The organism is Phycisphaerae bacterium (genome assembly GCA_019636475.1).
Taxonomy (GTDB): domain Bacteria; phylum Planctomycetota; class Phycisphaerae; order UBA1845; family UTPLA1; genus JADJRI01.
In genome coordinates this window covers 1-115,343 of record JAHBXN010000001.1, presented here as the reverse complement: position 1 = coordinate 115,343, position 115,343 = coordinate 1, and the positions used below count along the sequence as shown (strand labels likewise).

Annotated in this window: 109 protein-coding genes, 2 tRNA genes and 1 riboswitch (1 of these 112 running past the window's edge); of the genes, 84 read left to right on the top strand and 27 right to left on the bottom strand. The window is 60.1% G+C overall.

The features are described from left to right. From KF841_00555 to KF841_00545, 3 genes are all read left to right on the top strand, one after another. Positions 1 to 27, top strand: partial view of a hypothetical protein gene (locus tag KF841_00555; protein MBX3393833.1) — the 3' end only. 675 nt of this gene lie to the left of the window's left edge; only the last 27 of its 702 coding nucleotides appear in the window; its start codon lies off the left edge, out of view; its stop codon occupies positions 25 to 27. A 470-nt stretch (positions 28 to 497) separates the two neighbouring features. Next, the gene (locus KF841_00550; GenBank protein ID MBX3393832.1) at positions 498 to 1,376 is read left to right on the top strand and encodes a murein L,D-transpeptidase; all 879 of its coding nucleotides are present in this window, start codon (positions 498 to 500) and stop codon (positions 1,374 to 1,376) included. Positions 1,377 to 1,490: 114 nt separating this feature from the next. After that, entirely contained in the window at positions 1,491 to 3,239 is a 1,749-nt protein-coding gene (locus KF841_00545; GenBank protein ID MBX3393831.1) for a hypothetical protein, read from the top strand. A gap of 21 nt (positions 3,240 to 3,260) precedes the next feature. Here KF841_00545 and KF841_00540 read toward each other — a convergent pair whose 3' ends face one another. Together KF841_00540 and KF841_00535 are read right to left on the bottom strand one after the other, a co-directional pair. Continuing rightward, positions 3,261 to 4,175, bottom strand: coding sequence for a hypothetical protein (locus KF841_00540; protein MBX3393830.1), 915 nt, complete (start codon positions 4,173 to 4,175; stop codon positions 3,261 to 3,263). Between the two features lie 35 nt (positions 4,176 to 4,210). Further along, complete coding sequence (locus KF841_00535) at positions 4,211 to 5,419, bottom strand: hypothetical protein (GenBank protein MBX3393829.1); 1,209 nt, start codon at positions 5,417 to 5,419, stop codon at positions 4,211 to 4,213. 663 nt (positions 5,420 to 6,082) lie between these two features. On the opposite strand from KF841_00535, the gene KF841_00530 reads away from it, so the two are divergent. From KF841_00530 to KF841_00495, 8 genes are all read left to right on the top strand, one after another. Next, positions 6,083 to 6,961, top strand: a complete 879-nt coding sequence (locus KF841_00530) for a hypothetical protein (GenBank protein ID MBX3393828.1) — start codon at positions 6,083 to 6,085, stop codon at positions 6,959 to 6,961. Between the two features lie 102 nt (positions 6,962 to 7,063). Then, positions 7,064 to 7,963, top strand: coding sequence for a MotA/TolQ/ExbB proton channel family protein (locus tag KF841_00525; protein MBX3393827.1), 900 nt, complete (start codon positions 7,064 to 7,066; stop codon positions 7,961 to 7,963). Between the two features lie 13 nt (positions 7,964 to 7,976). Next, positions 7,977 to 8,423 (top strand): biopolymer transporter ExbD, encoded by a 447-nt coding sequence (locus KF841_00520; GenBank protein MBX3393826.1) that lies wholly within the window; start codon positions 7,977 to 7,979, stop codon positions 8,421 to 8,423. Beyond that, complete coding sequence (locus KF841_00515; GenBank protein ID MBX3393825.1) at positions 8,420 to 8,887, top strand: biopolymer transporter ExbD; 468 nt, start codon at positions 8,420 to 8,422, stop codon at positions 8,885 to 8,887. The genes KF841_00520 and KF841_00515 overlap by 4 nt, the downstream gene beginning before the upstream one ends. After that, positions 8,887 to 11,628 (top strand): tetratricopeptide repeat protein, encoded by a 2,742-nt coding sequence (locus KF841_00510; protein ID MBX3393824.1) that lies wholly within the window; start codon positions 8,887 to 8,889, stop codon positions 11,626 to 11,628. The genes KF841_00515 and KF841_00510 overlap by 1 nt, the downstream gene beginning before the upstream one ends. Continuing rightward, the gene (locus KF841_00505; protein ID MBX3393823.1) at positions 11,625 to 12,521 is read left to right on the top strand and encodes a hypothetical protein; all 897 of its coding nucleotides are present in this window, start codon (positions 11,625 to 11,627) and stop codon (positions 12,519 to 12,521) included. Before KF841_00510 ends, KF841_00505 begins: the two co-directional genes overlap by 4 nt. Positions 12,522 to 12,696: 175 nt before the next feature. Next, positions 12,697 to 15,339 carry a hypothetical protein gene (locus KF841_00500; protein ID MBX3393822.1) on the top strand — a complete coding sequence of 881 codons (2,643 nt, stop codon included), beginning with the start codon at positions 12,697 to 12,699 and terminating at the stop codon, positions 15,337 to 15,339. Positions 15,340 to 15,560: 221 nt separating this feature from the next. Then, on the top strand, positions 15,561 to 16,739 hold the full coding sequence (locus tag KF841_00495; GenBank protein MBX3393821.1) for a glycosyltransferase family 4 protein: 1,179 nt from the start codon (positions 15,561 to 15,563) through the stop codon (positions 16,737 to 16,739). Between the two features lie 61 nt (positions 16,740 to 16,800). Here KF841_00495 and KF841_00490 read toward each other — a convergent pair whose 3' ends face one another. The 5 genes from KF841_00490 to KF841_00470 form a co-directional block, all read right to left on the bottom strand. Continuing rightward, a complete protein-coding gene (locus tag KF841_00490; GenBank protein ID MBX3393820.1) occupies positions 16,801 to 17,502 on the bottom strand; it encodes a PEP-CTERM sorting domain-containing protein in 702 nt (233 codons plus the stop codon). 317 nt (positions 17,503 to 17,819) lie between these two features. Then, positions 17,820 to 19,772, bottom strand: coding sequence for a DNA strand exchange inhibitor protein (locus tag KF841_00485; protein ID MBX3393819.1), 1,953 nt, complete (start codon positions 19,770 to 19,772; stop codon positions 17,820 to 17,822). 165 nt (positions 19,773 to 19,937) lie between these two features. Then, the gene (locus KF841_00480; GenBank protein ID MBX3393818.1) at positions 19,938 to 20,822 is read right to left on the bottom strand and encodes a type II secretion system protein; all 885 of its coding nucleotides are present in this window, start codon (positions 20,820 to 20,822) and stop codon (positions 19,938 to 19,940) included. Further along, positions 20,822 to 22,363 (bottom strand): PQQ-binding-like beta-propeller repeat protein, encoded by a 1,542-nt coding sequence (locus KF841_00475; GenBank protein MBX3393817.1) that lies wholly within the window; start codon positions 22,361 to 22,363, stop codon positions 20,822 to 20,824. Before KF841_00475 ends, KF841_00480 begins: the two co-directional genes overlap by 1 nt. Continuing rightward, entirely contained in the window at positions 22,360 to 23,370 is a 1,011-nt protein-coding gene (locus KF841_00470) for a PEP-CTERM sorting domain-containing protein (GenBank protein ID MBX3393816.1), read from the bottom strand. The genes KF841_00475 and KF841_00470 overlap by 4 nt, the downstream gene beginning before the upstream one ends. A gap of 185 nt (positions 23,371 to 23,555) precedes the next feature. Continuing rightward, a riboswitch (cobalamin riboswitch) is annotated at positions 23,556 to 23,765 on the bottom strand. Positions 23,766 to 24,512: 747 nt separating this feature from the next. On the opposite strand from KF841_00470, the gene KF841_00465 reads away from it, so the two are divergent. After that, complete coding sequence (locus KF841_00465; protein MBX3393815.1) at positions 24,513 to 24,983, top strand: Hsp20/alpha crystallin family protein; 471 nt, start codon at positions 24,513 to 24,515, stop codon at positions 24,981 to 24,983. A gap of 26 nt (positions 24,984 to 25,009) precedes the next feature. Here the strand turns inward: KF841_00465 and KF841_00460 are convergent, their stop codons facing one another. After that, positions 25,010 to 25,447: an Rrf2 family transcriptional regulator gene (locus KF841_00460; GenBank protein MBX3393814.1), complete on the bottom strand. Its 438-nt coding sequence runs from the start codon at positions 25,445 to 25,447 to the stop codon at positions 25,010 to 25,012. 209 nt (positions 25,448 to 25,656) lie between these two features. Here KF841_00460 and KF841_00455 point away from each other — a divergent pair, with 209 nt between their 5' ends. The 19 genes from KF841_00455 to KF841_00365 all read left to right on the top strand — a co-directional run bounded on the left by KF841_00455 (position 25,657) and on the right by KF841_00365 (position 48,588). Beyond that, on the top strand, positions 25,657 to 26,451 hold the full coding sequence (locus tag KF841_00455; GenBank protein ID MBX3393813.1) for a hypothetical protein: 795 nt from the start codon (positions 25,657 to 25,659) through the stop codon (positions 26,449 to 26,451). A 619-nt stretch (positions 26,452 to 27,070) separates the two neighbouring features. After that, positions 27,071 to 27,244 (top strand): Flp family type IVb pilin, encoded by a 174-nt coding sequence (locus tag KF841_00450; GenBank protein ID MBX3393812.1) that lies wholly within the window; start codon positions 27,071 to 27,073, stop codon positions 27,242 to 27,244. A 537-nt stretch (positions 27,245 to 27,781) separates the two neighbouring features. Then, complete coding sequence (locus KF841_00445; GenBank protein MBX3393811.1) at positions 27,782 to 28,321, top strand: prepilin peptidase; 540 nt, start codon at positions 27,782 to 27,784, stop codon at positions 28,319 to 28,321. 30 nt (positions 28,322 to 28,351) lie between these two features. Then, the gene (locus tag KF841_00440; GenBank protein ID MBX3393810.1) at positions 28,352 to 28,786 is read left to right on the top strand and encodes a pilus assembly protein; all 435 of its coding nucleotides are present in this window, start codon (positions 28,352 to 28,354) and stop codon (positions 28,784 to 28,786) included. A gap of 74 nt (positions 28,787 to 28,860) precedes the next feature. Continuing rightward, positions 28,861 to 29,847, top strand: a complete 987-nt coding sequence (gene cpaB, locus KF841_00435) for a Flp pilus assembly protein CpaB (protein MBX3393809.1) — start codon at positions 28,861 to 28,863, stop codon at positions 29,845 to 29,847. Further along, entirely contained in the window at positions 29,844 to 31,577 is a 1,734-nt protein-coding gene (locus KF841_00430) for a type II and III secretion system protein family protein (GenBank protein MBX3393808.1), read from the top strand. The genes cpaB and KF841_00430 overlap by 4 nt, the downstream gene beginning before the upstream one ends. A 186-nt stretch (positions 31,578 to 31,763) precedes the next feature. After that, entirely contained in the window at positions 31,764 to 33,641 is a 1,878-nt protein-coding gene (locus KF841_00425) for a VWA domain-containing protein (GenBank protein MBX3393807.1), read from the top strand. A 237-nt stretch (positions 33,642 to 33,878) separates the two neighbouring features. Beyond that, complete coding sequence (locus KF841_00420; GenBank protein ID MBX3393806.1) at positions 33,879 to 35,114, top strand: response regulator; 1,236 nt, start codon at positions 33,879 to 33,881, stop codon at positions 35,112 to 35,114. A gap of 335 nt (positions 35,115 to 35,449) precedes the next feature. Continuing rightward, positions 35,450 to 36,892, top strand: coding sequence for a CpaF family protein (locus KF841_00415; protein ID MBX3393805.1), 1,443 nt, complete (start codon positions 35,450 to 35,452; stop codon positions 36,890 to 36,892). Positions 36,893 to 37,036: 144 nt separating this feature from the next. Next, positions 37,037 to 38,056 carry a type II secretion system F family protein gene (locus KF841_00410; GenBank protein MBX3393804.1) on the top strand — a complete coding sequence of 340 codons (1,020 nt, stop codon included), beginning with the start codon at positions 37,037 to 37,039 and terminating at the stop codon, positions 38,054 to 38,056. Positions 38,057 to 38,117: 61 nt separating this feature from the next. Then, on the top strand, positions 38,118 to 39,065 hold the full coding sequence (locus tag KF841_00405; protein MBX3393803.1) for a type II secretion system F family protein: 948 nt from the start codon (positions 38,118 to 38,120) through the stop codon (positions 39,063 to 39,065). Between the two features lie 116 nt (positions 39,066 to 39,181). Beyond that, entirely contained in the window at positions 39,182 to 40,423 is a 1,242-nt protein-coding gene (locus tag KF841_00400) for an SGNH/GDSL hydrolase family protein (GenBank protein MBX3393802.1), read from the top strand. Positions 40,424 to 40,455: 32 nt separating this feature from the next. After that, the gene (locus KF841_00395; protein ID MBX3393801.1) at positions 40,456 to 42,087 is read left to right on the top strand and encodes a type I 3-dehydroquinate dehydratase; all 1,632 of its coding nucleotides are present in this window, start codon (positions 40,456 to 40,458) and stop codon (positions 42,085 to 42,087) included. A gap of 193 nt (positions 42,088 to 42,280) precedes the next feature. Continuing rightward, entirely contained in the window at positions 42,281 to 43,135 is an 855-nt protein-coding gene (locus KF841_00390) for a metallophosphoesterase (protein ID MBX3393800.1), read from the top strand. Next, positions 43,132 to 43,665 carry a shikimate kinase gene (locus tag KF841_00385; protein ID MBX3393799.1) on the top strand — a complete coding sequence of 178 codons (534 nt, stop codon included), beginning with the start codon at positions 43,132 to 43,134 and terminating at the stop codon, positions 43,663 to 43,665. The genes KF841_00390 and KF841_00385 overlap by 4 nt, the downstream gene beginning before the upstream one ends. 29 nt (positions 43,666 to 43,694) lie before the next feature. After that, positions 43,695 to 45,230, top strand: a complete 1,536-nt coding sequence (locus tag KF841_00380) for a prepilin peptidase (protein ID MBX3393798.1) — start codon at positions 43,695 to 43,697, stop codon at positions 45,228 to 45,230. Positions 45,231 to 45,450: 220 nt separating this feature from the next. After that, positions 45,451 to 46,155: an OmpA family protein gene (locus KF841_00375; protein ID MBX3393797.1), complete on the top strand. Its 705-nt coding sequence runs from the start codon at positions 45,451 to 45,453 to the stop codon at positions 46,153 to 46,155. 103 nt (positions 46,156 to 46,258) lie between these two features. Next, on the top strand, positions 46,259 to 46,888 hold the full coding sequence (locus tag KF841_00370; protein ID MBX3393796.1) for a hypothetical protein: 630 nt from the start codon (positions 46,259 to 46,261) through the stop codon (positions 46,886 to 46,888). Positions 46,889 to 47,490: 602 nt separating this feature from the next. Further along, complete coding sequence (locus KF841_00365; protein ID MBX3393795.1) at positions 47,491 to 48,588, top strand: response regulator; 1,098 nt, start codon at positions 47,491 to 47,493, stop codon at positions 48,586 to 48,588. Between the two features lie 177 nt (positions 48,589 to 48,765). On the opposite strand, the gene KF841_00360 is transcribed toward KF841_00365, so the two are convergent. The 5 genes from KF841_00360 to carB all read right to left on the bottom strand — a co-directional run bounded on the left by KF841_00360 (position 48,766) and on the right by carB (position 57,632). Continuing rightward, positions 48,766 to 49,539, bottom strand: coding sequence for a FliA/WhiG family RNA polymerase sigma factor (locus KF841_00360; GenBank protein ID MBX3393794.1), 774 nt, complete (start codon positions 49,537 to 49,539; stop codon positions 48,766 to 48,768). A 361-nt stretch (positions 49,540 to 49,900) separates the two neighbouring features. Continuing rightward, positions 49,901 to 51,178 carry a serine/threonine protein kinase gene (locus tag KF841_00355; GenBank protein ID MBX3393793.1) on the bottom strand — a complete coding sequence of 426 codons (1,278 nt, stop codon included), beginning with the start codon at positions 51,176 to 51,178 and terminating at the stop codon, positions 49,901 to 49,903. A 320-nt stretch (positions 51,179 to 51,498) separates the two neighbouring features. Then, complete coding sequence (locus KF841_00350; GenBank protein ID MBX3393792.1) at positions 51,499 to 52,653, bottom strand: hypothetical protein; 1,155 nt, start codon at positions 52,651 to 52,653, stop codon at positions 51,499 to 51,501. Between the two features lie 240 nt (positions 52,654 to 52,893). After that, the gene (carA, locus tag KF841_00345; protein ID MBX3393791.1) at positions 52,894 to 53,973 is read right to left on the bottom strand and encodes a glutamine-hydrolyzing carbamoyl-phosphate synthase small subunit; all 1,080 of its coding nucleotides are present in this window, start codon (positions 53,971 to 53,973) and stop codon (positions 52,894 to 52,896) included. A 35-nt stretch (positions 53,974 to 54,008) separates the two neighbouring features. Further along, positions 54,009 to 57,632, bottom strand: coding sequence for a carbamoyl-phosphate synthase large subunit (gene carB / locus KF841_00340; GenBank protein MBX3393790.1), 3,624 nt, complete (start codon positions 57,630 to 57,632; stop codon positions 54,009 to 54,011). Positions 57,633 to 58,217: 585 nt separating this feature from the next. On the opposite strand from carB, the gene KF841_00335 reads away from it, so the two are divergent. The 7 genes from KF841_00335 (at position 58,218) to vsr (ending at position 61,174) form a co-directional block, all read left to right on the top strand. Then, entirely contained in the window at positions 58,218 to 58,685 is a 468-nt protein-coding gene (locus KF841_00335) for a hypothetical protein (GenBank protein ID MBX3393789.1), read from the top strand. Between the two features lie 8 nt (positions 58,686 to 58,693). Then, positions 58,694 to 59,467 (top strand): HNH endonuclease, encoded by a 774-nt coding sequence (locus tag KF841_00330; protein MBX3393788.1) that lies wholly within the window; start codon positions 58,694 to 58,696, stop codon positions 59,465 to 59,467. A gap of 28 nt (positions 59,468 to 59,495) precedes the next feature. Continuing rightward, a complete protein-coding gene (locus tag KF841_00325; GenBank protein ID MBX3393787.1) occupies positions 59,496 to 59,732 on the top strand; it encodes a hypothetical protein in 237 nt (78 codons plus the stop codon). Between the two features lie 159 nt (positions 59,733 to 59,891). Then, positions 59,892 to 60,104 carry a transposase gene (locus tag KF841_00320; GenBank protein MBX3393786.1) on the top strand — a complete coding sequence of 71 codons (213 nt, stop codon included), beginning with the start codon at positions 59,892 to 59,894 and terminating at the stop codon, positions 60,102 to 60,104. Then, positions 60,104 to 60,343, top strand: a complete 240-nt coding sequence (locus KF841_00315; GenBank protein ID MBX3393785.1) for a transposase — start codon at positions 60,104 to 60,106, stop codon at positions 60,341 to 60,343. The genes KF841_00320 and KF841_00315 overlap by 1 nt, the downstream gene beginning before the upstream one ends. A gap of 47 nt (positions 60,344 to 60,390) precedes the next feature. Next, complete coding sequence (locus KF841_00310; GenBank protein ID MBX3393784.1) at positions 60,391 to 60,741, top strand: HNH endonuclease; 351 nt, start codon at positions 60,391 to 60,393, stop codon at positions 60,739 to 60,741. 10 nt (positions 60,742 to 60,751) lie between these two features. After that, complete coding sequence (vsr, locus tag KF841_00305) at positions 60,752 to 61,174, top strand: DNA mismatch endonuclease Vsr (protein ID MBX3393783.1); 423 nt, start codon at positions 60,752 to 60,754, stop codon at positions 61,172 to 61,174. Positions 61,175 to 61,241: 67 nt separating this feature from the next. Here vsr and KF841_00300 read toward each other — a convergent pair whose 3' ends face one another. The 3 genes from KF841_00300 to KF841_00290 all read right to left on the bottom strand — a co-directional run bounded on the left by KF841_00300 (position 61,242) and on the right by KF841_00290 (position 64,666). Continuing rightward, positions 61,242 to 61,388: a hypothetical protein gene (locus KF841_00300; GenBank protein ID MBX3393782.1), complete on the bottom strand. Its 147-nt coding sequence runs from the start codon at positions 61,386 to 61,388 to the stop codon at positions 61,242 to 61,244. A 37-nt stretch (positions 61,389 to 61,425) separates the two neighbouring features. Next, positions 61,426 to 61,497: transfer RNA gene (locus KF841_00295), tRNA-Asn, on the bottom strand. 235 nt (positions 61,498 to 61,732) lie between these two features. Continuing rightward, positions 61,733 to 64,666, bottom strand: a complete 2,934-nt coding sequence (locus KF841_00290; protein MBX3393781.1) for a hypothetical protein — start codon at positions 64,664 to 64,666, stop codon at positions 61,733 to 61,735. Positions 64,667 to 64,917: 251 nt separating this feature from the next. Here KF841_00290 and sulP point away from each other — a divergent pair, with 251 nt between their 5' ends. Both sulP and KF841_00280 read left to right on the top strand, forming a co-directional pair. Then, entirely contained in the window at positions 64,918 to 66,678 is a 1,761-nt protein-coding gene (sulP, locus tag KF841_00285; protein ID MBX3393780.1) for a sulfate permease, read from the top strand. Between the two features lie 115 nt (positions 66,679 to 66,793). Next, a complete protein-coding gene (locus KF841_00280) occupies positions 66,794 to 67,588 on the top strand; it encodes a carbonic anhydrase (GenBank protein MBX3393779.1) in 795 nt (264 codons plus the stop codon). Here the strand turns inward: KF841_00280 and KF841_00275 are convergent. Then, the gene (locus tag KF841_00275; GenBank protein MBX3393778.1) at positions 67,532 to 68,104 is read right to left on the bottom strand and encodes a methyltransferase domain-containing protein; all 573 of its coding nucleotides are present in this window, start codon (positions 68,102 to 68,104) and stop codon (positions 67,532 to 67,534) included. The two genes, KF841_00280 and KF841_00275, sit on opposite strands and share 57 nt — an antisense overlap. Between KF841_00275 and KF841_00270 the strand changes: the two genes are divergently transcribed. After that, on the top strand, positions 68,103 to 68,243 hold the full coding sequence (locus KF841_00270) for a hypothetical protein (GenBank protein ID MBX3393777.1): 141 nt from the start codon (positions 68,103 to 68,105) through the stop codon (positions 68,241 to 68,243). The two genes, KF841_00275 and KF841_00270, sit on opposite strands and share 2 nt — an antisense overlap. 159 nt (positions 68,244 to 68,402) lie before the next feature. On the opposite strand, the gene KF841_00265 is transcribed toward KF841_00270, so the two are convergent. Then, positions 68,403 to 69,704 (bottom strand): matrixin family metalloprotease, encoded by a 1,302-nt coding sequence (locus tag KF841_00265; GenBank protein ID MBX3393776.1) that lies wholly within the window; start codon positions 69,702 to 69,704, stop codon positions 68,403 to 68,405. 204 nt (positions 69,705 to 69,908) lie between these two features. On the opposite strand from KF841_00265, the gene KF841_00260 reads away from it, so the two are divergent. From KF841_00260 to KF841_00245, 4 genes are all read left to right on the top strand, one after another. Then, the gene (locus KF841_00260) at positions 69,909 to 70,844 is read left to right on the top strand and encodes a homocysteine S-methyltransferase family protein (protein ID MBX3393775.1); all 936 of its coding nucleotides are present in this window, start codon (positions 69,909 to 69,911) and stop codon (positions 70,842 to 70,844) included. Positions 70,845 to 71,236: 392 nt separating this feature from the next. After that, the gene (locus tag KF841_00255) at positions 71,237 to 73,696 is read left to right on the top strand and encodes a HEAT repeat domain-containing protein (GenBank protein ID MBX3393774.1); all 2,460 of its coding nucleotides are present in this window, start codon (positions 71,237 to 71,239) and stop codon (positions 73,694 to 73,696) included. A gap of 224 nt (positions 73,697 to 73,920) precedes the next feature. Beyond that, on the top strand, positions 73,921 to 74,955 hold the full coding sequence (locus tag KF841_00250) for a bifunctional transcriptional activator/DNA repair protein Ada (protein MBX3393773.1): 1,035 nt from the start codon (positions 73,921 to 73,923) through the stop codon (positions 74,953 to 74,955). A 96-nt stretch (positions 74,956 to 75,051) separates the two neighbouring features. Next, the gene (locus KF841_00245; GenBank protein ID MBX3393772.1) at positions 75,052 to 76,137 is read left to right on the top strand and encodes an EamA family transporter; all 1,086 of its coding nucleotides are present in this window, start codon (positions 75,052 to 75,054) and stop codon (positions 76,135 to 76,137) included. A gap of 39 nt (positions 76,138 to 76,176) precedes the next feature. Here KF841_00245 and KF841_00240 read toward each other — a convergent pair whose 3' ends face one another. Then, positions 76,177 to 76,992 carry a hypothetical protein gene (locus KF841_00240; GenBank protein ID MBX3393771.1) on the bottom strand — a complete coding sequence of 272 codons (816 nt, stop codon included), beginning with the start codon at positions 76,990 to 76,992 and terminating at the stop codon, positions 76,177 to 76,179. Between the two features lie 109 nt (positions 76,993 to 77,101). Next, positions 77,102 to 77,857 (bottom strand): hypothetical protein, encoded by a 756-nt coding sequence (locus tag KF841_00235; GenBank protein MBX3393770.1) that lies wholly within the window; start codon positions 77,855 to 77,857, stop codon positions 77,102 to 77,104. 244 nt (positions 77,858 to 78,101) lie between these two features. Between KF841_00235 and fusA the strand changes: the two genes are divergently transcribed. The 31 genes from fusA to KF841_00080 all read left to right on the top strand — a co-directional run bounded on the left by fusA (position 78,102) and on the right by KF841_00080 (position 100,802). After that, a complete protein-coding gene (fusA, locus tag KF841_00230) occupies positions 78,102 to 80,267 on the top strand; it encodes an elongation factor G (GenBank protein MBX3393769.1) in 2,166 nt (721 codons plus the stop codon). A gap of 352 nt (positions 80,268 to 80,619) precedes the next feature. Further along, positions 80,620 to 80,928 carry a 30S ribosomal protein S10 gene (gene rpsJ / locus KF841_00225; protein ID MBX3393768.1) on the top strand — a complete coding sequence of 103 codons (309 nt, stop codon included), beginning with the start codon at positions 80,620 to 80,622 and terminating at the stop codon, positions 80,926 to 80,928. Between the two features lie 150 nt (positions 80,929 to 81,078). Continuing rightward, positions 81,079 to 81,729, top strand: coding sequence for a 50S ribosomal protein L3 (gene rplC, locus KF841_00220; protein MBX3393767.1), 651 nt, complete (start codon positions 81,079 to 81,081; stop codon positions 81,727 to 81,729). A gap of 67 nt (positions 81,730 to 81,796) precedes the next feature. Next, positions 81,797 to 82,444 (top strand): 50S ribosomal protein L4, encoded by a 648-nt coding sequence (gene rplD, locus KF841_00215; protein ID MBX3393766.1) that lies wholly within the window; start codon positions 81,797 to 81,799, stop codon positions 82,442 to 82,444. Positions 82,445 to 82,450: 6 nt separating this feature from the next. Next, positions 82,451 to 82,762: a 50S ribosomal protein L23 gene (gene rplW / locus KF841_00210; protein ID MBX3393765.1), complete on the top strand. Its 312-nt coding sequence runs from the start codon at positions 82,451 to 82,453 to the stop codon at positions 82,760 to 82,762. A gap of 88 nt (positions 82,763 to 82,850) precedes the next feature. After that, a complete protein-coding gene (rplB, locus tag KF841_00205) occupies positions 82,851 to 83,720 on the top strand; it encodes a 50S ribosomal protein L2 (protein MBX3393764.1) in 870 nt (289 codons plus the stop codon). Between the two features lie 93 nt (positions 83,721 to 83,813). Beyond that, positions 83,814 to 84,089 carry a 30S ribosomal protein S19 gene (rpsS, locus tag KF841_00200; GenBank protein ID MBX3393763.1) on the top strand — a complete coding sequence of 92 codons (276 nt, stop codon included), beginning with the start codon at positions 83,814 to 83,816 and terminating at the stop codon, positions 84,087 to 84,089. A gap of 25 nt (positions 84,090 to 84,114) precedes the next feature. Continuing rightward, positions 84,115 to 84,462, top strand: a complete 348-nt coding sequence (rplV, locus tag KF841_00195) for a 50S ribosomal protein L22 (protein MBX3393762.1) — start codon at positions 84,115 to 84,117, stop codon at positions 84,460 to 84,462. A 6-nt stretch (positions 84,463 to 84,468) separates the two neighbouring features. Further along, positions 84,469 to 85,161, top strand: coding sequence for a 30S ribosomal protein S3 (rpsC, locus tag KF841_00190; protein MBX3393761.1), 693 nt, complete (start codon positions 84,469 to 84,471; stop codon positions 85,159 to 85,161). 68 nt (positions 85,162 to 85,229) lie between these two features. Beyond that, the gene (gene rplP, locus KF841_00185) at positions 85,230 to 85,649 is read left to right on the top strand and encodes a 50S ribosomal protein L16 (protein ID MBX3393760.1); all 420 of its coding nucleotides are present in this window, start codon (positions 85,230 to 85,232) and stop codon (positions 85,647 to 85,649) included. Positions 85,650 to 85,686: 37 nt separating this feature from the next. Further along, complete coding sequence (gene rpmC / locus KF841_00180) at positions 85,687 to 85,923, top strand: 50S ribosomal protein L29 (GenBank protein MBX3393759.1); 237 nt, start codon at positions 85,687 to 85,689, stop codon at positions 85,921 to 85,923. A 55-nt stretch (positions 85,924 to 85,978) separates the two neighbouring features. Further along, complete coding sequence (gene rpsQ / locus KF841_00175) at positions 85,979 to 86,269, top strand: 30S ribosomal protein S17 (GenBank protein ID MBX3393758.1); 291 nt, start codon at positions 85,979 to 85,981, stop codon at positions 86,267 to 86,269. Positions 86,270 to 86,284: 15 nt separating this feature from the next. Beyond that, positions 86,285 to 86,698: a 50S ribosomal protein L14 gene (rplN, locus tag KF841_00170; GenBank protein ID MBX3393757.1), complete on the top strand. Its 414-nt coding sequence runs from the start codon at positions 86,285 to 86,287 to the stop codon at positions 86,696 to 86,698. Between the two features lie 73 nt (positions 86,699 to 86,771). Continuing rightward, positions 86,772 to 87,122, top strand: a complete 351-nt coding sequence (gene rplX, locus KF841_00165) for a 50S ribosomal protein L24 (GenBank protein MBX3393756.1) — start codon at positions 86,772 to 86,774, stop codon at positions 87,120 to 87,122. A 51-nt stretch (positions 87,123 to 87,173) separates the two neighbouring features. Next, positions 87,174 to 87,740, top strand: coding sequence for a 50S ribosomal protein L5 (rplE, locus tag KF841_00160; protein ID MBX3393755.1), 567 nt, complete (start codon positions 87,174 to 87,176; stop codon positions 87,738 to 87,740). A gap of 39 nt (positions 87,741 to 87,779) precedes the next feature. Further along, positions 87,780 to 87,965, top strand: a complete 186-nt coding sequence (locus KF841_00155; protein MBX3393754.1) for a type Z 30S ribosomal protein S14 — start codon at positions 87,780 to 87,782, stop codon at positions 87,963 to 87,965. 88 nt (positions 87,966 to 88,053) lie between these two features. Further along, a complete protein-coding gene (rpsH, locus tag KF841_00150; GenBank protein MBX3393753.1) occupies positions 88,054 to 88,449 on the top strand; it encodes a 30S ribosomal protein S8 in 396 nt (131 codons plus the stop codon). Between the two features lie 92 nt (positions 88,450 to 88,541). Continuing rightward, on the top strand, positions 88,542 to 89,120 hold the full coding sequence (gene rplF, locus KF841_00145) for a 50S ribosomal protein L6 (GenBank protein MBX3393752.1): 579 nt from the start codon (positions 88,542 to 88,544) through the stop codon (positions 89,118 to 89,120). A gap of 50 nt (positions 89,121 to 89,170) precedes the next feature. Next, a complete protein-coding gene (rplR, locus tag KF841_00140; protein ID MBX3393751.1) occupies positions 89,171 to 89,539 on the top strand; it encodes a 50S ribosomal protein L18 in 369 nt (122 codons plus the stop codon). 84 nt (positions 89,540 to 89,623) lie between these two features. Beyond that, positions 89,624 to 90,136: a 30S ribosomal protein S5 gene (gene rpsE / locus KF841_00135; protein MBX3393750.1), complete on the top strand. Its 513-nt coding sequence runs from the start codon at positions 89,624 to 89,626 to the stop codon at positions 90,134 to 90,136. A gap of 32 nt (positions 90,137 to 90,168) precedes the next feature. Then, the gene (gene rplO / locus KF841_00130; protein ID MBX3393749.1) at positions 90,169 to 90,744 is read left to right on the top strand and encodes a 50S ribosomal protein L15; all 576 of its coding nucleotides are present in this window, start codon (positions 90,169 to 90,171) and stop codon (positions 90,742 to 90,744) included. 204 nt (positions 90,745 to 90,948) lie between these two features. Continuing rightward, positions 90,949 to 92,355, top strand: a complete 1,407-nt coding sequence (gene secY / locus KF841_00125) for a preprotein translocase subunit SecY (GenBank protein MBX3393748.1) — start codon at positions 90,949 to 90,951, stop codon at positions 92,353 to 92,355. Next, entirely contained in the window at positions 92,352 to 92,999 is a 648-nt protein-coding gene (locus tag KF841_00120; GenBank protein MBX3393747.1) for an adenylate kinase, read from the top strand. The genes secY and KF841_00120 overlap by 4 nt, the downstream gene beginning before the upstream one ends. Positions 93,000 to 93,049: 50 nt before the next feature. After that, the gene (map, locus tag KF841_00115) at positions 93,050 to 93,829 is read left to right on the top strand and encodes a type I methionyl aminopeptidase (GenBank protein MBX3393746.1); all 780 of its coding nucleotides are present in this window, start codon (positions 93,050 to 93,052) and stop codon (positions 93,827 to 93,829) included. Positions 93,830 to 93,913: 84 nt separating this feature from the next. Then, positions 93,914 to 94,030 carry a 50S ribosomal protein L36 gene (gene rpmJ / locus KF841_00110; protein ID MBX3393745.1) on the top strand — a complete coding sequence of 39 codons (117 nt, stop codon included), beginning with the start codon at positions 93,914 to 93,916 and terminating at the stop codon, positions 94,028 to 94,030. 33 nt (positions 94,031 to 94,063) lie between these two features. Then, complete coding sequence (rpsM, locus tag KF841_00105) at positions 94,064 to 94,450, top strand: 30S ribosomal protein S13 (GenBank protein ID MBX3393744.1); 387 nt, start codon at positions 94,064 to 94,066, stop codon at positions 94,448 to 94,450. Positions 94,451 to 94,533: 83 nt separating this feature from the next. Beyond that, the gene (rpsK, locus tag KF841_00100; protein ID MBX3393743.1) at positions 94,534 to 94,914 is read left to right on the top strand and encodes a 30S ribosomal protein S11; all 381 of its coding nucleotides are present in this window, start codon (positions 94,534 to 94,536) and stop codon (positions 94,912 to 94,914) included. 267 nt (positions 94,915 to 95,181) lie between these two features. Then, positions 95,182 to 96,354, top strand: a complete 1,173-nt coding sequence (locus KF841_00095) for a DNA-directed RNA polymerase subunit alpha (protein MBX3393742.1) — start codon at positions 95,182 to 95,184, stop codon at positions 96,352 to 96,354. Positions 96,355 to 96,440: 86 nt separating this feature from the next. Next, a complete protein-coding gene (gene rplQ, locus KF841_00090) occupies positions 96,441 to 97,130 on the top strand; it encodes a 50S ribosomal protein L17 (protein ID MBX3393741.1) in 690 nt (229 codons plus the stop codon). Positions 97,131 to 97,288: 158 nt separating this feature from the next. Continuing rightward, positions 97,289 to 97,714, top strand: coding sequence for an HIT family protein (locus KF841_00085; GenBank protein ID MBX3393740.1), 426 nt, complete (start codon positions 97,289 to 97,291; stop codon positions 97,712 to 97,714). A 79-nt stretch (positions 97,715 to 97,793) separates the two neighbouring features. Next, a complete protein-coding gene (locus KF841_00080; GenBank protein MBX3393739.1) occupies positions 97,794 to 100,802 on the top strand; it encodes a hypothetical protein in 3,009 nt (1,002 codons plus the stop codon). A gap of 10 nt (positions 100,803 to 100,812) precedes the next feature. Here the strand turns inward: KF841_00080 and KF841_00075 are convergent, their stop codons facing one another. Beyond that, positions 100,813 to 101,106 carry a (2Fe-2S)-binding protein gene (locus tag KF841_00075; GenBank protein ID MBX3393738.1) on the bottom strand — a complete coding sequence of 98 codons (294 nt, stop codon included), beginning with the start codon at positions 101,104 to 101,106 and terminating at the stop codon, positions 100,813 to 100,815. Positions 101,107 to 101,276: 170 nt separating this feature from the next. Between KF841_00075 and KF841_00070 the strand changes: the two genes are divergently transcribed. From KF841_00070 to groL, 5 genes are all read left to right on the top strand, one after another. Then, a complete protein-coding gene (locus KF841_00070; protein MBX3393737.1) occupies positions 101,277 to 102,665 on the top strand; it encodes a M20/M25/M40 family metallo-hydrolase in 1,389 nt (462 codons plus the stop codon). A gap of 797 nt (positions 102,666 to 103,462) precedes the next feature. Further along, positions 103,463 to 103,885 (top strand): hypothetical protein, encoded by a 423-nt coding sequence (locus KF841_00065; protein MBX3393736.1) that lies wholly within the window; start codon positions 103,463 to 103,465, stop codon positions 103,883 to 103,885. Positions 103,886 to 104,005: 120 nt separating this feature from the next. Then, the gene (gene groES, locus KF841_00060) at positions 104,006 to 104,308 is read left to right on the top strand and encodes a co-chaperone GroES (protein MBX3393735.1); all 303 of its coding nucleotides are present in this window, start codon (positions 104,006 to 104,008) and stop codon (positions 104,306 to 104,308) included. Positions 104,309 to 104,382: 74 nt separating this feature from the next. Further along, positions 104,383 to 104,694, top strand: coding sequence for a hypothetical protein (locus KF841_00055; GenBank protein ID MBX3393734.1), 312 nt, complete (start codon positions 104,383 to 104,385; stop codon positions 104,692 to 104,694). A gap of 84 nt (positions 104,695 to 104,778) precedes the next feature. Then, entirely contained in the window at positions 104,779 to 106,410 is a 1,632-nt protein-coding gene (groL, locus tag KF841_00050) for a chaperonin GroEL (protein ID MBX3393733.1), read from the top strand. Positions 106,411 to 106,644: 234 nt separating this feature from the next. Here groL and KF841_00045 read toward each other — a convergent pair whose 3' ends face one another. The 3 genes from KF841_00045 to KF841_00035 all read right to left on the bottom strand — a co-directional run bounded on the left by KF841_00045 (position 106,645) and on the right by KF841_00035 (position 107,688). Beyond that, positions 106,645 to 106,872: a hypothetical protein gene (locus KF841_00045; protein ID MBX3393732.1), complete on the bottom strand. Its 228-nt coding sequence runs from the start codon at positions 106,870 to 106,872 to the stop codon at positions 106,645 to 106,647. 18 nt (positions 106,873 to 106,890) lie between these two features. Next, entirely contained in the window at positions 106,891 to 107,307 is a 417-nt protein-coding gene (locus KF841_00040) for a hypothetical protein (protein ID MBX3393731.1), read from the bottom strand. Positions 107,308 to 107,454: 147 nt separating this feature from the next. After that, the gene (locus tag KF841_00035; protein MBX3393730.1) at positions 107,455 to 107,688 is read right to left on the bottom strand and encodes a zinc ribbon domain-containing protein; all 234 of its coding nucleotides are present in this window, start codon (positions 107,686 to 107,688) and stop codon (positions 107,455 to 107,457) included. Positions 107,689 to 107,885: 197 nt separating this feature from the next. Here KF841_00035 and KF841_00030 point away from each other — a divergent pair. Further along, positions 107,886 to 107,961: transfer RNA gene (locus KF841_00030), tRNA-Glu, on the top strand. A gap of 146 nt (positions 107,962 to 108,107) precedes the next feature. Here KF841_00030 and KF841_00025 read toward each other — a convergent pair. After that, the gene (locus tag KF841_00025; GenBank protein MBX3393729.1) at positions 108,108 to 109,457 is read right to left on the bottom strand and encodes a hypothetical protein; all 1,350 of its coding nucleotides are present in this window, start codon (positions 109,455 to 109,457) and stop codon (positions 108,108 to 108,110) included. 147 nt (positions 109,458 to 109,604) lie between these two features. Here KF841_00025 and KF841_00020 point away from each other — a divergent pair, with 147 nt between their 5' ends. Beyond that, positions 109,605 to 110,462, top strand: a complete 858-nt coding sequence (locus KF841_00020) for a DUF554 domain-containing protein (protein MBX3393728.1) — start codon at positions 109,605 to 109,607, stop codon at positions 110,460 to 110,462. Between the two features lie 41 nt (positions 110,463 to 110,503). Here KF841_00020 and dnaA read toward each other — a convergent pair whose 3' ends face one another. Continuing rightward, positions 110,504 to 111,988, bottom strand: a complete 1,485-nt coding sequence (gene dnaA, locus KF841_00015) for a chromosomal replication initiator protein DnaA (protein MBX3393727.1) — start codon at positions 111,986 to 111,988, stop codon at positions 110,504 to 110,506. Positions 111,989 to 112,364: 376 nt separating this feature from the next. Further along, positions 112,365 to 113,318: a GNAT family N-acetyltransferase gene (locus KF841_00010; GenBank protein ID MBX3393726.1), complete on the bottom strand. Its 954-nt coding sequence runs from the start codon at positions 113,316 to 113,318 to the stop codon at positions 112,365 to 112,367. Between the two features lie 423 nt (positions 113,319 to 113,741). Here KF841_00010 and KF841_00005 point away from each other — a divergent pair, with 423 nt between their 5' ends. Continuing rightward, positions 113,742 to 115,160: a DUF1573 domain-containing protein gene (locus KF841_00005; protein ID MBX3393725.1), complete on the top strand. Its 1,419-nt coding sequence runs from the start codon at positions 113,742 to 113,744 to the stop codon at positions 115,158 to 115,160. Positions 115,161 to 115,343: the final 183 nt, after the last annotated feature.

The following is a 115,343-nucleotide window of genomic DNA, read 5'->3' as shown; positions in this document are numbered from 1 at the left end:
GCGTCGAACCGCCGCCGCCGCCGGTAACTCGACGCCGGCAGGCTCGATGTTCGCCCCGATTGAATCAGTGAATTGCAGGGGAGTGCATCCTTTACTGACGAAAACAAGGCGTCCGGGCGACCCAGAATCGGCCGGACGCCTTCGTCGTTTTGATGGGTCAGGGCAAGAAGGGCAATCTGCCGATACAATGGATCGGAGACCTTGTATTCCCAATCCATGGAAGGAATTCGCATATGCTGCAATGGTGTGCCGCTCGTTCAATTTTTGTCGCCACGCTCATAATGATGCTCTTCCCGTTTGCCGGCGTCGCATCCGCACAGGCGTTGTTGAGAGGCACGAAGCCGCAGGATTTTGGCAAAAAGGGGGCGTCCGCAGCGACATCCGGCGTTCGTACGTCGGCGGCTGATTCCCGGCGGACAACGACGTCAAAAGGGAAGACATCGTCACGATCCGGATCGTCGACGACACCGAAGCCGGTCACCAAATCGAAAAGCGTGATGAGTTTAGCCGAAGCCGTGGCGTTGCAGGCGGCCCTCGATCGAGCAGGATTTTCACCGGGGATCATCGACGGCTTGATCGGAAGCAAGACGATGATGGGCCTGAAGGCGTTTCAATCGGTGAATGGACTGCCTGCAACCGGTGAATTGGACAAAGAGACCCGAACTGCACTTCGGTTTGATGTCGAACCGGCCACCACACCCTACCGACTGACGGCTGACGATGTGGCCCAGGTGGGTGAGTGCCCGGCTGACTGGATCGCCAAGTCAAGGGCGACTCGATTGGGGTTCGATTCGCTTCTATGTGTTGCGGCCTATCATGGGCATTGCAGCCGGAAACTGGTTGAGCGGCTCAATGTCGGCAAAGACGTGAAATCTCTCAAGGCCGGTGATATCGTAATCATTCCGAATGTGAAGCGGACCAAGCCCGCCTCGATGGCCGCCCGTGTCGAAGTTCACTTTGAGGACAAGATTGTTCGCGCGTTCGATAGCGCGAATCGGCTGGTGGGATTGTTCCACTGCTCTATTGCGCGAGAGACCAAGGACCGGCCTGCGGGAATCTGCAAGGTGGCAACCATCACAAAGAATCCGATATACACATTCAAGCCGGAAAGCTGGCCGGAAGTGAAAGGGATCGACCGGAATCTTGAGATTCCGCCGGGGCCGCGCAATCCGGTGGGACTATGCTGGATCGGCCTCGATAAAAAGGGATACGGAATTCATGGCACGCCGGAGCCGGAGTTGATCGGTAAGACCGGCTCGCACGGCTGCATCCGCCTGACGAACTGGGATGTGCTTCGCCTGGCCGAATTCGTGTCGGTTGGCACGGAGGTTCGTTTCGTGGACCGCGGCGAGCGAACTGTCGCTCAGGCGAACTAATCATTGCGGTCGGTTCGGCGTGAGCGTTAACCAGCAGACGGCGACCGTTTGACCGAATCACGCCCATCTGAACTTGTGCCAATCTCATGGCAGTACCGTCACCGGATTGTGCCGTTGGGGATCGTGATCGTCTGCCTGATTGTCGGCGCGTTCATGGTCCACGCGGCCGTCACGTTCACGGTTTTCGATGACGAGGCGCTGAGTTGTCGCCTTTATGCGGTGCCGCTGCCCGAGTTGCTGCGGGCCCTCTGGCGCGGCGACGACCCCGATCCCCCGTTCTACTACCTCATTCAACACGTCTGGGTGTGGTTCCTCGGCGTCAGTCCACTGGCACTACGCGGGATGTCCATTCTTTTCTTCCTCGCCGGAATTCTCGTCCTTCGCCGAGCGGCGGCGGCATGGTTCGATGCGCGGGTGGCAGACACGGCATTCCTGCTGGCCGCGCTGCATCCCGCCCATTTGTTCTTCGGTTTTGCGGGCCGCTGGTATAGTCTGGTCTTTCTGCTTCTGGCTTTATTGCTGCGGTATTCGGCAAGCATGCCGCCTGTCCCTTCATCGAATCAGGACGAGTTCGTGCATGGGGGCCAGGCTGACAACCGGAAGTGGCATCGACCTGAGGCGCTGCGCCGTGGACTGCTCTGGGGAGGCCTGGCCGCCGCGGTCTGCTATACAAACTACTTCGGTCCGGTCATGGTCGGACTGATCTGGCTGTGCGTCATGGTTCGTGACAGGTCGAATCACGGCGCGCTGGCGATGCATTCCATCGGTGGCGTGGTGGCTGCCGTCCTCTATGCACCGTGGGTGCCTGTATTCTGGCACCATGTCGTCCACTTCCCGCCGACGGGCGGGGGAGTGTCGGCGTGCCTTTCATCGAGTATCCGGATCGGCATGACGCTTCTGGCTGGCAACCTTGCGGGACCAACCGCATATTGGGTTTGGGTGCCGTTCGGCGTAGCAGCGGCCTCTGGGGGCGTCGCATTGTGGCGCGCGCTCGTCGGTGCCGGACGAACCATCGCTTCCCATCGATCCATCGCGATCCTTTTTCTGTTTACGACCGGGGCGGTGCTGGCAGGCATCCTGTCGCGAACGCTGATTGATAAGTATGTCATGATCATCAGCGGGCCGTTCTGCATTCTTGTCGCCGCGCTGTTGAATGTTGAAACTGCACGAACCGCCGGCGCCGCGACCGTCGCAGGATCAAAGCGGGATTGGCCAGCAAGGGTCGCGGGAATTGCGATGGGTCTCGGCTGGATCGGCTGCGCAGTGAACTACGCCACTGAGCGGAACTGGTCGAGCCTGCGATGGCTCGATCCGTTTGAATCGGTGACGCGCCGGCTCTACGAGCAGAACTGGCATCGAACATATCCCGACGCAGTCTGCTCCCACCCCTCGGCTCGATACTATTTTGCGCTGCATCGCGCGACGGACTCCAACCGAAGCGCGATCGAGCGTCAGATTCAACCCGTGGATCTGCTTTCTCCGATTGCGACGCCGCGTACATGGTTCGACAGTCTTCGCGCCGATCCGTCAGAATGGCTGGCCTGTTACGAGGAGCAGGACGACTCGAGCACCCCCGATGCCGACTTCGCGGTGACGCCGCGGGCGATGGCGCATCGTCTGGCGACGGGAGAACGCCCGACCTTGCTCATGACGCTTGAAACGGCCGGCTTCGCGGAACTGACGGATTGGATAGCTTTTCGTCAATTGTTAGCGGCATTTTACGAAGAAGCGGGGGAACCGCTCACTTTCCATGAGGATGAACTTGCTTCCTGGAAAGATCGGATAGATCCCGCCTTCCGACACCCGCAGTGGCGAATCATCGTGAGAACCTGGCGATTGCAGGGAATGGGTGACGTGGATTAACACAGATAGCGGTTCGGTGGGTCAGTCTCCGGACGACTTGCGGCCTTCCAGACGCTTGAGCAATGCATCGGCAAGGCAGTCGGCCGTCGCGGGACCGTGTCGCAGGAAGAGCGACGGCTCAACCAATTCCAGCTCTGTCAGCACGAAATTCCCCTCGTCGTCGCGGAGCAGGTCAACCCGGGCGTAGAGCAGCGGCCTGTCGACGGGCCGGCTGACCCAGTCTCCCGCCGTCTGGACGATTCGACGTGCAAGTGTCAGGACTGCGGCATCAAGGTCCGCAGGCTCGTCCTTGCCTCCATGATCATCCTGGACGCGGTAATCGCCGGGTACCGGGAACTTTCGGACCGCGTGAGAAACCTGCCCGTCAATCAGGATTACGGAGTATTCGCCTTCGGACTCAACCCGGGACAGGTAGGGTTGAAGCATCATGGGGCGGCCGGAGGCAAGACGCTGGAGGTGCTGCGAAGCCGAAGCCGTGCCTTCGGGCGTAAGGTCAAACCGAAGGGTGTCATGGGCCGCGGATCCGATCACCGGCTTGAGAAACCCTCGCTTCCAGCCCCGCTCGGCCATTGATTCCCGCCAATGCGAGTCCTCGCCGCCCGCCTTGAGCCAGATCGTTGGAATCGTCGGGATGCCACGGAGTTCCAGATCGCGGAGATACCCCTTGTGGGTGTTCCATCGCACGATCTCCGGCGGGTTAAAGATGGGTGTCACTTTGTCAACCCGCTGGGCCCATTCGACGAATTCATCTCGTCGCGGGACATAATCCCATGTCGTTCGGATCAGGCAGGCGTCGCAGGACGTCCAGTCGAAAGATGCGTCGTCCCAGGTGGGATGAAGGGTCATCGCGCCGCGGGCTGCGAACGCCGTTTTCAACGGGCGATCATCGATTTCCCAATCCGGCAGCTTTCGGCAGGTGACAAGGGCGATATTCATAGAAGTTCAATCGTCTGCCGCACGCTGACATCCGGTCAGGGGGGGGAGCTTTCGGGTGCGGTGAGGAAGCTGGTCCTTGCGAGGCGCTGATTGATCTCCGCGCGCTCGGCGCGAGAAGGTCGTTTCTCGAGTGCGTCCGTCAGATAGCGGTGGGCGTCCTCGGCACGCTGTGCCAGAAGCAGGGCATCAGCCAGTCGAATCAGGCGCTGAGGAGTCGTGTCCAATTCCGCTGCAAATGTGAGGTAGCCGATCTGCTTTTTCAATTGCCCGCGGGCCGATGCTTCGTCGGCGGCGACATCGTAAGCGGCTGCCAGCCGTCCGGTATCAATGCCGCCCGAGAGGCGCATGTGTTCCTTCGTATGCTCGATATACCGATCGAGGCGACCCAGAGCGAGCGAACTGGTCGCCAGGATTTCATGACCTCGGGCGCGATCGGTCGGCTTCAGCGCTCGAAGCGCCGATTCGATCAACTCTACGGACATTCGATGCTGATTCAACTTTGCCCAGAGCGCGCCGGCGAAACACTTCGCATCAGCACGATTCGGATCGGCGGCGATCGCCCTATGGATCTGGTAGATCGCGCTGCGTTGCGGGGCGACGATCACAACATCAGGTCGCCCGCGAACATGCTGAGCGACGATGCCGTCAAATGCGAATTGCCCGATCGACGGCGTGACGGTAAATTCAGTGTTCCAGCGCTCTTGGCGCACCTCTCCAAGCACGACATCAGACGCATCGAGCGAGCGAGCCCAATTCAGGTGCAGATCGCAGCTGTCCAGTCCCAGCGAGTAGGCCCGCTGAAAGCTCGATACCGCAAGTGCATGGGCGCCGTCAGACTGATATACCCGGCCAAGCCAGTAGTGATTATCTGCCCGGCGTGCATCCAGCTTGATGGCCGATTGAAGTGACCGTCGCGCGGGTGAAAGGCGACCTTTCAGAAATGATATACGACCTTCGATCGTATGCCGGTCGACGGCGGAAACGCTCAGCCCGCGCTCGGAAATGATTGCCGCGGCCGCATCCGCTTCACCGCGGTCGAGCGCTTCATAGGCCCGACTGACGGAGCCGGTCCGCGAGTCATTCCTGCCGGGCTGACGTGCGGAACCGGTGTCTTGCGACTGGGCCGTTTTCTCCACTGAGGAGGTTCCGTCGGGAAGATCGAGATCGTCGGCGCGAAGCGTCTCCGTGGACACGATTCCCGTGCAGAACAGCGCGGAAATGAGAATCCGAATCGCGCGATCCAAGGTCCGACTCCGATTTCCCGGCAATGCCCACCGCGTCATCTCGGACGCAGTGCCGCCCCGATGGTGCGGGATCTCATTCAAACACGCGAGGGATGGCGACTGGGTTGCAGTCACCCGTCCGGTATGAGGCATGCTGCTATTCCGGTCGATCACCAACCGAAATTGCGACTGCCCAAGCGACGACCAAATTCCCCTGAATCCCCTCATTCAGATCCTACCATCCGCGCGGAGTGGGGTCAAAGTCTTACGGGACGTGGTGATATGAGTCTCTGGAGTGCATCCGAGCCTCTGACCAGGACACGTCTGCGACGTCGGTCGAATGGAATTGGACGCGCAGCGGGGGATTCGTTGAACGACGTCTGTTGGCCGATATAATTCGGTATCGTCCGTTTTTTGCATACCACGCGACACGCCGGCGGGTCGCACGGTCGCCGCACCGTGGAAGGAGCCCCGCAATTGCCCCCCCGAACAGCCCAACCTGCCCCGGCTGGACGACGCATCGCTCGCTCAGCGCCGCGCCGTGCAGGAACGGGACTGGAAAGATCGTTCGGAGCCGAAATTGTTCATCACCTCGGCCCATTCGGGTTAAGCCTGCTTTGCCATCTGCTATTCGTCTTCCTGTTGAGCTTGAGCGGTTGGGCGGCCGGTGTCGGCGCAAGCCGAATGAACAGTGAATTTACAGCGCGTGTCGTAGCCCAGACCACCGCAACAGAGCAGACAGGCAGTTTTCTCTTTCCAGGCAAGGCCAACCTCGATCGTCCGGACTCTCGGCAAGCGGGGCAGTCTGACCCGGACGACGTGATCCAGGACCTGTCGAGCCTGCTCAAGAATGAGAAGTCACTTCAGGTTCAGGCCGTTGACGTCGGGAGTTCAGGCCTGAATTCGATCGCGGTGGAGGAGTTGAGGCAGGGCGATATTGTTGGAACGGGAGCCGCGGTCGGTGTCGCGAGCTCGAGCGATGGCCAGGGCAGCGGGCTCGGCGATCGCGACGTGGCCGGTGGCGGCCCGATCAGCGGAATGTGGGGCGTCGGAAAAGGCCAGCAGGCGCGTTCCATCATTTACGTCATGGACCGTAGCGGCTCAATGAGCGACACATTCACGTCACTGCAACGCGAGCTGATGCGGGCAATCGGCGCGCTCGACGCGGATCAGATGTTCAACGTAATCTGGTTCAATCAAGGCCAGGCAACCGAATGGTCCACCCGGCTGCGTCAGGCAACAGCCGAAAACAAGCGTGCGGCGTTTGATGCGATCAAACGCGTCGTGCCCGAGGGACAGACCGAACCGCTGGACGCGATTCGCAAGGCGCTCGGATACCGCCCGGACATCATGTTCCTCTTGTCTGACGGTGACTTCGGGGAGGACAACGAAAAAATTATCGCACAGATCAAACAGCGGAACCGCGGCAACCGGACGATCGTCAACACGATCCTGTTCATTTACGATACGATGGGGAAGGGCGAGCGGGTGCTGCGGTCCATCGCCGAGTCCAACGGCGGTAGCTTCAAACATGTAACGCAGGCCGATGTGAATCGGTCATAGTCAGGTCCGCCGCGAGGCGCGGTCGCTCGATGCAGCCAGGCTGATGATGCCGGCAATGCGAATCGATGCCGAATAGTTAATGCAAAACTGAGGAAGTAACTTATGAAGTGTGTGTCAGACTCAGGTCGCCGACACGTATTGCCACTTGCCGGAATGATGCTGGTGGCATCGTTTGCCACGCCGGTTCTGGCTGCCGATCAGGCGCCTGCAAATTCGCAGGCATCCTTCCTGCAGATCGTGATGACCGGCGCTGGTTGGCTTGGGCCGGTGATGGGCCTGATCTCCCTCTGGTCGGCGATCATTATCTTTGAACATTTCTTCACGATTCGGCGATCGACGATGATCTCGGAAGCGGAGGTCAGGGAAACCCGCGAACTTGTGGAGCGGCGACAGTTCAAGGAATGCATCGAGAAGCTCAGCAAGAGCAGGACGATGTTCGGCGACGTGCTGACCGTCGGCCTTCGACACGGAAGGCACGGCTTTCAGGCGATGCAGGAGGCGGTCGAGGAGCGCGCGATGGCGTGGCGCAGCCGCTTGTTCAGACGCGTGGAGTACCTGAACATCATTGGCAACATCTGCCCGCTGCTCGGTCTGCTCGGCACAGTCATCGGCATGATCGAGTCCTTTCAGCGGATGCGATCCGGTGCCTACGGGGCGGACAATCTTGCCGGCGGAATCAGCCTTGCGCTCGTAAGCACCTTTCTCGGATTGATCGTGGCGATCGTGTCGATGCTCTTCTTCGGAATCTGTCGCAATCGTGTCGATTCGCTGACGGTCGCCGCCCATGCCTCGTCGGTCGATATTCTTGAGTATTTCCGACCGGCTCCGGTGGTGCCGGGCACAGCAGCCGGGGGCGCATCGACGATCGCTGGAAACGTAACGCCGGCTGGCGCTGCTCCCGTGTCCGCCGGGCCTTTCACAGGGTCGCTTCCCGGATCGACCGTACCGCGCCCCACAGCGGCTCCGCTGAATCCGCCGGGACCCGTGCAGCTCGCGGATTGACGAGTGCAGTGAGATGATGAAAGCACCACCGCCACCAACTCCTGTCAAGATCAACCTGGCTTCAATGGTCGACGTGACCATGTGCCTGATGGTTTTCTTCATGCTGACAACCGAGATGGTGAAAAACGAGAACAGTGCGATCGATCTGCCGCTTGCAGTCTCCGCGAAAACCGTTGAACGAAAGGAACTCGGCGATCGGCTGGTCATCAATATTCGCGATGCCCGAACGACCGGCGGCGATGGCGCGATCTACCTTGTGCAGGAAAAGGAGACAACGCTCTCCGGTTTGCTTGAGCGTCTTCAGCGCGAGCGCGCCCGTCGCGGAGAGGTGAACTGCGTCATCCGCGCCGAGCGAAGTTTGCCCTATAAATATGTGCAGGCGGTCATGCTGGGCTGCGCGAAATCGGGAATTCAGAAAGTCACATTCAGCGCCGTGCCGCGCGAGGAGACCTCGCAATGACGCCTCGTCGCGGTTTCCCTGTCACCGCAAGCTACGCACCGAATCTCGCGTCGATGGTTGACGTCGTCATGGTGATTCTCATTTTCTTCATGCTGGGAACGAGCGTCACCGTGTCTGAGGGCGTCCTGCCGACGGAGTTGCCTTCGCAGGTCGGCCCCGGCGGCGGCGCGCAGGTGTCAGTCGTGCCGATTGTCCAGATCGTCCTGATGGAGCAGGAATCGCCACCGGGATGCCGCATCGTCCTGATGGATCGCGAGCTTTCTGAAAATTCGTTTGCCGCATTGGCGGCCCTTCTGCATGAACGCCTTCAGGCTGGCGCGGATCCGCAGGGGCGCATCCTCATCGGATCCGAACCGGGAGTCCCGTATCAGTGCGTGATCTCTGCGATGGACGCCTGCGTCCGCTCCGGCTTCGGAAACATCCAATTCGCCGTGAATCCGAATGTGAAGATCGACGTGAACTGATGCAAAGGCTGCGAAACCCTGACTCATGCGGTTCGACGCGATTCCACGCAACGCCCGACTTCGGTCCGTTTCTTCGCGCCATCACGGCCGCTGCATTGTTACTCATTGGTGCTTCGGCTGCGCGCGCGGCTGACGAGCCGGACGACAGCCTGCCTTCCGATCAGCGTCGCCTGGTCGTGGGACTGATCCAGCGCGATATGCCGGAACTGGTTGAGGAATTGCTGGCCGACGCGCCCGTGATGCACCGGGTCTACATTGCCAGGGCATTTGCCCATGCCGCCGCCACCGAGAAGTCCGCGGAAGTGCGAGAGCGGCTGTTGAACCGTGCGATCGAAGAGTATCGTCGGGTAATCCAATTATCGACCGACCCGAGCTGGATGCGCGGTGAGCGTCGCTCCTTTGATATTGCTCAATGGAGAGTCGAGTTGGGCGATCTTATTCTGCGTTACTCAGTCGCGGCCGATCTTGATCAGTTTGAAATTACCGCTGGCATTAAGTTTGATGCCGATAGACTGGCATCTCGTTTGAAGGAGGCTCGCGACTACTATCTGGCGGCCGGTCGGATTCTGGAAGATCTCGACATCGGCCTTCGTACGAACGAGGAACAGTATCTGCTGCTGGGAATCGCAGACCAGATTCCCCTGCTCTTGAAGCAGCAGCGGCTGAACCGGGCGTGGACGGAGGTGTATCTTGCCGCCATTTCGGCGATGAGTGACCCGGCCCGGTCGAGGATGCTCGAAGATTCGCTCGCCGCGTTCGATCAGGCTTCCCGAACCGCGAACGATCCCGACAAGAAGTATGCCGCATTGCTTGGGGCGGGAGTGGCGCTTCGCGAGCTCGGGCGCCTGCAAGAGTCGCTCGCGGCGCTCGAGCGTGTGATCGACTCGACTGCGTCACTAGCCGTGACGTCGCGGGCGGAGTTTGAGCTTGCGAAGGCACTGGTTAGCGCAAAACGGTTCGAGGATGCTCGCCGCCGGTTGGATCGGCTCGCCGGCCGATCAGTTGAAAAGCTCCGGCCGCAGGATGCCGGCGCGTCGTTCTATGTGCGAATCGCCCCGCTCATTCGTGCACGCACCTATGTGCTCGAATCGCGAACATTGCCGAAGGAGGATCCGCGCCGTGAGGCGTTAGAGAAAAATGCCCTAAGCGGTTTTGAATCCCTTGCGGCAAAGGGCGGCGCCTGGCCTCGAATGGTGCAGGTGTATCTTGATGATCTGGCGGGGCGGCAGCGGTCGCTCGAGCAGCTCTCGAATGTCGAAATCCTGATCATCGCATCCGAGGCTATGTCTGAGGAACGATTTGCCAATGCCGAGAAGGCGTGGCGATTGCTCCTCGAACGGCCCGATGCCTCGTCGCATCATCACGAAGCAAGATTCAATCTGGGCGTCTGCCTTTTTCAGCAAAAGGAACTTCGCGCGGCGGCCGAGACCTTCCTGGACGAGGCCCGTCAGTCGCCGCCTAGGGCGATTGAGGAACGCGCCTGCGACTACGCCTATCGCTGCTGGCGCCAGTTGGTGACGACGAGTCATGCCCGGGACGATTACTTGAAGCTTGCCGAAGCAGCGGATCTGCTTGCCAGTGCGATGCCGTCTCATCCCGAAGCTGCCGAGGCGCGATGGGTTGCGGCCTTGTCGCTGGAGGAGGGCGGCGAGTTTCGCCGCGCCGCCGCCGCCTACGGGCGTATTCCGGAATCATCGGCGGAGTATTGGCAAGCGCGACGAAACGCCGCACGATGCAGGCAGCGGCTGTACGAGGCGTTACCACGCGATTCCGCACCCGATCGGCAGATTGATGTGGCGCGCGAAGCGGTCGACGGCTGGATCCGGTTGATGGACGACCTTGTGAAACTCGCTGAACCGGTGACTTCCACTATTGGCGGATCCGGCCGACCGTCCGGAATTACCGCGCCACCCCAACAGACCATTGCTTCGTGGATTGAGGAGTCCCGCCTGGCCGCGTGTTCGCTGCTCATCAGCGAAGACGTCCGGGGCTACCGCCGCGCGCTCGAATTGCTTGAGAAAGCCCGGCCCAGTCCCCGTGTCTTGGGATTGCGGATTCGCTGCCTTCAGGCTTTGGGTGATATCAAGGAAGCCAATCGCGTCCTTGAGGAATATCTCAAGAACAACTCGACCGATGAACTCGGCACCGTCCTGGTGAGTCTGGCCGCCGAAATGGAGGCCGAGGTGAATCGTCTGGCGAAAGTCGGGCGAACGTCGGACGCTCGAAAGATGGCGGCTGAAACAGTGCCGACAATTCGGCACTTACTGGATTGGATCTCGTCACGGCCGGAATATGCCCGGCATGTCTCGGTCGTGCGTTTCAGTCTGGCCAACATGCTTGCCCAGGCCGATCGATACGCCGATGCCATGCAGGAACTGGAATCGCTCATTTCAAAGCACCCGTCGAATGGCAACTATCTGATCGCGGCGGCGCGGCTGCGGGAGCGCATGGCTGCCGCGACACTGCCGTCCGATCGAGATGCGGCGCTTCTCGCGGCTGAGGCGATGTGGGAACGCCTGCTGAAGGATGGACAGTTGCGAAACAACGCCCCGTCCGAGTATTGGGAAGCCCGCTATCATTGGCTGCGTCATCGGTTGCGGCGTGGCGAAGCCCGGGAGGTGATGAAGGGAATCCAGACCGAGCAGGCATGGCATCCTGATTTGGGAGGTCCGCCCTGGCAGGGCTTGCTCCTGGAACTACTCAACGAGGCACGCCAGACCGCTGAGACATCTGGCACATGACTCAATGTTTGCGTCCGTTGTGTTTCCTTCCTCGGTGGAGTCGTTCCAAACGGCTTCGCGCGGCGATTCTGTGCCATGTATTCGGCGCGATACTGCCGTTCGTAGAGGTGGCGGTCGCCCAGCCGACCGTTCCGGAGCTCGATTCGCCGGCCGTCAGCAACGATAACGAACGAAGCGACTCAAACGAACCTCTCGATTTGGAACATGGGCGACGGCTGCTGTCGGCGGTTCGCGACCATGTCTTTTCGTTCGACGATCCCGCATTTTACTGGTATTGCCGATTCGTTCGGGCCGATGCCGATCTCGATCGATACCGGCCCAGGACAGACGAGACACCTGCGTTGTGGCGAAACCTGCTTGAGAGACCGAGCGACTACCGCGGCGACCTGCTCTTCCTGCGCGGCGAGGTTCTGCGTACCCACGGGTTCGATGTGCCGAATCGGCCGGGCGTCGGTCGGCTTTTCCAGGTTGAATTGGCGGAAAAGGGGTCGCGTTCGGTGACGACCGTGATTCTGACGGACGACCCGGGTGAAGTGCCCGTTGGATCGCGCGTGTCGGTGAGAGGCTTCTTCATCAAGGTGCGGTCGTTTCAAACCGTGGGCGGGTCGAACGGGACAGGCGCGCTCGTCATCTCGAAGTACCTGAACGTGGAAGACGATCGGTCCGGTGGGGAAGTATCCGGGCCGCCGATTTCTTCGGACGACTTGCTCAGATGGCTCGCCGGAACAACTGGCGCACTCTTCATCATCTGGATCGTGCTGCGTCGGTTCACGAGGTCGGCGGATTCAGGTGAGACCGGGCTTGCCCGAAACCGAACTTCGGAAGCGGCAGAGGACGATTTCGCATGGTTGGAGGATCCGACAGCGCACACCGGAAAAAGGAAAGACGAGTAACGTCCTTCAGCCTTGGTCGTCCAGTTGAATCCGAAGGGGGCTCTGGCCGGTGTTCGAGAAATCAAAGGTGAGCATGCGTCACGAACGCGTGCATTTGGCACAACCCCGCAGTGCTTCTATCATCATTTCAATGAAGTTGAACTCACGCGAAACCGATTGGGAAGGGCGCATAGGCATGAATGGACTCAGACTCGCGATCATCGTCTCGATGCTCATCATTGCCGCGGGAACGCAATCTGCCCGGGGTGCGGGAAATTCAGAAACCAGTGCTCTGCCCTTGGGCAGCTTCGCAATTGAGCGGGGTTGGCACGATGTGGTCTTTCCGCTCGCGCAGACAACCACCGGCCCCGCGCCAATGTCGCTGGTGCTGATTGCGGCACAGCCATTTGTCGAAGCGGTTCGTCCCGCCCCGTTGGTCGGCGATGATGATTACGACCCGTACGCGCCGCCGAAGCCGGGACGCCAGGTCGAGGCGTCGATGAAATTCGACATCGGCGGACGCGAATTGCCGGAGTGGGGCCTCTCGTCGCGACGCACCGCCTACGTTATTAGTTACGATACCCTGAAGCGGAATCCCTCGTTTGCGGTGGATCATTTCTCACTTCGAGTCGAATTGCGAAGCGAAGCGGAGGCCGTCGCGGTCACCGTGCTCGCAATGCCGGATTTCATGACAGTCGTCAAAGGGGCGGTGGCTGGCTACGAAGGGCCGCTCGATGGGCTGGTAAGCTCCGTCGAGTCGACCGAACTGAAGGATTATTTCGGCGCACTTCGCCATGAGATCTCCGGAGAAATCGCACCGGCATACGCCGCCTATGGAAGGCTTGCGGCCTCATCCGATGCGCCGCTTGGTCGGCTCGCTCGGCGCGGGCTGCGGATGATCGAATATCTCAATCGACCGCATAAACTGTCCGGCAATATTATGGAGCACTACCGCTGGGGCCTCTATCTCCAGTGCGCGGGACTGGCTTCTGCCGCATTCAGCGAATTTGATGAAACGCGAGTCATCGACCCCAGTCACGTCGAGAGTCAGTATCGCGGGGGCGAGACCCGGGAGCGAACCGGCGGCGACCTTCTCGAAGTCGTCCAGTACCTTAATCGCACCGCCGAAATGTCCTACGTGGAAAGTCCGTCGGTCTGGAACGCCGTCGTTGTGATCGTCAAGTCGCGCGGCGCAAAGACGCTGGATGAGGCGGAGCTGATTCGTGTCAAAGATCAATTCACGGTGCTGGACCGTGTGTTATGTGCGGCGTCACGCGGCTGCTTTCGCCTGAACTTCACATTCTTCGAGGTCGATCAGGAAGATGCCGGAACCATGACACGGCATCTCGGACGCGTCACCGGGCCCTCGGATGATTTCGTTCAGGCGCGCGGGTGGTTTGATGTGGTCTTCTGTGTGCGGCCGCGAATCGAGGGCGAGAATCGCGAGCAGGTGGATATCGGATTCACCGATGTGGGGCCGAATGGCGCGGGTATCGCTTCCTTCTATCACGATTCGTCGTTTACTGCCCACATGCGGTCGATGTACACGCTGCTTTATTCCGCTGCCGCCGAGGCGGGGCAGACGGCCGGTTGGCCTGATCCGGCGGGCGCGCTGGCTTGCGGATTCCAGCCGATGCGCTTCGCCTCGTCCGCATTTCGATCTGCGATGCGTTACGAACTGTTTCCGGGTGATTTCCGGCGGTTATGTGCGGCTGACGAGGCCACGCCCGCGACCTACCTCAAACTATGGAGCATTCAGGGCCCAATCCCGACAACTCCACGCGGCCCTGGCGCGACGGCCGACACCGACTGGATAGAGTCGTCCGAAGCAAAGTCCACGCCGATCGTGAGCGTTTCAGATTTCATCGATTTGGCTGCGCGATTCCCTGATGCCGGCGCGGCGACCGTCAAGGCCACTAACTGGGTCTTTTCGCCGCAGCGCCAAAGCGTTTGGATTCGGCTCGGCCGAAACGACCGTGCAACGCTCTCCATCAATGGTCGACGCGTCATCGCCGCACCCTCAATCGTCGGTGGAAAGTTTGAGGGCCGCGACTTGGTCAATACCGCCTTCACACGCGAAACGCTCGAGGAAGGATGGAACGAGTTTGAGCTCGTGGTGTCGTCGCGACCATCGGAGAAAAATCGGGGGTGGGGCTTCTCCGTGAGCGTGGTTTCGGATCAGAAAACGCCGATTCCGGGCCTCGCATGCGTCTTCGAACGGCCGGTGAAAGACGTTGTTCCGCGCCAAGTTCCGCCCAGTTCCGGCATACATTACAAGTGGTCCGATGTGAAGGACGATCCGCGGCGTCTGCTCCCGAAATTGACTGCAAGGGAACTGCGAGATCTCGCCGGCGCCGAGGTGGCGATTCGAACCACCGGTGCGGATGCTTCGTACGTCGCCATCGAACTGACCGGCAGAAAGGCCGATGCCAACTACCGGCCGGTAGCCGACTATCTCAACGACGGCGTACGGGACTTTGTGCTCAATAATATTCTCGATTGGTCGCGTGAGAATTTCGCCATGATTCGGTGCGGCTCGCCCGATGCTCCGCGCGATCTGCTCCTGGTTCGGCCGGAGGCGATGGAGGCCGCCACGGTCATCCTGAGAGAATCCAGCTCGGCGAAACAACGATTTGCAGACGCCGGCGCGGCTGATCGAGTGCTTGGCTGGATAGAGGTCCCATCTCTCGGCTGTGTTTTCGTCATGGACGTTTGTCTCGGCGACGCCGGGAGGCCGCTTCCGGTCGACGAAGAGGACATCCTTTCGCCCTTTGGGAAGTTCATTCCCAATTCATGGGACGAGTTTATGGTCGGCCCGCCGGCTGCTCCGGTCGGTTGATTGATGAAGGGCGCCTCTCTTTCGGCGAGGTTCTCGGACCTGCACTCCTGATTCGTGTTCGGTCGATATGTCTGAAGCGATGCCGCGCGCCGATCGGCCGCCTTCGCTTCGAAATGCCCGCAACGATCCAACAGCCAATTCCGATCCACTCGAAACCCGACGCGTGCGAGCAGGCGCTTTCCCCGATCGTTCCGCCAATGCCCGAAGCCCGAGGACGGCGAGTGGCAGTCTTGGCGGTGCATCATGTTCGAGTGGGTGAGCGGACATATACAGGCGGGGCGGAGAAATACCTTCTGTGCGCCGTGCGCGCGCTACTTGACGCGGGGGCCGACGTCCACGTGGGTTACTCCGGAAGTTCCATCTACCACGAACTGCTCGATTCGTATCATCCCCGGCGATTCACCGTCGAGAATACCGGATGGATCGACGAACGAATCGCCGGTGATAACAGGCTGCGTGCCTCGTTAATACTCGATCGTAGACGGTGGCTCCGGGCTGCTCGGGCAGACACGGTATTCGCCGTGCAGCAGGCGGGCGGTGCGGCGTTTGTCGCCTCGTTGCTGGCTGCGCGAAGCCTCGGTATGCGTGTAGTGACGTCGATACGACAGTCGCCCGAGCCACTCCCGGCGCACCGGCGGCGAAGGCTGTTCCGCTTGATTCCACTGCCCAGCGCGTGGCGAAGCCGACTGATCTGGCGAAAGCGACTACCCGCGCTCTGCGCGCACGCTGTTATCTATAACAGCAGTCGAGTGGCGGATGCGTTCGAATCGAGCTACGGCTTTCCGCCAAATCGCCGGATCGTCATTCCGAATGGGGAAACTGACGGCGGTTTCAGCGCCAATCAGGACTGCATCATCGATACGCCCACTCGCATCGCCAGCATCGGCCGTGTGACTGAGGCCAAGGGCGCTGATGTCATGCTCGATGCGTTCTCAATTGTCGCCGCGAGACATCCGCGCGCGAGTCTGACCTATTTCGGCGATGGTGAGTTGATTCCGCAGTTGCGGTCCCGGGCGATTCAGCGCGGCTTGACCAGTCGAGTCAACTTTGCTGGCTTCGTCGATTCGCACGGTGCGATGTATGACGGCGTCGATATCTGCGTTCAGCCGTCGCGGCGTGAATCGATGTCCAATGCCGTTATCGAGGCGATGGCTCGCGGAATTCCATGCGTCGTTGCGGACGTCGGCGGAATGCGTGAGGCGGTCATCGATGGAGAAACCGGCTTCGTCGTGCCTCGGGACGATGCGTCCGCCTGTGCCGATGCCATCTGCAAGCTGATATCCGACCGGGATCGCTACCGCCGATTCAGTACTGCTGCGGCCGATCGGGCCCGGCGTGATTTCGATCTCAAGAACGCGATGCGACGGACGGTCCGGACAATTCTTGGCATCCCCGAATGAAGAAGCCCCGAGGCAGATTCGCCTCAGGGCTTCTGGGATTACCTGGTTTTCAACGACGCGATCAACGTCGGCGGCGCAGAAGCGCGACCGCACTGACAGCCATCAGACTCAAAGTGGCGGGTTCGGGAATTCTCGGCTCACCCAGATCAGTGCCGTATTGGAAGAGCACATTGTTGATCGCGGTCGAAGGATCAAAGTTGGCCGGCAGGCCGCTCAGCGTAAAGACCACCTGATTCTTGATGAGGGCGTTGTCCCCCGTCATCGGCGCGTTACCCGTCGCCAGATTGTCACCGGCCGTTGTGATTCCGTATTCGAGGCCGTTGACGGACGCCGGTGGCTGCAGGTCATTTCCAGGGAAGCGATCTCCCGGAGCGAAAAGGCCGAATCCGGCTGAACTGATTCCGTAGGAAGTGCTGCCTGGGCCCGAAAGTCCGCTTTTGTAGGCCCATTCGCCGCCGACCGAGTTGCCGGGATCAGTCGGGCCGAAAAACACGCTGTGCCCGTTCGGAACAATCGCGCTCACCCGCGTGAGCGTGAGCGGCGTACCGGACACATTCCAGAACACGGCCGTCAACACGTCGACGGGAACCATCGCATCCAGGTTCGACGTATTGGTGAGTGTCACAATCAAGTCACTCCCGGAGACGGCGAATTTCGCCGACGCCGATCGTGTTCCGACCGTTGCGGAAAAGGTGATGTCGGCCGCACCGGCCGATGAAGTGAAGATCGCCAGCGCGGCGACAGCGGTAACAACTCTCAACATGCTTCTTAGACTCCCCATTGATGAAATCATCTGATCTCTCCAGCCTCGTTCGGCGAAAATGCAATTTCGCCGCCGTCCCGATTACTGATGTCCCAACATGGAACCCCCTATCCCCACTCTGCTCAATGGTAGTGCGGTTGCGTCAGCAAATCAAGCTGAGAACGAGTTCTCCGGCGCTTCTGATCCGGTAACGGAGTGCCCCAACTCTGGCAGGAGGAACCTGTGTATCGTTACACGGAAGCACTCGTTGATTCGTGCATTTCTACACGACTTCCCGTGTTTTAGGACGTAATGATTAGGGAGTTTTCCTGATGGGATTAGAAAATCAGGTCCACTAATGGAACCTCGACTTCAAGCGGGCCGATTGATACCGCCACGCGCTGACGCTCGTGTCGCACCCGAGCGACCTTGCCCGGATCGTCAAACCCCTTGACCCGCACAGCATCACCGGGCTGAAGGCGGAGTATTTTCTCCATCCACGCCCTGAATGCTTCGCGTTCCGCCTCCAGCGCCTTCGCCTGATCCATCGCTGCGAGTGTCTGTCGTGCGGCATCTTGCCGTGCCTGATCCGCGTCACGACGGGCGCGCTCGGCCTGCCGCCGCGTTGCGAGTGTTCCGGCGATGGCGCGTTGAAGTGAACGCTGCCGCGTCGCAAGGCTGCGCTGCGCCCGCTGCACGATTTTCTTCGGCATCCCCAGCCGGGATGCAATTGCAATCGCATTGCTATTACCCGGCTCACCGATGCGCAACTCATACGTCGGACGCAGCGTCTCGATGTTGAACATCACAGACGCGTTGTCCGCGCGGCGAGCTTCGTAGCCGATTCCCTTCAGAACGCCGAGGTGCGTCGTGACCATCGCCAGGCATCCGGATTCCAGCAGATGCTCGATGATTGCCCGGCCGATCGCCGCGCCCTCATCCGGATCAGTACCCGCTCCGATTTCATCGATCAATACCAGCGTCGAAGGCCTGGCACGTTTGATGATGTCGAGAATCCTCGCAAGGTGCGCGCTAAACGTGCTGAGCGACTGCTGAAGGCTCTGTTCGTCGCCGACGTCAATCCATAGACCATGAAAGACCGGGAGGGTCGACCCCGGCGCCGCTGGAATCGGCAGCCCCGATTGCGCCATGAGTGCAAGCAGGCCGACAGTCTTGAGTGCCGCCGTCTTACCCCCGGTGTTCGGCCCCGTGATAATCATCACGTCAAAATCATCACCCAGACGCACATCGATCGGCACGACGCTGCGTTCTTCCGGCCCGGGCGAAGCTGTCGCGTCGCCGCCGGACGAAGGCGGTGGTCGAAGATTCCCGCCCGTCCCCTCGGGGTGGAACATGGACAGCAGAATCGGGTTGCGCGCCTGACGCAGAATCACTCGGTTTTGATCGTTGATCTCAACCATGTGCATGTTGTACTTGCGGGCCAGTCCGATCTTGGCGCAAAGCAGGTCGATTACCGCTGCCGCTTCGAGCGTATTCAGGATTTCCCGCTGATTGAGATGAACCAGATGCGTTAGTTCCCAGAGGATTCGATTGATCTCGTCTGTTTCATCCGCCACGAGTGAGATTCGCCGATTGTTCAACTCGACTGCTTCGGCCGGCTCCACAAAAAGGGTCTGGCCGGAGTCGCTGCTGCGATGAATGATGCCGGGAATGCGTCCCTTCTGCTCGGCCTTGAGCGGTAATACCATCCGATCTGCGTGAAACGTCGCATTCGCATACTGGAGGTATTTCACGATGTTCGGATTGTGTAGCAGCCGATCAAACGCCTCGCGAGTCTCGTCGCGCACGCGGGCGATCTCGCCGCGGATTCGGCTCAGTCGTTCGCTGGCGTCGTCGCGCACCCGGCCGCGCGGATCGATCATGCGTCCGATGCGGTCGCCGATTACCCGAAGGTCGCCGATTCGTGCCACGACTTTCGCCACGGCATCAAATTCCTCGCTCGGCGGTTCCGCGAAGAATCGCCGGATTGCGTCCACGCCGTGCAGCGTCGCCGCCAATTCAGCAAACTCTTCAGGTTCCAGTTTGGCCGGCGGCACGGCCCGTTTCACCATCTCGCGGACATCACGAACGCCGCCAAACGGTGGCATCCCCCGTTGATTGGTGAAGCGCTCGAATTGCCGGGCCTGGTCGAGCCAGCCTCGCACCTGGGAATCCCGTTTTGAGGGCTTCACGCGCAGCGCGAGGCTCTTGCCCAGCGCGCAGTGAGCATGCTGCGCCAGCAGGCGGCGAACTCGCTCAAACTCCAGCTTTTCCAGCGTGTGGTCGTCCATTCAACGCCATGATAACCGCCTTCATGTTGCGAACAAAGAACGCCGCCTCGCGTGTCGATGCGCGACACCAGCGCAATTCGATTCAACGGCGTCGATCAGGTCACCGGCGCGCACCGGCGTCCGGTGCCGATCGATTCGATGAGGGGCCGGGTCGACGATCGCCGCTTACGGCGCTGCGATCCAGTCCCGCCAGTCTGGAACATAATGCGGGCCGTTCTCTACGCCGACGCTTCCAATGCGCCATCGCGACGATGTCAGCCACGCCGGCCGACTGCGGTACGCTTCGACATGCCCGTCGGCATGAACCGCTTGCGCACGATCGGCATGCCGAAAAGAAGTGGTCGGACTCTCATTTAGGGTCCAGCCGGCACCGTCAAAAAGCATCGGCGGGTCCAGCAAGGCGCTGTTGCGCGGCAGTGCGCCGCCCAGGTCAATCATGGCGTCGGCAAATACAAAAACCTGCGAAGCCTCTCGAACTCGCGACAGAGTCTTCCATTCGCGATGTCCGATTTGAAAAGAGAATCCCGGCGTTTGAGAAGGCGAAAGGTAATAGCCGTTGTAACCGTAAGTGCTGGTAATGGCTTGCGCGGCGCCTTGCGGACGATAGCTGCCCCACGGTTGTTCCGGACATTCGAAAACACTGGATGGTGATGGAATCGTCTGCAGATATGGCCATGTAAATCCACGTTCGTGGTCCACGGCCCCCGATTCGTTCGTACCCCACCAATAGACCGCCGGTCCCGAGCCGATGACCGCCATGTCAGTATATGCCAGTGGAATGGCACGATCGTCGTGATCGTTGGCATACATAACGAGCGCTCGGCCGAGTTCCCGGAGCCGTGCGCCGCAGGCTGCGCGCATGCCCGATCGACGCGCGGACGAGAGCGCGGGCAGAAGGATCGACACGACAACGGCAAGAATGCCGATCACGACCAGCAATTCAAGCAGCGTGAAACCGCGCCGCCGCGACGAGACGGAGTAGGCCTCTCGTTCCGACGTCGACTCCGTCCGCCGCTTCGAATTTCCTGCCTTGCTTTTCGATTCGTTCATCACTGTCCGATCAGGAAATCCGCGAATAGCGCGGCATCACTCGCTGTCAGCGTTCCGTCGCCATCGAAATCGGCGATGGCGATCCGAGCCGATGATGGGTCGACTGACAGCAGCAACTCAACGAAACATTGAATGTCCGCGCCGTCCACCGTGCCGTCGGCCGCATAAACCGGGTTGTCGGCCCCGCCGCACACATCACCCAGCATGGCGATCGCATGCAATCCATCCGGCCCGATGGAATACAGCCGTCCATCGCTGATTGCCGGGCTGCTGCCGAATCCGGCTCGATGATCGATGACGAACGACGCATCATTGGGCGATACACCGACATTTAACATGAACATCTCGGTGTACGCGCCGAAGAACACGTTTCCGCTAGGGATGCGTCCGCAGTACAGGATCCCATCAGCCAGGATCGGCTGATGCGTCCATCCACCGACCACGAGGCTTCCATTTGTGTCCGCGTACGTATCCCACACCTTCGATGCAGACGTCCCGTGGTCGACGAAGGCCTGCACCTTGGGTGTGCTGCCGAAACCCGGAATGCCCGCAGACAGGTAGATTCGATCTCCATCCACGATCGGAATCGAATCGGACCGCTCACAGGCCGTTGTCCATTGAATGACGCCATCAGCTGCGCGGACCTTCACCAGCGTGGAGTTGTTGGCGCCCCCAAATGAATTGTAACTGGCGGCGTAGACGAACCCATTCGCGACCGTGACGCCGCCGAAGAATCCCTCGCTCACGCCGACGGACCAGACGAGGCGCTGACCATCGGCAGCGCCCGCGTTAAAGGCATACAAATGTCCGATGCCCGGGAATCCGGGTGATGCCGGATCGGTGACGGATGAAACATACACGACGCCATCGAGATAGGCGGGGGAGTTGCCGCTCGTTCCGCCGATCGGTTCGCGCCATACGATCTCTCCAGGTAAGTACGGGTTTGCAATGCCGTCGAAAGCGTCCGTGTTAATGCAGTAGAGCGATCCATCTGTGCCTGCGCCGTCGAAATCAGTGATAAACGCACGGCCGATTCCCGCGTCGTCCGTAACAACCACCGACGCATTGACAATGTTGCGCAGGAGCGGCGTCTCCCAGTCGATATGGCCGCTATCTGCGTCGATGGCATAGACACGATTGCCGGAGCCGATCAGGATGCGGCGATGCTGCGAATCGACCGCGGGCGATGACCACGAATTCTGTGAGACGCGCATAATCGGTGTCTCGAACAAAATCGCGCCGGTCGCGGCATCGATGGCGACGATCCGATTCGCAACATGGTTGGAGCCGGAATAGACGCGGGCATTTGCGTAGACACGGCCGTCAAACACAACCGGTGAGGAAGGCCCCTCGAATACAAGCGACGCGCTCGTGGAATCCTGATTGGCGATCCAGATTGTTGCGCTCATTTCGCCCGGAGCGGCCGTCCCGTGTCCCCGATGCTGCGCGCCGCCGGCAAGCTGAAGCCAGTCGCTGGCTGAAGCAAACGGCGCTGCCGCGATGATTACAATCGGCGTGAGTTGTCGAATGATTCGGTTCACCGCGGCGTGATCCCCGAATGATGAAGTCGCCCGGCGGCCCGGGCAACATTCGCGCTGAAAATCCCGCCGCTGATTGGCTCGCCGATCGCAACTCGCTTGACGAAGGGCTTGATCGCTGCACCCCGGCGCTGGCCTCGCCGAAGCAGAACGCATCCCGCCGCTGCCAGGAGACAAGCCGCCGAAGCCGGCTCCGGAACGACGGTGATCGCGTCGATCTCCGCCGAGCGGAATGTACCCGGATTGAAGTCGTCATCAACGAGAATACGCACATGGGTCACCATGGAGAGTCCCACCAGCCCGATGTCGATTGGCGTGCCGCCGCCCGAGCCGTCATAGAGTGCCAGGGCTTGCGCATAGCTCAATCCATCGAAGTCGGACAAGGTCAGCGCTGGATTGACCGGCTTGAAAAAGTCGGTCTCGATGCTGCCCGGATTCGATGAAAGAGGATCCACATCCTGGTAGCCCTGAGTCGGGAAAAGGGTGTCAGCCCTCAAGCCGGGTAACTCAAAAAAATTCACGCCGTCCGCCGAAAGCTCGATGCGCCCGAATCCGAAGCCGTAGAGCGACGCGGGTGAGCCGATGGTGCCGTTGGGATAGTCGCTGTCCGTGAAGCCGGCATTGCCGAAGATGATCAGATCGACGCCGTAAGGATTGCTCGGATTGTTTGTAGCCGGAGTGCCGAGTTCCAGTGTGAGGTGCCCACCCTCACCGATGCTGACGACTTCATCCGTCCCGAAGGCGGAGTTAAACATCGTCACGGCGGAGGCGAATGCGCCGCCGAATTCGTTTTCTCCGGTGAATCGCTCGGGCATGCCGAGTGCGGTGTCCGGATTGGTGTACCCGAATACAGGCGTCGATCCGGGATCGTAGCTCTGCCATGAAGTCGCCCACGGCGACGCGGACACAACCCCCGGAGCGATCAATGCGATCGTCAATGTTGCGAGGACAACTCGGATTCTGACAGAATTCAGGGCAAGCTCAGGCGATGCAAAACAGGAAATTGGCACAATCGTGCTCCTTCCAGCGGCGATCTCTCGTCACCGCATAAAAAAACTCCGCAACGCCCGCGGACGTTCGGAGTTCGAAGAAGCCGATCGGTGGAATTGGACGGAAAGCCAATCCGTGCGGCCACCGCGAATACGACAGGACGGCGGCCGTTCGTCGACACTTCGCCCGTAATCCCGAGGCGATGCGACTTGGTTTCGGTGTCGGCAGGTCTTCTGGCTCTCGGATCATCCGATTGGCCGCGCCTTCTCCCCGATCGATGCGAACAGTTACGCGAGCGATCAGAAATGGCATTTGCGACCATCGTCCCCGATTACAGCGGCGGGACCGCGATGGATTTGCACCATCTTCCCTTTCGAGTCTCCCAACGCAGGAGACCGACACCGAGCAATATGAACTTGTCAAACGAACCTGCGGAACCCCGATCTGGACTCGGAAGGCCCGCAGTTTGCATGTTGCGGGGAATTTACTGTCGTCGGATGGAAAGTCAACATGAAAACGAGCGTTGGCTTTTCGGCCTTCGATCGGTGCGTGCGTGCGGCATCCCGTAGAGGCAATGGGTGTAAAAGAAAAGCGGAGTCGCGCCGTCTCCCGTCGTCGCGACCCCGCAGCGCTGCCCCCCGGCAGCATTCGGCAAAGCAAGATTCCCCATTTCGCCCGAAACCTCTCCCAAAGTCCGTGCGATTCTGACGAATCCCGCTCGGCCTCCTGAATTTTCGCCTCCAAGCCATTGGCTTATATTGCCAATTGGCTGACACTGGGGGATATAACCACTTCTCGTGCCACATTGAGGGTCGAAACGGGGCAATGAGTTGTCGCTGATTCTAAGCTGTTGCAGGGAAGATGGTTAGAATTATTGAAATAATAAGGCGTCATTGAGGTGTGGCGAGATGGAAAGCGAAATGGGGAAATGAGCCCATAAGTAAGGGTCCCGATGCGAGTAGAGCACCCCATTTTTGAGCACGATTCTTTCATCCCATGATCGAGGTCATGCGTAAGTCTGGTCGGCAATGCGATGTGAGATTGGGATTAGGTCCTGTGACGCCGTACGATTTAAGATGGTGATTGCGGTGCACCGTCTGGCGCGGGCGATGTCGGGTCGCCATCGCGAAGCGTTGTAAGGTTGACAATCGGAGGACTCGCTATGGCCGGTTTCCAGTTTCCATCAGATATTCCGTTTTCGGTCCAGGAGTTGCGAAACGAATTCGATCGGCTCGTCGATCGCGTGTGGCACGGAGGACTGAGCACCGCGCCGCTGGATGGTCAGGACTGGGCCCCAAGAATGGACGTGACCGAGCAGACGGACGGATACTTGATTCGCGTCGAAATTCCCGGCATCACTCCGGACGACATTGAAGTTTCGATCCTGAAGCCGACGTTGACGATCAAGGGAACGAAGCGCGCGCCGGAGAACGTGGCCGAGGGCAACCGAATCATCCGGCGTGAATGTCGATTCGGGAGCTTCTGCAGAAGGACTGAATTCGATGCGCCAGTCGATGAGAATTCGGTCTCCGCGAATTTCAAGGACGGCGTGCTGTATGTCCGAGTCTCCAAAGCGCAGGAAGCCATGGGACGCAAGGTCAAAGTCGCGGCGGAAGATTCACGCCACGGCTGAGACACTCACCCGAATGCCCGCGGCGCTCAAGTGTGACTCGCGACTGCGAGTTGGCTGTCGAGCAGGTCAACCAGTGACGTGCCCGCAAAGAGTTCCTTGAGTCGGACATGTGCGTCATCATGGGCTCGGCTCATCGTGGTCTGGACGGCGGAAGGCATACTCTGGAAATGCTCGTCCTGTTTTTCAAAGGAAATGAACGCGCCGACGCCGTCGAAGACGTCATAAAGTGAGATGGTCTCTGGAGCTCGATTCAGCCGGAATCCACCTCGGGGGCCTCGGTCGGAGTGTAGAATTCCCGCGTTGGCGAGCTGGCTCAGTATTTTGGCGGCGTACGCTTTCGGCAGATTGTGCTTATTGGCTATGTCGCCGGCCCTCACCCCGGCGGGTGATTTTGATCCGTTGTTTTGCTGCGCGATCTCGTAGATTGCGAGCAGCGCATACGTGGCGGTTTTCTTGCGGAGCATAGTCGCTGATCCTCAGTAGCTATCCATTGGACGATAAATCGTGCAGTGTCGCAAGTCAAGATCTGTCTGACTGGCGCGCCCTGCGTCCTTATGATAGGATCGTTGAAACCAATTTTCACGGAACGGGGTGTAGTTTCAGTTGGATCAATCCCAAAAAATCTTTGGCTCGAAAATTCACAAAGTCATTTATAATATAGTTTTATACCGCTATGGCTCACTCTCGGAAATCCACCGGTGTATCCAAGACAAACCCCCCGGGCTGGTTGCGGGCGCTGGGGCACCGCGATCTGCCATCCAAAGTCACTCTGAACGGCGAGACGTTCATTCATATTCAGACCTACAAACACGACTTTTTTGCCGGCACGGGTCTGTACGAAGGGGCCGGGCGAAAAGTGGTCGTGAAGATCGGGCGGCAGGCGCCGATCATGGGAATTCCGGTCTCTTTCATCGGATTAGTGTTGATGAAACGCGAAAGTCGAATGCTCCGTGCGGTCGCTGGCTGCGAGGGCGTTCCGGAGTGTCTCGGTACGGTGCTTCGGACCGGTTTGGTGCGTGCGTATGTCCCGGGGCGGCCGCTGGGTCGGGAAGATCGTCCCGGCGATGAGTTCTTCCCGCGACTCGAGAAACTGCTCGGAGAGATTCACTCACGGAATATGGCGTATGTCGATTTGGAGAAACGCGAGAATGTGCTCGTCGGGGACGACGGGATGCCACATCTCATCGATTTCCAGATTTCATGGAAGTTTGACGGCTGGCTCGGGCGGACCTGGCCGGCCCGATGGATGCTCGGCGTCCTTCAACAATCGGATCGATATCATTTGATGAAACATTGGCGCCGGCTGCGTCCGGACCAATTGGATGAGGCGACCTTCCAAAGGACCGGTAAAGCGCCATTCTGGATCGCGTGGCATCGACGGGTCTTTCGTCCTTTCACTTTGCTTCGACGGCGCGTGCTGGTCTGGCTGGGTGCCCGAGAGACGGCACACGGCCGATCGCCGGGCTGAGCAGCAATTTCTACAACTCACCTTCCTTCCTATTCCCTGGTCGTGCGATGCCGCGGCTCCGACTTGCGCTCGATTGAGACGCACGGAGAAGGTTCGCCCAAGGCGCGATAACTATCGGCCTGAGCCTTTTTTCAGTGTTGCGATGCAGGGTTTTCACGGGTTCGTCCGATCAGAACTATTGGAAAAAGAAAATCGTCGTCGTTCGTTTGCCCGACCGGTTTGTGTTTCTTATGTTTGGTTAGTCTTTCGTCGATCCCAGTGCTGGGATAGAGGCGAAGACACCGTGCGGGTTGTGACGCTCCATGACACGGGGCACATAACCTTGACGGTGCGGGACAAAAGTTCCCGCCGGGAATTGCCGCCCTTGGAGTGTTGCGGCAATCGGGCCTCTCCTGAAAAGAGTTTACTGCCTCGTGCATCGTGGGACCGGAGTGTCCTGGCGGTGGAGGCAATTTCCCTGCGGTTAGGGAGTCGGCAGTAAGGACGCTGTCGATCGTTCAGGTCTCTCCGGCGAAACGGCGAGACGGGTTTTTGGGGGGCTTCGTGGGCGGCTGGACATCGCCAACGACGCCGTGCAGACGGCGGCTGCGTCCGAGTCTGCGGGAAAAGGAGCTTAGCTATGAAGTCGATCATCAACTGCGTCAAGTCGTTCATTCGCGATGAAGAGGGCGCCACTGCGACGGAATACGCCGTCATGTTGGCACTGATCATCGTGATCTCGCTCGCCGGCATCAGCGCCCTCGGCGAGAAGGTCTCTGACGTGTTCGTCGATATCGAAGCCGCGATGCCGTAATTCGGCTTGATGCGGAACCGGTCGGCCAGGGATCGGCCGACAAACGAGTGAGCCTGGAGCGGCTCAAAGTTGAAGCGAATCCAACGCAGGCGGGCGGGGGCGCGAACCCCCGCTCGCCGAGCGTTCATTCCGAAGGTCCGTGCCGCGCACTTGACACAAGTCGCGGATCGAACGGCATGGGCCTGGTCGCACATGCAGCCGGCGCGTTGCCGGCTTGAAAGCCCATCCGAATCGCTCGGTGAGGCGAAACGGCTGCATGCTCCTGGTTGAATCGATCATTCCATGATCTGTTCGATCGGGCAGGCGCCAATTCATTCGGCGAGTTTGCGGACCGGAAACGCGCGTCGGATAGCGGTGTTAGCGGTCCTGCCGCGTTACGGGCTCAACGAACTCATCTTCCCGGTGCGGCGAGCCGAATTCGCAGAAGGGCAGATAACCGAATCGTTGGAAATCCGCTCGGTCGATTTGCCTGAAAAGAACTTGAATGCGAGAGTTTTCAACAGGTTCGGTCGGGGAAGCTGCAAACAAGGTGCGGGTATGAATCTTGGCGGGTTTGAACAGGCGGTGCTGGCGGCGCTCGTTCCGGCAATGCTCTTTGCGAGCTGGAACGACTACCGGCGTCATCGCGTGCCAAACTGGCTCAACGCCTCGATCTTCGCCGCGGGCGTCGCCGTCCATTGCTGGCTCGGTGGCTTGAGCGGGCTGGCCATGTCGGTGGGTGGGGCGGCCGTGGGATTCGGAGCCCTCTTCTTGTTGTGGGCGATTCGGGCGATGGGCGCGGGAGATGTCAAGTTCATGGCGGCGATCGGTGCATGGATGGGGCCGTCTCTGACCGTTCAATCACTGCTGTTTGGCGGTGTGTTCGGCGGCGTCCTGGCCGTGGGCATGATCGCCTGTCAGAAACGTTGGATGCAGACGTATTTGAATCTCGGCATCGTAATGCGAAAGGTCGGCTCGGTGCAGACCGCGTTCAGCGAGTTCGGCTCGGTCCGCGAACTCAGCCAGTCCAGCGGGAAGATGCCATACGCCATACCTTTGACACTCGGAACACTGTGCGTGCTGTTTACGAACTTCTAATGGTTGGGGGGGACTGCAATGAGACTGGGAATGAGAAAACGAACGAAACACCTTCGACGGGCGGCGGCGGTGGTCGAGACGGCGGTCGTCGCGCCGGTTCTGGTCGTGGCGATGCTTGGAATGATGGAAGTGGGTTACGCCTTTCTCGTCCGGCAGACCGTGACCATGGCGTCCCGCGAGGGCGCTCGCGCCGCCTCGCTGCCGGGCGGCACCATGAGCGACGTCAATTTCGCGGTCGATGCCGCGATGGAGTCGGTCGGTCTGGATGGCTATGAGGTGGACAGCAACGTCGCCTCGCTGGGCCCCTCCGACACGGAGGTTTGGGTCTCGGTCTCCATTCCGCTTAATCGCGTGAGCTTCACCGGCAGCCTGCTCGGTGGCGGCTCTTTCGACATTGGTTCAACAACCACCATGCGACGTGAAGGTGTATCGGTCGATCCGTCCGGTACCGGCGTCGCTCCGTGATGTGATTCGCGTCTTGCCATGGGGGGCAAGTCGGGTCTGTTTTCACTGACTTTGGCAGCTAGAGGTTTAAGACAATGAAACCCAAGACACTGATTCCGCTGGTCATCGGCTTAGCAGTCGGCTTCTTCGCAATCAAGATGGGGCTCGACATGGTCCAGAAGGCGAAAGGCGCCCAGGAAGACAAGGCCACCGTCTACATGGCAGCGAGGTCCATCGATGCCGCGATGGCGATCACCGAGAACATGCTCACCACCAAGCAGGTGCCGATGAGCCTCGTACCGGCCGATGCTTTTAAGGACCAGAAGTCCCTGGTCGGCCGAGTCACGAAAATGCAGATCCCGGCTGGCATTCCCGTCACCCGGGCGATGCTCGCGCCGCCTGGCGCGCTGCCGGGTCTGAGCGCTCAGATTCCGCCGGGACATCGGGCGGTGAGCGTGAAGGTGACGGAGGAAACATCGGTATCAGGGTTCATTACTCCCGGCAGCCGCGTGGACGTATCCACGGTCATTCGGACAAACGACGGCGGCACCACGTCCCGATTGGTGCTCTCGAACGTCGAAGTCGGTGCGGTGGGCCAGTCCCTCAACACCGGTGCGCCGGAAGGTGGAAAAAGCAAGGGCGGACCGCAGCTTGCAAAGACGGTCACGCTGTTCCTGGCTCCCGAAGATGTTCAGAAACTCAATGCCGCGATCGGGACGACAAAAGGCGGAATCCGAATCGCGCTGCGCGGAGCGGAGTCCGATCCGGGAGATTCGTTCTTCGCAAAGATGTTGACGAAGATGCTTGAACAACAGGAAGCGCCGGCTAAACCCGCCAAGCCCAAGAAGCAGGTGAAAGTCGCAAAGGTCGAACCACCGAAGACCCATGTCGTTGAACTTCGGCGTGGCGGCGCGGTCGAGCAATTGGTCTTCGACGAACGCGGCGGCGTTCGACGAATTCCGATGGGGGAAGGCGGCACGGTCCAGGCGGCGCCGGGCACGCACGAACCTCAACCCGCGGCAGGCACGATGCCCGGTGACGCTGTGGAAGCGATTGAACACGGAACGGAGACGATTGAATGAACCTGTACCCGAGTGCATTTCAGCGGGATCGCGTCGACCGGATTGGACTCCGTCGAACGGAGACGACCCGTGTCGTCGGTCCGGCGCGGCTGGCGGCCACGCTGAGCGTCCTTTGTCTTGGATTCTCCAGCGCGGTCTTCGCCGGTGATCCGCCGGCGAAAAGTGATCCGGACGCCGGAATGGCGGCCAATCGCCCCACGTCGATCGCGCAGGCCAACGACGATGCGGCGACCGCACTCCGGGGCGGCGATTCCACGTCCGTTCGGTCGAATCCCGAACCGGCGTCGGCAGACAGTTTCATTGAGTCCGTCCACGTGGACCGCGAAAACGCCGAACGAGTCCGCGTCTCGAGGAACTCGACCGCGGTGATCAACCTCAAGCAGAAGGCTGACGGCGTTCAAGTCGCGGATCCGAACATCGCGGATTTCTACCTGGTCTCACCGACGCGTATCGTCGTGAGCGGCAAAACATACGGATCGACCCAGCTACTGCTTCGATTCGGCGATCAGCAGAAGACATTCCATATCGATGTTGAACTGGACATGAGCGCGCTGACATCGTTCATCGCATCGAATGCGCCGACCAGTCGAATCGAAGCTCGAAGCGTCAACGGTGTCATCATGCTGACAGGCACTGTTCCCGACGCAGACACCGCGGCGAAAATCGTCGGAATGGCCGGCCTGGTCCAGGGCGGCGAAGTGCGCAGCAATCTGACGGTCGCGGGCGTTCAGCAGACGATGTTGCGAGTCGTCGTCGCGGAAGTGAACAAGGAAGCCAGCCGGCAGCTCGGCGTCAACTGGGCGGTCGGCGCTTCGGATTGGTCGCGCGACTTCTTCTTCGCGAACAATGTTGCGAATATCAATCCCACCGTCTTCAGCAGCAGCGGCCTGGCGAATGTACTGACCGGCCAGCAGTTGTACGGCGTGGCGGGCGTCGGAAACGGCCCGAACACCAACATCACCTTCGGGTTTCCCAAGGCTGAGTTTCAGGTCTTCCTGAACGCTCTCAGGGAAAACGGCCTCGCCCGGACCTTGGCCGAACCGAATCTCGTCGCGATCAGCGGGCAGACCGCTTCGTTCCTTGCCGGCGGTGAAGTGCCGATTCCCGTGGCGCAGGCCGGCGCCAGCGCGGGAGCGATCACGGTGGAATACAGGGAATTCGGCGTACGCCTCGGCTTTACGCCCACCATCCTGAATGGGCAGATCATTCGACTGCACGTCATGAGCGAAGTAAGTGAAGCGGTCCCAACGACAACCGTTGTCGGCGGATTCCCGCTGTTCACCTTCACGACGCGTCGCGTGGAATCGACAATTGAATGCGGAAATGGCCAGACCTTTGCCATCGCCGGCCTGCTGAATGATCGGATTCGAGCGAACGCATCGAAGATTCCCGGCCTGGGCGATTTACCCGTGCTTGGCGCGATGTTCAGTTCGACGGCTTATGAGCGATCGATGACGGAACTGGTCGTGCTCGTCACGCCGCAGCTTGTGGAGCCGCTCGATCCGCAGCAGGTTCCGCCGCCGCCGGGCAGTCTCATGACGGAGCCCACGGATTTCGAGCTGTTCGGATTGCAGAAGCTCGAAGGCCAGCCGCTGGCGCGCTCGGAATCCGATGAAGTGCCCCGGGAAAGATATCCGGTCAAGACTCGCCCGGGCGGCACGAGCCGCTGGCCGACGTCGCAATTCGCGTTGCGGGGTCCGTGGGGTCTGGCGGATTTTGAGGAGAAGTAAGAGGAGGCTTGATTTCGCCGTTCGCGAGTTTGACATCGGGTCAGGCTCGTGATTCGGTCGGCTTGGGAGAACTTGAGAGCCGCGAAGGGCATGCGACCCGCATCGGCTTTCGGGAGTTTATTGGGGGGATCGACCATGTTCTTGCGCAACTGGTGGGGTAAGGGACGCAGACGGCGCGGAGCCGTCATGATACAGACGGTGTTGTTTGGCGGAACAGTGGGCCTGGGCGTCGCGGCACTCGCGATCGATACAGGCTTGATGTACAGCGCCAAGCAGGAACTCCAAAGCGCAGCCGATGCAGCGGCGCTGGCCGCCGCATCCCAGCTCGGAGCGACCGAAAACGCGACCGGACTGGCAACTGCCGAAGCGAAAAAGTTCGCCAAGTTCAATAATGTCATGGGCGAGGATGCCGACCTGGTCGATGCGGACGTGACCTTTGGTCACGCGGAGTTGATCGGCAATCGGTATGAATTCCACGAGGGTGAACTGCCGTTCGATTCTGTTCGCGTTCACCTCAAACGCGATCAGACCGTCAGTGACGGGCCCGTGTCGCTCCTTTTCGCCAAGACCTTCGGCATGACGGGCGCGCGCCTTCAGGCCAGCGCGGTCGCGATGCTCGTGCCTCGCGATATCGCGATGGTCGTTGACCTGTCCGGCTCAATGAACGACGACAGCGAGCTTCGCCACCACAAGCGATTCGCTTCCGAAAAAGCAGGTTATATCGATGGCGTCCAGATCAACCTCAAGGAAATCTGGCTTGCTCTGCCCGTCGCCAAGGGCAAGCCCGGTGTGAAGAATGGGGCCAATCCCTCCGCGCCTGCATCGACCTGCGCCGCCGGGGACAACCAGCCGTCAAACGGCGCCGGCAAGCCGCAGGCCGCCGGTGGACATCCCGACGCCGGTGAAGAGCCGTCGGGTGGAAGCCTGAATCCCAAGGGACCTCGATGGGGCTGGATGACGAGCTTCGGCGACCCGATCGTGCTGGGTTCCTACAACGCGGCCAGCGATTCGGGGCTTTATCGGATTCCGCGCAGCAGCACAACGACTGACGCCGACGTCATCGCGAATCTGACGGAGGCCGGATACTCCGCTGCCGAAAGGACGGCACTCCTGTCAAGCACCTACGACAGCGACACCAATCACTTCAAGCGTCGCGTGCGCGTCCTGCTTGGATTGGCCGGCTGGAAGAGCGGCATGAGTGGCGGCAAGTACACCGGCACCGGCAACGGTGACACCAAGGTCGATTCAGGCGAATTGACGCACACCGTCGCCTATCCATTCAACTCCGGTTCATGGGATGCCTACATCGACTACGTCCGATCGACGTCAACCCAGATGGCCGTCACGGACTCCAGCCTCGTTCACCGGTACGGAATCAAGACATTCGTCAACTTCCTCCTGGAGAGTCAGGAGTCGAATTCCGAGACGCCCGAGCTGAAGAACACCCCGGAAGAGCCGCTGTTCTCCGTTAAGAACGCCGTCCAGACCATGATCGATGAGCTCATCTACCTCGAGACGCAGGATCATGTATCGCTGGAAACCTTCGCTCAGTATGGTCAGCATCGGATGGATCTGTGCGTTCCAGGTCTGGGAGAAAGCCTGGAGGACAAGCTCCAGGAAATCCCCGATGAATTGAGGAAGTACCAGGCCGGCCACGACACGCCTTACACCAACATCGGCGCAGGCCTCGACCGGGGTATCCAGGAACTCACGAGCAATCGTGCTCGCACCGCCGCGTCGAAAGTCATGATCCTCCTTACGGACGGCAAGCCCAACGTGGCTCAGAACGGATCAGTCACCGGCAATAACTCGTCCGGCGCGTTGAGTTGGGTCGCTGATCGAGCGGACCTGGCCAAGTCCAAGGGAATTACAATCTACACCGTGGGTGTCGGCGGTGACGTCGACGACGAATTGCTGTCGGACACGGCCACGTCGGCGAACCACTACTACTACGCCGATAACTCACCGGATCCTTCGAACGGGAACCAGCCGCTGTACATCAACCAACTCAAGCAGATTTTCAAGGAACTGGGTGGAAAGCGACCGGTCCGCTTGATCCAATAACCTGATTAATCCTTCGGTATGCCGCGACCGGCTGATCAAGCAGCCGGTCGCGGCGGCCGATAAGGGGTTCGGAGCGTCGATACTTCCGGCTCCGTTTTCCCGACGTTCGTATCTCCGGGAAAGGAAGTTCGGAGAAGGTTCCCGGACGTTCGGCAGGACGGGCGAACGTCTTGCGGCCCGGCCGACTGCGGCTGGGTTTCGTGATTCCGGGAATCGTGACACCGCTCTTGGACCACCATGGCGCAGACCGTACGAACGATCGTATTCACGTCGAACGAGTCCGAGGCACCGGAACTGCGCCGCTCGCTCACCTCCCTGCCCTATTTCAGAATTGTCGCCGAACTCGACGAACCCAGCCTGTTGCCGCAGGCCGTGATGCAGTTCCCTTGCGATCTGCTCCTCGCTGATCTGGATCCGAATCCCGCCGTCGTCCTCGAGTGCCTTCGACAATTGCGAGAGGCGCGCAGCGATCTGCCCATTTTCGCGATCAGCAGACAGTCCGACGGGGAAGTTGTGCTTCGGGCCATGAAATCGGGCGTGAAGGAGTATCTGCTAAAACCGCTCAACCTCGACGAACTTCAGGCCGCGGTCTCTCGAATCATCTCCGCCAATCCCGGAAAGAAGGAACCCGGCAAGTTGATATCCATGATGGGAAGCGCCGGCGGCGTCGGCTGCACGACCATCGCAACAAACCTCGGTGTGGAACTGGCGGACATCGTCGGTCCCGACGAACGCGTCGTGGTCGTCGATCTCGATTTCCGATTCGGTCACGTTGCCACGCTGTTGGACGTCCAGGGACAATACACCGTCGCCGATCTGTGTTCGACGCCCGAGGAGTTGGATCCGGAAATGGTCCTGCGGGCTTTGATCAAGCATGAGTCCGGTGTCTATGTCTTGCGGCGGCCGCACTCGTTCGCCCAGGCCGAGATGATCACCGCGGCTCACTGCGCAAATGTTTTCACCAGCCTCCAGTCTTTGTGCGCATATGTCGTCGTCGACGGTCCGACACGGCACGATCCGGGCGGCCGCGCGGTGCTGGACGCGGCCGACTTCAATTTCATGCTGCTGCAATTGCTCGTGACCAGCGTTCGCAATACGGATCGAATGGTTCAGGAGCTGAGCGCTCAAGGGTTCAATCCCGAGCGGATTTCGTTCCTGGTGAACCGGCTCGGACGAGAGTCGGCCCATTTGGACGTGGAACAGGTCGAGTCGATATTGAATCGCCCGATGTTCGCGGCGATCTCCGACGACTGGAAAGTCATCAGCTCGAGCATCAATATCGGACAGCCTCTCAAGTTGTATGCCGAGCGATCGAAGATTCGGCAGGAAATACACGAATTGGCCCAGCGGATTCACTCGCCCGAAAAATTCACCAATGGCGATCCAAAGAACAAGGGCGGGCTGCTCGGGCGGATCTTCGGCGGAAAACCCGGCAGCGGCGCCAAGGCCGGCGCCGCGGCGGCATCCGTGTAGCCGTTTTGTCGATCCGAAGCGCCGGCGATTTTACGGACGCGCGCGCCAAACTCCACGCCAAACCTCCTCGATGAAACAACCGATGTATGACCGGACTCGGTGCGTCGTGATCTGCCGCGCGTGAAATCACGGCCGGTAACGCCATGCCGAGCGCTCGTGATATGGATTCGGACAGCCGTCCGTTATCTCGCGGGCATTTCGATGGTCAGTGAATGTGTCCGGAGTGATCCAACTGCGGACGCGCGGAACGGGCTTGGATTGTATGTTTTGGATGACACCGGGGAAATTCAGCCTGCTTCCGTGTGAGAACGAGCCTTCGAGGAGGATTCGCGCGCATGTTCGGTAAGTCCAAGATTCCCACTTTGAAAGTTCCCAAGAGTCCGACCGCCGAATCCGGTGACGGCACCGCTTCTACTCCATCATCCGACGTCGCATTGAAGGCGACGGCCGTCGTGCCGCGCCCGGGCGGCAAGGCCGGCGCGGATAAGTCCGATGAGTTCTACGCACTCAAGACGCGCATTCACAAGAAGCTGGTTGACACGCTCGACCTGGCCGAGATCGGCCGGCGCAAGGGCGACGAGGTCAAGGAGGAAGTCCGGCAGGTCATTGTCAACCTCTGCGAAGAGGAAAACGTCCTGCTGAACTTCAGCGAGCGACAGCGGCTCGTCACCGAGATTCTCAACGAAACTTTCGGGCTCGGGCCGCTCGAGGCGCTGCTGGCCGATCCGCATGTCAGCGACATTCTCATCAACGGACCCAAGCAGGTCTATGTCGAACGCAAAGGTCGGCTCCAGCTGTCGCAGGTGACCTTCAAGGACAATTCGCACCTGCTGCACGTCATCGACAAGATTGTGTCGTCGATCGGACGTCGTTGCGACGAAGTCTCGCCGATGGTCGACGCCCGGCTTAAGGACGGTTCCCGCGTCAACGCGGTCATTCCACCCCTGGCGATCGACGGCCCTTCCATGTCAATTCGGCGGTTCGGTACCGATCCGATCACATGGGATGACTATCTCAAGTTCGGCTCAATCACCAAGGAGATGGTTGACTTTCTGCGCGCCTGCGTCATCTCCCACATGAACATTCTGATCGTCGGCGGCACGGGTTCAGGTAAGACGACCCTGCTGAACAATCTCTCGTCGTTTATTCCCGATACCGAGCGAATCGTGACCATCGAGGACGCCGCGGAACTTCAACTGCGTCAGCCGCACATCGTACGGCTTGAAACGAGACCTCCGAATATCGAGGGCAAAGGACAGGTCGCCATCCGCGATCTGCTCATCAACTCCCTGCGCATGCGCCCCGACAGAATCGTCGTGGGTGAGTGCCGAGGCCCGGAAACGCTCGACATGTTGCAGGCAATGAACACCGGCCACGATGGTTCGCTGACGACGATTCACGCCAACAGCGTTCGCGACGCCGTCCAGCGCGTCGAAACCATGGTGATGATGGCTGGTTACGATCTGCCGGTCAAAGCGATACGGCAGCAGTTCGCCAGCGCGATTCATCTGCTCGTCAATGCAAACCGCCTGACGGGCGGTCCCCGAAAGGTGATGTGCATTGCCGAAGTGCAGGGCATGGAAGGCGATGCGGTCACAATCCAGGAAATCTTTAAATTCGAGCAGCTCGGAATCGACAGCCTCGGCAAGGCGTATGGCCAGTTCATCGCGACCGGCCTGCGCCCGGGATTCCTCGATCGCCTCAAGTATTCCGGCGTCGATCTCGATCCGTCGATCTTCGAGCGACGCGTGCTTTATAAGGACTCGCCGACACTGTAATGCCGCAGCCTCTCGGGGGACGGTGTGTCGGCCGCTTGCGTGTGACTGTATTCGCCAACTGCATGGAACGCGGCCGGTCGGGTGAACCGGCTCGAGTGCAGTGGCGATTGCGGTGCGTAAGCGGCGAATGGGAGACAACGCTTCATGTTTGCGAACCTGATTCTCGCAGCGGATCCCGACATTTCCTCGCAGATCATGTTGTACGTTCTGCCGCTCGTCGGGTCGATCATGCTTACCTACGCGATTTTCAGCCTCGTGCGGGATTTGCGCAAACCGGACGTCAAACGCGTACAGGATCGTCTCCGAGAGAAGTCCGGCTTTGACGGAGATTCAAACGCGGAAAAAGCGGTCAAGGCATCGATTCTGCGACAGAAGAAGGAAGCCGAAAGCCTGATCGCCGGCGCGCTGTCCAAGCTCAGCGTCATTGGCGCGCTCCAGCGAATGCTCGACCAGGCAAACGTGCATTTCAGCGCGACCTCCGTGCTCATCAATCTGACCGGCCTGGGCGCGTGCGGCTACATCGCCTGCTATTTCCTGAAGCAGGAGCTTTGGATCTCGATCAGCGTCGCGCTCGGTCTGGTGCTCCTGCCGCTGCTCGTCGTGTTCATCATGCGGAAGATCCGCCTTAACCGGTTCCTGAATCAGTTGCCCGACGTGTTCGAACTCATGAGTCAGGCGCTCCGCGCAGGCCATTCGCTCCCGAACGCCGTGCTGGTCATCAGTCAGCAGCTCAGCGATCCGGTTCGCTCTGAATTCGCCCGAGTCTTTCATGAGCAGAACCTCGGTATCAAGATCGAGGACGCCCTGAAGGGCATGGCGAAGCGGATCGGAATGATGGACGTCAATTTCTTCGTGACCGCTGTGTGCATCCAGCGGCAGACAGGCGGCGACCTCGCCGAAGTGCTCGACAACATCAGCGGCGTCATTCGCGAACGCATCAAGCTCTTCGGAATGGTGAAGGCGCTCACCGCGGAAGGCCGGTTGTCCGGATGGGTGCTCCTCGCGCTGCCGATCGTCGTATTTGTGCTCGAACTGGTCGTGAACCCGAACTACGCCGACAAGCTGCTCTCGACGGAAATCGGCAATTACATGCTCATCACGGGCGCGGTCATGCAGTTGCTCGGCCTGGCGATGATCCAGAAGATCGTGAACATCAAGGTGTAATGCGGAACTGAATCGAAATCCGGCGGCAAACAGCGCCGCAGGGCAATCGCGGAGCGGAATCATGGAAATCTACATTCTCGGTGCGCTGACGGTCGTGGCGGTGACGATGATCGTCTATTCCCTCATGCCCAACAGGCAGGAGGAGAGCGAAGTGGTCCGTCGCCGCACCGCGGGCCTCAGCAAGGAAGACGACGTCAAAACCCTTCAGGCCCGGGCGCGCGACAAGGCGAAGAGCAGCGTCTTCGAAAAGGCGGCGCCTTTCCTCTCCAAGCCCGTCATGCCGATGAAAAGCGAGGAGCAGACGAACCTCCGCGCCAAACTGGCCCAGGCCGGATTCCGGCGAGAGGCCGCGGCCAGCCTGTTTCTCGCCAGCAAGACGGCGGGATTCGTCGCCTGCGGCGCGATCGGGGCGTTCCTCGGCATCGAAAGCGGCAAGGATACCATGGCCATTCTCGGGCAGTCGGTCTTCGCCGCGGGACTCGGATTCATGCTCCCGAATCTCTGGTTGAGCATCACGGTCGGCAAGCGGGCCGAGCAGATTCGCAACGGCTTGCCGGATGCCCTGGACCTCATGGTCGTCGGCGTCGAGGCCGGGCTCGGACTGGATGCTGCGCTGCTTCGCGTCAGTGACGAGATGCGGAATGTCTATATCGCGCTGGCGGAGGAGTTTCACATCGCGTGCGTCGAAACCCAGATGGGCGTGCAACGCGCGGAGGCCCTGGGCAAGATGGCCGAGAGAAGCGCGGTCGTGGAAATGAAGGCCCTCGTCGCGACGATCGCACAGGCCGAAAAGCTCGGAACCAGCATATCCAAGGCACTTCGAACACAGGCCGAGTCGTTGCGCACCAAACGCCGCCAGCGGGCGGAGGAACGGGCGCAGAAGACAGCCGTGAAATTGCTGCTGCCTTTGATTCTGTTCATCTTCCCGACGATTTTCATCGTTCTTGCCGGGCCGGCCGCCGTGCAATTGATGGATACATTCCAGTCCGGCGGAGCGCTGAGCAAATAAACTTCATGGTGTGATTCAAGGTGTGCCGCGGCGGGCGGCATCGATCGCATGGCTTGCGGCGACCGCGGGACCGGGTTCGGTTGCGCGGCCATCGGATTCATCCTATAATTGCGCCGATGGGTGGACTCCTTGCAGCCGTGGAGCGGGTGTTTCCGACATTCGCCGCAAGATTGCGAAAAACGCCGCGCGCGTCTTGGGACCGATTCGCCATCGCCGTGATTTATGTCGCCGTCGCGCTGGCCTTTACCGACGTGCTGACCACGCTGGCCATCGGGATTCTTGTCTGGCTGATCTATCAGATTCTTTATCGGCGCGATGCACGGATCATTGCACTGCTTATCAGCTCCGTTTTGTCCCTGCTGGCATTTGAATGGGTCGGTGCCCGGGTCATTCGCTGGCGGCTTTCGCAGACACATTCGCCGGATGTGGAGCATCGGATGCAGCCGCATGCGTATCCGTGGGTGAATTCCGACGGCATCCGATGCCGGTACGAGGCGACCGACTTTTCGGCCGACACCTTCAATGTCATCTGCATCGGCGACTCGTTCTGTTATGGCGAGTTGCTGGACGACAGCGACGAGACTTTTCCGAATCAACTGGAAAAACTGGCCGGTGAAAAATTTCCCGAACGTCGGCTTCGCACGGTCAATTTTGGCTGGACGTCCTCCTCGCCGATCATCACGTCGCGCGTCCTTCGCGAAGTCGGGCCGAAGTACAAGCCCGATCTCGTGATCTATTGCCTCGACATGACCGATTTTCACGACGATCTGCGACGGCGAATGGGTCTGGAAAATGTCGGAACCCCCCCGGCGGAATTCATGATCCAACAACTCGGCGCGGCGCACTGGGTGGAGGAGCTTCGACGGCGGTTTCGCCTGCGCGAGTGGATCGATTCCGCGCTGAGTCGGCAGGAACTGGTGCCGAAGGATCGCTTTTTCATTACGAGCCGTCCGTTGTCGCAGAACCGTGATTTGATGGAGGAAACGGCCCGGAACCTGATGGAAACAGAGCGCATCTGCCGGGAGGAGTTGGGCTGCCGGTTTATCCTGTTCATGTTTCCTCGCACCTATCAGTATTCCAGCCGCGAATCGTCCAGGAACTGGGAGAGCATCCGATACGAGGTCCTCGGGCCCTATGTGATGGAGCCGTTCGTCTGGCTGGGCGAACTGAAGGAACGGGTGGCGTTCCCGGTCTATTCGCTCTACGACGACTTCAAGAACGCGACGGAGTTTCCGTTGTCATTCGACGACGATCCCCATTGGACGCCGGCGGGGCATCGCCTTGTGGCCAGGGCGCTGTTGCGAATCCTCGAGGGTGAAGGGTATTTCAAGGCTGAATCGCGGCCGGCTGATGACTGACGTCCCGCGCGAGGCGGCGAGATCGGAGTGAAATGAGTCTGATCATCGTATCATTGTCAGGCGAATCAGCCGACGCAGTCCGCGCGGACATGACGGCTGCGATCGAGGCCGGCGCTGACATGATTGAACTTCGGCTTGATCTGATGCCCGACCTGACGGACGAGGACATCCGCGGATTGCGCGCCGCATTCACCGATGGACCGCCAATCATCCTGACCTATCGCAGTCCGGCGGAAGGCGGCGGCGATTCCGCGACTGATGCCGCACGCATGGCACGACTCGACGAACTGGGGCCGACGTTCGACTACATCGACGTGGAGATTGCGACGTGGGAGCGATCCGAGGAGAGCCGCCGCATCGCAACCGCCGCCATGCGTCGGGCGGATGTCGTTTCGCAGACCGGCGGTGTCGAAATGATCGAAGGCGGGAGTCGCCGCAAATTGATTCTCTCCAGGCATGACGACAAGGGCAGGCCGGCCTCGCTACAGGCCGATCTGGTGCGGATGTGCGAGGAGGAAGCCTGCGATGTGCCCAAGCTGGCATGGCGGGCGCGATCCGTCCGTGACAACTTTGAGGCGTTCGAACTGCTGCGACTCAGCCCGCGACCGGCGATCACGGTCTGCATGGGCGAGGACGGCCGCTTGTCGCGGATTCTGTGTCGAAAATTCGGGGCATTTGCGACGTTCGCGTCGCTGCGGCATGGCGATGAAACCGCGCCGGGCCAACTGACGATTCGCGAATTGCGGGACGGCTTTCGATGGAGCCGAATCGGTTCGGCGACGCATCTTTACGGGGTTCTCGGCGATCCGATCGGGCATTCCATCAGCCCCGATGTGCAGAATGCGGCGTTTGATCGGACGGGGCGGGACGCGGTGTACGTTCCGATTCGCGTGACCGCCGGCCCGGAATCGTTCAAGGCGTTCATGGTCGAGGTTCTCGCACGGCCCTGGCTGGATTTTCGGGGTTTCAGTGTGACGATTCCGCACAAGGAAAACGCGTGGCGATTCGTGAACGAACGCGGCCGGCTGATGGACGAGGCGTCGCGGGAATGCGGCGCGGTCAATACGCTGAAGCTCTGTCCCGATGGGGTGGTCGAAGGCTGGAACACCGACAGCGCCGCGGTGACGGGCGCCGTGTCGGATGCGCTCGGCACAGAGCAACTGCCGGCCGGACTGAGCGCCCTCGTGCTTGGCTCCGGCGGCATGGCAAGGGCGGCGGCCTACGCGCTTTCGAAAGCGGGAGCGCGGGTGACGATCGCCGGGCGCAACGAACCCAGCGCCCGAGCGATCGCCGATCGATTCGGCTGTTCGGTCTGCGCCTGGCCCGAGCGTGATCGAGTTTCCTGCGATCTGATACTGAACTGCACGCCGATCGGAATGCACCCGCTGACCGATCAGTCACCCGTGTCCCCGGCGGCTTTGCGGGGAGGGCGGATGGTCTTTGACAGTATCTACTTTCCACTGCAAACTAGGTTGCTGCGGGAGGCGGCCCAAGCAGGTTGTCGGGTCATCAGCGGTGCGGATCTCTTCGCGCATCAGGCGGTGGCCCAATTCACAATCTGGACCGGGGAAGACGTTGCCCGATCGGTTTTTCACGAAATGACCGCAAAGGCGATTATTGACAGGGAAATTCGCAGCAGGGCGGCCGCCGAAATCGACCGATGAGATCCGAAACGGGAGGCTGCGCGTAGGGCTCCTGAGATGGGGCGGAGTCCGTATGGGTGTTTGCCGCGATCGGCTGACGTTGGGTGCCATGGCGACAACGATTGACCGAGAGGACGGTTGCGGACAAGATGCCACCAATTGACCATCAACCGCCCGGCCTGCCCCCCGGGCGTGCAGAGGCAACGCAAGACCGATGAGGTTGCTCCATACGTCTGACCTACACGGAAGTCTCACCCTGTACGCGCGCTTTCTGGCGGCTGCGGAGACCATCCGGCCGGATGTGATCGTGCTGGGAGGCGATCTCCTGCCCGATGACAGCGCGACCGACCCGGAATCGCTCGGCCACGGGCAGGCGGCATTCGTTCGGGGGCAGTTCCGCAAGTTTGTCAGCGACCTTCGTCAACGGGCCAATCCGAAGGAAGTCTTTGTTATTTTTGGAAATCACGATTGGGGCAGCAGTCCCATCGCGATGAAGGAACTTGAAGCGGACGGGCTTGTTCGGATTCTCACGTCCACTGAGTCGCATGCCGTGGATGGACTGCATTTCGTCGGCTATTCCTACACGCCGCCGACCCCCTGGTATGTCAAGGATTTTGAACGGCTGGATATGCCGGGCGACACGCCGCCATTTATCGGCGGAGCGCGATGGAATCACCAATTCAACCGGCCGGTGCAGCATGGCGCGCGGATGATCTTTGATGGTCAGCCGACCATTCAGGACGACATGGCCACGCTCCATGTCCCGTCGGAGCCATGGGTTTTTGTCGCGCATGCTCCGCCTTTTAACTCGAAGCTGGATCAATCGTTTCGGAATCAGTCGTTTGGCTCGCGTTCGATTCGGGCCGCGATTGAGCGGCATGTTCCATTGCTTTCGTTGCATGGCCATATTCACGAGTCCCCGCGGGTGACCGGTGAATTCTGCGAGATGATCGGCAAGTCGCTCTGCGTGAATGCCGGTCAGATGACCAAGGCGGTGTGCTACGCCGTCCTTGAGATCGACGTGTCCGGGGGGCGAGTCACAAAACGCGAACACGGACAACACGCGTGAATATCATACTCGTCGGGAGTCGTGGCAGCGGAAAGTCAACGGTCGGCCCATCGGTGGCCCGGCGCCTCAAGATGGAGTTTGTCGATCTCGATGCACGCATCGTTGAGGATGCGGGCAAGAGCATCCGCGAAATTTTCGCGACCGAAGGCGAGTCTGGTTTTCGCCGGCGCGAGCGCGAGGCATTCCTAAAGATCAAGAAGCTCAAGGACCATGTGATCGCGCTGGGTGGCGGAGCCTTGACCGATCCTGAGACGTTGAGTCTCGTGCGGCGGGTCGGCAAGGTTGTCTGGCTGCGGGCGCCGGCGGCGGTCCTCTGGTCGCGGGTCAGCAAGGATCCTCACACGATCTACAACCGGCCGAACCTCACGTCGTCGGGTGGCCTGGCGGAACTGGAGGCAATCCTGCTCCAGCGTGAGCCGATCTATGAGTCCGCCGCAAGTCACGTCATCGATACGGAGACCTTGTCCGTGTCCGAAGTCGTCGAAGCCATCGAGCTTTGGTACGAAGCCAACGACGCTCATGCCTACTGAGCACGTCGCAGGGAGGCGATCGCGTGGCGATCTCCACGATTTGGGTTATCGCTGCGGCGGTCTTCGGCGCGATTGTCGGCAGCTTCCTGAATGTTGTCATTTTTCGCTTACCGCGCGGCTTGTCAGTCTCTGAGCCGCGATGGTCTTTCTGCCCGCACTGCCAATCCCGCATCAGGTTCCGTGACAATATTCCGATTCTTGGTTGGCTGTGGTTGCGCGGTCGTTGCCGCGATTGCTCCGCGCCGATCGGAATCGTCTATCCGATCGTCGAGGCCGTCGCCGCGTTCCTTTTCGTCGCGGTCGTGGATGCGATGTTCATTGGCAAAGTCTGGCCTTTGATTGGCGATCCGGAATCGGATTGGCCGGCCGCGTTCGGATTCATCTCCCTCTTCGCGGTTTTGTTGGCAATCGCGGCGATGGATATCGAATCCTACGCCGTGGATGTCAGGGTACTTGTTTTCGGCATGTTCGTCGGCGTCTGTCTGACGGCGGTCTGGTTCGTGACGGCGGATCCGCTCGGGAATCATGTCGCGGAAAACGCCGTCCACTCAGCGTCGCGGCCCGGTTCGCCTCTCGTGCTTCGATCCGGGCTCGGCGTCCAGCCTGCGACGCCCCCGACCGGCGTCCTCTCGGCGCCATTCGCACTGATCGCGTCTGCAATGGGCGTTTCGTGGTGGCTGTGGGAGACACTGGCGACGCAGGCGAGTCTTGGTGCGCGAGCGGCCGCTGACGTCAATCCCGACTCGACATCGGCCGGTGAAGAGGCCGAGGACGTTTCCGATGCGCCGACCGACCTGAATGCCGAGAACACTCCATTTAATCCTATGCCGGTGTTTCTGATGGTTTTGGTCGTGCTGGGGTATGCGATCTGGCTGATCGTATGGCCGCACATCGGCCTGACCGGTCTCGTTCCGGCACCGACGGAGCGTGGACTCCTCGGCTTGGGCCTGCTCATGGCGATCCTGCTTTTCGCGTCGGTCATTCATCGAGAATCGGATCGACAGATCATCGAGGAAATCGAGGCGGAGCGTTTGACTGCGCGCCGCGTCGCCATGGGAGAGGCCAGGTCGCTGTTGCCGGCAGTCATCGCCGGGCTCGGCGTGTTTCTTTACTTGAGACAAACGGGGCGGCTCGGTTCGGACTGGTCCGACTTTCTTGGCGACAGCCTCGCGTTCAGTGCGACAGGCCGGGCTGCGGCCGGCGCGCTGACGGCATTGGGTTCGCTCGTGTGGGCGGCGGCGTTCGGGTGGTTTGTCCGCATCGCAGGGACATTGGGTTTCGGCAAGGAGGCATACGGCTCCGGTGACATATTCATCATGGCTGCGATGGGCGCGGTGATGGGGGTGTGGGGGTTGGTATTCGGGTTCTTCCTCGCCGCGCTGTTGGCGATCATCGGCGTTCTGGCGATGTCATTCTGGAAGTCGAGCCGGGCGGTTCCATTCGGCCCCTGGCTGGCGATGGGGGCTTTTGCGACGCTCTGGCTTCATGCTGATCTGCTGCGATTCTTCGAGCCCATCGGCACGATGCTGTTGTCAATTCTCGCCGGTGTGCCGGCGGCGATTTGAGAGTCGGCTGATGAGCCGCGTCAGAATGGCTCATGGGTGATCGTTCGACGCGAAACAAATCACAAGGTTGTGCTCAGAAGCGGCGCAATAATCGCCTGAACCGTTGACCTGAGGCGCAATTTCTGCTATTTCTCTGCAAGAAGTTTGACAACCAAATAACGGCCTGTACACGGCGCATGCGACCGATTCGGCGCATGTTTCAACGATGGAGGATTCAGCCATGGCACGGATGACACACAGGGTCGTCACCCCGATCACCACGCTCGCGCTCGCTCTCACGTTACTCGGAACCGGCTGCGGTCCGGATGCGAAGGACCAGAAAATCGCCGATCTGACCGCGGAGAATCAGCAGTTGAAAGGCGAACTCGGCGAACGCGAGCGTCAGCTCAATGACGCCCTTGTTCGCGAGAACGAAGCGCGCATGTCAATCGACGAACTCAGTCGGGAAATCGCGAAGATGCGCGCGGGCGGCGACAAGGTTGCCAAGAATGCCGACGGCTGGGTGACGATGCCCTCGTTCGACATGATTTCAGTTCCCGGCAATGTGCTGTTCGCATCGGGTCGTGCCGAACTCACGGCACAGGGCAAGTCGACGCTCGCGAAGATCGCGTCGGACATTCGCTCGCGATACAACGACCGCGATATCTACGTCTTCGGCCATACGGACAACGAACCGATTCGCAAGAGCAAGTGGAAGGACAACTGGGAGCTTGGTGCGGCCCGCTCGCTGACCGTGGTGCGATCGATGCGTGATCTTGGCATTCCGAATGAAAATCTCGTGCAGGCGAACTGCAGCGAGTATCGACCGAAGGTCGGCAACACCACTTCCGGCAAGGCCCAGAATCGCCGGGTGGAATTCTATGCCGTAAAGCGGTCAAGCGGCATCATCGACAATTCTGAAGCGCGCGGTTACGACGCGGACTGACGCGCCCCCAGCGGATCAGATTATGCGGCAAGCCCGGGACGTCAAACCGGGCTTGCCGCGTTTACGGCAGGCTGTCGCCCCTGTGTGAATGAGGTGCAGAGTCATGCTCGCTTTGTTCGAACTGGATGGATTCGAGTCGGCCGGTATCCATGCATCGCTGAAGACGCTGGACGCCGATGTTATCTCCGCGGCATCAGCGGACGCGCTGCTTCGATCGGATCGAATCGTCCTGCCGCATGTCCGGTCCGAACGCCGGGCGTTGGCATCGATTCGGGATGGCGGCCTCATCGGACCATTGCTGACGGCCATCGACGCGGGCTGTCCGGTGCTGGCAGTGTCATCCGCGATGCACCTCCTGTTTGACGTGATTCACGGCGATTCGCAGCACGCGGGCCTGGGCGTCGTTCACGGTCGGGCCGCACCCTTCGAGTTCGGAAACCACCCGGCCGCTCGCCACTTCTCTTCGACGCACCAAGGCTGGAATCAGGTCTTCTGGGAGGAGTCCTCTCCACTGATGGAGAGGCTGACTTCCGGTGATTATTTTTACTTTGATCACTCGCTCTTCGGCGAACCGCTCGATCGGCGAATGGTCTCGGCAACGGCGAACCACGGGCTGGAATTCTGTGCGGTCGTCCGACGGGGCGAGGTATTCGGAACTCAGTTTCTACCGGAGCGGAGTGAGGCGGCCGGGCGAACGCTCCTGGAGAACTTCGTTCGGTACGTTCCCCGCTGAAACTCCGCTCAATGTTGTCGAGCCGTTGCGGCCGGCTGCTCAGTTTCACGTCAGGAATCCAGCCGGCGAGAGAACTGTAGGCCCGGAAATAAGCCAGCCCGCCGATAACCGTACACGGCACATTGCTGGCGCCTGAACGAAGTCTCGGGTATTGAGCGATCTGTCTGCTTGCCCCCCAATCCGATAACGGGTGCATTAAATGCGAGGCGGCCGTCGGGACCTTCCATTGCTCGGCTGGTCCGGATTCGCATTTTCCATTCCCGTGAACCGAATTCGTTAACGCAGACACGCTTGATCTCCGATTGGCGCAGTGCGCTCGTCATGGAATCGAAGAGTAAGCGTCATGGAATTCCGGTTTTTCCTTCGACGAACTCGGACGCAAAGAGGGGTAAAAAACCCCTGAGTCGATTCGACTGAACCGTTCACGACGGAGACGTTCGAGACTGATTTAGTGTTCGGAAATTCCTTAGGCGCATCAACTTAGTCGTTTCTTATCTTGTAGGAGTCATGGGAGTGAGATTCACAGCCGATACCAACTCGCGTCCGTCGCGTTAGGGAGCGGCGAGGCTGGCGGGTTCGAATATCGAATTCGGGGGTACACCATGTTTACTGCGACGATGTCTGGATCGGTCGATAGCAAGCCCGTTCGGACGATTCGACTCGAAGAAAACACCCTGGAAGAAATTCTCGCCCGGCTCGATGGATCTGCCTTTAATGATGCGGGTCGCCGAGCCGATGGCGAGTCGTTTCGATTTCGTCAGGCCGGATGCACCCTGCATGTGAAGGCGGCCGGAGCCGTGACACCGGTGATTTTCGCGATCGTACCGCGTCGAATCGGGCCGAATGGATTGAATTTTCTCCATGGCGGATTTCTTCACCCCGGCACGCGATGCTGCGTGAGATTGAACACGCTTCACGGAAGCTGGGCGGATCTCGAGGCGAAAGTCGAACGCTGTGAGCATGTGCAGGGCTCGTTGCACGATGTGAGAATTCGATTCGATACGCAAATCGATTCATCGCAGTTCACCTTCGAGGCCGTGAAGAATCGCGTTCTCCTGGTCGAAGACAATCCGTTTATCGCCCGCGCGACGACGCTCATATTGAAGGGGCTTCACTGCGAGGTGGTGCATGCTTCGGATGGGGATGAGGTGCTGCAGCAGATCGGCGACAAGCCCTTCGATCTGATTCTGATGGACATCGAAATGCCACGTGTCACGGGATTCGATGCCTTTCGCCAGCTTCGGGAGATCGGCTATTCGGGCAAAGTCGTGGCGCTTACGGCACTGACCGAGGAAGCGGACAAACAACGCTGCCTCGAGGCCGGATTTGATCGATATCTGCCGAAGCCCTGCACGCGCGAGGCGTTTGCCAGCCTGCTGCAATCCCTTCGATCCGAACCGATCCTCAGTACGATGGCAGGTGATCCAACGATTGCTCCGCTGCTGGCTGAGTTTGTCAGTTCGCTGGCTGACAAAGTGAAGTCAATTCGCGAGGCCGATTTGAATGCCGACAGTGACGCGCTTGGCAGGATCGTTCGCGGCCTGAAGGGTGAAGCCGGCTGCTACGGATTCGATCCGATCTCGGCTGCCGCCGGCCAATTGGAACTCGCCATCTCGCGCAAAGCGCCTACTGAGCAGTTAAGCCGGCTCCGCTCGGAGCTGGTCAATCTCTGCCTGCTCGCCCGCGCGAACGCGAACTAATCGCGTGCCAGATTGCCGTGGGATTCCGTTCACCTGCCGCTCTGCGATTCGACCGCCGCGCCGCCGACATGGGTAATAAGCGCCCCGCGCAGACCTCTCCGTTTGAATCGTCGAGACGACTCTCCGGCTTTCCACGTGCAATTCAGGCAAAACAGGGCTGAAGAATCGCGCCGATTGTTACGCGACCATTTCAGCCTGCTCCTTAAAACGCCGGCGTAGTCGTGCAATGACATCCTTATGAATCTGGCTGACCCGCGATTCGGAAAGATCGAGCACGAGACCGATTTCGGCCATGGTGAGGCCTTCGGTGTAGTAGAGGACGAGCACCAGGCGCTCTTCGCGGTTGAGGCCCTTGGTGATGTAGTCCGTGAGCATGTCGCGCGAGACGCGATGCGATGGGTCGGCAGCCCGCGCGTCCTTGATGTCCCAGCCGCCCGGCGAACCGCGATGCTGGCTGTCGTCGTCGCTCTGAACGGCCGAGAGGTGTACCTCGTGGCCGACGCGCGAGAGCCGCGAAAGCTCCGTGTAGCGCTCGAGTGTCATTCCCATGCCGAAGGCCAACTCATCGTCAGTCGGCGGACGGCCGAGGGACGAATCAAGAAGTTCCTTGCGGGTCATGCGCTGCTTTTCGAAGCTGCGCACCGTGCGGGACTGCCCGTCAAGTGTCCGGAGCCAGTCCATCACTGCGCCATGAATCCGCTGCTGGCAGAATGTTTCAAACTTGGCTTTGTGGCTGGGGTCATACGCCTGGACGGCTTCGAGCAGGCCGTCATACCCGGCCGAGCAGATTTCGTCATAGCTGACTTGCGCCGGCAGTTTCTGTGCAAGCCGCGCTGCCATCATGTGGACGAGCGGACGGTAGTGTTCGACAAGTTTGTTTCGCATCGGAATGGACTGTGAGGCGAGGTAGTCCTTCCACATGGCGGTGACGTCTCGGCGCGGGTTCTTCATGTTTGAACACTCCGTTGTTCAATCGGGAGGCCCACGCCGATGTCCGACGGGTAGACCCCAAGCGAGCGATGGCTGGCCAACGTAGAAAGCGGCGGCACGAGATGGGTAGATTCGTCCGAGGCATCCTTGCCTCGGTTCGGAAGAGTTGGACCGACACCTCCTTGTGTTTGCGGCAATAGAGAATATACCACATGAATTAGGGAATGCTACTCGGGAATCTCCCTAATTTATTAAAAAGTTGCGGGATGACGGCGCGGTGGCGGTGCCGTGAAATTCGAAGGTCGATTGGCCGGACTTAGACTGCACGGCGAAGCGCGCGGATGGAGATTCCTTGAGGCGGACGGCAGATTCGGCCGATCGATCATCGAAGCAGCGTTAGCAGTACTACCAATACGACAATGAGCGCGAGCTGAATGACCGCGACGGCCACGAGCCACGGCGGATAGACGGTCTGGACTGCCAACGTTCCGCCGCCTCGCGAACGAGAAATTTCGGTGATCTCCTCGCGACTGCCATCGGTCAGGCTCTCCAGAATTTCTTCGCTGAACGCGCTTCGCGCCTGCAAGGGCGACTTTCCTTCTCGAACGCGCTCGAGATCGATCAATAAATCCTTCGTTGAGCGGTATCGCAGATTGCGATCTTTCGCCATCATCCGCTCGACAACTTCCGCCAGACCCGTCGAGAGCGATTTATTCAGGTGGTCCGGCGGGATGAGTGGCTGCTTCAGGTGCTTCTGCATGATTGACGCCGGCGTTGAGCCGTCGAACGGCACCTTTCCGGTCACCATGTGATAGAGCGTCGCCCCGAGTGAGTAGATATCGGCGCGTGAATCGACATCCGCGACGCCTCGAATCTGCTCCGGTGAGATGTAGTAGGGCGTTCCGAAGGCACGACCTTTCTCGGCTTCGGCGGCAGCGACGTCGTCGGCCAGGCGGGCCAGTCCCATGTCCGCCAACTTCGCGACCTTGTCCTTGGTGATCATGATATTCTTGGGCTTCACATCGCGGTGTATGAGACCCTTTTCGTGGGCATGATCGAGCGCCTTGGCGATCTGTATGATGACGTTCAGTGCATCGGATTCCGAATAGACCCGATTGCGTATCAACTCGTCATAGACGGTCTCGCCGTCGACAAACTCCATGACAAAGTAGTGATAGCCCGAATACTCGCCGACATCGATTGCCTGCACAATGTTGGCATGATTAAGCTTCGCCGCCGCCTTTCCCTCCTTGTAGAAGCGTTCGACGAATTCGGGATCCTCGCTGAGTTTCTTCGGGAGAATCTTGATCGCGACGATGCGGTCGAGCGAAAGCTGCTTGGCCTTATAGACGCTGGCCATCGCTCCGGCGCCGATCTTCTGCTTGATCTGGAAGCCGGGCAGGTGCATGAAGGTCTGGCTGCCCGTGTCTTCTGACGGATTGTTCAAACGCCGGATCTGCGAAGGGGTGATGAAGCCGGCTTTGAGCATGATGTCCGCGAGCTTTACTTCGCGGCCCTGTTCGCGGAGTTTGTCTCGCTTGGCGACACACGCCTGAATCTCGTGTTCGGTGGCAAAACGCGCATCCACCGCTGCCCGCGCGAGTTGCGTATCGCTCAGGCTGGCCGACTTCTGATTCGGATCGGACTGCTCATGCGCCATAGGCTGTCAACGAACTCGATCGAGGATTCCTCCGCATGCTGTCCCCGGGGCGTTTCTCTGGTGAATCGATCCGTCGCGATTTAGAGGACTTCAATCGTTGGCTGAAGATGCGGTGCCTCTACCTTAAGCCTATGGGCGAACATGGGCTTATTTCAAACCGCGAACGGGGGAATCATTGACAACCGGACATAGGATGGTCAACCGGAAATCTCGGAACGGCCGAAACGAAGATTGGGCTGTGGCAACAACGAGATTCTGGGACTTGGCATCCACGGACCCGCGGCTTGGGCCCATCACAACCCAATCGCCGGCGCGTCCGTTCAAAATCGAATGAGCAGTTGGGGGTTTAGCTCGGTCATGAACGCAAAGCCGTTGGCTCCGGAATCGGCCGAATCGGGGAAGACCGGTCCGGCGCCGTCCGGAATGCTTCCGCCAGCTCCGCCGGCGCCCGCTGAGGCTCCGCCACCGCCCCCGGCATAACGCATGGCATTTTCAGTGATCTGCGCGGAATCGTCGCCGGCGGCCCCGCCGTCGACCAGTAGGCCATCCGATCCGGCTTCATTATCGATCACAGGTGAAATGAGGTGAATCACTCCGCCGCCGCCGCCGCCGCTGGGTCCGTTATTCGAGTCCGAATCCTCGCCGTCACCGCCGCGGACCGAGATTGTTCCCGTGTTGGAGACCGATTCGACTGAGGCGAGTACCACGACGCCGCCGCCACCGCCGCCGCCGAGATCGTTGCCGGACGCCTTGTTTCCGCTTTCGCCCTCTGCTTGAATTGCACCGGCATTGAGAATCTTGCCTTGCGCGATAATCACGACCGAACCGCCGCCATCTGCGCCGCTGTTGAGACTGACGCCATCGGCATCCGTATCCATTCCGCCGACAGCGCCACCTCCGCCCGCCCGCGTTCCGGGATTCAGCACCAGTCTCGCTTCGAACTCGCTGAGTCCATCGCCGCCGCGCCCGGCCCGGCGCGCAACCGTTGAATCGCCGATGTCACCGGCCTGGGCTGGCCCGGTGGCGATTCCGATGGCAGCAGGAGCCGAAGTCGTTGCAAAATTGGGTCCGCCGGGTCCGGTCCGTCCGCTGAATCCGCCTTCAGCCGCGGGCCTGACGAACAGGGTGCCGTAGTTCGTGAATTGGCCTTTGCAGCGAATGACCATTCCGCTGGGGACGATCAGCGTGACACCCTGATTGATGGTGAGGTCGGTGAAATTCAGATTGACCTGCCGGTTGGCGGGCGTGTTCCAGTTCTCGTCGCTCGAGACGACTTTTGCCCCGGCTGATCCATCGCCATAGATTCTGAAGATGTCGGCGGACTGGGAATTGTCGTTCTGATTGTTGTTGTTGTTTCCGTTCGTGTTGTTGTTGTTATTGTTCCCGTTCATGTCGATGCCGCAGGTCTGACCAAGAAGCAACGGGACACAGGCGACAACGATGACGATGGCAAACGAACGTCGAAATGGGTTCATACGAACTTTCTCCTTTGAGGCTGCGGCGGCTCCGCGCGTATTCATCATGATTAGCACGAACGACCACGTCATTCGGACTGCATGTTTTCTGGAATCGGTTTCCGTGAGTCGTTTGTCTAGCCTACCACGAGTCGCGAATTGGTTGAACCGATTCCGGATGTCAATGATACGGGTTCGATGTCGGCGAATGGGGCGGCCTGGCCACGCCGGATCGGATCGCTCCAAAAGCGAGGCGGATCATCATCCCAACTGAGCGGCGAACTTCTCGAACAGGTAAGTCGAATCGTGCGGGCCGGGCGCGGACTCCGGGTGATACTGCACCGCGAACAACGGATGATCGACGTGCTCGAAGCCTTCGAGGCTCCGATCATAGAGGTTCACATGCGTAGGACGCCCGCCTTTCCGCTGGAGGCTTTGCAATTCGACCGCGAACCCGTGATTCTGACTGGTGATCTCGACGCGACCCGTGTCGAGATTCAACACCGGATGGTTGGAGCCGTGATGGCCGAACTTGAGCTTATAGGTTTCCGCGCCCATCGCCAGGGCGATCAACTGATGCCCGAGACATATTCCGAAGATGGGGACCCGGCCAATCAAACGCCGTATCGTTTCGATGGTCTGTGACACGGCAGCCGGATCGCCTGGTCCATTGCCGATCAGCACACCATCGGGTTTGTATTCCAGGATCGCGTCAGCGGAGAGGGTCGGCGGTGCGACAGTGACGGTAGCGCCGAGTCCGGCAAGAGATCGCAGGATGTGATGCTTGATTCCGCAGTCAATGGCGACGACGCGGTGAGTCAGTTCACGTCCTTCGTTCCAGATTCGATTCTGGTGCGGGGCGACCTCCGCGACGAGGTTGCGTCCGTTCATCGCTGTCGAGCTGCGTGCCAATCCGACAAGCACAGCCGGGTCGTGTTCCTCCGTGGAAAGCACGCCTCTCATCGCCCCGGATGCGCGGATGCGGCGGGTGAGGGCCCGCGTGTCGACTCCGCTGATGCCGACGATGCCGGCTGCATGGAGGTAGTCGCAGAGGCTTCCATTTGCGCGATGATTGCTGACGCGCCTCGCAGGCTCCCGAATTACGAAACCGGAGAGAAAGGTTTTTTCCGATTCGACATCTTCATTGTTGACGCCGTAATTTCCAATGAGCGGGGCGGTCATGGTGACGATCTGTCCGCAGTACGACGGATCGGTCAGAATTTCCTGGTAGCCGGTCATGGCGGTGTTGAAGACCACTTCGCCGGTGGACGTGCCCTCAGCGCCATACGATCGGCCGACGAAGATCGAGCCGTCTTCGAGTGCGAGGGAACATTGCGTCATTACTGTCGCTCCTTTGACATTAAAGACCGGCCCATTCAAATCACGCCGATCGCATAGTCCTGCAGAGCTCGAACCGAAAGCGAACCGGCCTCGTGGCCGCTCGATCGCAGCGCCTTGATGGCCTCGACGGCTGCTCGTGCGCTGGCGAGCGTCGTAATCAACGGGATACGCTTCGCCGTGGCGGCCGCACGCCATCGGCCTTCTTCCCATGCGGGGCCGTAATGTACAGGGGTGTTTACGAGCAGGTCGAGCACGCCATGGGTGATCAGGTCGAGCAGGAAACTCTCCGGCGCGCCGGCCTGCTTGGAGACGACGACTGAATCGATACCGGCCTCCTTGAGGGCCTTGTGCGTGCCGATGGTTGAAAAGAGCTTGAAACCGAGCGAGCGCAGCTCACGCGCGATCGGAATGACGCGCGGCTTGTCGGGATCGTTCACGCTGACAAGCGCGTTACCGAACATCGGGAGTGACAATCCCGTGGCAATCGCCGCCTTGGCGAATGCAAGGCCGAACGTGACGTCGGCCCCCATCACCTCGCCGGTGCTCCGCATCTCCGGGCCGAGCACGACGTCAACGCCCGGAAACTTACTGAAGGGAAACACCGGGGCCTTGATCGCCTGCATCAGCGGCCGTGGCGATCGGCCGACGCCCATCTCCCAGAGCACGTCCCGGAGATTCCGCCCGAGCATGACCTGCGTGGCGACCTTAGCCCACGGTACGCCCGTCGCCTTACTTACAAACGGAGCAGTACGCGACGCCCTCGGATTGACCTCGAGCACATAGACCGTGCTGCCGGTGATGGCAAACTGGACATTCATCAATCCGCACACGCCGAGTCGGCGGGCCATCAGGCGGGTTTGTCGTTCCACTTCGGCCAGTAGGTCCGGTGAAAGGCTGTGTGGCGGCAGCGCACAGGTGCTGTCACCGGAATGAATGCCGGCCTCTTCGATGTGTTCCATGACACCGCAGACAACGCACTCGCCGCGCGGGTCATCCGGCTTTCGAAAATCGGCGACGGCGTCGACATCGATCTCCATTGCATCGAGGATGAACTTGTCCACCAGGACACGTTGCGGGCCGTCGGTGTGGGCGAGTCGGTCAGATGCCTCAAATGCCGCCGCCGCATGCCGCCGGAGATCGGGATCGTTGTTGCACATTTCCATGGCGCGACCGCCGAGAACATAGCTCGGTCGAATGAGGACCGGATAGCCGAGGTCATTGGCGATTTGCAGGGCCTCCGTTACCGATTCGGCGATCGCGCTCGGCGGCTGCCGCAGGCCCAGCTCAGTCAGGATCCGGCTGAACTCCTTACGATCTTCGGCGAGATCGATCGACTCCGGTGGCGTCCCCAGGATCGGCACGTCCGCGGCTTGCAGGCTGGCTCCGAGATTGAGCGGCGTCTGCCCGCCAAACTGAATAATGACGCCGCGCAGCGTGGTGCGCGCCTGCACCGCGCGAATGACGCGCAGAACATCTTCGGCGGTCAACGGCTCGAAGAACAGCACGTCGCTCGTGTCGTAGTCGGTACTGACCGTCTCGGGATTCGAATTGATCATCACCGTCTTGAAGCCGAGCGCGCGTGCCGCGTCGGACGCATGGACGCAGCAATAGTCAAACTCGATTCCCTGCCCAATACGATTCGGGCCGCCGCCGATGATGATGACGTGTGGATCCGAACTGATGCGAAGTTCGTCATCCACGGCCAACTGATATCGGATGTCATGGAGAACGCCGGTTGTGCGCGCAACCTCTGACGGCCGATCGACCATTTGAAGAAACGGCGATTCGGTCGTTGAGTAGTAGTAGGGCGTCGCCGCCTCAAACTCCGCCGCGCACGTATCAACCAGCTTGAAGCAGCCCTGGTGGCCGGCCTGGCGGCGTGCAAAAATCAAATCGGCCGGCAGACACAGCGCGCCGGCGAGTTGCATATCGCTGTAGCCAAGCGTCTTCGCACGCTGGATCAGCCGGACCGATTCCTCGTCGCCCGCTTCGATCGACGCGGCAAGAGTTGCCGACCGGGCGAACAACTCGTCCTCGAATTCCACCAGCTCTTTCATTTGATCGAGAAACCACGGATCGATCCGAGTCAATTCGTGAATCTGGGCGACAGTCCACCCGAGCTTGAATGCATATCGAATGTAGTACGGCCGACCCTGGCACGGCTGCTCCAGCTTGGCGCGCAGCGTCGGCTCGTGAATCGGCCAGTGCGTCGCGGACGATTCCTCCATGTCCGGCGGCGCTTCGCCCTGGCGGCTGCCTAGCAGGACGCTCGATTCCTTTGATTCATCCGCGATCGGCGTTGAGCCGCCGGCAGCGCGGCGTTGTGGCGCACGCTCCGGCAATGCGGCGTACGCGCCCGATTCGCCGCGCGCATGCCGCTCGTGTGCCGCCGCCAGCCACCGGTCGTTTTTGTCCAGACCAAAACCGGCACGTTGTATTTCCATGCTTCGAATGCACTTCTGGAAGGCTTCCTTGAACGTGCGACCGATCGCCATCGCTTCCCCCACGCTCTTCATGTGGGTTGTCAGCGTTTCGTCCGCGTCAGGGAATTTTTCAAAAGTCCATCGCGGCATCTTCACGACGCAATAATCAATCACCGGCTCGAAGCTCGCAGGCGTCGTTCGCGTGATGTCGTTCGGAATTTCGTCGAGCGTATAGCCGACGGCCAGTCTGGCTGCCACTTTCGCGATCGGATAGCCCGTCGCCTTGCTGGCCAGCGCGCTCGATCGGCTCACGCGCGGGTTCATCTCGATGACGACCTGCCGTCCGTTTTGCGGATTCACCGCGAATTGAACGTTGCTGCCGCCGGTATCGACGCCGATCTCTCGCATCACTTTTTTGGCGGCATCTCGCATCTGCTGATATTCGCGATCAGTCAGAGTCTGGGCCGGGGCAACGGTCATGGAATCGCCGGTGTGCACGCCCATCGGATCGATATTCTCGATCGAACACACGACGATGACGTTATCGTTGCGATCGCGGATCAGTTCGAGTTCATACTCTTTCCAGCCATACAGGCTTTCTTCGACAAGGATTTCGCTGATTCGAGAGCGCTTGAGCCCGCGCGCGGCGATCAGTTCGAATTCCTCCAGCGTGCGGCAGAAGCCGCCGCCTTCACCGCCGAGGGTGTAAGCTGGGCGAACGCAGCAGGGCAGGCCGACCTTGCTCAGGACGGTCCGGGCCTCGTCCATCGAATGGGCGGTATCGCTGATTGGTACATCCAGGCCGATACGCAACATCGCATCACGAAATTGCGATCGATCCTCCGCGCGGGCGATCGCTTCGCGTGAGGCGCCGATGAGCTGAATTCCGTGCGCCTCGAGGATGCCGCGCTCGGCCGCTTCCATGGCGCAGTTGAGTGCCGTCTGCCCGCCCATCGTCGGAAGCAGCGCATCGATCGGCGTGCCTCGCGCTCGTTCATGGATGAGGATCTTCTCGATGAACTCCGGCGTGATCGGCTCCAGATAGGTTCGGTCGGCGAATTCCGGGTCGGTCATGATCGTCGCCGGATTGGAATTGAGCAGCACGACGCGATACCCCTCGGCTCGAAGGGTCTTGCAGGCTTGCGTCCCGCTGTAGTCAAACTCGCAGCCCTGACCAATGACTATGGGGCCGGATCCAATGATGAGGATTGTGTGGATGTCCGTGCGCTTGGGCATTTAATTCACCTGTCGTGACCGGTCGCCGGGAATCATATCATGGATTGCGAAAGCGCGAGAGGCATGGAGTCTGTGAGTTTCCGGCTGCGGCGCCTGCAAACGGCGCATGCGCGGACGGATCACGGCGACAAACGTGGCCCGGCCCTCGTCCTTCGTCTGCTTGGCGGCCTTGACGGTGGCGACGTGTATGGGGAAAGTGGTCGCTCACGTCGTTGGCGCGCTGGTGATCGGGGCCATGTCGGCGGCGGTGAGCCCGAGCGCCGCGAGATTGGCGTTGGCGTAGGTCACGAAGTGGGACTGCCAAGCCTGAAAGTTCACCTCGGCCCCCCCTGGGATGTAGTCGGCAATCGTTCTGTCCTGTCTTTCGTGAATTCGTCGGTTTGCTCTCGCCGACGCGCGTTGGGAAACATCCGACCGCTACCCATACCGTCAATCTTCATTTGTCGCACACTCCGGGGTGCAACGACGGGATTGCGGGGCGACTTCAAGTCGTTCCAGTTTTCCCGGCGAGATTTGAGCTACGCCCAGCGGTATGCAGCGGGCCGGTTCCCGCTACAATGGGCGGTATCCAAACGAGACCCCACCATGAGCGGACGAGTCGGACATAGAAAGAGGCTTGTGTGCGTGACCGCCGGGAACCTCCGGCAGAACCACTTGAACCTTGGCGGGCACGCCGATTTCTTTCCGGCAGACTGCTACGGCGCGGCCTGTAAGACGGGCAAGCGCGGTAAGTTGATCCGGCTGGATGTAGACGGACTCGCCGCGCCCGTGATGACGGACATCCCCACCGAGGCCAAGACCGGAAAGCCGCGTCGGTTCTTCCGTGACCGAGCGTGGGCGCGGGAGTTCTTCGCCAAGCACGGCATCAAGCCGGGTGACACGGTGGCCATCGAGCGGATCAGTTCGCACCGCTTCCGCATCACGCCGTTCGACGCGAAGGAGACCCGCGATTGCCCGACTACGTTCCGTTTCGACGCGGAACCGGAAGGCGACGGCCCGCGCGTTATCGAGTTGCCCCCCAACGCGGGTGCGGCGTTCTGTCTCGCAGCGTAAGGAGTCCGATGAATGCGCGGCCAGCCAATGACGGTCAACCGTGGACGCGCGAACAGTTGATTCTCGCGTTCGAGTTGTACTGCAGAGTGCCGTTTGGTCGCATCACGACACGCAATCCGCTCATCCGTGAACTCGCCGAGCAACTCGGCCGGACAGCGGCGTCTGTAACACGCAAGCTCGGAAACTTCGGGGCCTTCGACCCTGAGCTCGCGGCCCGAAACGTGTCCGGGCTGACGCACGGCAGCAAACTCGATCAAGCAATTTGGAACGAGTTCCACAAGGACTGGAACGGGCTTGTTGTCAAGGCGCACGAGCTGCGGCGTGCCCACGAACCGGGCAAGCCCGATCTATTGCCATTAGTTGCTCCGACCGGCCCGTCGGAGAAGGTCGTCACCATCAAGCAGCGATTGCACCAAGCGTTCTTCCGCGACGCCGTCATCAGCAGTTACAACAACCGATGCTGCGTGACCGGCCTACCGCTCGCGGAGTGCCTGGTTGCCGGGCACATCGTTCCATGGAGCGTGGACGAGCACCGACGCGCCGATCCGACCAACGGCGTGTGCATGTCGGCCACCTTCGACCGTCTGTTCGATTGCGGCCTTGTCACGATCGAGGACGATCTGACGCTCTCCGTAAGCAATCGAGTGCGTGGCCTGAAAGACCAAGCCGTTGGGGATCTCGTTGCCGCACGGCATGGCCAAAAGATCATCCCGCCCGCGCGGTTCTATCCCGACCCGGCCTGCCTGCGTTGGCACCGGGACAACGTATTTGACGCCGCATGAGCCGTACGCTCACGAAGGAGCCACATCCATGTCAGAGACCGTCGCCGACGTGATTCTCCAGGAGTATGAGGACCTTATCGCTCGTGTTGGCGAAGACGCGACCGACGAGCAGATCGTCGCAGCACTCGTGCGTGATTCGGCGTGGACCGACCGTGGCGCGCGTGAAGTGCTCCAACTCGCTCGGAAGTACGGGACCAGCATCCTCCGCAACGCGTTTGCGATTGCGTCTGCCCTGCAGATCGAGGACGGCGAAGCCGGACTGTAATCGGCTCTGAACGCCCCAGCGGGGCGTCGGGCTGTAGCCACGGGTGGTGCGGCGCGGCGGCGAAGCCGCCCGACGCGGAACCCGTGGAAGCGTGATTCTCTTATCCTCTTCCCGCCCCGGCGGGGCGGAGGAGTGCCCTCGTCCAGCGAAGGGATAACGATGCCCGGTACCTACTCCCAAATTCTCCTGCACATCGTCTTCAGCACCAAGCACCGAGAGCTGTGGATCACGGCGGACGTTGCCGAACGCCTCTATCCATACATGGGCGGCATTGTGAGAGCCGAGAAGGGCATGCTCTACGACATCGGCGGCGTGGAGGACCACGTGCACATCACATTCGTTGGCGGCCCGACGCCACCGTGTCAGACTTGATGCGCGCGGTCAAAGCCAACTCATCGAAGTGGATCCACGACACGTTCCCCAAACTCGGCGCTTTTGCGTGGCAGGAGGGATACAGCGTGTTCTCGGTCAGCAAGTCGCAGGAGGGGGCGGTCAAGGCGTACATCGCCGGACAGCACGAACATCACAAGAAGGAGGACTTCAAGTCCGAACTTCTGCGGATGCTCCGGCTTCACGAGATTGAGTTCGACGAGAAGTACGTGTTCGACTGAGCCGCCGCCTCGTCGGTCGGTTCCTCTGCCCCTCCGGGGCAGGAGAGATGAAACACGCTCGCTTCCACGGGTTCCGCTCCGTCCGCCTGTCGGCGGCCTGCGCTCCACCCGTGGCTACATCCCGGCGCCCCGTTGGGGCGAAGAACAGCGAACCGGGCAAGAAGTGCCGCCTGCAAATCGATCACGTCATCCCGATCAGCCAAGGCGGCACGGATGAAGAACACAACCTCCGCGCAGTCTGCCACGGGTACAACAAGGACAAGGCCAATCTCAAGGTGCCAACCTCCCGCGACGCCATCAGCGCCATGGCACTGATCCGCCGCCAGCCGCGCGACGTTCAGTTGGAGGTCTACGAGTTCCTCGCAAAGAAGTTCGGCGCGAAGCCCGGCGGGAAGTGAGGGCCGCGCCGTGCCCGACACGCTCACCCCCGCGCAGCGACGCACATGCATGGCCGCGATTCGCGGTAAGGACACCAAGCCCGAGTTGATCGTGCGCAGCGTTGCCCACCGTCTGGGCTTTCGGTTCCGACTCCACTCTACCGACCTGCCCGGCAAGCCCGATCTTGTATTCCCTTCGCGTCGCGCCGTCGTGTTCGTGCATGGCTGCTACTGGCACATGCACGCTTGCAAGCGAGGCCGCAGCACCCCCGCAACCAACGCCGAGTTCTGGCGGGAGAAGCGGAACACGAACCGCGAACGGGATCGTCGCACGCTCGCGGTGCTTCATCGCGCCGGGTGGCGCGTGCTGGTCGTGTGGGAGTGCCAGTTACGCGACCTTGACAAACTCGCGTCGCGCTTGCGGGCGTTTCTTGAGCCGGCGCAAGCCGAGTAACTACGCCGCCACCGTCGTCGTCGTGATCTCGGACCACGGCCCCTTTTCGCCGCGGGCGTTGGCCCACCTAGCATGTAGACGGAGATTTTCCCGCCGTCTTGCCGCCGTCAGTGGCGCGGAAGTCGGTGCGGAGCGTCGAGCAGGTTGTCAGCGTGATTGGCGAGAGCGTGGTCGGGTCCGTCGGATTAAGCGGCTTGCTCGCGTCCCTCTTCATGATCCCGATCTAAGCGCGTTAGACGTCGGTCCCAAACCTCCCCGAGTAGGATTCGAACCTACAACCTACCGGTTAACAGCCGGCCGCTCTACCGTTGAGCTATCGGGGAATCGTTTCTCGAACATGTATTTATATCATCTCGGATGGGACTGTCCAGTACATGAAAAAAAGCCGCGGCCAGGCAACCAATTGCATTCGGGACGCGGTTTCAGGTCGCGGCCGCCGGGTCCGTTAGTAAGCGCCTGAATTCGCAGCCAGAGCCGATCACAGGCATCTTTTCGATCCCCGAGTCGCGCAGCTTCCGATCGAAGCGCATGACCGATCCGATTCGCGGACCCTGCGTCTCAATCCGATTCGCCGACCAGAAGCGTGACGAACATCACGACGTCCGTACCATCGACAACGTTGTCGCCATTGATATCAGCCGCCCAGATTCGGCGAGGGTTCTGATCTTCGCCCAGCGTCACGCCGGTGAAAAGACCGATGTCCGTGGGATTGACTTGCCAGTCCTCGTTCATATCGCCCTTGAGCCGCGTCGGAACGCAGACATACTCGAACGCGTCGATGTGTCCGTCGCCATTGAGACCGGGAGGCACCTGAAGACTCTGGATCAGCGCGCCCCCGTCATTGTTCTGATACGCACCGAACGCCAGACAGATTTCATCAGGCACTTCGCCAAACTCGCCGGCCAGGTCGAGCGTCCCCTCCAGCACACCGCCGTTCGGCCCGGTCATGGCCTGTGTCGCACCGGTGGCATCGAACCAGCCTTCGTAGTCGTTGGAATTCTCGTCGGCGAGAAACGCGGTCCAGTCCGCGACAAGACCGGCCTTCGCCCAGGGCGCGGCGCGCAGCGTGCCCGGCGGTGCCGCGACGAAGATGAAATGATCGTTGCCTTCACCGGCATCGGGGGCGGCGACATAGAGAACGCCGGCGCGAACGCCGTACCTGAGTGAGAATCCGCCATGCTGTGCCGCAGCGATGGCACTTTCGTCCGGTTGGCCGTCCATGACCCAGCCCGGACCGGATGACGTGCCGTCCGTCACCGGGAAATGCCAGTCCGCGCCGTTGTTGTTGTCCCAGGTCCCGGCGCCGTCATTGAATACGATGTCGAGTTGTGCGGCCGACTGGGGAATCTGCACAACCACTTCCCATCGGGCGTTGCCGGCGTTCCATGTCATGGCCGGGTCGGGCGAAACGACCGGGTTCCAGTTGTTGAATCCGTAATGCAGCCTGACCGAGCCGGCGCCTGCGAGCGGTCGACCGGCCGGGTTATACTGGATCAGCACGACCTGGCCGGCTTGTGCGGGACTCGGTGAAACAGTGACGACATCGCCTCCGCCGCTTGAATCGGCGTTGCCGACCCACACATGCTGGATATCCGTCCTGCGGATGTTGCCGGCGTTGTCGATGGCCTCAACGTAATAGTCAATCAGAACGTCCTGTTGGCCGGTGATGGCGGCGACGTAGCGCTCGGCGCGATGCGCGGCGAGGAGAATTCCCGCGGGCGGGGCGGGCATCGGCGCGAGGGTCATCGGGATCGAACTCCACGCGCCGACTTCCGGTCCTCGGGCATAGGTTTCGTTCTGGATGCTCTCGATCGGGTTTTCTCCGTCGGCGTCAACTCGCCATTTCAGCGTGATCGATGCCAATCCGCTGACATCATCGGCGAACGTCCAGATTTCAAAGTCAGATGGCTCCGGCAGCGGTCCCCATTCCATCCCGCCGGGGTTATAGGGATTCCGCTGTGGCACGAACACCGAAGGCGGGGTCGAGTCGGGCTGGCCGGCGATCACGCCATTGGCGTGCATGACCGCAATGTTGCACCCGCGCGTCACGTTGCTGTCCCAGATTTCGGTGCCGTCCCAGTACCAGTAGTCGCTCGCCTGTGCGCAAAGAAGATAGTGCCATGCCTTTTCGGTGCCGCTCGCGGACGGACCGCCGGTCAAAACGTTCTGCAGATTCGCCGCAGGCGCCAGGTCTTCAGCCATGAAAACGCGATTTTTCGCAGCGGTGAGAACGGCCCAACTGTTCCAATCGGGACTCCACCCTCCTCCGTTCGGATCGCCGAGCCATTTCTTGAACTCAGGATCGCCGTTGTCGGCGCCGGCCCACGAGCCCGCTTCGATATGGATCACATCATCTTGTGCGGGCGGGAAACGGTCGAGGTAGTCTTGGACCGTACTGACGTGATAGTCCGGATCGCCGCCGATCCAGTTGACCATTTGCTGGAAGTTATGGTGGTAGTAGCTGTGCGAGCCGCCGCCGAAATTGTCGCCATCATGATGCAGTACGACGAACATCGGATGTGCCGCATCGGTGTTCCGCGGCAGGTACTGATCCATCACCGCGTCATACAGAAACGCGCCGTAGCCGCCGCGTCCGTCTTCGTTGCCTTCGTATCGCGCACACGGAACGGCAACAATGCGAGTAATCTCGCCGGTGTTCGGATTCACGTGCTGAGCATGGTGGGGCTGATAGCCGAACGGGGCGCTGACACGGCTGGGGGCCCATAGGTTATTGAGTTGCACCCATGCGCCGCCGTGAAGAGCTGGATCGGGATTGACCTGATCCGCCTTGTTTGGCGCAAAAAGATTCGACGCGTTGGTGTGTGGATAGCCTTTGCACGCTCGGTCAAAGTGGATGTTATCGACAAGCACCCATTCGATGCCCTCGGCGACAAGCGATGGAATCATTCGTGTGGCGAACGCGGTTTCAGCGGGAAACATGCCGCGTGTGTAGCCGCCCGTTGACCATGTATTGCCGAAAACCTGCTTATGCAGGCGAATTTGCATTCGGATGTCCTCGTCATCCAGCAAGGACATGAGCGGATGGTGGTAACCGAATCCGACCATGTCGAGCCGCGGATTCCCGAGCGCGGTCGTCATCGCGACGCCCGTCTGATAGGCGCTGTTCCAGTTGTTCCACATGCCGCCGTTGATGCCCGCGGTCTGGAGCTGATTGAGGTTTTCGATGAGCGATCCGCTGAAGCTGACCTGCGCGCCGAGGTGCGGAAGCGCGGCGCCGGCGTTGATGGCGTTCAGCGGCCAATCGGTGTAGGGACCGAATCGCTGATTGTGGACGTCAATGACGCTGAATGAGAATCGGCCGGCGGACTGGGTCTGCACGATTGATTCGTAAGGATAGTAGATCGGCTGATGCATATGCCAGAGAAAGCCGATCTGGATTGGCTCGGCGGCGGCTGCGGAGGAATGTGAAAGTCCGGCCGCGATGAGTGCGACGGTGAAACCGAATCTGAATCCCGCCTCGTTGCGATACATCAATTTCCTCCGCAATCGGAACCCCATTCTCACCATTTGTCTTCTTGCTCGGTGTGTCGCGGCAAGGTGGAGTTGCGGACTTTTCCGCGTAGTAAAACATTTTACCCAGTCTGGAAGTCGAGTTCAATGGATTCCAGCGCAGCCGCTGCGCCCCCAAAACGGCACTTTCATTCATGACCCGCATCATGGACGATATGTGGTTAGCGCCGCCAAGGGTGTGTGACGCGGTTTGTCAGGTCATCCTCCGTTTCATGTCACGATTCATACCGAAGTCCCTCGTCTGTTTGCGTGAAGGCTATTCGCAACGCACCGTGATTGGTGATGTGATCGCGGGAATCACGGTCGGCATCATCGCGCTTCCGCTTGCGATGGCGTTCGGCATCGCGTCGATCCCGGAAAAAGTCGCAACCGAGTCGGGACTTTCTCCGCCCGCGATCGGGCTTTACACGGCAGTGATTGCTGGTTTTCTGATTTCCGCGCTGGGCGGAAGCCGGGTGCAGATCGGCGGACCTACCGGCGCATTCATCGTCATTGTCTATTCGATCTCGTTGCGCCACGGCTACGCGGGTCTGGCGACGGCGACGCTGATGGCGGGCGTGATTGTGATCCTCATGGGGGTCGCGCGGATCGGCGGCATGATCAAGTTCATTCCCTATCCGGTGACAACCGGATTCACGTCGGGCATCGCGGTCATCATCTTCTCGTCGCAAGTGCGAGATTTCTTCGGTTTGCGTATGGGAGAGACGCCGGCGGAGTTCATCGAGAAATGGCGGGCTTTCATCGCGCATTCGGCGTCGTGGAGCGTCGAGACGACGGCGGTCGGCGCGGGTTCGCTGGCCGTGATTGTACTGATACGCCGCTTCGCGCCGCGTCTGCCCGGCGCAATCGTCGCGGTCGTGCTTGCGTCAGCTGTTGCATGGTATTTCAAGCTACCGGTCGAGACGATCGGCTCGAAATTCGGCAGCATCCCTCGCGGCCTGCCGATTCCGAAACTGCCACCGATCGATTGGACCAATATCCGCGACCTGATTCCCGACGCGACGACGATCGCAATGCTGGCGGCCATTGAGTCCTTGCTCTCGGCCGTGGTCGCGGACGGCATGACAGGCAATCGGCACAAGGCGGATTGCGAACTGGTTGCCCTGGGTACAGCCAACATTGCATCGATACTGTTCGGCGGCCTTCCTGCAACGGGCGCGATAGCGAGAACAACCGCCAACGTGAAAAGCGGAGGCAAGACGCCTCTGGCAGGCATGATTCACGCAATTACGTTGCTCTTCATTATGCTGCTGCTTGCGCCGATGGCCGGCCTGATTCCCTTGGCGACCTTGGCGGCGATACTGATTGTCGTCGCGTGGAACATGAGCGAGATTGACCATTTCCGGTCGATCCTTCGTGCGCCGCGGAGTGACATTCTCGTGCTGCTGACCACGTTTGGTCTGACCGTTTTCACGGATCTGACGATTGCCGTCGGCGTGGGAATGGTGCTTGCGTCGCTGCTGTTCATGAAGCGGATGTCGGATGTGGCGGACATCAGCGCGATTACCTCCGAACTTGCCAACGGAGCAGATGAGTTCGAGGAAACGCCTGATCCGAATGCCATTTCGCGGCGAAACGTTCCGTCGGAAGTCGAAGTCTATGAGATCAACGGCCCGTTCTTTTTCGGGATGGCCGATCGGCTGAAGGACACGCTGACGCAGTTCGAACGTCCGCCGAAGGTTTTCATTCTGCGCATGCGGAGAGTTCCTTCGATTGACGCGACCGGCCTTCATGCGTTAAAGGAGTTTCTCGGAAAGTGTCGGCGTCAGGGCACTCGATTGATTCTTTCGGGTGTGCATGCGCAGCCGCTGGTTGCGTTTGCGCGGTCGGGTTTCGCTCCGTTGATCGGCGAAGAGAACATGTTTGGAAACATTGACGACGCGCTTGCCGCGGCGCGCGTTCATCTTGGACTGGAGGCGGTCGCGCGGCCGGCATTCGCGGAGCCGGTCGTCCGGCGTGAAAAAGGTCGATAACCCGCTTCGACGGCATGGGATTTGCCACCTTCGGGCAATTGCGGCCCGGTGAATCAACTGTAGTCACGGCGGCGGCGCCGCGGCAGCGGATTGATTGCGTCGTGAGGCACTCGAGATGTCTAAGCGATGGCGTGTGTTTCATCGAGTCGGCGTTTGGACGGGGGCTGTATTTTCATTATTCGCGTTCGGCTGCGCCGGTACGGAAGGGGGGCCGTGGGACGATCCGACCGCGACGCCGTTCAATCGGCTTTGCAACGGTAACGCGAGATTCTCCTCAGGTGCGATTCAGCATCCGCACGCCGACCGGGGCCGTCGGCTCTCGACGCTGGAGCACGGACAGCACCCGTATGCGACGGTGCTGACATGTTCGGACTCGCGGGTCATGCCGGAGATGATTTTTGACGCCGGAATCGGGGATCTGTTCGTGATTCGCGTGGCGGGGCACGTTTGCGCGGCGGACGAGACGGGATCGATTGAATATGCGGTGGATCACCTGGGGACGCCGCTGCTGGTGGTGATGGGGCATGAATTCTGTGGTGCTGTGACTTCAGCGTGTCACCATGCCCGGGAGCGCGGAGATATTCCGGAGATTCTGTCAAGAATCGAGCCGTCGGTCCGGGCGGTGGAGCAGCGCGGGCCGTGGGCGTCCGACGCGGCGATGGTGTCGGCGGCGGTTCGAGAAAACGTGGTTCATACGATCGCCGAACTCACTCATCGCAGCGAATCGGTCCGGATGGCAATGGCGTCGGGACGGCTGCGCGTGCTCGGATGCGTGTACGACCTTCGCACGGGGCGCGTGACGTGGCTTGACGAACAGCCGGGACGCAGCGATGACAAAGCGGATCCCGATGCCTCAGCGGCGGCATCGATAGACGAATGCCGGCGGAAGATTTCGCCAGACGGTCGGTGAACGCGTGACCTCGGCGAACGCGCCGTTGAGTTTTCGGCAGAAGCGGCGACCGGCCGGCAGTAGAAGGCCTTGAAGATAGGCGAACGTTGCGAATCGCCCCCCCGGCGCAAGTGCCGAGAGTATCGCGCCGAGCAGTGCATCCTGGAGCGCATCGTCGAAAGCCGCCCACGGAAGTCCGCTGACGATGCAATCCGCGTGCGGCATTTCCGCCGCAACAAGGATATTACTCAACTCGACGGCCGAGCATTCGTACACGGATAGGCGCGGAAATCGCTGACGAAGCGTGGCGGCCATCGAGGGATTGTTCTCAACTGCGATCAACCGAGCGCCGGGCTTCAGCCGATCCAGAATCGCCTCCGTGAAGGCTCCGCTGCCGGGTCCGATCTCCACGACGAAATCGGCGGCATTGAGATCTATCTGCCCAGATATCATTCGAGCCAGGCCGGCTGAACTGGGAGCGATGGCCCCGACCGACGCCGGGTCTCGGATGAATTCACGGAAAAATCTCACGCTCATGACCGAGATTATTGCCTCAACCGGGTGGATGGAGCAATGGAGGGACGCGTCCGGCTGGATTCCCAATGCCGCGCGGCGGTTTCAGAATGTAACCAGGCGAGAACGCGGCGCTTGCGCGATGAAGGTCGAACTGCCGTGAATCGAGGATGAAGGCCGGTCCTGTTTGGAAAATGAAAAAGCCCCACCTCATAGGCGGGGGCTTATTCAAGGGAAGGACCTCAGTATCGGGAAGGAAACGAGAGAGGAGTCTGTTCAGCGCCGGCAATCGTCCCCTGACTGTCGCCGACGGCGTGTGATCCTAGTGGGCACACCGACCGCAGGGCATGATCGGAATATCAACGATCCCCAGATCATCGCGCCATGCGCCTTCATTTGCGGCCGGCATCAGATCTTCGAGGAAGACCTTCGCCGAGTTGCGCCTCGGATTCGGGCCCAGATTCTTCATCAGCAATGCCGGCTCATTCTGAAAGCCGATGGGGAACACGTCACTTTGCATCATGCTCCGACGGAATTCGAGATCGTGCTCAATAATCTGCCGAGCCGTCGCGGCCGTCGCCATACAACTGAGCGTGTCGCGCGAATGCTCAAGACCGAGAAGATGACCCAGTTCGTGCGAGGCGATATTTGCGATGCATAGGGCGGTTTCCTCGACGGACGGCAGCAGGGATTCGAACATCGCGAGGTCTTCGGTGTAGATGATGGCGTCCTGCTCCAGATAGATATTGTAAGTGTCCACGTTGTCCGCCAGGCCGAGGTAGCTGGCGTGGTAATTACCGAAGTACAGGGTTGAATGCGGCTCCGTGGGCCGGGGATTCCGACGGCTGTCTCGAAACTCGACGTTGTAATCGGCATAGTCGCGTTTCATATGCTGAATGGCGCGATCGATGATGTAATCGGTCTGTCCGCGCAGCCGGGCGGAGATCGATTCGGCGGAGAAGGGGCGCATGACAGTCGCCGGCTCCATTCCGATCTGAACGGTGGAACCGCCGTCGAAATCGAGATAGACCAGTTGCCTGCGTGCTTCCTGCATGATGCCGCCGGCTTCTCGCTTGACCGTGACGGTGTATGAGCCGCGATCGTACCGGCCCTGTGAGTTTCCGAAATGGGCCCGGCTTGAGACCGTGATGCCGAGGTAGAGGTTGTCGGTGTCCTCGCGCAGTACACGGGAGATATAAGGATCGATCTGTCCGGAGTAGTAACCGCGATCGTCGTTGGCGTCGATGAGTTCATTGGCGCCATTGAAGACGGCGGCGACGGTGTTGAAACCGTTTTCACCCTTGACGTCGATCGTGAAGCGATCGCCAGCGTTGAACTCGCCGAGTGCATATAGATCAATGTCATTCGGCGAATCGATGGCGCCGGAAATGGTGATTGTTTGATCGGGTCCGACAATCGCCGATTGGGCACGCTCGAACGCGCTGTTATCACCGGCTTCCTTGATGGACCCCGCGATGCCGCTTCCCGACAGATCGCCGCTTTGAGCCCCACCGAGATCACCGACCGGCATGGTGTCGCACGCCAGTGGCAAGCAGAGAAGAAGCGCGAACAAGACAGTTGAACCGCCCGCAGTCGGGGCGTGGAAGGACCGGTGAACGTGCATGGCTGAAACTCCCGAATGGGATGCACTTCCACCGGCTACCTCCAGAGGGGCGAGCCGATGTCGCGATGATCGGCCGACTGAACGCCGGCCTTCAGTCAATTCATACGATTCCTGAGCGGTCGGCGGACGTTATGATGAGTTGGAAGTCCGCGAAAGCCGTGACATCCGGGGCTTTGCGGCGGGTGTCGATTCCGAGGTGGTGTCTTGGCGATTGATTGGGCGGATTATGGCTCGCGCATTGTGATTGCGGGCGGAGATTTTCGGGCCGAGTGGCCGTCCGTAAATCCGATTGGCGGCGGCTCGCCCATTCGCGCGAGCCGGGAAGACTGGGCGCGCGTCGAAGAGATTGCCCGTCGATTCAGCGAGTCCGGGGTGGAGTGGCTGATTGCCCCGACGGACGATTGGAATCCCGGCGCGGGCACATGCGGCCAGGAGCCGGACGAGATTCCGGCGGGCGAATTGCATCGTGCCATGACATTGGCAGTCGCCTGCCTGCGCCGTGTCGCGGACGCGCATACCGGCGATGGCGACCGGCCGGCCCGGGTGATCGGAGCGATCGGCCCGGTTCAGCAATTGCTGATGCTCGGGGAGATTGAGGAATCGGAGCTGGGACGGATTGTTTCCGAGCAGGCGGAGGCGATTGCAGCCGGGGGCGCGGATGCAATCATCTGCCGATCTTTTACGGAGCTGGAATCGGTGGTTGTTTCAATCCGATCGGCAGTGGCGGCGTCCGGCCTGCCGGTGATTGCGTCGATGTGCTTCGACAGCGGCCCGAGTTACTCCGAGACGACGCTCGGCGCCTCGATCCCGCGATTTGCGGAGTGTGCGGCGGAGTCCGGGGCATTCATGATCGGCTGCGACGGGAGCGAGTATCCGGACGGTGCGCCGGCGATCATCACAATGTTGCGCGATGTAACGAAGCTCCCGGTTTATGTGGAGTTGAATGCGGGTCGAGCAGAACTGAGTGAGTCGGGCGTGGATTATCCGGAACAACCCAGGGCCTACGCGGAACGGTTTGCCGCACTGTCGGCCGCCGGCGCGAGCGTGGTCAGTGGTGGACGCGGTGCCGGCGCATTGCACATGCGTGAGATGGTGCGGGCGGCGCTTCGCGCGTCGCGCCGTCGAGATGGAGCCCGTTGATCGTTCGGCGGTGCTGTACAGCCTCGGGTCCGCTAACGGTCGACCTGGTTATCGGCTGACGTGGAACCGAAAGTGAAAAGGCCGCCGGGCTGTCGGCAGCGCGGAGGGGGCTTCGTGCGTTTGAATGTCGATTGGGGAAGGGGACCCCGGCTGTGACTTCCGCGAAGGATTGAATGAGTCGCACCATTCCTTGACCCAACCGCGCAACTTCCTTATATTGAGGGTCTTCGAGCATTATTCCCCGCCGAGCGCGGGGGCCGTCCACCATGCACGCCATGCGGTCGGACGCTGGGGTTCCAAAAGTCGTAACCTGCCTCAAGATCGTGCGTTAGTTTCCCCGGTATTCGTCCGAAGATGGTTTCGGGAGGTTGTTCTCGATGAACCGCAAGTCCATGAATAGGTTCAGCGTCGTCATTGCGCTGATTTTATCCGCGTTGATCGTTCCGCCCGCCCCCTCGTTCGGACAGGAATTGGCCGACGACATGGTGGGCCAGCATCTCGGCGCCTGGGATGCCTGGAGTGCCGCGATGAGGTCGGTCGAACGGGACGACACCGCCGACGCATCTGCCAAGCTCGAACAGATTGTTCCGCTCAAGCTGTCCGACCTGCGATTGGCATTGATGGCCGATCGGACTGGCACGGTTCGGCTGGAGCAGTGGGCCGCGAAGGACGACGCACCGGCCGGTGTCAAAGCGCTGGCCGAGCAGATCAAGAACGGCCGTCGGCAGAAGGGTCTGGCCGAGGACGGCCTGCATTTCGCGGTCATCGGTCGGTTTGGGTATGCCGATGCCAACTTCAAGGCACTGATCGATTCGAACCCCGATCCGGTGGCTCTGCTGGAACTGGTTCGTTACAACGCGAACCGGCAGGACACCTTGCTGAAGCTGATAAACAACACCGAGGTGGGTGAGTCCGCGAAGGCGTTTCTCGAATTGCTGGTCCGTGGCGAAGAGCTTCTGCGCATGGATCCATACGAGATCGTCACGAACATCCAGAAACTCGGCGGTGCACCTCGGATGGCTTACAACGCCACCAACCGGTTGAAGTCTTCCGGCGAGTATGCCATTCCGCATCTGATTCAGGCTTTGCAGGATTCAAATCGAAAGAGCCTGCATCCGGCCATCATTCAGGTGATCCCCCAGATCGGTCGCTCGGGGCTGAACCCGCTCGTTCAGGCACTGGGCATGAAGGACGACGTCACCAAGGGCATCATCATCAACGCCCTCGGACGAATCGGGTACAAGCAGGCCGTTCCGTATCTGGCAAAAATCGCGGCTGATTCGAGCCAGGCTCCGGAGATTCGCACGGCCGCCGAGCAGGCGATCAGCGCCCTGGGCGCCGGGGGCGTCTCGAATCCGGCCGGCCTGTTTTATGATCTTGCGGATTTGTACTACGTCGGGACGGAGTCGCTGGCGGCGGATCCTCGAAGCGACGATGCCAACATCTGGTACCTTCGCGGAAACGACCTCCGCTACATTCCAGTGCCGCGCGCCATCTTCAGCGATGTCATGGCGATGCGATGCTGTGAGGAATCATTGAATCTGGCGTCGGACAACGATCGCGCCGTCGCCCTGTGGCTGGCCGCGAATTATCGCCGTGAAGCAAAGCTCGGCCTCGATGTGGAGAGCGAGCAGTCCAGCCCGTTCGAAGCGAAGGATTCGACGCGACCGGCGAACTATCCCCGGTCCATCTACTTCGGCCGCGCGGCTGGACCGAGGTATAACCACATGGTGCTCAGTCGCGCGTTTGAACGGCGCGAGTCGGGAGTGGCGCTGGGCGCGATCGCGGCGCTTCGCGTGACAGCGGGCGAACCGAGCCTGGTGGGCAACGAAGACTACAAACAGTCGATGGTGCAGTGCCTGATGTTCCCGAATCGGCAGGTTCGAGTGAAGGTCGCGCTCGCGCTGGCGGCGGCTCTGCCGAAGACGGCATTCAGCGGCAGCGAGAATGTGATTCCGGTCCTATCGGAAGCATTGGCGCAGTCGGACCGACAGGCCGCGCTGATTGTCGATGGCGACATCTCCGTGCAGAACAAATTGCAGGCCCTGATGCGGTCGCTGAATTACGAGTGTGCCGTCGGCGGGACGCTGTACGAAGCGATGCAGGCTGGGCGTGAAGCTAACCTCGTCAACTACGACATCATCCTGCTGGCCAGTGATATCTCGGAACCGGACGTGTCGTCGTCCATTACTGAGCTTCGAAAGAGCTTTGAAACGTCGGCGACGCCCATCCTGGTGGTCGCGAAGGAAGGCGAGGTTGCCAAGGCCGCGCGGCTGGCTCGCGAATCCAATGGCGTCGAAGTGTTGGATGCCTTTGTGATCGATCTGGGGGACTTCCAAAAGATCAGCGAACAGGTCAATGCAAGAATCTCGCGGGCGTCTCAGGCGTTGGGTATGTCGCCGCTTGACAGAATTCTATCGCTCGATCTGGCGATTCAGGCAGCGGCGGTTTTGCGTTCCGTGGCGGAGAGCAACTTGAAAGTGTTCGACGTTGCGGCGGCCACTCCGGCGCTGGTCGGCGCCTTGTCAAACGCCTCCGAGCCGCTTCGAGTGCAGGCCGGGCGGACGCTGGCTCTCATCGGCAACGTCGAATCACAGGAGGCGCTTGCGGAGTATGCGTTGGATGCGCTGAAAGGCTCCGCCGAGCGCATCGCGGCATTCGGTTCCCTTGCGGAATCCGCCCGACGCAATGGCAGCCTGATCGCGGAGCGTGAAGTGGTCTCCCGATTGATTGAATTTACCATGAATGAATCCGACCTGGTGCTTCGATCGGCCGCCTCGCAGGCGCTCGGCGCGCTGAATCTCTCCAGCAACAAGGCGAGCGAGATCATCCGCAGCCAGCACAATGGTTGATTTTCGCTGCGAAGTTCGTACGCGTGTCTGGCCTTAAATGATATGACTGCTCATCAAAGCCCACGGGCCTCGGTCCGTGGGCTTTTTTCTGGAATAACGCCGCAGTAACACTCCGGCACAATGCGCGGGGGGATTTGACATCCGCGTTCACTTTTCGGTAGACCCCCGCGCCGGCGCGGAGGTAGATTCCGGACAGTATGAAAACGCTTCCATCCCTTGGCGAGATGTTCCGGGCGATCGTGCGACGTGACTGCGAGTACGACGGCATTTTCTTCGCCGCCGTCAAGACGACCGGTGTGTTCTGTCGTCCCTCTTGCCCAGCCAGGAAACCGCGCGAACGCAATATCGAGTACTTCCCGACGGCGAAGGAAGCACTCTATGCCGGGTATCGGCCGTGTCTTCGATGTCGGCCGATGGATGCCGACGGCCGTCCGCCGCCGTGGGTCGCGCGGCTCATCGACGCAGTCGAGCGCTCACCCGCAGACCGGCTGCGCGACCGCGATCTTCGTGCGATGACGATCGAGCCGTCACGCGCGCGGCGATACTTCAATGAACATTATGGCATGACCTTCCAGGCATATCATCGTGCCCGGCGAATGGGCATGGCCCTGGCCCGATTGCGAGAGGGTGGTGATCTCATGACAGTGGCGATGAAGCACGGTTACCAATCGAACAGTGCATTTCGAGATGCCTTTGAAAAGACATTTGGCAAGACGCCGGGCGCGGGGCGGCGGGATGACTGCATCGTCGCGACCGTGCTGCCGAGTCCCGTCGGGTCGCTGCTGCTCGGGGCGACGGACAAAGCGCTCTGCTTGCTGGAGTTCTCCGATCGGCGGGCCTTGGAATCGCAGTTGAAGACGCTTCGTGCTCGATTCGAGTGCACCGTGGTTCCTGGTCGAAACTCCGTGCTCGATCAGGCGGCGGACGAATTGAGCGACTACTTCGCGGGCCGCCTTCGACATTTCCGGACGCCTCTCGACTTTCCGGGCACGCCTTTTCAGGTCGCCGTTTGGAAGCGTCTGCTTCAAATTCCCTACGGGCAGACCATTTCCTATGAGCGTCTCGCGGAGGACATCGGCCGGCCGGGCGCTCAACGGGCGGTGGGGACGGCCAACGGCTCGAATCGAATCGCCATCATCATTCCGTGTCATCGCGTGGTGAACAAAGGTGGCAAGCTGGGAGGTTATGGCGGGGGGCTGTGGCGGAAACAGCTCCTGCTCGACCTGGAGCGCGGGCAGCGCACAATTCCGTCGCGCTGAGGGCGAACTGAATTCCAATCTGAACGTAATTCTCTGTGTCGTGCTCGGGCAGGACCGCGCCAAGACCCGATTCGACTGCTATACTGCCGGATCGTAGTGCAGTTGAGGTCAATTTACATCGCCGCAGACCCATCAAGACCATCTGTCGTCCCGAAGCGCGAGGCATCTGTGCTGGCGCTCGTCGCCGCCTTCGCCGCGGTCTATCTCATCTGGGGTTCGACCTATCTCGGAATTCGGATCGCTATCAAGACGCTCCCAGCGTTCGCGATGGCGGGTTCGCGGTTTCTCATTGCCGGAATAGTGCTTTATTCCTTCTGTCGCTGGCGTGGCGTGAAACGTCCTGCGCACAAGGATTGGGTGAATACGACCATTGTCGGGGCATTTCTGCTGCTTGGCGGAAATGGCTGCGTTGTCTGGGCCTCGCAGACGGTGCCCAGCGGCATCGTCGCACTGCTGGTCGCCGTGCTCCCGATGTGGATGGTGCTGATCGAATGGCTACGGCCGTCCGGAGTACGACCCGGCAGGGGTGTGGTGATCGGCCTCGTTGTTGGCTTTATGGGCGTCGCAGTGCTGGTGGATCCGCGTTCGCATCTGGGTTCCGGATCGGTCAATCCGGCCGAGGCGTGCGTGCTGTTGCTGGGCGGCCTGCTCTGGGCGCTCGGATCGATCTACTCGCGCCAGGCCAAAATGCCATCATCGTTGCTCATGTCAATTTCAATGCAGATGATTACCGGCGGACTGCTTCTCTCGATCGTAGCCGCGTCACGCGGAGACTATTCAGCTTTCAGGTCCGAGTCGATCTCGCTCTATTCGCTTGGTGCTTTTGCCTACCTGGTGGTGTTCGGCTCGCTCATCGGATTCTCGGCGTATGTCTGGCTCCTGCAGGTCACGACGCCGGCGCGCGTTTCCACGTATGCCTATGTGAATCCCGTGGTCGCGCTCGTGCTCGGCTGGGCCATCGAAAACGAACCCCTCACGAACAACACGCTGATCGCCGGGGCAATGATTGTCATTGCCGTGGCGTTTATCACCGCCGCGGGTCCGGGGCGACGGGTCAAACCACAGCGATCGATCATGCCGGTTCCGGGAATCGAGCCGGAGACGTGTCTTGCACCGGTTGTACCACAATCGGATTCGCCAGGGTTGCCCGATTCGAAGCCGCTGGAGTGCAGCGGGGCGTGATGAACCCGCATCGCTGGCTGCACGCGGCAGGGCCCATACTCATTCCTGTACCCTGACGACTTCCATGGCCTCCTTCGGAATCGACTCGAATTCCCATGTCTCTGGCGGCAACGGGTGTAACTGAAAATCGGAGTAAGTCCGAATCCGTACGAGTCGAGGGGACTCGTCGGGTCGGCTACGGCGTATCGAATCCCATCGGCTGATGAAACCGTCAGGTCGGATATATATCAGCTCCGTGCCGCCGTAATTCTGGTTCGGTAAGCACGCGACCACATCGCAACGATGATTGTCGACGCGATGCGTACCGATCCAGAATCCATTTGAGACCCGCATTGTAAAGTACCGAATGCGCCCAGAGTCTTTCGCCAGCCAGGTGTGGTAATACCCTCCGAATCCACACATGTGCCGCTCGATGCCATCCGACAGCCTCACATCAATCGGTTCATCCGGCGACTGGACCGGCATGAAAAAGTACTGAGCGGGAATTCCACGGTACGCAGCCTTGCATTCCTGCCACTGACCGTCCGCGTGCGTCCAGACAAGCACCGGCACGTCATCGATGAAAATGCGGCTCTTAAGGCGGCCGGGCGTCATGGCGATTTCGACGCGCTTCAATTCGGGATGGGGTGGTTCTGTAATTTTCGCCGTGAATTTGAGCGTCGAGCAAGACGTGTAGGCGGATTCAATCTTCTTTGCGAGAGCCGATACCCGGGTTAGATTGTCGGATTCCGAAAGCCCTTGCCTTGCGATTTGCTCGCGCACGGCCGGTTCATCGGTCGGTAGCATGGACTGTGTGGAACAGCCGGTCAGACTTGCGAGCACGATTGCAAACGCACATTGCCATTGGCATGTCATCGGCTATCCCTTGGCAATTGGAATCCAGCGTGCGCTCAGAAGTCTCGCTTCGGCAGGCCCGAACTTACCCGGGCTCCATTCAGCCACATCATCCATGTTGCCATGAAGGTTAGTTTGCGATCAATGCGTCCACGAACAGCTGGACGTCGCGTCCGTCGGCAGCCCCGTCGCAGTTCATGTCCGCCCGTGCGACATGGTCCGGGGTGAGGGGTTGGTCGATCAGTGCGAGCACGAACGGCGTCACGTCTTCAAGATCGCAAATGCCGCTGCCGTCCATATCGCCCAGCGCGAGCGGCGTCGCCCTCACCTGCATGCCCGGAACCGCGCCATCGCCGCCGGCCTGCCACTCGCCGTTGTTGGTATTGGCCGAGAAGCCGGTGTCTTCGCCGGACACCACCCACACACCGTCAAGTCCACAGGGCGCGGCTGATTCGGCGACAATCCAATAGTGTCGGCCTGCGCAAAGGCGTGGGTGATCGGTCGAATGAGCCGTTTCGAGGATCGGCAGCCAGCCGATCGTACTGACAGTGACAAACATCTCTTCGATGACGGCCGGGTCGGGCCGGCTTTGTCCGTCCTGCTGCCAGTCGGGTCTCAGCGTGACGCGCACGACAGGGTGCGTGGAGCCGGACCAGTCATTATTCATTAGCCAGAGGCTCACCTCGTCGAAGGCATAGTCGTTTGTTGACGTGAAGCGAACGCCGACGGACTGATCGGTGCAGACATCCGGACCCCAGTATCCGAGGAATCCCCCGGGCAGTCCGTTGTCATAGATCAAATCGGCACGAGCGAGCGAAGAACCTGCGGTCAGCAGGGCAGCCGTCCAGACGACGGCAAAATGCAGATTGCGAATTCGCATATCCATTTGAGTAACCTCCGCCCGGCTCTCTGTGGAATTATAACTCAAAGCGCGCTGGGCTCAACAATTTTGCAATTCGTCGGCGGTTCCCGGTGGTCGTCAAGCGATTCTCCTGTCTTCGGCGCGCGATCGCCGGAATACTGGTATGGGAAATGGGGCCGCAGGTTTGCGGAATTCACATTGCGGAAATATGTTATGTCGATTGCCGCGTCCGCCAGGCGCGCGCCAGCTGTGGAGGATCGGTCGCAAGATGAAAGCCGCTGCAAAATCGGAGAATAACGACGAGGATGGCACTGCCGAAGCTTCGCCGCTGGCGAAGGTGCGCAACATCGGTGTCGCCGCCCATATCGACGCCGGCAAGACCACGACGACCGAGCGAATTCTATATTACACCGGAAAAACCCACCGCATGGGCGAGGTCGATGACGGAACAACCACGACCGATTTCGACGAACAGGAGCAGGAACGCGGCATCACGATCTTCAGTGCGGCCGTCACCTGTCCGTGGAAAGACCACACGATCAATCTGATTGACACCCCGGGACATGTGGATTTCACGGCCGAGGTGGAGCGCTGTCTGCGCGTGCTCGATGGGGCGGTGGTCGTTTTCGACGCCAAGGAAGGCGTGGAGGCGCAGTCGGAAACGGTCTGGCGACAGGCCCACAAATACAAGGTGCCGGCCATTCTGTTCATCAACAAGATGGACAAAATCGGCGCGGACTTTTTTGCATCTTTAAAATCCATTGAGAAACGATTGTCGGCCCATCCGATCCCGGTGCAGATTCCGATCGGCGCGGATGATACCTTCGAGGGGCTGATCGACCTGCTCAGCATGAGGGCGTTCCATTTCATCGGGGACGACGGCTCGAAAATCGACGAGGGCGACGTCCCTCCGTCGTTGGCCGACGAAGCCGCGTTCTGGCGGCACAATCTGGAAGAGCGCGTCGCGGAGATGGACGATGCGCTCATGGAGAAGTATCTCGAAGGCGGGCCGCTGGATTCCGCGGAAATTCGACGCGTGTTGCGGCAGGCGACGGTGTCAGGCAAGGCGCAGCCTGTTTTCTGCGGATCGTCGTTGAAGCATGTCGGCGTTCAGAAGCTGATTGACGGCGTGATTGACTACCTGCCGTCTCCGCTGGATCGACCGCCGGTTTCCGCACCGGCCGCGCCGAATGATGCCACAATTGTGACACGCCGCCCCAGTAAGGATGATCCGTTTTCGGCCCTGGTGTTCAAGATCGTCGCGGAGAAGCCGCTCGATCTGTACTACCTTCGGATCTATTCGGGCACGCTCCGGGGCAACGCCCGCGTCTTCAACAACAACACGGGCAAGAAGGAGAATCTAAGCAAGCTGTATCGTATGTTCGCCAAACGGCGCGATCAGATCGATGTCGCGACGGCCGGCGACATCGTCGTGGGCGTCGGGTTGAAGGACGCACTGACCGGACACACGCTTTGTGATGCGAACAAGCCGATTCTGCTGGAAAAGATCGAATTCCCGACCCCGGTCATGAGCGTGTCGGTCGAACCAAAGAACACACGCGACAAGGACGCCCTGATTGACTCGCTTGAAAAGCTGTCACGTCAGGACCCGACTTTTCAGCATCGCGTCAACAAGGAAACGGGGCAGACAATTCTCAGCGGCATGGGTGAACTGCATCTGGAAGTGCTGGCCTACAAGCTGGAGCACGATTTTCGTGTGCCCGTCAGCGTTGGCAAGCCGCTGGTCGCCTATCGCGAGACCGTCACGCGTCCGGCCGATGCCGAGGGCAGCTTCATTCTGAAGACCGCCACCGCGCCGCAGTTTGCCGTCGTTCAACTACGCGTCGAGCCGCTTGCCGCCACCGAGAGCAATGAAGAAGGCGGAGCCGCTGCAACGGCCGGCACATCGGCGACGTTTCAGTTTGTGAATGCGGCTCCCGAAGGTCAACTTCGGCCGGAGTTCATCGCGGCGGCGCGTCGCGGCATTGAGGACACGCTTCAGGTCGGCACGCTGGGCGGTTTTCCGGTGCTGAACGTTCGCGCCACGCTCCTGGGCGGTTCACAGAGCGAATCCGAGAGTACGGAACTGGCCTTCGAAAATGCGGCACGGCGGGCGTTTGAGGAGGCGATGAGAAACGCCGGCGCCGTGGTGCTCGAGCCTCTGATGAAGCTGGAGGTGACCGTGCCAGACGACTACTTCGGGGCGGTCAGCGGCGATCTGAGCGCCCGGCGCGGAATTATTCAAGACACGGAGCTACGGAATCGCGATCGTGTGATCCACGCGCATGTGCCGTTGGCGGAAATGTTCCAGTATGCCACGAAATTGCGAACGCTGACGCAGGGGCGATCTTCGTGGTCGATGGAGCCGCTGACCTATGCCGCAATGCCGCCTTCGCTTCAGAAGGAACTTCTGAAGCGATACGGGTATGAGTAGTCTGGAATCGGCTGTCCATTTCGCGGGGCCGCGACCCTCGCGCACGACAGGGCGTCGGCGAAAGGGTGCGTGGGTGGCGGACCCGCAGTGTCCCGGCGTCGGATTGGTGATCGGCTTGCCGTCTGCGGTAGGTGCCGGTGAACCGATTCGGTCGCTGGGTGGGAATTTTGGCGGGATGAATGGCCGGGTTGCAGCACTGGGAGCCGGGAAATCGCGTGCGAAAAATTCAATTTTACGTGGGTTGACAGGCTCGGGCGGCTTGGTAGTATTGCTGGTCTGCGAAATGGTTCGGGAGACAATGAATTCCCTGCCAGGACGTGGTGAAAGATGTGTCAAGGACTGAGGTAGCAACGTGGCATTAGATCGTATCCGAATCCGAATGGAAGCGTACGACCATCGGTCGTTGGATGTTTCGGCGCTCGAAATTGTCGAGCAGGCGAAGCGCACAAGCGCTCGCGTCCGAGGCCCCATTCCGCTTCCCACGCGGATCGAACGATACACCGTGCTCCGCAGTCCGCACGTTGATAAGAAGTCGCGTGAGCAATTTGAAATGCGCACGCATCGGCGGGTGATCGATATTTTCGATCCGACCGCACGAACGGTGGAAGCCCTGAACCGGCTTGTGGTGCCGGCGGGTGTGTTCGTGAAGATCAAGGCATAGAGCACGAACCGGTGCAGACGTCTTGCACCCGTTCCTCTGCTTGGTCTCGTTGAACTCCCCTTTTTGGATTCTCGTGTCGAAGCACGTGAGTGTCATCGCGTGCGTCTCGGGTTCGCGTGTGAACGTGAACCCTAAGGGATGATGTGCCCCATGAAGGCGGCGATACTTGGAACAAAAATCGGCATGACCCGCATCTTCGGGGAGGGTGGCGTCACGGTCCCTGTTACCGTGATACTCGCCGGCCCCTGCAAGGTGCTTCAGGTCAAGACCAAAGAGTCCGACGGTTACGAAGCGGTGCAACTTGGCTTTCTTGATAAGAAGCCGTCTCGCTGCACGCGGCCGGAGATAGGGCACGCTCGAAAGTCCGGTGCGAAGCCTTGTCGCTTCGTTCGTGAAGTTCGGCTGGTTGATCCCACGGACATCAAGGTTGGTGACGAGGTCAAGGTGGACGTCTTTGAGGAGCAGCAGATCAAGTTTGTCGATATTGTCGGCACCTCGATCGGCAAGGGCTATCAGGGCGTGATGAAGCGGCACCATTTTGCAGGCCAGGAAAGCTCGCACGGCACTGAGCGTAAGCATCGCGCGCCGGGCAGCATCGGCGGTGGCGGTTCCCGTGGTGGCGGCATGGCTGTCAAGCGAGGCCGTCGCATGTCGGGGCGAATGGGGCACGGGCGGTGCACTGTTCGAAACCTGGTCTTGGTCGGCGTGGATCGCGATCGGAATCTGCTCCTGGTCAAGGGTGCGGTTCCTGGTCCGCGAGGCGGTTATGTGGTTGTGTCGCGAGCGACAACGAAGGCATAGGAGATGTTGGATAGGGTCGCCGGCCCCGAAGGCCGATGCGGCCCTTCTTAATTAGGTCCAGACAGTCATGATTGAGATTCCAGTACTGGATACGGACGGCAGGAAGATCGGTGGCGAGCAACTCGACCCCGAACTGCTCGGCGGTCGCGTCCGGCACGACCTGCTCAAGCAGGCTGTCGTCGCGCACCGGGCAAATTGTCGACAGGGTACCGTGCAGACGAAGAGTCGCGCGGACGTCCACGGCGCTTCGCGCAAACTCTACAAGCAGAAGGGCACCGGCCGTGCTCGAGCCGGTAATCTGCGAACGCCCGTGCGGCGTGGTGGTGGTCATGCCTTCGCGAAGAAGAACATCGACTACAACCAGAAGCTCAATCGCAAAATGCGCCGGCTTGCTCGCAATTCGGCGATTCTCGCCAAGGCTCAGGCCGGTCGGGCGATCATTGTCAGCGGTATTCGGTTCGACGGTCCTTCTACAAAGAAGATGGCGACGACTTTGAAGGCCGTCGATGCCGCTCGATCGACGCTCCTGGCTCATCTCGGTGCGGATGTCAATCTGTTGAAGTCCGGCCGCAACATTTCTGTCCTGACTCTCAAATCAATCTACGACATCAGTGCCTATGACGTGCTCCGGACCGGGAAGCTGCTCTTCACGCCCGAGGCCTTCAAGGCATTGGTATCGGATCCGGTTAATCTCGGTCGCACGGTGGAGGCGTAAGGACACATGGATATCTATCACGTCATTAGACGTCCGCTGATTACCGAGAAGGGCACGCACCAGAGCAAGTTGTCGCACGAGGCCACGCGCAGTCGTCCCGGTCGCGGCGGTGCCTACTCGTTCGAAGTGCATCCCAAGGCAAGCAAGATCGAAATTCGGGATGCGATCGAGAAGATTTACAAGGTTCGCGTTGAATCGGTGCGGACCTGCACGCGGCGCGGCAAGACGCGAATGTATCGCGGCCGGCCCGGTTTGACTCGGCACTGGAAGAAGGCCGTTGTGGTTTTGAGTCCGGATTTTCACATCGACCTGTTCTGACGTGTGAATGCGTCAGGGGACTGAATGTGATGAGGCGTAAGTGATGGACTCAGGTTTTTCTGCGACGAGGCACGCGAGGTAACGCATCATGGGCGTGAGAATGTACTCGAAGACGACGCCGGGCCGACGAAACTCGGGCGTCAACGACTTTGCCGAGCTGACTGATAAGAGTCGCCGGCCTGTGAAGTCCCTCGTTCGCCCGTTGCCGAAGACCGGCGGTCGAAACAATCAGGGTTTCACGACATCGCGATTTCGTGGCGGCGGACACAAGCGACTCTATCGAATTATTGATTTTCGTCGGAACAAGGACGGAATCGAGGCCGTCGTTCAGGCGATCGAATACGATCCGAATCGCAACACGTTCATCGCGCTGGTCAAGTATGCGGACGAATCGCTGAGCTACGTCCTCGCGCCGAACGGCCTGAAGGTTGGCGACAAGATCATGAACGGCCCCACGGCTGAGCCGAATCTTGGCAATGCCATGCCGTTGAAGTATGTCCCCATCGGCATGGACATTCACAACATCGAGATGAATCCCGGCCAGGGCGGCAAGCTGGTTCGAACAGCCGGTGGCGCCGGTCGTCTGGCAGCGAAGGAAGGCGATTGGGCGACGATCATCCTGCCGTCGGGCGAAATGCGGCAGGTGCGGGTTGAATGTCGGGCGACGATCGGCCAGCTCGGCAATGTTGAGCACAAAAATATCGTCTGGGGCAAGGCCGGCCGCACGCGACACAAGGGCCGCCGTCCCCATAACCGCGGCACGTCCATGAATCCGATCGCCCATCCGCTGGGCGGTGGTGAAGGCCGCTCGGGCGGAGGTCGACATCCTTGCAGTCCGACCGGCAAGTTGGCCAAGGGTGGTCGAACGCGGAAGCCCCGAAAGAATTCCAACCGTCGGATTCTCCGGCGGCGCAAGAGCCGGCGCTACGGCGAAGTGAAGCTGAAGCGGCGCAAGTAGGATTTGATGTGATGTATCACCGGCCGTGGCGCCGGGTGACGTGGTGTCATGGCGGCGGGAATTGAGTCCGCCGCGTTTGAGTGAAAGTCAACCATGGGACGCAGTCTGAAGAAAGGCCCGTATGTCGATCCGAAGCTGTACCGGAAGGTGCAGCGTGCGATTGATCGCGGCTCCCACGAGATGATCAGGACGTGGGCTCGTCGCTGCACGATTCCGCCGGAGTTCGTCGGGCGGACCTTCGAGGTTCACAACGGGAAGATTTTTAACAAGGTGTTTGTGACCGAGGACATGGTCGGTCACAAGTTGGGCGAGTTCAGCCTCACGCGAATCTTCAAGGGCCATACGGCCGCGAAGAAGGCGGAGGGTTGATCCCCTCGAATTCGGAGCCTGTTCAATGGCTGACGGGAAGTGGACATCCAGGCATCGCTACGCTCGCATCAGTCCGTTCAAGGCACGGCTGGTCACGCAGTTGATCGCGGGTCGTCATGTGAACGAGGCGCTGGAGCTTCTGAAATTTACCAAGAAGCGGGCCTGCGCGTATGTTGACAAGGTCCTCCGCGCCGCGATGGCGGATGCAGACGAGCAGGAAGCAAACGTTCGCGGGCTCTTCGTTCACGAAGCCCGCGTGGATGAGGGGCCGACGATCAAGCGGTTCAAGCCGAAGGATCGAGGTCGAGCCCATCCGATCATGAAACGCACCAGCCACATCGTCGTGACGGTGGCCGAGGGACCGAGGAAGTAAATCGATATGGGACAGAAAGTTCATCCAATCGGGTTCCGAATCGGCGTCACCGAGGACTGGCGTTCGCGCTGGTTCGCGCCGAAGGCGGCGTTCGCCGAGTTTCTGATTGAAGATCAGAAAATCCGCCGTCTGATTCAGAAACGCTTGAACGACACGCCGCCGTTCGCGGGCGTCGCCAAGATCGAAATCGAGCGCACCCGCGACGAGGTCAAAGTCTTCCTCTCGACGGCGCGGCCGGGCATGGTCATCGGCCCCAAGGGCGCCGAAGTGGACAAACTTCGCGAAGTCATCGAGGAGATGATCGACCGCAAGGTCAGCATTAACATCAAGGAAATCAAGAACCCTGATTTGAACGCCCAGCTGATGGCGCTCGACATCGCCTCGCAGTTGAAGCGGCGCACGAGCTTCCGGCGAGCCGTTAAGATGCACGTCGACGCGGGCATGGCGGCCGGCGCGCTGGGTGTGAAGATCATCATCAAGGGTCGGCTCGGCGGCGCGGAAATGTCCCGCGTGGAACAGCAGAAGCGCGGCTCGATTCCGGCCCAGACGCTTCAGGCTCATGTGGATTACGGATTCGCCGAGGCCTATACGACTTACGGCGCGATCGGCGTTCGAGTCTGGATTTACAAAGGTCAGTACGGCGAAGAGGTCGAAGAGACCGAACCGGTCCGCCGGACGGGACGCCGAGCGCGGGCCTGAGGCCGGGCTTCGGTTTGACGGGTTCACCGGCGTTGTTGCCGGGCTGAATGGAATGGGAGTGACGTTCGATGTCATTGATGCCGTCTCGAGTCAAGTATCGCAAGCAGCACCGCGGCAAGATCCGTGGCGTGGCGACGCGCGGCAACAAAGTGTCGTACGGTGATTTTGGCCTTCAGGTGCTCACTGAAGGTTGGATCACGGCTCGACAGATTGAGGCGGGCCGAATGGCTGCGTCGCACTTCCTGCAGCGTCAGGGGCGCGTCTTCATTCGAATCTTCCCGCAGAAGAGCGTCTCGGCTAAACCGCTCGAAACGCGAATGGGCAAGGGCAAGGGTGAAGTTGATCACTGGGTCGCGGTTGTGAAGTCCGGTACGGTCATCTTCGAAATCGGAGACGTGGAAGAAAAGGTGGCTCGCGACGCACTGACCCGCGTTGCCCACAAGATGCCGATGCGATGTCGCTTCGTGACGAGACGGCACAGTCTTTAATCAATAGCGCAGGTTGATCGAGAGGTTGAATTCGGCCATGAAGATCGCGGACCTTCGAGAACTGAAGATTGACGAACTGCACATGGAACTGGATCGCCTCCGGCGACACCTCTTCGATTTGCGCAGCCAGGCCGTTACGGAAAAGCTCGAGGACTCGTCGCAGCTTGGCAAGACGAAGCGAGACATTGCCCGGGTGCTGACCGTTCTTCATGAGCGTGGCGAAGAAAATATTGAGCAGAAGCAGTATCACATGGAGTCGGTCGGACAACGATAGAGCGACTGCCGGGGTATCGCCCGGTCGTTGATGAGAAACGAGACGGTATACACGCATGACGGAAACAGCGACTAAAAGTGTGACGACACGGGGTCAGCGCCGGGCGCGCGTCGGCGTTGTGGTGGCCGATGCCCGTCAAAAGACGGTGAAAATTCGGCTCGATCTGCTTGTCAAGCACGCGAAGTACGGCAAGTACCTGAAGAAACAGAAGATAATTCACGTTCACGACGAGGCGAACGTGTGCAAGGCCGGCGATGTCGTGGAGATCGCCGAATGTCGACCGATCAGCAAGACAAAGTCATGGCGTGTTGCCCGCAGGGTGCGAGAGGCCGCCGCAAAGAAATAGTCCGTTGGTGATTTCATGATTCAACAGGAAACGATTGTGGACATCGCGGACAACACCGGCGCCAAGCGGGCCCTGGTGATCCGTGTCATCGGCGGTTCGACCGGTCGGGGCCGATATACGCGACGCACTGCGACCGTGGGCGACATCGTCGTCTGTGCCGTGAAGAAGGCACTGCCGAACAGCGAATACTACGTCGGCAACAACCGCAAGGAACGGTCGCAGCGGCGAAAGATCAAGGCCGTCATCGTTCGGGCCAAGAAGCCCGTTCGCCGGCCGGACGGCAGCTACGTGAAGTTCGACACGAATGCCGCCGTCATCATCGACGACGATCGAAACCCCAAGGGCACACGCATCTTCGGGGCGGTTGCCAGAGAGCTTCGCGAGAAGGGCTTCATGAAAATCGTGTCCCTGGCGGCTGAGGTGGTTTGAGCGAGTCCTGAATCCGGGGCGTCTCGCCGCATGCGAGACGGCTGGCATCCACGATTGACGGAAAGATCGGCATATGGCGGCAAAAGTAAGAAAAGGCGATCGTGTCGAGGTTCGAAGCGGTGAGCACCGAGGCCAGCAGGGCAAGGTCCTCCGCGTCGATCCCGAAAAAGGTCGAGTCTGGATCGAGGGCGTAAACCTGGTCTATCGGCATCTGCGACCCAGTCGACAGAATCCGCAGGGCGGCCGCATTCAGAAGGAAGCGCCCGTGCACGTCTCGAATGTGTTGCCGGTCGACCCGCGTACAGGACGCGGCAGCCGGGTCCATTTCGAGGTGGAGCGGGATTCCAGCGGCAAGATTGTATCGAAGCGGCGCGTGACGCGCGGTGGAACGGTGTTGGAGAACGTCAAGGCTGCGACAGCCTGATTGCATGACGTCTTGTCGAATTAGACGCCATGAGTTGATTCGAGGTGGGCAATGGCCCGGTTGATGGAAAAATACAAAACGGAAGTGCTGCCGGCCCTCGGCAACGAGCTGGGCACGAAGAATCCGAACGCCATCCCGAAGATCAAGAAGATCGTCGTATCGATGGGTGTCGGTAAGGCAATTGCCGAAAAAGTTCGCATGGCGTCTGCCGCGAAGGAACTGATGCAGATCACCGGTCAGAAGCCGCTGCTCTGCAAGTCAAAGAAGAGCGTGTCGAATTTCAAGCTGCGCGAAGGCTACGAAATCGGAGCCAAGGTCACGCTCCGAGGTCGGCGCATGTACGAATTTCTCGATCGGCTGATCTCGCTGGCGATTCCTCGAATTCGCGACTTCCGCGGCTTGGATCCCAAGAGCTTCGACGGTCGCGGCAACTACAACATGGGTGTGAACGAACAGACGGTCTTCCCGGAAGTGGAGGCCGACAAGGTTCAGTTCCAGCAGGGTATGAATATCACGATCGTCACTTCCGCGACAAAGGACGCCGACGCGAGAAAACTATTAACCCTGATGGGTCTTCCGTTCCGGCGCGCCGATGGAAGCGGCGGGCGGGCGGCGTAATGCCCTTTCGGACGACGGATCCGAGGAGCGACTGAGAGTATGGCCAAGAAAAGTTGGATGATTAAGTCCCTGCGGAAGCCGAAGTTCAAGGTTCGAGCTTACACGCGGTGTCAGGTGTGCGGACGGTCCCGCGCGGTTTACCGCAAGTTCCGGTTGTGCCGCCTGTGTTTCCGCATGTTGGCGCTCGAAGGCAAGATTCCGGGGGTTCGAAAGTCAAGCTGGTGATTGCGGCCCGGCCTGACGGCTCGCGAACAGCCGCCCGCGGTTTTGCGATGTCATCGCACCGGGCGAGGCAGTAAGAGGACAAGACGACATGTGGAGTGATCCCATCGCCGATATGTTGACCCGGATTCGCAACGCGTCGCGCAACCGCGCCGACACCGTGATGATTCCGCGCAGCAATTTCAAACATGCCATCTGCAAAGTGCTGCAGGAGGAAGGCTACATCAACGATGTGCAGTCGATCGAAGACGGCGCCGTCGGGCAGCTTCGCCTCAAGTTGAAATACGGACCGCGCGGCGAGCACGTCATCAACGGCCTGAAGCGAGAAAGCAAGTCCGGCTGCCGGAAGTACGTCGGCGTCGATGAAATTCCGAGCGTGTTGAACGGCTTGGGCATCGCCATCCTCTCGACGAGTCGCGGCGTGCTCAGCGACCGCCGCTGCCGTGAGGAGCGTTTGGGTGGCGAGCTGCTTTGCACGGTGTATTGATCGCGCGGCGAGGGCGTTGCCCCCGTTCGCGGCAAGTGGGGTTCTCCCCCGGTCGCTGCAACGCCGGGTGTGGAACTGGAAGAGGTTGAGATATGTCTCGTATCGGCAAAAAGCCAATCGACCTGCCGGCCGGCGTGAAGGTCGCGGTTCAGGGCAACAAGGTCAGTGTGACCGGCCCCAAGGGAACGTTGACGTTCGCGCATGCCAACGGTGTCAAGGTCGCGCACGATGCGTCCGCCAATGCCCTCAAGGTCGATCGCGCTTCGGATTCTGCGACAGCTCGCGCTCTCCATGGCACGACCCGCGCAATCCTGAATAATCTGGTCGTCGGCGTCACGCAGGGCTATTCACAGAAGATGGAAGTGTACGGAACCGGCTACACCGTCGCGGTGCAGGGCCAGTCGCTCGACCTGAAGGTCGGCTATTCCCATCTGATCAAAATTCCGGTCCCTGCCGGCATCAAAGTGACCGTCGAGGTCGCGGCAGCCAAGGGTGACGACACGCCCGCCAAGCTGACTGTGGAAGGCATCGACAAGGAAGTTGTCGGGCGCTTCTGTCGCGCAATCAAGGATGCACGCCACCCCGAGCCGTACAAAGGCAAGGGTGTCCGTTACGAAGGTGAACAGATTCTCCGCAAGGCGGGCAAGGCCTTCGCCGGAGCAGGTGGTTGATTTTCTCGTCGGGCGTTTGATTCGCCCGGCGATCGGCTTCAGGTGTCTCGATGAACGAACAACGACGAAAAACAGTCCGACTTCAGCGCCGCAAACTACGCGTTCGGCGAAAACTCTTCGGCACGCCGGAGCGGCCGCGGCTCACGGTGAACCGCAGCCACAAGAACATCAGCGCGCAGATCATCGACGACATTTCCGGCCGCACCCTCTGTGCCGCCAGCACCTTGCAGAAGGATGTCGCCGAGGCCGTGAAGTATGGCGGCAACTGCGCGGCAGCGGCGAAGATCGGCCAGATTCTCGCCGAGCGGGCGCGGATGCAGGGCATTCGGCTGATTGCTTTCGATCGCACCGGTTTGCGGTATCACGGTCGAATCAAGGCGCTGGCGGAGGCCGCGCGGAAGGCCGGTCTGGAGTTTTAGCGGGCGTGGGTCGCCTGGGGCGTTGTGGCTTCAGGTCTGTCGAATGGAATGGCGCGACAAGCGCCGAAATGGATCGAGTGATCGATGGCAAAGTCGAGTCAAAGAAGAGGTCGCGAGGCCGACGAAGGCCCGGGTTATGACGACAATGTCGTCAAGGTCTATCGCTGCTCGAAGGTCGTCAAAGGCGGTCGTCGATTCAGCTTCGCCGCGCTGGTTGTCGTCGGAGACCGGAACGGTCGTGTCGGCGTCGGATACGGCAAGGCGAACGAAGTGCCGAATGCCGTGGACAAAGCACGGAAGCAGGCCTCCCGCCAGTTGAAGCCCGTGCGTCTCAACGGCACCACCATTCCGCATCGCGTCAAGGGGCAGTTCGGTGCGAGTCAGGTGTTGCTCTTGCCCGCTCCGACCGGTACCGGTGTGATCGCCGGTTCGAGCGTTCGCGCGGTGCTTGAGTTGGCCGGCATCGGAGACTGTCTGACCAAGGTTTACGGCTCGACCAGCCCGAAGAATCTGGTCAAGGCGACCCTGAACGCGCTCCAGATGGTGCGCGATCGTGCAACGGTTGAGAAGCTGCGCGGCGTGACGCTCAGTGCTTGAAAGGCCGCGTTCGGCATAGGTGGTGGATCGTCATGAATATCACTGAAATTACCAGGAAGGCCGGTGCCCATCCGCGGCGATGGCGTGTCGGTCGAGGCGAGGGCAGCGGCAGCGGCAAGACGTCCGGCCGCGGCCACAAAGGCTCCGGCGCGCGAGCGGGCGTCACCAAGTTCGAGCTGTACGAAGGCGGCATGTTTCCGTTCTTTCGCCGCATTCCGAAGTTCGGATTCAGCAACGTGCTGTTTCGCAAGGAATATCAGATCGTGAATCTGGCGGACATCGCCGAACGATTTGACAACGGCGCACACGTAACGCCGGCCGCGCTCGAAGAAGCCGGTCTGGTCCGGGATCGATCCAAGCCGGTCAAGATCCTCGGTGATGGCGAGTTTGCGAAGAAGCTGACGATCGACGCACATCGATTCAGCGCCACGGCCTCGTCGAAAATCGAGTCGGCCGGCGGCAAGGTCAATTGGCTCGGTCCCAAGCCGAAGAAAAAGTTCGTTCGACGGCCCAAGCCGGCGGCTGAGGCCCCGGCGGCCGGCGGCAAGAAGTCCAGGGCGGCAAAGGCGTCGGCGGGCGGAGATGAAGCGAGCGGAGGCGCTGAGTGATCCGCTCGGCCGGGCGGGCTGATTTGCCGGCTCGGTCGGTCGGAGTTTGATGGGCACGGCGGCGAATCCGCTGTGCCTTTGCGCGTTTAGACGTGGTTAAGTGATTGAGCTGGCTGTTGACGCGGGGCGACGAACCTCGCGATACGGACGAAAGGCCTCGGGCCGGTCGTCCCGCTGCCCGCCACATTCGATGGAACGAGTGCTATGCTTTCGGCATTTCTGAACATCTTTAAGGTCCCCGAGCTGCGAAACAAGATTGTTTTCACGCTCGCGCTGTTGGCCGTTTACCGTATCGGCTTTTATGTGCCGTTGCCGGGCATCGACCAGTCTGAGCTTGAGTCGCACTTCACCCGCATGAAGGACGCCGGTTCGAGTGAAGGCGCCGGCGGGGTCGAGCAGCTCACCGAGTATTTCTCGATGTTCACCGGCGGCAATCTCCAGCAGAGCACCATCTTCGGCCTTGGAATCATGCCGTATATCTCTGCGTCGATTATCTTCCAGTTGCTCGGCACAGTCATTCCCTCGCTCGAAAAACTGCGGCGTGAAGGCGAGATCGGTCGGAAAAAGATTCAGGAATACACCCGCTATTCCACGGTGCTCATCTGCATCATCCAGGCCGGCTTCTGGCTGCACTACATCAAGAGCGCTCGGCTCGTCCACGAAGAATTCAACGACATGAGCAACAACTTCCTGGCCTCCGTGTCGTTCATCCTCATCGGCCTGACGGCCATGACCGCTGGCACCGTGTTCCTCATGTGGCTCGGCGAGCAGATCGACGAATACGGCATCGGTAACGGAGTCAGCCTCATCATCATGGCGGGCATTCTCGCCCGTATGCCGACGGCCGTCGGCTGGGTGATCGAAAATGCTTCGATCGATGTCAGCGGCGAAGCCCAGATGGGCCCGGCGAAGATTCTGTTCCTGCTTTTGGCATTCGTCGGCGTCATTGCCGGCTCAATCCTCATCACGCAGGGGCAGCGGCGAATTCCGATTCAACAGGCCAAGCAGATGCGCGGTCGCCGAATGTACGGGGGTCAGCGGAACTACCTGCCCCTGCGCGTGAATCATGGCGGCGTCATGCCGATCATTTTCGCAAGCAGTTTGTTGATTTTCCCCGGCCTGTTCTTTGGCTGGCTTGCCGATTCGTTCCCGAGCGTGGGCTTCTTTCAGACCATGGCTTCTGAGTTTCACGGGTCGAGCTTCCTTTACGTGCTCAGCTACATCGCGATGATTTACTTCTTCGCTTATTTCTGGACGACCGTGCAGTTCCAGCCCAAGGAAATGGCGAACTCGCTCCGCGATAACGGCAGCTTCATTCCAGGACTTCGACCGGGCAAGCGAACGGCTGACTATCTGGAAACTGTCATGACTCGGATCACCTACGTCGGAGCGGGCTTCCTCGCGTTGATCGCGATCATCCCGCAGCTCTTGGCCTCGGCCATGAATATTCCGTTCTCGGTGTCTTCCTTCCTTGGCGGTACCGGGTTGCTGATTGTTGTGAGCGTCGGTCTCGATCTGGTCCAGCGAGTCGAAGCCAACCTCATTATGCGAAACTACGCGGGATTCCTTGATAGTGAGGGAGGAGGCCGTATCAAGGGAGCCTATACGTGAACATTGTCCTCCTCGGTCCTCCCGGCGCCGGCAAGGGGACGCAGGCCGCGATCCTTGCCAGATCAGCCGGGTTGCTGCACCTCTCCAGCGGCGACATTCTCCGCGCGGAGCGGCGAGCGCAGACCGATTTGGGGCGCAAGGCTCAGGAATTTATGGATGCCGGCAACCTTGTGCCGGACGACCTGATTCTGAGCATGATGATGCATCACATCGGTCGGCCGGAGGCGTCGAGGGGTTTCCTTCTTGACGGCTTCCCGCGAACGGTGGCCCAGGCGCAGGGGCTGGATGTTCGACTCCTGCGTGAATCGCGGCGACTCGATGCGGTGATCTGCATCGATGTGGAAGATGAGGTGGTCGTGCGCCGCCTGACTGGACGGTGGTCCTGTCCGAATTGTGCGCGCGTCTATCATATGGAGTTTTCGCCGCCCGGAGCGTCCGGCGTGTGCGATGAATGCGGGCAGAAGCTCGCGCGGCGCATGGATGACGAGCCGAGCGTGGTGAACGAGCGGCTTCGAAACTACCATGAATTGACGAAACCGCTGATCGCGTACTACCGCGACGAGGGCGTGTTGCGGACGGTTTCAGGCGTCGGCAGCCTGGACGCGGTGAGCGAGGCGATCCGAAAGGCATGTCCTGGTCTATGAGAGATTCCGCCAAAAAGGACATGCGTCGAGAGTTGCGTGGTCGACCGAATATGGCTGTACTGAAAAGCCCGCGCGAAATCGAGCTGATGCGAGCGGCTGGCCGTATCGTGTTTGGCGTGCTGAATCGCATGGCCGAGATGGTCAAGCCAGGCATTCGTGTCCGCGAGTTGGGCGAAGAGGCCGAACGGCTGATCGCCGAATCGGGCGGGATCGCACTGTTCAAGGGTGTACGGACGCCGAACACGAAGTTCGCGTTTCCGTCGGCGATCTGCGCCAGCGTGAACGATGAAGTGGTCCACGGAATTCCGAACGATCGCGTCCTTCACGAGGGCGACATCATCAGCGTCGATTGCGGCGTTCGGTTCAAGGGCTATTGCGGCGACTCGGCACGGACGTTTGAAGTCGGCAAGGTCTCGCCGGAAGCTCGGCGGCTGCTGGAAGTGACCAAGGGCACGCTCGACTTGGCCCTTGCGGAGATCCGCCCGGGACGCCTATGGAGCGAGGTTGCCGGCCTGATGCAGCGTTATGTGGAGTCTCGGGGCTTTTCGGTGGTTCGCGAGTTCGTGGGCCACGGAATTGGCCAGGAGATGCACGAAGAGCCGAAAGTGCCCAACTACACGGACCGTGACCAACGAAAGTCGGATTTCGTGCTGGAACCGGGCTTGGTGATTGCCGTGGAACCCATGGTGAACGCCGGAGCAAGACATGTTAAGATGGGGGATTCGACGGGCTGGCCGCAGGTCACGAAGGACGGCAGCCTTTCGGCGCATTTTGAGCATACAGTCGCCGTCACGCCGGCTGGCGTGGATGTGCTGACGGACGGGCGGTAACTCGCGACACTTGCGTTGCGAGTCCGCTGCATTGGGTTGCGTAAAACGGCCTGCCGTTTTTCGCGACCAGGGAGTTGAGAAGTCATGAAGGTTCGTTCGAGTGTTCGCAGAATTTGCGAGAACTGCAAGATTGTCAAGCGCAAGGGTATCGTTCGGGTGATTTGCTCGTCCGATCCTCGCCACAAACAGCGCCAGGGCTAAAGCGGATAGTCGTCTTTTTTGGGAGTTGAGCGGATGCCACGTATTGCGGGTGTCGACATACCGGCCGAAAAGCGAATCGTGATTTCGCTGGCCTACATTTACGGAATCGGTCCGACGCAAAGCGCCGCGATCCTGAAGGAAGCCGGGATCGATGAAAACACGCGCGCCAAGAATCTGACGGAAGATCAGATCAGCCACATCGCCGGCATCATCGACCGCAACTTTGTGGTCGAAGGTCAATTGCGACGCCAGGTCCAGCAGAATATCGCCCGATTGCGCGACATTCAGTGCTATCGGGGCTGGCGCCATCGAAAGGGTCTTCCTGTTCGAGGCCAGCGAACGCGCACGAACGCGCGAACGAGAAAAGGCCCCAAGAAGACCGTCGCCGGCAAGAAGGGCGTCAAGGAATTGCGAAGCTAATCTGCTGATCTGCGCTGACGCTCCTCGGGTTCGGTTCGACCCCGGTGCGTGCATCCGCAGTCGGTGTTTGGAGGTTTTTGTTCGTGGCGAAGACGACGAAGAAAAAAGTTCGACGGCATGTCACCCGCGCGGTTGCCCATGTTCGCTCGACGTTCAACAACACGATGGTGACCATCACCGACTTCAATGGCGAAACGCTCTGCTGGGCGTCCGCTGGAACGGTCGGGTTCAAGGGCACCCGCAAGAGTACGCCTTTCGCGGCCCAGCGTGCCGGCGAAACTGCCGCGCAGGCCGCACGGCGCTATGGCGTCACCGAGGTCGAAGTGAAGGTCAAGGGGCCTGGCAGCGGGCGGGAGTCCGCGGTCTCTGGCTTGCAGTCCGGCGGTCTTCGCGTTCAGTCGATTGAGGACGTAACCCCGCTTCCGCACAACGGCTGTCGCGCCCGCCGCAAGCGTCGCGTTTGAGTCGGCGGCTCCGGTCGCCTTGATCATCAACCCGCAGCGGGTTGACACAGAAGCTGCGTCGTTGGCCTGGCACCTCGGGCCGCGGCGTTCGAAAGAACATGACAGTCGAGCATCCGCGGCAGAGCGAGTGGGCCGCGTTTCGGGCGCCGCCTGAAAATCCTCGACATCCCGATCGGCGAGCGGCGACTGTCCCGCCGGTCAAAACCATTCGGACGTCACGTTGGGCCGCTGCGCACGGCCGTCGGACGATCAGGAGGTCAATCAGCAATGCGAATTCGTTGGCGTGGTTTGGAATTGCCCACCCGCGTGATGCGGGATGATGCCGCGAGTCAGGGTAACTACGGTCGATTCGTCGTCGAGCCGTTTGAGAGAGGCTTCGGCACTACCGTCGGCAACAGTCTCCGCCGAATCCTGCTGTCCAGCCTTGAAGGATCAGCCGTGACGCGCGTCCGCATCAAGGGCGTCGATCACGAATTCATGACAATGCCCGGCGTGCTCGAAGACGTGACGGAGATCATCCTCAACGTCAAAACCCTCGTCGTCAATCTCTCCACCGACGCCCCGAAGTCCATGAAGGTTTCAGTGCGCGGCCGCTCCGGCGAGTCGGTTCAGGTCCGCGCGTCGGATATTCAGGCTGACTCCGCGATTGAGATCATCAACCGCGACCACCTGATTTGCACGCTCACGGACAATGTCGAATTCGAAATGGAAATGACCGTCGCCCGTGGACGAAGTTATGTCACAGCCGAGGAAAACAAGGGCGTCGATCAGGATCAGGTCATCGGCGATATCCCCGTGGACTCTGTTTTCTCCCCGGTTTCCCGCGTCCGGTACCGCGTCGAGGACACGCGAGTCGGTCAGCGGACAAATTACGATCGCCTCGTCATGGAAATCTGGACAAACGGCACGATCGCGCCCGAAATGGCGCTGGTCGAGGCCGCCAAGATTCTCCGCAAGCACCTCAATCCGTTCGTCCAGTACTTTGAGCTCAGCGCAGGTCTGGCCGTGGAAGGTCAGCTCCCGGCCGTCGGCGGAACCGAGGGCACCGCGGGCGTCGATGAAGCCAAGCTTGCCTTGCCTATTTCGGTCTTGGATCTGTCGGTCCGATCGAGCAACTGCCTCGCCTCGGCCAACATCGGCACCATTCGCGAATTGCTTCAGCGTGAGGAGGCCGACCTGCTCAAGCTGCGAAGCTTCGGAAAGACCTCCCTTCGCGAGGTGAAACGCAAGCTGGCGGATTTCGGTCTGGCCCTTCGTCCTTCGGTCGGCTTGAATCTCGACGACGACGACGACGACCAGGAGGAGTTGGACCGCACACCCGCCAGTTCCAAGTTCGGCGGCACCCCGGCTGGACGCCCCGGTATCGCCCCGCTCGATTCCGGATCAATGGGAACCGTGACAAACTTCGGTTCGCAGCCGGATAACGAACATCGGGAATAATCGACAATTGCAATTGATGCCCGGCATTCGTCCCGGGTTGACAGCGGCCATGCGGCAATAAGAAGACGAAGGCAGGACATAGCATTATGAGACACAAATCATCAAAGAGGCATCTGTCGCGGACGCCGGCCCACTTGCTCGCCATGCGCCGAAACATGGCGCAGAGCCTGTTTCAGTATGGACAAATTGAGACGACGCTGGTCAAGGCAAAGGCCATGCGCAGCTTCGTCGAAAAGTTGATCACGCTTGCTCGAAAGGGTGATCTGGCCGCCCGCCAGCGCGTCCTGGCGATTTTGACTGATCGCGCCGTCCTCAATCGAGAACAGGAGGAGCAGTACGCCGGCATGTCATCCGCCGATCGAACCCGCGTCATGAAGTCGCGGTCAGGGCGAAGGCATCGCGCCGGAAAGGTCCCCGCTTCCTACAACAAGAGCAAGTTCTCGTTCGTCGCAGATTCAATCGTCAACAAGCTCATGACCGAGATCGCTCCGCGATATCGAGATCGAGCCGGCGGCTACACCCGAATCGTTCGCCTCGCCAAGCGGCGAATCGGCGATGCCGGCGATCTGGCCATCCTGCAACTGGTCGGATCCAAGGAAGGCAATGTGGAAGAAGCGAGCACGCCGAAGAAAACCGTCGGTATTCGCCGCAAGAAGGTCCAGGATCGCATTCGCATCCTCGAAGGAAAGAAGCCCCAGCGACAACGCAGACGCGGCGGCTCCAAGGCGGCCGGCGCGGCCGCTCCCGCCACTGACGCGAACGAAGCCGCGTCATAGTCCCCCAGCTCTGTCCTTGCTGCATTATCTCTAGGTGGAATCGACAAAGCCCGATAGCGAAAGCCTTCGGGCTTTCTTTATTGTTGCCGCCCGTGGCATTATCATCCCAACGCTCGGCGTTGATTTCGATGTGGGTTCGCGCGGAAAGGGTCCGCCCGATGAACGATCCGAACTGTATCTTCTGCAGGATTGCCACAGCTCAGATTCCGGCTGCCCGTGTCTTCGAGAATGAGCGGGCCGTCGCGATTCTCGACATTTCGCCCCTCGCGGAAGGGCACCTCCTGCTGATTCCAAAGCAGCATGTCCCTGATATTCGCGGCATCTCGCCGGCGGACCTCGGCGAGTTGACGGGGGTCCTGCCGCGATTGGTGACTGCCGTCATGAATGCCACCGGCGCAACCGGTGCCAATGTCCTCCAGAATACCGGCGCATCAAGTGGCCAGGCCGTGTTCCACCTTCATTTTCATATCATCCCCCGCGTCGAATCGGATGCCCTCGGATATCGTTGGAATGCGGGAACCTATGCCGCAGGTCGTGCCGAAGCGATCAAAGAAGCGGTCATTCAGAACCTCAGCGCTCCGTGATTTCAACAATCAGTACGCACCGGTTTCGAAAAAACTCGACACCCGGCGGGCGGTCGCCTGCCCGCGAGATGGATTTGCCATGAGAAATGATCACCGAGGAAACACGCTCGTAATTGCCCCTGTCAGATTGGAACCGGTTCGCCGGGGGTTGCCGCATACAAGTTATTCGCAACAGCGTCACATCATCAGAACGGCCGTCTCGCTGGCCCTCTTGCTGTGCGGCATGCCCGCGTCACGCTTGTCGGCCGATGACCGTCCTGTGCGGGCGGCCACCGAGAATGTCGACACCCACCTGCGATACCGATTCGAACTGGGAAATCGAGGTTATTGCGATCTGGTCAAGCTCACCGATGGATCGACGGCGTGCGGCAAAGTGGTCGAATGGGCCGACCGGATTCTGGTGTTTGATTCCTCGGGTCTCCAGCGCGAGATTCCGCTCGATCAGGTGGATCGGTTCGATCTGCGTCGCCACGAGCGGCACACACGACGGTTCGAGCTTCCCGATCTGACCGTCGCATTTGTCGAGCGATTGCCCCGAGACCCATCCTGGCATGGGCATGTCGCGATGCGCGGCGGACTGCCGATACTCGACATCAACCCGGACGGCCAGGCGTGGAACCGGAAATCGGGCGAAACCGTGTCGTTTCGGATTCACATACTCAATGCAGGCCACGAGGACTCTCGTCGCGTTCCCTGTCGTGTGTCAATCGACGGTCAGCAGCTCACGCCCGATGTCGCGCTACCGCCGCTGGTTCCCGGCGGCACGCATGAGTTCGAAGTGCCGTGGGTATGGCAGGATGGTCAGCATGAGCTTCGAGTGGAGATCGACCCGGCCGCCACGGAGCCGGACGCGCTACGGTGGAACAACACTTTCACTCAGCCGACCCGCGCGCTCTCGGTGGCCTTTGTCGTGGCACGAGAACGGTATGAGTCTTTCCGGCTTTCGCCGAATCCGGTCGATTCATTCTGCTTCGAGGACTATGCGCAGTATCTTGTTCAAAATCTGAACGCGCTGTTCGCGGCTTCCGTGTTCCCATCGGCTCCGAACGGCGTGGTCGAACGGGTGTTCTGCGATCGAATCGTGGTCGTGGACGATCCGCTGGATTCGGCGACGCAGTCGTCATGGCTTCCGGGGCTCCAGCAAAAGATCAAGTCGGGTGATCGCGAAATCGCGCTGGCCGAATACGCCGCCTTGGTCAGATTCGGAAAATTGCCAAAGGGTGTCGATGCGAAAAGTGAAAACGCGAAAGTGAACTGGAAATCGCTTCAGGACATCGGCGCGCAACTCGGGCTCGCGGACCTGCGCACGACCGATACGACGATCGAGCAGTGCTATGTACTTGACATCAACGAACGATTCGCGATGCTCGAACATTTCTCGCCATCGCGCGCCTCGCTGATGTATACTCCCGGCGGATTCCCCCTCTCCGAGGAACAGGCCGGTTTTCTCAACAGTTGCATCGGTCGGCCTCGCGGCTTTCGCGGCGACTACCGGTACCAGTTGCCGGCGTCCATCGCGCTGCGGTTGCGCGCGACCGATGGCCGTCCGCTCCAGGACGTGCAGGTCGACGTGTTTCAGCTTGCCGCGGACGGGCCCGACGCCGGGAGGATCATCGGCATCGGACGAACCGATCCCATCGTGTCCACAGTCTCTGATGCCGAAGGAATTGCGGAGCTGATCAACGTCGACGCCCCGCCTCACCGGACGCCCGGCGGCTTCGAACTGAAGGGCAATCCGTTCGGGCATATTGCCGTCGAGGGAACCAACGGCCTCATTCTTCTGCGGTTGCGGCATGGACAGCGTAATGAGGAATTTCGCTTTGTGACGCTGGCCGAATGCAATGTCGCCTATCTGCGCGGACGGAAGGATCGTTATGTCATCGACATCGCGACGAGGTTTGCCGCGAAGGATGCCTCGCTGCCGGCCCCTCCGTTCGCGGCCGTCGAAATGTGGGATCGCCGGCAATCGCCGCCACCGCTGGTGCTGACCTGGATTCTTCCCAAGGAAATTGACCCCGCCAATGTCGAGGAGTTTCGCGTTTACAAACGCACCGGGTTTGCAGGTCAGGAAGCAAAGCCTTGGACCCTGGTGTCAGTGCACAACCCGCCGGAGCCGCGAAACTTTCCTCACGGAATCGAGTCCTACTTCGACGAATTCAGCTACGGCGGACCCTATTCACTCGACACGTTCTTCGCCGTGTCCACTGTCGACAAAATGGGACGCGAGAGCGGATTGTCGGAGCCGGGCTACGTTCCGTATGACAAGGAGGGCGTTCGCTTCGCGGTCGATCGCGCTTACGCTTACATGACCGCGCGCGGCAACGGAAAATCGCAGATGTTCTACTGGGACGGCCGCGCCGGCACCCAACCCCATCAGATGAAGACCGATGTGGCTCCGGGGTACCATCCGGCCTATGAGGGAATCGCTTTCGCCCCGGATGGTCGCATGATTGTGACCGATCCGGTCAACCACGTCCTCGCCGTGTACGATCCGGCCACGGAAGAACTGGTCGAGGTAATGCCGCGCCGCGACCAATGGCCGGGACAGCCCGGCGACGAGCCGGGCGATTTCCGCGATCCCGCCGACATCGCGATTGACGACCGCGGCACCATCTACGTGGCCGACCGCGGGAATCATCGCGTTCAGATGCTCGGCTCGCGCGGCCAGCCCATCGGAATGCTCGATCCGGATTTCCGGTTTCGCCGACCGGAGGCCGTTGCGTATTCGACCAATCATGTATGCGTGACCGATCAGGGCGGCGCGCGGTGTCGTGTGTATAACGTCGCCGGCAAAGAGCCGAGGTTCGTCGGGGAATTGCCGCCACTGGTCGGCGCGGATCGGGCGATCGTGAACGCGAACGGACGCATCTTCGTGACAGGGCGTTTGCACACCGGAAGTGAATGGACGGTGCTGTCATTCGATCCCGATGGCAACGGCGGATATGTGTTCAGCGGCGAGGGCACACAGGGCGAGATGGGCGCGTACGAACGCCCCAGGTCAATGTATCAGCACCGCGGGGATCCCTCCTACGTCTACATGATGAATGAGTTTCCATTCGACGTTCGCCGGCTTCACATCCTCCAGTAGCCGGGCGGCGTCATTCGTTGAACTGATTCTTCTGATCAGACTTGAGGTAGCTGCGCCGCGCGGCCTCATACTCCGAGGCTGTCTTCGGCAGACCCTCCATGTCTTCGTCCTCGCGGAGTTCTGCGCCGTCGGCCGTTCGGCTGTGAATCATTTTAAGGATCGGAATGCACCAGCCGCAGCCCGTCCCGGCGTTCAGGCAGTCTGACATCTGCGATGGTCGCGCGGGCTGTTCGCGACGTGCGAAATTCACAAGCTTTCGCAGCGATACGTGGAAGCAATAGCAGATGTCGTCGTCCGGTTTCATGGTTGTGCGACGCAATCGCCAGATGGATTCTAACGAATACTCATGCCGTCCGCGCGGATCTAATCACCGGAATCCGGGCTGCGCTCTCCCGCGCGGACCGATCGGCAGGTATGATGTGCGGGTTCAAATACGTGTCGTTTCAGCCCATGTCATCGCCCGGGAGAATGCCCATGTCCGCTGTTCAATCCATAAGTAAGTGCATCGAGTATCTCAACGCGAACAAGGCTCGTTTTCAGGCCGAACTATTCGACTATCTCCGAATTCCCAGCATCTCCGCTCAAAAGGAACATGCGGCCGACTCGCAACGCGCCGCGGAATGGACGCGCGATCGCTGCCAGGCGGCAGGCCTCCAGGCGCAGGTGGTCCGGACCCCCGGCAACCCGGCCGTGATCGCGGAAGGGCCGCAAGTCCCCGGACGCCCGACGATCATGATTTACGGGCATTACGATGTTCAGCCTGAAGGAGACCTCAAGCTGTGGCACACCGGCCCCTTTGAGCCGGTCATTCGCGACGGCATGATCATTGGTCGCGGTTCCGCGGACGACAAAGGGCAGTTGCTGTGCGCGATTCTCGCGGTCGAATCGTGGATGAAGACATTGGGCTCATTGCCGATCAACGTCAAGTTCTGCATCGAAGGCGAGGAAGAGGTCGGCTCCAAAAACCTCCGGGCGTTGATCGAAGCACATCGGGAGCGCCTCGCCTGTGATTACATCGTCATCCACGACACCGCCCAATTCGGCTTGGGAATGCCGGCGGTCACGATCGCGACGCGCGGCCTTGTCTACAAGGAAGTGATCATTCGCGGACCGGGCAAGGACTTGCACAGCGGCACCTACGGCGGCGCGATCGCGAATCCTGCGAACGAACTGGCCAGGCTCATCGCGTCGTTCCACGACGCCGACGCCCGAGTCACGCTGCCGGGCTTCTATGAGCGCGTCAGAGAGATGTCCCCGGACGAAGTGCGGGAGATGAACGGCCTTCCCTTCGATGAGGCGGCATTCCTCGCCGATGTCGGCAGTCCCGCCACGTGTGGCGAGAAGGGCTACTCCAATCTCCAGCGCCGATCGGCGCGCCCGACACTCGATGTGAACGGCATCTACGGCGGCTACATGAAAGAGGGTTCAAGCACGATCATTCCTTCATTTGCTGGTGCTAAAGTGTCAATGCGCCTGGTGGCGGATCAGGATGCCGATGAAATCAGTCGCATTTTCGACGAGGCGGTTCGAAAGCGCGTGCCCGGTACGGTGCGGGTGGAGATTTTGGACCACGCGGCTTGCGGGGCATATCTCGCCGATCCGCAATCCGAGGGGATGCGAATCGCCCGCAAGGCGGTTGAGTTGGGATTCGGTAAGACGCCGATTCTCATGCGAGAGGGCGGCAGCCTGCCAATTCTTCCGATGTTCAAGTCGCTGCTCGGCGCCGACAGTCTGATGCTCGGTTACTGCCAACCCAATTGCAACGCCCACTCCCCGAACGAGTTTTTGCACGTCGCGGATTTCGAGGCCGGAGCGCGGAGCAGTGCCGCGTTGATTGGGTTGATGTCGGAAATGAAGAAATAAGGTCGTCGAATCGCGATACAGCTGCCAAAATGGGTCCGAAAACCGCGAAAATCAGAACCGCCCCGCTGCGCGACGGATTTGATGCTTGAATTCAGCTGTCCGTGCCCGATAGGATCGACACCGACGTAAAAAAAGCAGGGTGGGCCAGCCTCGCACTCTGGCCCACCCCTCACACACAACCGACCCATTTCTGGGATCGGCACGATTAAACCGAGAGCCTGTTTTCCGCTTCATGCTCTCGGGGGTAGTAGTCGTTGGAACTCCAGGTTTGTTTTCAGGCGCTTTTCTCGCAACTTCATTTCTTTCGCCAATCCCGTAAGAAGCAACCCCCGTGCCAGCCGAGATCGTCCGCGCCGGTCAAAGTTTTCCGATTCTTAAGCTTCTTAATTTCAAGAGGTAGCGTATTGCCAGATTGTCGGCGATCGAATTACGTCGCTCTTGAGAACGATTTGTGGCTCCGAATTGGGCAAAATGGGGGTAACGGCGGTCTTCCCATCCGGGCAGCTTTACCCAACCCAGTTGATCGAGATTTTGGTGCGTTTCATCGTGCCAGAATGACAGATTATTGATCGTTTTTTGAGCCCATCCTGCCAATTTTGTCGTCGATCGATCTAAATTCAACGCGCCGTCTATTATCGTTGAATCTATCTAAGTCAAATCTAAACAATCACTTACGACGATTCGTGCAATGCTTTCTCATCACGCCGCGTTCTGGCACCCCGCTTGCCTCATGGGTGTGGCCGAGGTCGGTCATCGCGAGATTCCGGTTTCTCGCCAGAAAGATCGACGAATGACGCATGATGGCGAGTCGATTGAATTTACTCATCGCTCACGCGGACGGCTCGAACTGGCCGAACGGCCTGGAGCGGGCGTTGGCGCCGTTGCCTGTGCGCCTCCTTCATTCGACTGACTGCGATCATGCGATGGGTATGGCTGCCGACCCGGCCGTGCATGTTGCGATCATCGACGATGCGCTTCCGCGTGAGGGCGGTCTTAGCGTATTGCGTCGGTTGCGCAGTTCGGGCTTGACGTTGCCTGTACTTCTGGTTGCATCGGAGCTGGATCGGCGGCTCATGGAGGATGCGATTCAGTTGAACGCATTCAGCGTTGTCGCGGTCGATGACCGACGGGATCTTGTGACGCCGGTGGTCTTCCGTCTTGTGCGACAGGTGTACCGAGTCGACTGGCTTTATCCCGGCGATTCAGCAATGGCGAACTAAGGTGTTGAGACTCCGTCCGTTGGCGGACGGCATTGTCGGAAACTTGCGGCCGCAACGTCAAATGCGTTGTTCAGGCCCGAATCAGAAAGAGAATCGGTTAACAACCAAGGAGCAATGAGAATGGCAGTTACAAAGGTCAGTGTTCGCCCGTTGGGTGACAAGGTTCTGATCAAGCGAATTGAAGCGGATGCGGTGACCTCCGGGGGCATCGTCCTCCCGGATTCGGCCAAAGAGAAGCCGAAGCGTGGTCGCGTGCAGGCGGTTGGCGACGGGCGTCTGCTGAATACGGGTGAGCGCAGTGCGCTGCAGGTCAAGAAGGGCGATGAAGTGCTCTTCACGAGCTATGCGGGCACAGAAGTAAAGATCAACGGCGAAGAGTTTCTCATCATGGGTGAGGAAGACATCCTCGCCGTGCTGAACTGAAGTGGGCCGGAACGAATCCGGCGCCGCGTCGTCCGCGCCGCGTCGAATCGTTCGCAGAGGAAAGAAGGGAACTGATGCGACCTACGTTGTTCGCCGCCGCGCTGGAGGAGGCCATCAAGTTCGGCCCCCAGGCGCGTCTGGTTCTGACGTTTCCGGGCAATGAGGACGCCATGCACCTTCACCCACTGGCATATTCGCGGCTCGACGGCGGATTTCGCGTTGAGATTCGCGTTTCCGACTACGTGGACAGCGAAATGGTTGACGACGTTATTTTTCTCGACGCCGAAGCTGTGGAGACCGTGGAACTGCAGGTGAAGCCGAAGGGCAAGGTATGGACGGACGAGCCCTTCGAGAGCGCCGAGGAAGAGGACGACCTGGACCGCTGAGGGCGTGAGCCGGATGCGGCAATTGGAATTGAGATCACGCGAAAATAGATCGCACGGATTACGAATCATCGGAGTGACAAGCATATGGCAGCAAAGAAGATCGCATTCGACATGGAGGCCCGCGAGGCCATCCGAAACGGCGTCAACCAACTGGCGCGAGCCGTGAAGGTGACGATGGGCCCCTGCGGCCGAAACGTCGTTCTTGAGAAATCGTTCGGTTCGCCGACGGTGACCAAGGACGGTGTCACGGTCGCGAAGGAGATCGAGTTTGAGGAGACCTATGAGAACATGGGCGCCCAGATGGTGAAGGAAGTCGCGACGAAGACGTCGAACGACGCAGGCGACGGGACGACCACGGCGACCGTGTACGTTGAATCCATTTTCAACGAGGGTCTCAAGAACGTGGCCGCCGGGGCGAATCCGATGGACCTGAAGCGTGGCATCGAAGCCGGTGTTGAGGCGATTGTCTCTGAATACAAGCGCATGGCCAAGCCGGTCAAGGACTCGAAGCAGATCGCCCAGGTCGGCACATGCGCGGCCAACCATGAAAGCGACATCGGCGAGAAGATCGCCGAGGCCATGGAGAAGGTCGGGAAGGACGGCGTGATTACGGTCGAAGAGGGTCAGGCCCTTGACACCATCGTTGATCTCGTCGAAGGAATGCAGTTCGACAAGGGCTACCTCTCGCCGCACTTCATCAATGATCCGGCGGAGATGGAGGTCCGCCTCGAGAAGCCGTATGTCCTGATTCACGAGAAGAAGATTTCGTCGATCAAGGACATGATTCCGATTCTGGAGAAGGTTGCGAAGTCCGGCCGCCCGCTGCTCATCATCGCCGAAGACGTAGAAGGTGAGGCGTTGGCGACTCTGGTCGTGAACAAACTTCGCGGCACGCTTCAGTGCTGTGCAGTGAAGGCCCCCGGCTTCGGCGATCGGCGCAAGGCGATGCTCGAAGACATCGCGATCATGACCGGCGGCCGCGCGATCTTCGAGGAAACCGGCATCACGCTGGAAGGCATCGATTTGAAGGACCTCGGTCAGGCGAAGCGCGTCGTGGTGGACAAGGATAACTCCACGATTATTGAGGGCGCAGGGAGCACCAGCGACATCAAGGCTCGCATTGAGCAGATCAAGAACGAAGCGTCCAAGACCACGAGCGACTACGATCGCGAAAAGCTCGAAGAGCGACTCGCGAAGCTGTCGGGCGGCGTGGCGATGATCAAGGTCGGCGCTGCCACCGAAGTCGAGATGAAGGAGAAGAAGGCCCGCGTCGAGGATGCGCTTCATGCGTGTCGAGCGGCCGTCGAGGAGGGCATTCTGCCGGGTGGCGGCGTGGCTCCGCTCCGAGCCCTGGCCATGGTGCTCGACAAGGAAGAGAAGAAGCTGTCTGGCGATCAGAAGACCGGCGTCGATATTGTTCGCAGGGCGCTCTGGGCTCCGATCAAGTGCATCGCGGAGAATGCCGGCGTCGATGGCAGCATCGTCGCACAGAAGGTGTTTGAGTCGAAAGACACGAATTTCGGATACAACGCACTGACCGGGGAGTATGGTGACATGCTGAAGATGGGCGTCATCGTGCCTGCGAAAGTCGAGCGCGTCGCGCTGCAGAATGCCTCATCTGTCGCGGCGCTGCTCCTGACGACTGATGCGGCCGTCGCTGAGATCAAGGAGAAGAAGGAGCCTAAGGGCGGCGGTCACCCCGGCATGGGAATGTAATTCCCGCCAGTCACGCGCCGCGCGTCTGACTCGCGCAGGCAGCGTTTTACATAAATCGAGGCCGTGCATCTGAACCGGGTGCGCGGCCTCGACTATTTTGGGGTCAGCCAGCAGTATCCAGATCGTTGGACATCAGCGGGCAGCACCCGGAACGGTGGTGTGCGAATTCTCGTATCAATCGAATGAGGGATTGCCTGGAATTCGACTTCGCAGAAGATGCAGATCAGTCCGGATCTACGCAAGGATACGGTATGTCATCAGCAGGATGGCGCCGACCAGAAGCATGCCCGCGAGGATCATGATGCAAAGCGTCAGACTTGCCAGCGGGATGGACGACACGTTCCGGCAGCGGATTGTCTTATAGACGATGCTGATGCTCAGTGTCAGGGGAATGAGCATGAGCAGACGGCCGACGCCGGTGATGAGCTTGGGCTTGACGAACAGGTCGTGCAGGAAATCCATCGCAAGTCTGCCTTGTTGCTAACTTCGTTTTAGCGGCGTCTGCGCCGCGAGGGAGGCCTTTGCGCGATCGGCTCTGGAGAGGGTATCCAGAATCACGAGCAGATTGAGCAAACCGGCCACCCCTGAATACACGACTCCGATGTCGCCGGCCGGCCATGGGGCTTTGAACGAGTTGGCGGTAGCGGAACCGGCGTTTGCCTCGATTCGCTTGCTGGCGTAGAGCGCCCCGATAGCCTGTGGTCCCGCACAGATTTGCGCGGCGATCCATAGACCATTGTCGCGCGGGGTAATTGCAGACCGGACGCCACCGACCGCAATGCCGCACCAGAAGGTGCTCGTGATTGTTACAAAGAAGATGACGGCCCGCTTCCGTTCGCCGATCCACCAGTGTCCGAGACCGGGCACAAGCCAAGCGAAGGCTGCGCCGAGGGCCATGGAGGGTACGCTCTGAGCGGATCGATTGCTTGACATGCTGATCTGGCGACTGCCGGTCCTCGCGACGGCGACCTGCCGTGGGAAACGAGATTAGCCGCAGTCGAACAAGCTCGCAACGGCTCCGCGGCCATGCGCTGCCGAACGGCATCACATTGCACAAGGCCCATTCGGATCGCCACAGCGTCCACAGCCTCCAGGACGGCTGACCGGGGCGGGACTCTGCCGGGAGGGCCCGCCGCGAGCAGCGAAGACGCTGACCTGTCTGGCGACCTTTCTGCTGCGGCAATGTGGACACGTGACCGAATCCTGATCGGACCGGTTTCGTACGAGTTCTTCGAAGACTCGATCGCATCCTGAACAATGAAACTCATGGATCGGCATTGCACGGCTCCCGTAAATTGTCTTTCAAGTATAGTCAGCACTCGGAGCGGTCACAACGCGGCGTACTGCCTATCGGGCGGCTTTCCGAGTCAAAAATGTGCGGAACGGGATCTTGTCAAAATCGCGTCGGCCGCTTTAATTAGGCGTCCCCCTTAAGTCTCGCCGTCGGCGTCTTCGGACGTCTTCGGTCTGACGAGGCCCCCATCGTCTAGTGGCCTAGGATATCAGGTTCTCATCCTGGAGACCGGGGTTCGAGTCCCCGTGGGGGTGCCATGTTGACGACCCCGGTGATGCAAGTCGCCGGGGTTTTTTTGTGCGCAGCATGATGTATTTGAGCGTCAACCAGGCGCGGCCGCCGCCGATGCAGGGGAGGTGCGCCAAGCCGGGTTGAACGAAAGCACCAATCGGATCGGAATGCATCAGTTGCCGAAGTTGAGGTGAATATTGGGGGTGATGTCGCCCGCGCTCTGCACACTGAGCGGGAAAGCGCCGTTGCCGTTATGGCATCGGAGGCAGACGAAATCGACCGTGACGGCCGCGCGACCCTGATTGTCGAGTTCAACGGCGCTGCCGTCGGCCGTGAAGAATGCCGCGAAGTCGTTCTTGTTTTTGGCGATTCTGAAAATGTGGGTGCGGGTATCGCCCATTCGCGCGGCGTTTCCGACGACTGATGCGGTGGCGGCGGAATAGGCGCGGGTCGCGAAGGGCATGTGGCAACTAACGCAGGTGAGCGGCTCGACATAGTCGCCCCGGGTGAATACCCGGCCTGCATGGAGTGCCATGTTCATGTCGGTATGGCATGCCGTGCAGTGGTTGCGGATCGCCTTGGCAGGGTCCACCGTCAGCGAGACATGGGGATCGTGGCAGATTCCGCACTTGAAACCGGCGTGCCCTCCGCTGGCGAGGAGTTCGGTCGATTGCTGGTTTGGCAGGATGAATCCCTGGTCCGCGCCAATGGTCGTCGCGGCGGGGTCGAAGTTGTTCGCATGGCATTCGTTACAACTCTTCAAGCCATTGGGATCGACGAACAACTGTCGCCGTCGCGGGTTCGGCAGGTGATTGGAACCGGGGCCGTGGCATGCTTCGCAGCCGACGCCCATTTCGACCCATGTGCCGTCGATTCCGGCGCGACCGTCCTGCGATTCGGGGTTGGAGGCGTCGCGCCGGATCGGCCCGGTGGTCTGCTTTCGAAATCGGTCGAACTCGTAGTCGAGTGGATCTGCCGACGCTGACTGAAACGGGGCAAACGCGGCCGTTGTTCCATTTGCGGGGAGATTGTTGTTCCATTGGACATCCACGCCGGCGGATCCGTTTGTGAGGATTCGACCGTCGCTATTCAAGAATAGCGCGCCCTTGGAATAGCCGCCGATTACGTATGAGATATCCAGCCAATCGAAGCCGGTCGGCGGGTTCGGAACGCCGGCGTTCTGTGCGGCCGCCGGATAGGACGGGGCTGTACCGTCCGGCCGCTTGAGGGCGTGTGCGTGCGCGTGCTGGTTGTGAAGGGCGGCGATGTCGGCGTGGCATGCGCTACAAGCCGCGCTGGTCACGTAAGAGGCTCCCGCGTTGGTCTTGTCGGTCTGGTTTCGGTAGACCGGCAGCGCGTTTGGATTGGGGGTGTAGATCGGATCCGGGCATTGGCCGCCGGAGACCGCGAGCATCATCGCGATGGAACCGAGAGCGACGAACGCACGCGTTCGCAAGCCGAGCAGCCGGCCTGAATGGACTGTGGATTCGACGTTGCCAGTCTGTCGGTTGAGCATGGTCATGGGATTCTATCCCGGATTTCCGATTCGTGAACAGACGAAGGCCGCATCGAACTTATGGTGAACCGCGTTAAATTACGCAACTGCCGGTCGGTTTTGGGCTCGGCCGCACCAGCGAACGGTGCGGACCCACTCGGAAGCGAGGACGATGTGAACTGGTGGAGTATTTTGAACGGCACAATCGTGAATGCCGCAACGGTGGCGGTCGGCAGCGCCATCGGGCTGGCGTTTTCGTCGCGCATTCCCGATCGATATCAGCGGATCATCCTAACGTGTCTCGGATTGATGACCGTTATTCTGGCGGTCGACGCCGGCGTAATCGAGATGGGAAAAACGGTTCAGCGATGGGGGGTTGATGCAGAGGGCATTCGGCTGCCGACCTATGGCGCCCGAGTGGCGATGGTGGTCGTCGGATCATTGATTGTCGGAGCCGTCATCGGGACGGCACTTCGGCTGCATGAGAGACTCGAGTATCTCGGCCGGGTGATACACGAACGATTTGGTCGATCGAACCGCCTCGAGGCGAAGGCGGATGGTCCTGAACCCGCAGGATCGAGTGAGAAACTGCCTGCATCGGCGCGTTTTGCCGAAGGATTTCTGACGGCGAGCGTCATTTTTTGTGTCGGGCCGCTGACGCTGCTGGGTTGCCTGAACAATGGGGCGAGCGGTGATCCGAGTCTGCTGTACATCAAGTCGTTTCTTGACGGATTCTGCTCGATGGCGCTTGCAGCTTCACTGGGGGCCGGCGTCGCGTGCAGTATCGCCACTGTCCTTGTTTTTCAGGGCGGTTTGGCGATGACGTCGGCGTGGCTCGGCGGGAGCATCAACGAGCTTTCATTGTCGCTGATGAATGTTGTCGGGGGCATGCTGCTTCTGGCGACGGCCATGATGATACTGGAAATCAAAAAGATCCCCGTCGCGAATCTGCTGCCGGGGATCTTTCTGCCGGTTGTGATTGTGGCCGTGATGGAGCGATTCATGCCGGGGACTCTGATCCTAGTTCAATGACCCTGGCATGTCCGATCTCGTTCGTGCGGCGGCTCGCTGGATCAGGTCGCGGATTTTTGAAACAGGTGCTGCTCGTGGATTTCGACGAGTTCCCTCAGCTTGCGACTCTGGACACCGGCGGCGCTCTGCCATGTCACTTCTGCATCGGCTTCAAGGCCGACACCGATTCTGCGGCAGGCGAGCAGCACGGTGGTGTGGTTCTTGTTGCCCATGTAGCGGGCGATTTCGGGGAAACTGTAGCTGGTGTGCTTGCGGGCCAGATGCATCGCGAGGTTTCGCGCGAGGGCGACGGTTCGGGATTTTCGGGATGTGTGCAGGTCCGCCGGCGTCAGGCCGAAGTAGGTGGCGACGTGCTGTTCGATATCGCCAATGGTGAGGAGCTTTGAGGTCTGGGTGAGGTGATCCTCGAGCGCCTGCCGTGCGAGGTCGAGAGTGACCTCCGAGCGCGTGAGTGAGGCGTAGGCGAGCAACTTCACGAGGCAGCCTTCGAGTTCGCGAACGTTGGCAATGATCTTGTCAGCGATATACAGGATGACGTCGTTCGGCACCTGATGCTGCGAGATTGCCGTTCGGCGGCGAAGAATCTGTGCGCGGGTGTCGCGGTCGGGGCGATCGATTTTTACGACCATTCCCGCAACGAGGCGATTGGTCAACGAGGCGGAAAGATCGCTCATCATTTTCGGATGGGCGTCTGACGCCATGACGACCCGCTTGGAATTGCCGTTGATCGCGTTGAAGGTGTGGAGAAATTCCTCCTGCGTGGCCTTCTTGTTCGCGATGAACTGCATGTCGTCAAGCAAGAGGACATCCACATCGCGGAAGCGATGACGGAATGCGTCGAGCTTGCGATCTCGCAAGGCGAGAATGAATTGATTGGTGAAGTCCTCGCCGGAGACATACAGCCATCGCACGTCCGGCCTCGTATCGGAGAGCGCGTTGGCGATGCCCTGGAGTAGATGCGTCTTGCCCAGGCCGCAACCACTGTAGATGAAGAGCGGAGTCGAATCCGCGAAGGGATTTTCCACGAGCCCAAGGGCCATCGAATGGGCGAGCCGATTGTTGCTGCCGACGACAAAATCGTCGAGACGGCCTCGCAACTGCCTGGGCTGGGCGACGATCGGGCCATGGCCTTGTCCGTTTCCGTTGCCATTGCCGTTTCCATTGCTGCTGCCGTTGCCGCTACCGCCGAAGCTTTCACGAGCCATTCTTTCCGCCGCCTGACCAATGAATGCGGCCTGGGAATTGAGCTGGTTTTTTCGCAGCTTCCGGAACAATACGGGATCGATCACGTATGCAACGCGCACCGGCGCCTGCAGGACCTTAGCGGCGGCGGATTGTATAGCGTCAGCGAAGTGATCTTCGATAAAACTGCCGATGAAGATGTTGGGGACTCCAACTTTCAGAATGCCGTCGGCGAATGCAAACTGTGTGCAGGGCTTGAACCAGACCTTATAGTTTTGAGGTCCAACGATTTCCGCAACCCGAATGTGAATTTGCTCTTCGATTCCGTGAATTTGTGAGTGCACAGCGCGCTCCTCCAGCGCAACGCGAATGAATCGCGGTTGTGAAAATTTAGAGTAAGCAAGACAAAGACACCCCGGCCTAGGGTAGGCGTCCTTCGGCCCTTTGTATCCGTCGCGACCCCAATCGGATGCAAAGTCTCAGGCTACCGAAGTCCGCTCTTGTGACCGGGAAGCGGAGTGTATAAATGTGGCATTTCGCAGTCAATCAGTAATTTCTTAACGAATCGCTTACACACGATTTCGGAATTGACGGGAGCGAAGGTTGCGGCTGATCAGTTTTTTTTGATCCACCGGATTTCCACAAGTTTCGCGCCGAGGACATCGGAACCCCCCGTCGCGTCATCTTCGCACCTATCCCTCGAACATGTCGAAAGTAAAATCAACTTATGGTTTTGTCGTCATTCCAACGAATCAATGCGACGCGCCGAGCTGTCTCACCAAAGCCGAATTTCTCGTAGAGGCGGCGCCCGGGTAGGTTGGCGGAATCGACTGCAAGCGTAACCGTCTGATATTTCTGACGATACGCAGTTTCGAGTACTGTTCCGATCACGAAACTGCCGACAGCGCGGCGACGCCAGGTCGGCGAGACGCCCATATAAACGACTTCCAATATTGGCCTAAGCGGATTCTTTGCCAGCAAGACACATGCGGCGCGTTTGCCATCACACTTGAGGATGCGCCAGTTGGTGGGATCGAAAACGCCGGCGGCTTTGTGACCGGCCAGGATGTCACCGATATCGCGCCGGCCACACAGTGTCGGGCAGTCGGCACTGTCCGCATAGGAATCGAGAACGGTTTGTCGGAACACGTTGTCAGATTCGGGTGAGTAGCTCAGCCATTGCAGGTCTTCTCGACGAATCCCGATCGGCGGATGAGGCGGTGGCACGGGCTTGACCAGCGGCCGCTCCAGGTAGTTCAGCAGCGCGATCTTCTGAAAGCCCAGATTTCTCAGGGCTGCCTGCGTCGCGACATCGTGCTCTTCGACGAGCGACTGGAGGAGTCGATTGTCATCAGCGAAGACGGCCTGCTTCGCGCGGCGCACGAGGGCTGCGATGGTGGATTCGCCAATCGCCATGACATCGGATCGTGGAAGGAGAATCATGGCGGTGCGCCCGGGAGAGTAGATGCAGGCCGCAGCCGCCTTCTCCTGTCTTTTTTCCCTGGCGACGAAGAGATGGTGGACGTCGATATTGAGCGCTCGGGCATATTCGAGGAAGGCGGTGACGTGGTTCTCAACCTCAGCGGCCGATTGACCCGGCCGGGCGAGGCAGAATCGCAGGACGCGCCGGATGGCATTTCGATCGACAGTCACGATTTCGGGTTTGTTCGTCATGCTGATGTTGCGACGCCGCGCATCCGCCGGTCGGTCCGAGTAAGCGAATCGTACCGGCAGTTTAGCATTAATGCAGGATTCAGGTGGTCGGGCGAATGACGCCAATTTTCTCGGAATGTGGCCAGCAACCGGGGCCGCGGAGATTGCCGTAAATCGGCGAGGAGCGTTGCCAGAGAGGCTCGTTCGGGACGAATGGAACTACCGCGAAATTGTGCATTTATATGGTCTGAAACCGCTGAAATTCCTACTTTTTCAGCCGTTTCGACGCGGAATGGTTTACAGAGCCGTTACAGCGCTTCGCCATCGTCATCCTGTATAGTTACACGAGTTCGGACCGGTGAGGCGATACTTGCCAGTCAATCGGAATTGATTGAGATCACACGAGAAAGTACCACAAGAGAGTCCTGCGACGGAGGAAATTGAATGTTCCGAGAGTTGAAGCATCATGGAATGAACTTGCTGTTGTCCGCTGTGATTGCAGGCGCGGGGTCGTCGGTGATCACCGCACGGGTTCTTGCGGACGATGCGAAGCCCGCGGAAAAGGCTACCCAGAATCAGCCCACTGACGAGGCGAAGAAGGCTGAGGAGGCCAAGCGTGCCGAGGCTCAGCCCGCAAAGGTTGACCCACATGCGGGCCACGACCACGGCCCGAACGTTGTGGGGCCTCCGGCGGCTGGCGCTCAGAACCTGCCAGTGAAGCCGGGGGCGGACATCCCGTCACCGACGGTCGTGCTGAAGCCGGGCGAGGTTCCGGCAATCAAGTTTGATACGCCGATCTATGATTTCGGTCGCGTCAAGTCAGGCTCGGATATCAAGCACGATTTCTACTTTACGAATACCGGCACGGGGCCGCTGGAAATTCTTCGCGTGAAGCCGTCCTGCGGTTGCACGGTTGCTGGTCAGTATGACCGCATTGTTCAGCCGAACGAAACCGGCAAGATTCCACTGACGATGAGTTCGAAGGGCGCGAGTGGCCCGCTGAGCAAGAACGTCACGGTCAACACGAACATCGCCGGAGCGGATTCGACCATCTCCCTCCAGATCAAGGGTGAAGTCTGGCAGCCCATTCAGGTTACGCCGCAGGCTGCGTCTTTCGGACGGATCACGGCCCAGGACTCCGGCGACAAGCTGGTTCGCAAGCTGACGATCGCGAGCAACGTGGAAGCTCCGGTGACGCTGGGTGAGCCGATCAGCAGTCATCCGAAGGTAAAGGCGTCGGTTTCGACCCTTGAGCCCGGCAAGCGCTTCGAGGTGGTTGTGACGCTGGAGCCGCCGTTCGAGTCCGGCAATATCAACGGCCGAGTCACCATTCCAACCGGTGTTGCGGACATGCCGAACGTCGAAATTTCGGCGTATGCATTCGTGACCGCTGCCATCGATGTGTCGCCAACGACGTTAATTCTGCCGCCTTCGCGGACCGCCGATGTGACACGGCAGTTCTACATCCGCAGCAACATCAACAAGCCGTTCAATATTTCGGATCTGGCAACATCCAATCCGGATATCAAGCTGGAATTGACGGACGTGAAGGATTCAATCACCTATCGACTGAAGGTTGACGTGCCGACGGGTTATGCGCCGCCGGCGGGTGGTGACCGAATCACCATGAAGACCGATAGTCCGGACGTGCCGACGATCACGATTCCAGTGAATTCGCAGGCGGTTTCGCCGGCGAATCCGCTGACCAACATCGGTCAGAAGCGGATTACCCCGCCAGGCAGCGCTTCGGTCTCTGCGACGGCAGACGCGGCTGCGGCCCCGAAGCGTGCTGAGGCACCGGCACCGGCGGAGTCAAAGGAGCAGACAAAGGAAGAGAAGAAGGATCCAGCCACGAAGGGCTGATGATCGCCGCCTTCGGCGGACAGTTCAGAAGTTGAACGACCGCGCGGGCCTGTGCCTGCGCGGTCGTTTTGTTTGCCAGGCATGTGATGCGTGTTGGAGGTGTAAGTCCTCTGCGGGCCGTGATGACCGGAACCGGCAGGGCAGGCCAGGGTGTCCATCGTGAGGTGGAATCTGAAGGGAGCT

Bases quoted from the DNA above. Each gene is read 5' to 3' on its own strand.
- KF841_00085 (MBX3393740.1), top strand. From the start codon at position 97,289: ATGAACGATCCGAACTGTATCTTCTGCAGGATTGCCACAGCTCAGATT.
- KF841_00065 (MBX3393736.1), top strand. From the start codon at position 103,463: ATGATGGCGAGTCGATTGAATTTACTCATCGCTCACGCGGACGGCTCG.
- KF841_00390 (MBX3393800.1), top strand. From the start codon at position 42,281: ATGAGGTTGCTCCATACGTCTGACCTACACGGAAGTCTCACCCTGTAC.
- KF841_00415 (MBX3393805.1), top strand. From the start codon at position 35,450: ATGTTCGGTAAGTCCAAGATTCCCACTTTGAAAGTTCCCAAGAGTCCG.
- KF841_00330 (MBX3393788.1), top strand. From the start codon at position 58,694: ATGAATGCGCGGCCAGCCAATGACGGTCAACCGTGGACGCGCGAACAG.
- KF841_00270 (MBX3393777.1), top strand. From the start codon at position 68,103: ATGACCGAGATTATTGCCTCAACCGGGTGGATGGAGCAATGGAGGGAC.
- rplE (MBX3393755.1), top strand. From the start codon at position 87,174: ATGGCCCGGTTGATGGAAAAATACAAAACGGAAGTGCTGCCGGCCCTC.
- groES (MBX3393735.1), top strand. From the start codon at position 104,006: ATGGCAGTTACAAAGGTCAGTGTTCGCCCGTTGGGTGACAAGGTTCTG.
- KF841_00365 (MBX3393795.1), top strand. From the start codon at position 47,491: ATGTTTACTGCGACGATGTCTGGATCGGTCGATAGCAAGCCCGTTCGG.
- KF841_00375 (MBX3393797.1), top strand. From the start codon at position 45,451: ATGGCACGGATGACACACAGGGTCGTCACCCCGATCACCACGCTCGCG.
- KF841_00450 (MBX3393812.1), top strand. From the start codon at position 27,071: ATGAAGTCGATCATCAACTGCGTCAAGTCGTTCATTCGCGATGAAGAG.
- KF841_00155 (MBX3393754.1), top strand. From the start codon at position 87,780: ATGGCCAAGAAAAGTTGGATGATTAAGTCCCTGCGGAAGCCGAAGTTC.
- KF841_00240 (MBX3393771.1), bottom strand. From the start codon at position 76,992: ATGACATGCCAATGGCAATGTGCGTTTGCAATCGTGCTCGCAAGTCTG.
- KF841_00520 (MBX3393826.1), top strand. From the start codon at position 7,977: ATGATGAAAGCACCACCGCCACCAACTCCTGTCAAGATCAACCTGGCT.
- carA (MBX3393791.1), bottom strand. From the start codon at position 53,973: ATGACGCAATGTTCCCTCGCACTCGAAGACGGCTCGATCTTCGTCGGC.
- KF841_00235 (MBX3393770.1), bottom strand. From the start codon at position 77,857: ATGGATATGCGAATTCGCAATCTGCATTTTGCCGTCGTCTGGACGGCT.
- KF841_00360 (MBX3393794.1), bottom strand. From the start codon at position 49,539: ATGAAGAACCCGCGCCGAGACGTCACCGCCATGTGGAAGGACTACCTC.
- rpsQ (MBX3393758.1), top strand. From the start codon at position 85,979: ATGACGGAAACAGCGACTAAAAGTGTGACGACACGGGGTCAGCGCCGG.
- KF841_00035 (MBX3393730.1), bottom strand. From the start codon at position 107,688: ATGCCGATCCATGAGTTTCATTGTTCAGGATGCGATCGAGTCTTCGAA.
- KF841_00005 (MBX3393725.1), top strand. From the start codon at position 113,742: ATGTTCCGAGAGTTGAAGCATCATGGAATGAACTTGCTGTTGTCCGCT.
- KF841_00425 (MBX3393807.1), top strand. From the start codon at position 31,764: ATGATACAGACGGTGTTGTTTGGCGGAACAGTGGGCCTGGGCGTCGCG.
- KF841_00530 (MBX3393828.1), top strand. From the start codon at position 6,083: ATGAACAGTGAATTTACAGCGCGTGTCGTAGCCCAGACCACCGCAACA.
- rpmC (MBX3393759.1), top strand. From the start codon at position 85,687: ATGAAGATCGCGGACCTTCGAGAACTGAAGATTGACGAACTGCACATG.
- KF841_00480 (MBX3393818.1), bottom strand. From the start codon at position 20,822: ATGAACGAATCGAAAAGCAAGGCAGGAAATTCGAAGCGGCGGACGGAG.
- rpsC (MBX3393761.1), top strand. From the start codon at position 84,469: ATGGGACAGAAAGTTCATCCAATCGGGTTCCGAATCGGCGTCACCGAG.
- KF841_00310 (MBX3393784.1), top strand. From the start codon at position 60,391: ATGAAACACGCTCGCTTCCACGGGTTCCGCTCCGTCCGCCTGTCGGCG.
- rplB (MBX3393764.1), top strand. From the start codon at position 82,851: ATGGGCGTGAGAATGTACTCGAAGACGACGCCGGGCCGACGAAACTCG.
- groL (MBX3393733.1), top strand. From the start codon at position 104,779: ATGGCAGCAAAGAAGATCGCATTCGACATGGAGGCCCGCGAGGCCATC.
- KF841_00080 (MBX3393739.1), top strand. From the start codon at position 97,794: ATGAGAAATGATCACCGAGGAAACACGCTCGTAATTGCCCCTGTCAGA.
- KF841_00325 (MBX3393787.1), top strand. From the start codon at position 59,496: ATGTCAGAGACCGTCGCCGACGTGATTCTCCAGGAGTATGAGGACCTT.
- KF841_00055 (MBX3393734.1), top strand. From the start codon at position 104,383: ATGCGACCTACGTTGTTCGCCGCCGCGCTGGAGGAGGCCATCAAGTTC.
- KF841_00510 (MBX3393824.1), top strand. From the start codon at position 8,887: ATGCAAAGGCTGCGAAACCCTGACTCATGCGGTTCGACGCGATTCCAC.
- sulP (MBX3393780.1), top strand. From the start codon at position 64,918: ATGTCACGATTCATACCGAAGTCCCTCGTCTGTTTGCGTGAAGGCTAT.
- KF841_00460 (MBX3393814.1), bottom strand. From the start codon at position 25,447: ATGCTCCGCAAGAAAACCGCCACGTATGCGCTGCTCGCAATCTACGAG.
- KF841_00525 (MBX3393827.1), top strand. From the start codon at position 7,064: ATGAAGTGTGTGTCAGACTCAGGTCGCCGACACGTATTGCCACTTGCC.
- rpsE (MBX3393750.1), top strand. From the start codon at position 89,624: ATGGCAAAGTCGAGTCAAAGAAGAGGTCGCGAGGCCGACGAAGGCCCG.
- KF841_00540 (MBX3393830.1), bottom strand. From the start codon at position 4,175: ATGAATATCGCCCTTGTCACCTGCCGAAAGCTGCCGGATTGGGAAATC.
- rplO (MBX3393749.1), top strand. From the start codon at position 90,169: ATGAATATCACTGAAATTACCAGGAAGGCCGGTGCCCATCCGCGGCGA.
- KF841_00395 (MBX3393801.1), top strand. From the start codon at position 40,456: ATGAGTCTGATCATCGTATCATTGTCAGGCGAATCAGCCGACGCAGTC.
- KF841_00045 (MBX3393732.1), bottom strand. From the start codon at position 106,872: ATGGATTTCCTGCACGACCTGTTCGTCAAGCCCAAGCTCATCACCGGC.
- KF841_00355 (MBX3393793.1), bottom strand. From the start codon at position 51,178: ATGGCGCATGAGCAGTCCGATCCGAATCAGAAGTCGGCCAGCCTGAGC.
- KF841_00455 (MBX3393813.1), top strand. From the start codon at position 25,657: ATGGCTCACTCTCGGAAATCCACCGGTGTATCCAAGACAAACCCCCCG.
- map (MBX3393746.1), top strand. From the start codon at position 93,050: ATGGCTGTACTGAAAAGCCCGCGCGAAATCGAGCTGATGCGAGCGGCT.
- rplR (MBX3393751.1), top strand. From the start codon at position 89,171: ATGAACGAACAACGACGAAAAACAGTCCGACTTCAGCGCCGCAAACTA.
- KF841_00320 (MBX3393786.1), top strand. From the start codon at position 59,892: ATGCCCGGTACCTACTCCCAAATTCTCCTGCACATCGTCTTCAGCACC.
- KF841_00070 (MBX3393737.1), top strand. From the start codon at position 101,277: ATGTCCGCTGTTCAATCCATAAGTAAGTGCATCGAGTATCTCAACGCG.
- KF841_00010 (MBX3393726.1), bottom strand. From the start codon at position 113,318: ATGACGAACAAACCCGAAATCGTGACTGTCGATCGAAATGCCATCCGG.
- rplD (MBX3393766.1), top strand. From the start codon at position 81,797: ATGATTGAGATTCCAGTACTGGATACGGACGGCAGGAAGATCGGTGGC.
- KF841_00445 (MBX3393811.1), top strand. From the start codon at position 27,782: ATGAATCTTGGCGGGTTTGAACAGGCGGTGCTGGCGGCGCTCGTTCCG.
- KF841_00075 (MBX3393738.1), bottom strand. From the start codon at position 101,106: ATGAAACCGGACGACGACATCTGCTATTGCTTCCACGTATCGCTGCGA.
- KF841_00485 (MBX3393819.1), bottom strand. From the start codon at position 19,772: ATGGACGACCACACGCTGGAAAAGCTGGAGTTTGAGCGAGTTCGCCGC.
- rplP (MBX3393760.1), top strand. From the start codon at position 85,230: ATGTCATTGATGCCGTCTCGAGTCAAGTATCGCAAGCAGCACCGCGGC.
- KF841_00335 (MBX3393789.1), top strand. From the start codon at position 58,218: ATGAGCGGACGAGTCGGACATAGAAAGAGGCTTGTGTGCGTGACCGCC.
- rplF (MBX3393752.1), top strand. From the start codon at position 88,542: ATGTCTCGTATCGGCAAAAAGCCAATCGACCTGCCGGCCGGCGTGAAG.
- KF841_00505 (MBX3393823.1), top strand. From the start codon at position 11,625: ATGACTCAATGTTTGCGTCCGTTGTGTTTCCTTCCTCGGTGGAGTCGT.
- KF841_00490 (MBX3393820.1), bottom strand. From the start codon at position 17,502: ATGTTGAGAGTTGTTACCGCTGTCGCCGCGCTGGCGATCTTCACTTCA.
- KF841_00095 (MBX3393742.1), top strand. From the start codon at position 95,182: ATGCGAATTCGTTGGCGTGGTTTGGAATTGCCCACCCGCGTGATGCGG.
- rplC (MBX3393767.1), top strand. From the start codon at position 81,079: ATGAAGGCGGCGATACTTGGAACAAAAATCGGCATGACCCGCATCTTC.
- KF841_00040 (MBX3393731.1), bottom strand. From the start codon at position 107,307: ATGGCCCTCGGCGCAGCCTTCGCTTGGCTTGTGCCCGGTCTCGGACAC.
- KF841_00265 (MBX3393776.1), bottom strand. From the start codon at position 69,704: ATGCACGTTCACCGGTCCTTCCACGCCCCGACTGCGGGCGGTTCAACT.
- rpsM (MBX3393744.1), top strand. From the start codon at position 94,064: ATGCCACGTATTGCGGGTGTCGACATACCGGCCGAAAAGCGAATCGTG.
- secY (MBX3393748.1), top strand. From the start codon at position 90,949: ATGCTTTCGGCATTTCTGAACATCTTTAAGGTCCCCGAGCTGCGAAAC.
- rplW (MBX3393765.1), top strand. From the start codon at position 82,451: ATGGATATCTATCACGTCATTAGACGTCCGCTGATTACCGAGAAGGGC.
- KF841_00025 (MBX3393729.1), bottom strand. From the start codon at position 109,457: ATGACCATGCTCAACCGACAGACTGGCAACGTCGAATCCACAGTCCAT.
- KF841_00255 (MBX3393774.1), top strand. From the start codon at position 71,237: ATGAATAGGTTCAGCGTCGTCATTGCGCTGATTTTATCCGCGTTGATC.
- rplN (MBX3393757.1), top strand. From the start codon at position 86,285: ATGATTCAACAGGAAACGATTGTGGACATCGCGGACAACACCGGCGCC.
- fusA (MBX3393769.1), top strand. From the start codon at position 78,102: ATGAAAGCCGCTGCAAAATCGGAGAATAACGACGAGGATGGCACTGCC.
- KF841_00400 (MBX3393802.1), top strand. From the start codon at position 39,182: ATGGGTGGACTCCTTGCAGCCGTGGAGCGGGTGTTTCCGACATTCGCC.
- KF841_00465 (MBX3393815.1), top strand. From the start codon at position 24,513: ATGGCCGGTTTCCAGTTTCCATCAGATATTCCGTTTTCGGTCCAGGAG.
- KF841_00275 (MBX3393778.1), bottom strand. From the start codon at position 68,104: ATGAGCGTGAGATTTTTCCGTGAATTCATCCGAGACCCGGCGTCGGTC.
- KF841_00290 (MBX3393781.1), bottom strand. From the start codon at position 64,666: ATGTATCGCAACGAGGCGGGATTCAGATTCGGTTTCACCGTCGCACTC.
- KF841_00410 (MBX3393804.1), top strand. From the start codon at position 37,037: ATGTTTGCGAACCTGATTCTCGCAGCGGATCCCGACATTTCCTCGCAG.
- KF841_00550 (MBX3393832.1), top strand. From the start codon at position 498: ATGAGTTTAGCCGAAGCCGTGGCGTTGCAGGCGGCCCTCGATCGAGCA.
- rpsH (MBX3393753.1), top strand. From the start codon at position 88,054: ATGTGGAGTGATCCCATCGCCGATATGTTGACCCGGATTCGCAACGCG.
- KF841_00515 (MBX3393825.1), top strand. From the start codon at position 8,420: ATGACGCCTCGTCGCGGTTTCCCTGTCACCGCAAGCTACGCACCGAAT.
- rpsS (MBX3393763.1), top strand. From the start codon at position 83,814: ATGGGACGCAGTCTGAAGAAAGGCCCGTATGTCGATCCGAAGCTGTAC.
- rplX (MBX3393756.1), top strand. From the start codon at position 86,772: ATGGCGGCAAAAGTAAGAAAAGGCGATCGTGTCGAGGTTCGAAGCGGT.
- KF841_00420 (MBX3393806.1), top strand. From the start codon at position 33,879: ATGGCGCAGACCGTACGAACGATCGTATTCACGTCGAACGAGTCCGAG.
- carB (MBX3393790.1), bottom strand. From the start codon at position 57,632: ATGCCCAAGCGCACGGACATCCACACAATCCTCATCATTGGATCCGGC.
- KF841_00250 (MBX3393773.1), top strand. From the start codon at position 73,921: ATGTTCCGGGCGATCGTGCGACGTGACTGCGAGTACGACGGCATTTTC.
- KF841_00350 (MBX3393792.1), bottom strand. From the start codon at position 52,653: ATGAACCCATTTCGACGTTCGTTTGCCATCGTCATCGTTGTCGCCTGT.
- rpmJ (MBX3393745.1), top strand. From the start codon at position 93,914: ATGAAGGTTCGTTCGAGTGTTCGCAGAATTTGCGAGAACTGCAAGATT.
- rplQ (MBX3393741.1), top strand. From the start codon at position 96,441: ATGAGACACAAATCATCAAAGAGGCATCTGTCGCGGACGCCGGCCCAC.
- cpaB (MBX3393809.1), top strand. From the start codon at position 28,861: ATGAAACCCAAGACACTGATTCCGCTGGTCATCGGCTTAGCAGTCGGC.
- KF841_00315 (MBX3393785.1), top strand. From the start codon at position 60,104: ATGCGCGCGGTCAAAGCCAACTCATCGAAGTGGATCCACGACACGTTC.
- KF841_00370 (MBX3393796.1), top strand. From the start codon at position 46,259: ATGCTCGCTTTGTTCGAACTGGATGGATTCGAGTCGGCCGGTATCCAT.
- KF841_00300 (MBX3393782.1), bottom strand. From the start codon at position 61,388: ATGAAGAGGGACGCGAGCAAGCCGCTTAATCCGACGGACCCGACCACG.
- rplV (MBX3393762.1), top strand. From the start codon at position 84,115: ATGGCTGACGGGAAGTGGACATCCAGGCATCGCTACGCTCGCATCAGT.
- KF841_00500 (MBX3393822.1), top strand. From the start codon at position 12,697: ATGAATGGACTCAGACTCGCGATCATCGTCTCGATGCTCATCATTGCC.
- KF841_00440 (MBX3393810.1), top strand. From the start codon at position 28,352: ATGAGAAAACGAACGAAACACCTTCGACGGGCGGCGGCGGTGGTCGAG.
- KF841_00430 (MBX3393808.1), top strand. From the start codon at position 29,844: ATGAACCTGTACCCGAGTGCATTTCAGCGGGATCGCGTCGACCGGATT.
- KF841_00405 (MBX3393803.1), top strand. From the start codon at position 38,118: ATGGAAATCTACATTCTCGGTGCGCTGACGGTCGTGGCGGTGACGATG.
- KF841_00280 (MBX3393779.1), top strand. From the start codon at position 66,794: ATGTCTAAGCGATGGCGTGTGTTTCATCGAGTCGGCGTTTGGACGGGG.